The organism is Rhodovibrio salinarum DSM 9154 (assembly GCF_000515255.1).
GTDB classification, from domain to species: domain Bacteria; phylum Pseudomonadota; class Alphaproteobacteria; order Kiloniellales; family Rhodovibrionaceae; genus Rhodovibrio; species Rhodovibrio salinarum.
In genome coordinates, this window is the sequence record NZ_KI911559.1 from 943,158 (window position 1) to 1,057,276 (window position 114,119).

97 protein-coding genes, 2 tRNA genes and 2 pseudogenes (2 of these 101 cut by a window edge) are annotated in these 114,119 nt (G+C 65.3%); 55 read left to right on the forward strand and 46 right to left on the reverse strand.

Annotated features, from left to right (window positions below):
* The 3 genes from RHOSA_RS0104410 to RHOSA_RS0104420 all read left to right on the forward strand — a co-directional run.
* Positions 1-1,575: the 3' portion of a UvrD-helicase domain-containing protein gene (locus RHOSA_RS0104410; protein ID WP_027287729.1), read on the forward strand. Its footprint begins 312 nt before the window's first position; 1,575 of the gene's 1,887 nt are visible here — the last part of the coding sequence; its start codon lies off the left edge, out of view; its stop codon occupies positions 1,573-1,575.
* A 374-nt stretch (positions 1,576-1,949) separates the two neighbouring features.
* Positions 1,950-2,025 (forward strand) — tRNA-Ile (locus RHOSA_RS0104415).
* Between the two features lie 168 nt (positions 2,026-2,193).
* On the forward strand, positions 2,194-2,502 hold the full coding sequence (locus tag RHOSA_RS0104420; protein WP_027287730.1) for an NAD(P)/FAD-dependent oxidoreductase: 309 nt from the start codon (positions 2,194-2,196) through the stop codon (positions 2,500-2,502).
* 76 nt (positions 2,503-2,578) lie between these two features.
* Here the strand turns inward: RHOSA_RS0104420 and hutC are convergent, their stop codons facing one another.
* Positions 2,579-3,247 carry a histidine utilization transcriptional repressor HutC gene (hutC, locus tag RHOSA_RS0104425; RefSeq protein WP_027287731.1) on the reverse strand — a complete coding sequence of 223 codons (669 nt, stop codon included), beginning with the start codon at positions 3,245-3,247 and terminating at the stop codon, positions 2,579-2,581.
* A gap of 49 nt (positions 3,248-3,296) precedes the next feature.
* A complete protein-coding gene (locus tag RHOSA_RS0104430; RefSeq protein WP_027287732.1) occupies positions 3,297-4,664 on the reverse strand; it encodes a formimidoylglutamate deiminase in 1,368 nt (455 codons plus the stop codon).
* A gap of 368 nt (positions 4,665-5,032) precedes the next feature.
* On the opposite strand from RHOSA_RS0104430, the gene hutI reads away from it, so the two are divergent.
* From hutI to RHOSA_RS0104465, 7 genes are all read left to right on the forward strand, one after another.
* Positions 5,033-6,226 (forward strand): imidazolonepropionase, encoded by a 1,194-nt coding sequence (gene hutI, locus RHOSA_RS0104435; protein ID WP_027287733.1) that lies wholly within the window; start codon positions 5,033-5,035, stop codon positions 6,224-6,226.
* The gene (gene hutH, locus RHOSA_RS0104440; protein ID WP_027287734.1) at positions 6,223-7,764 is read left to right on the forward strand and encodes a histidine ammonia-lyase; all 1,542 of its coding nucleotides are present in this window, start codon (positions 6,223-6,225) and stop codon (positions 7,762-7,764) included. The genes hutI and hutH overlap by 4 nt, the downstream gene beginning before the upstream one ends.
* Before the next feature lie 46 nt (positions 7,765-7,810).
* Positions 7,811-8,647 carry an N-formylglutamate deformylase gene (gene hutG, locus RHOSA_RS20410; protein WP_051431791.1) on the forward strand — a complete coding sequence of 279 codons (837 nt, stop codon included), beginning with the start codon at positions 7,811-7,813 and terminating at the stop codon, positions 8,645-8,647.
* Entirely contained in the window at positions 8,644-10,311 is a 1,668-nt protein-coding gene (gene hutU, locus RHOSA_RS0104450; protein WP_027287735.1) for a urocanate hydratase, read from the forward strand. The genes hutG and hutU overlap by 4 nt, the downstream gene beginning before the upstream one ends.
* Before the next feature lie 149 nt (positions 10,312-10,460).
* Entirely contained in the window at positions 10,461-11,546 is a 1,086-nt protein-coding gene (locus RHOSA_RS0104455) for a TRAP transporter substrate-binding protein (RefSeq protein WP_027287736.1), read from the forward strand.
* 88 nt (positions 11,547-11,634) lie between these two features.
* Positions 11,635-12,141, forward strand: coding sequence for a TRAP transporter small permease subunit (locus tag RHOSA_RS0104460; protein WP_027287737.1), 507 nt, complete (start codon positions 11,635-11,637; stop codon positions 12,139-12,141).
* Positions 12,142-12,152: 11 nt separating this feature from the next.
* Positions 12,153-13,691, forward strand: coding sequence for a TRAP transporter large permease (locus tag RHOSA_RS0104465; protein ID WP_437123662.1), 1,539 nt, complete (start codon positions 12,153-12,155; stop codon positions 13,689-13,691).
* 212 nt (positions 13,692-13,903) lie between these two features.
* Here the strand turns inward: RHOSA_RS0104465 and RHOSA_RS0104470 are convergent, their stop codons facing one another.
* Positions 13,904-14,593 carry a response regulator transcription factor gene (locus tag RHOSA_RS0104470; protein ID WP_027287739.1) on the reverse strand — a complete coding sequence of 230 codons (690 nt, stop codon included), beginning with the start codon at positions 14,591-14,593 and terminating at the stop codon, positions 13,904-13,906.
* A complete protein-coding gene (locus RHOSA_RS20415) occupies positions 14,590-16,932 on the reverse strand; it encodes an ATP-binding response regulator (protein ID WP_051431792.1) in 2,343 nt (780 codons plus the stop codon). The genes RHOSA_RS0104470 and RHOSA_RS20415 overlap by 4 nt, the downstream gene beginning before the upstream one ends.
* A gap of 166 nt (positions 16,933-17,098) precedes the next feature.
* On the opposite strand from RHOSA_RS20415, the gene RHOSA_RS0104480 reads away from it, so the two are divergent.
* Genes RHOSA_RS0104480 through torA form a run of 3 tightly spaced genes read left to right on the forward strand, consistent with a single transcriptional unit; the run spans position 17,099 to position 21,865 of the window.
* Complete coding sequence (locus RHOSA_RS0104480) at positions 17,099-18,730, forward strand: c-type cytochrome (protein WP_027287740.1); 1,632 nt, start codon at positions 17,099-17,101, stop codon at positions 18,728-18,730.
* Entirely contained in the window at positions 18,723-19,397 is a 675-nt protein-coding gene (locus tag RHOSA_RS0104485; RefSeq protein ID WP_027287741.1) for a TorD/DmsD family molecular chaperone, read from the forward strand. Before RHOSA_RS0104480 ends, RHOSA_RS0104485 begins: the two co-directional genes overlap by 8 nt.
* Complete coding sequence (gene torA / locus RHOSA_RS0104490; RefSeq protein WP_027287742.1) at positions 19,394-21,865, forward strand: trimethylamine-N-oxide reductase TorA; 2,472 nt, start codon at positions 19,394-19,396, stop codon at positions 21,863-21,865. Before RHOSA_RS0104485 ends, torA begins: the two co-directional genes overlap by 4 nt.
* An 84-nt stretch (positions 21,866-21,949) precedes the next feature.
* Here the strand turns inward: torA and RHOSA_RS25680 are convergent.
* The 3 genes and pseudogenes from RHOSA_RS25680 to RHOSA_RS26040 all read right to left on the reverse strand — a co-directional run.
* Positions 21,950-22,466, reverse strand: a pseudogene (locus tag RHOSA_RS25680) (IS630 family transposase); the annotation flags it as partial.
* A gap of 17 nt (positions 22,467-22,483) precedes the next feature.
* Positions 22,484-22,684, reverse strand: coding sequence for a hypothetical protein (locus RHOSA_RS25685; RefSeq protein ID WP_037255714.1), 201 nt, complete (start codon positions 22,682-22,684; stop codon positions 22,484-22,486).
* Between the two features lie 5 nt (positions 22,685-22,689).
* Positions 22,690-23,091: pseudogene (locus RHOSA_RS26040) on the reverse strand (transposase); the annotation flags it as partial.
* Between the two features lie 302 nt (positions 23,092-23,393).
* Between RHOSA_RS26040 and RHOSA_RS0104510 the strand changes: the two are divergent.
* The 4 genes from RHOSA_RS0104510 to RHOSA_RS0104530 all read left to right on the forward strand — a co-directional run bounded on the left by RHOSA_RS0104510 (position 23,394) and on the right by RHOSA_RS0104530 (position 27,243).
* Entirely contained in the window at positions 23,394-24,683 is a 1,290-nt protein-coding gene (locus tag RHOSA_RS0104510; protein WP_027287744.1) for a BaiN/RdsA family NAD(P)/FAD-dependent oxidoreductase, read from the forward strand.
* Positions 24,684-24,970: 287 nt separating this feature from the next.
* Entirely contained in the window at positions 24,971-25,774 is an 804-nt protein-coding gene (locus tag RHOSA_RS23990; RefSeq protein WP_051431793.1) for a TetR/AcrR family transcriptional regulator, read from the forward strand.
* Between the two features lie 302 nt (positions 25,775-26,076).
* Positions 26,077-26,691 carry a phasin family protein gene (locus RHOSA_RS20440; RefSeq protein WP_051431794.1) on the forward strand — a complete coding sequence of 205 codons (615 nt, stop codon included), beginning with the start codon at positions 26,077-26,079 and terminating at the stop codon, positions 26,689-26,691.
* Between the two features lie 201 nt (positions 26,692-26,892).
* The gene (locus tag RHOSA_RS0104530; protein WP_027287745.1) at positions 26,893-27,243 is read left to right on the forward strand and encodes a tRNA-binding protein; all 351 of its coding nucleotides are present in this window, start codon (positions 26,893-26,895) and stop codon (positions 27,241-27,243) included.
* A 143-nt stretch (positions 27,244-27,386) separates the two neighbouring features.
* Here RHOSA_RS0104530 and RHOSA_RS0104535 read toward each other — a convergent pair whose 3' ends face one another.
* Positions 27,387-28,301: a branched-chain amino acid aminotransferase gene (locus RHOSA_RS0104535; RefSeq protein WP_027287746.1), complete on the reverse strand. Its 915-nt coding sequence runs from the start codon at positions 28,299-28,301 to the stop codon at positions 27,387-27,389.
* Positions 28,302-28,574: 273 nt separating this feature from the next.
* Here RHOSA_RS0104535 and RHOSA_RS0104540 point away from each other — a divergent pair, with 273 nt between their 5' ends.
* From RHOSA_RS0104540 to uvrC, 7 genes are all read left to right on the forward strand, one after another.
* Positions 28,575-29,114: a MarR family winged helix-turn-helix transcriptional regulator gene (locus tag RHOSA_RS0104540; protein WP_027287747.1), complete on the forward strand. Its 540-nt coding sequence runs from the start codon at positions 28,575-28,577 to the stop codon at positions 29,112-29,114.
* The gene (locus RHOSA_RS0104545) at positions 29,111-29,794 is read left to right on the forward strand and encodes a response regulator (protein WP_027287748.1); all 684 of its coding nucleotides are present in this window, start codon (positions 29,111-29,113) and stop codon (positions 29,792-29,794) included. Before RHOSA_RS0104540 ends, RHOSA_RS0104545 begins: the two co-directional genes overlap by 4 nt.
* A 251-nt stretch (positions 29,795-30,045) precedes the next feature.
* On the forward strand, positions 30,046-30,186 hold the full coding sequence (locus RHOSA_RS25025) for a hypothetical protein (protein ID WP_156092542.1): 141 nt from the start codon (positions 30,046-30,048) through the stop codon (positions 30,184-30,186).
* Between the two features lie 491 nt (positions 30,187-30,677).
* Positions 30,678-31,121: a peptide-methionine (R)-S-oxide reductase MsrB gene (gene msrB, locus RHOSA_RS25030; protein WP_051431795.1), complete on the forward strand. Its 444-nt coding sequence runs from the start codon at positions 30,678-30,680 to the stop codon at positions 31,119-31,121.
* 6 nt (positions 31,122-31,127) lie between these two features.
* On the forward strand, positions 31,128-31,895 hold the full coding sequence (locus tag RHOSA_RS25035; RefSeq protein WP_027287750.1) for an SDR family oxidoreductase: 768 nt from the start codon (positions 31,128-31,130) through the stop codon (positions 31,893-31,895).
* A gap of 70 nt (positions 31,896-31,965) precedes the next feature.
* Positions 31,966-32,391, forward strand: coding sequence for a dihydroneopterin aldolase (locus RHOSA_RS0104565; RefSeq protein ID WP_081728463.1), 426 nt, complete (start codon positions 31,966-31,968; stop codon positions 32,389-32,391).
* A gap of 670 nt (positions 32,392-33,061) precedes the next feature.
* Positions 33,062-34,972 carry an excinuclease ABC subunit UvrC gene (gene uvrC / locus RHOSA_RS0104570; protein WP_037257264.1) on the forward strand — a complete coding sequence of 637 codons (1,911 nt, stop codon included), beginning with the start codon at positions 33,062-33,064 and terminating at the stop codon, positions 34,970-34,972.
* Positions 34,973-35,133: 161 nt separating this feature from the next.
* On the opposite strand, the gene RHOSA_RS0104575 is transcribed toward uvrC, so the two are convergent.
* The gene (locus RHOSA_RS0104575) at positions 35,134-35,814 is read right to left on the reverse strand and encodes a hypothetical protein (RefSeq protein ID WP_156092545.1); all 681 of its coding nucleotides are present in this window, start codon (positions 35,812-35,814) and stop codon (positions 35,134-35,136) included.
* A 593-nt stretch (positions 35,815-36,407) separates the two neighbouring features.
* Here RHOSA_RS0104575 and pgsA point away from each other — a divergent pair.
* The 5 genes from pgsA (at position 36,408) to RHOSA_RS0104600 (ending at position 39,627) form a co-directional block, all read left to right on the forward strand.
* Positions 36,408-36,974, forward strand: coding sequence for a CDP-diacylglycerol--glycerol-3-phosphate 3-phosphatidyltransferase (gene pgsA / locus RHOSA_RS0104580; protein WP_027287754.1), 567 nt, complete (start codon positions 36,408-36,410; stop codon positions 36,972-36,974).
* Positions 36,975-37,071: 97 nt separating this feature from the next.
* Entirely contained in the window at positions 37,072-37,611 is a 540-nt protein-coding gene (gene mobB / locus RHOSA_RS0104585; protein WP_037257267.1) for a molybdopterin-guanine dinucleotide biosynthesis protein B, read from the forward strand.
* Positions 37,612-37,615: 4 nt separating this feature from the next.
* Complete coding sequence (gene moeA, locus RHOSA_RS0104590; protein ID WP_027287756.1) at positions 37,616-38,866, forward strand: molybdopterin molybdotransferase MoeA; 1,251 nt, start codon at positions 37,616-37,618, stop codon at positions 38,864-38,866.
* A 5-nt stretch (positions 38,867-38,871) separates the two neighbouring features.
* Positions 38,872-39,123: a molybdopterin converting factor subunit 1 gene (moaD, locus tag RHOSA_RS0104595; protein ID WP_027287757.1), complete on the forward strand. Its 252-nt coding sequence runs from the start codon at positions 38,872-38,874 to the stop codon at positions 39,121-39,123.
* 6 nt (positions 39,124-39,129) lie between these two features.
* Positions 39,130-39,627 (forward strand): molybdenum cofactor biosynthesis protein MoaE, encoded by a 498-nt coding sequence (locus RHOSA_RS0104600; RefSeq protein WP_027287758.1) that lies wholly within the window; start codon positions 39,130-39,132, stop codon positions 39,625-39,627.
* A 30-nt stretch (positions 39,628-39,657) separates the two neighbouring features.
* Here the strand turns inward: RHOSA_RS0104600 and RHOSA_RS0104605 are convergent, their stop codons facing one another.
* Positions 39,658-40,125 (reverse strand): PAS domain-containing protein, encoded by a 468-nt coding sequence (locus RHOSA_RS0104605; RefSeq protein WP_027287759.1) that lies wholly within the window; start codon positions 40,123-40,125, stop codon positions 39,658-39,660.
* Positions 40,126-41,029: 904 nt separating this feature from the next.
* Between RHOSA_RS0104605 and RHOSA_RS23995 the strand changes: the two genes are divergently transcribed.
* From RHOSA_RS23995 to RHOSA_RS0104625, 4 genes are all read left to right on the forward strand, one after another.
* Positions 41,030-43,774: a sensor histidine kinase gene (locus tag RHOSA_RS23995; RefSeq protein ID WP_169816593.1), complete on the forward strand. Its 2,745-nt coding sequence runs from the start codon at positions 41,030-41,032 to the stop codon at positions 43,772-43,774.
* 120 nt (positions 43,775-43,894) lie between these two features.
* Positions 43,895-46,045: a methylmalonyl-CoA mutase gene (gene scpA / locus RHOSA_RS0104615; RefSeq protein ID WP_027287760.1), complete on the forward strand. Its 2,151-nt coding sequence runs from the start codon at positions 43,895-43,897 to the stop codon at positions 46,043-46,045.
* Positions 46,046-46,201: 156 nt separating this feature from the next.
* Positions 46,202-47,047, forward strand: a complete 846-nt coding sequence (locus tag RHOSA_RS0104620) for a branched-chain amino acid aminotransferase (RefSeq protein WP_027287761.1) — start codon at positions 46,202-46,204, stop codon at positions 47,045-47,047.
* A 143-nt stretch (positions 47,048-47,190) separates the two neighbouring features.
* Positions 47,191-47,595, forward strand: coding sequence for a hypothetical protein (locus RHOSA_RS0104625; protein WP_156092547.1), 405 nt, complete (start codon positions 47,191-47,193; stop codon positions 47,593-47,595).
* A gap of 97 nt (positions 47,596-47,692) precedes the next feature.
* Here the strand turns inward: RHOSA_RS0104625 and RHOSA_RS0104630 are convergent, their stop codons facing one another.
* The 17 genes from RHOSA_RS0104630 to RHOSA_RS0104715 form a co-directional block, all read right to left on the reverse strand.
* On the reverse strand, positions 47,693-49,735 hold the full coding sequence (locus tag RHOSA_RS0104630) for a CocE/NonD family hydrolase (RefSeq protein WP_027287763.1): 2,043 nt from the start codon (positions 49,733-49,735) through the stop codon (positions 47,693-47,695).
* A 106-nt stretch (positions 49,736-49,841) separates the two neighbouring features.
* The gene (locus RHOSA_RS0104635; protein WP_200372083.1) at positions 49,842-50,993 is read right to left on the reverse strand and encodes an ATP-grasp domain-containing protein; all 1,152 of its coding nucleotides are present in this window, start codon (positions 50,991-50,993) and stop codon (positions 49,842-49,844) included.
* Between the two features lie 379 nt (positions 50,994-51,372).
* A complete protein-coding gene (locus tag RHOSA_RS20450; RefSeq protein WP_051431797.1) occupies positions 51,373-52,011 on the reverse strand; it encodes a NapC/NirT family cytochrome c in 639 nt (212 codons plus the stop codon).
* Between the two features lie 3 nt (positions 52,012-52,014).
* Positions 52,015-52,497 (reverse strand): nitrate reductase cytochrome c-type subunit, encoded by a 483-nt coding sequence (locus RHOSA_RS20455; RefSeq protein WP_081728466.1) that lies wholly within the window; start codon positions 52,495-52,497, stop codon positions 52,015-52,017.
* An 11-nt stretch (positions 52,498-52,508) separates the two neighbouring features.
* Positions 52,509-55,019 (reverse strand): periplasmic nitrate reductase subunit alpha, encoded by a 2,511-nt coding sequence (gene napA, locus RHOSA_RS0104655; protein ID WP_027287766.1) that lies wholly within the window; start codon positions 55,017-55,019, stop codon positions 52,509-52,511.
* A gap of 97 nt (positions 55,020-55,116) precedes the next feature.
* The gene (locus RHOSA_RS20460) at positions 55,117-55,455 is read right to left on the reverse strand and encodes a chaperone NapD (RefSeq protein WP_051431799.1); all 339 of its coding nucleotides are present in this window, start codon (positions 55,453-55,455) and stop codon (positions 55,117-55,119) included.
* Between the two features lie 9 nt (positions 55,456-55,464).
* Positions 55,465-56,031: a ferredoxin-type protein NapF gene (napF, locus tag RHOSA_RS20465; protein WP_081728467.1), complete on the reverse strand. Its 567-nt coding sequence runs from the start codon at positions 56,029-56,031 to the stop codon at positions 55,465-55,467.
* 21 nt (positions 56,032-56,052) lie between these two features.
* Complete coding sequence (napE, locus tag RHOSA_RS0104670) at positions 56,053-56,280, reverse strand: periplasmic nitrate reductase, NapE protein (RefSeq protein ID WP_081728468.1); 228 nt, start codon at positions 56,278-56,280, stop codon at positions 56,053-56,055.
* Positions 56,281-56,551: 271 nt separating this feature from the next.
* Positions 56,552-58,168 (reverse strand): sensor histidine kinase, encoded by a 1,617-nt coding sequence (locus tag RHOSA_RS24000; RefSeq protein WP_081728469.1) that lies wholly within the window; start codon positions 58,166-58,168, stop codon positions 56,552-56,554.
* Positions 58,149-59,234 (reverse strand): EAL domain-containing protein, encoded by a 1,086-nt coding sequence (locus RHOSA_RS20475; protein ID WP_051431801.1) that lies wholly within the window; start codon positions 59,232-59,234, stop codon positions 58,149-58,151. The genes RHOSA_RS24000 and RHOSA_RS20475 overlap by 20 nt, the downstream gene beginning before the upstream one ends.
* Positions 59,235-59,433: 199 nt before the next feature.
* The gene (locus RHOSA_RS24005) at positions 59,434-60,348 is read right to left on the reverse strand and encodes a NifU family protein (RefSeq protein WP_051431802.1); all 915 of its coding nucleotides are present in this window, start codon (positions 60,346-60,348) and stop codon (positions 59,434-59,436) included.
* A 218-nt stretch (positions 60,349-60,566) separates the two neighbouring features.
* The gene (argE, locus tag RHOSA_RS0104690) at positions 60,567-61,766 is read right to left on the reverse strand and encodes an acetylornithine deacetylase (RefSeq protein ID WP_037255720.1); all 1,200 of its coding nucleotides are present in this window, start codon (positions 61,764-61,766) and stop codon (positions 60,567-60,569) included.
* A gap of 61 nt (positions 61,767-61,827) precedes the next feature.
* Positions 61,828-63,273, reverse strand: coding sequence for a TrkH family potassium uptake protein (locus tag RHOSA_RS0104695; protein WP_027287769.1), 1,446 nt, complete (start codon positions 63,271-63,273; stop codon positions 61,828-61,830).
* A gap of 181 nt (positions 63,274-63,454) precedes the next feature.
* The gene (gene folE, locus RHOSA_RS20490) at positions 63,455-64,060 is read right to left on the reverse strand and encodes a GTP cyclohydrolase I FolE (RefSeq protein WP_037257296.1); all 606 of its coding nucleotides are present in this window, start codon (positions 64,058-64,060) and stop codon (positions 63,455-63,457) included.
* 195 nt (positions 64,061-64,255) lie between these two features.
* On the reverse strand, positions 64,256-64,648 hold the full coding sequence (apaG, locus tag RHOSA_RS0104705; RefSeq protein WP_027287770.1) for a Co2+/Mg2+ efflux facilitator ApaG/CorD: 393 nt from the start codon (positions 64,646-64,648) through the stop codon (positions 64,256-64,258).
* A 229-nt stretch (positions 64,649-64,877) separates the two neighbouring features.
* Positions 64,878-65,603, reverse strand: coding sequence for an ATP-binding cassette domain-containing protein (locus RHOSA_RS20495; protein ID WP_244880607.1), 726 nt, complete (start codon positions 65,601-65,603; stop codon positions 64,878-64,880).
* Positions 65,604-65,605: 2 nt separating this feature from the next.
* Positions 65,606-67,360, reverse strand: coding sequence for an ABC transporter permease (locus RHOSA_RS0104715; RefSeq protein WP_081728471.1), 1,755 nt, complete (start codon positions 67,358-67,360; stop codon positions 65,606-65,608).
* A 393-nt stretch (positions 67,361-67,753) separates the two neighbouring features.
* Between RHOSA_RS0104715 and RHOSA_RS0104720 the strand changes: the two genes are divergently transcribed.
* Together RHOSA_RS0104720 and RHOSA_RS0104725 are read left to right on the forward strand one after the other, a co-directional pair.
* Positions 67,754-68,419 carry a hypothetical protein gene (locus RHOSA_RS0104720; protein ID WP_027287772.1) on the forward strand — a complete coding sequence of 222 codons (666 nt, stop codon included), beginning with the start codon at positions 67,754-67,756 and terminating at the stop codon, positions 68,417-68,419.
* Between the two features lie 311 nt (positions 68,420-68,730).
* Positions 68,731-68,806: transfer RNA gene (locus tag RHOSA_RS0104725), tRNA-Gly, on the forward strand.
* 440 nt (positions 68,807-69,246) lie between these two features.
* Here the strand turns inward: RHOSA_RS0104725 and RHOSA_RS24010 are convergent.
* The 6 genes from RHOSA_RS24010 to RHOSA_RS0104755 all read right to left on the reverse strand — a co-directional run bounded on the left by RHOSA_RS24010 (position 69,247) and on the right by RHOSA_RS0104755 (position 76,646).
* Positions 69,247-71,274: a methyl-accepting chemotaxis protein gene (locus RHOSA_RS24010; RefSeq protein ID WP_051431803.1), complete on the reverse strand. Its 2,028-nt coding sequence runs from the start codon at positions 71,272-71,274 to the stop codon at positions 69,247-69,249.
* Between the two features lie 608 nt (positions 71,275-71,882).
* Positions 71,883-73,163 carry a TRAP transporter large permease gene (locus RHOSA_RS0104735; RefSeq protein WP_027287773.1) on the reverse strand — a complete coding sequence of 427 codons (1,281 nt, stop codon included), beginning with the start codon at positions 73,161-73,163 and terminating at the stop codon, positions 71,883-71,885.
* Between the two features lie 6 nt (positions 73,164-73,169).
* Entirely contained in the window at positions 73,170-73,706 is a 537-nt protein-coding gene (locus tag RHOSA_RS0104740; protein WP_242468883.1) for a TRAP transporter small permease, read from the reverse strand.
* A 7-nt stretch (positions 73,707-73,713) separates the two neighbouring features.
* Positions 73,714-74,709, reverse strand: coding sequence for a C4-dicarboxylate TRAP transporter substrate-binding protein (locus RHOSA_RS0104745; protein WP_027287775.1), 996 nt, complete (start codon positions 74,707-74,709; stop codon positions 73,714-73,716).
* A gap of 114 nt (positions 74,710-74,823) precedes the next feature.
* Positions 74,824-75,906 (reverse strand): Ldh family oxidoreductase, encoded by a 1,083-nt coding sequence (locus RHOSA_RS0104750; protein ID WP_027287776.1) that lies wholly within the window; start codon positions 75,904-75,906, stop codon positions 74,824-74,826.
* Positions 75,903-76,646 carry an SDR family oxidoreductase gene (locus RHOSA_RS0104755; protein ID WP_027287777.1) on the reverse strand — a complete coding sequence of 248 codons (744 nt, stop codon included), beginning with the start codon at positions 76,644-76,646 and terminating at the stop codon, positions 75,903-75,905. Before RHOSA_RS0104755 ends, RHOSA_RS0104750 begins: the two co-directional genes overlap by 4 nt.
* A 240-nt stretch (positions 76,647-76,886) precedes the next feature.
* On the opposite strand from RHOSA_RS0104755, the gene RHOSA_RS0104760 reads away from it, so the two are divergent.
* The 5 genes from RHOSA_RS0104760 to mdoH all read left to right on the forward strand — a co-directional run bounded on the left by RHOSA_RS0104760 (position 76,887) and on the right by mdoH (position 83,401).
* Positions 76,887-77,657: an SDR family NAD(P)-dependent oxidoreductase gene (locus RHOSA_RS0104760; RefSeq protein ID WP_027287778.1), complete on the forward strand. Its 771-nt coding sequence runs from the start codon at positions 76,887-76,889 to the stop codon at positions 77,655-77,657.
* Positions 77,658-77,713: 56 nt separating this feature from the next.
* The gene (locus RHOSA_RS20505; protein WP_051431804.1) at positions 77,714-78,769 is read left to right on the forward strand and encodes a GntR family transcriptional regulator; all 1,056 of its coding nucleotides are present in this window, start codon (positions 77,714-77,716) and stop codon (positions 78,767-78,769) included.
* A gap of 130 nt (positions 78,770-78,899) precedes the next feature.
* Positions 78,900-80,219 carry an MFS transporter gene (locus tag RHOSA_RS20510; protein ID WP_051431805.1) on the forward strand — a complete coding sequence of 440 codons (1,320 nt, stop codon included), beginning with the start codon at positions 78,900-78,902 and terminating at the stop codon, positions 80,217-80,219.
* 440 nt (positions 80,220-80,659) lie between these two features.
* On the forward strand, positions 80,660-81,166 hold the full coding sequence (locus RHOSA_RS0104775; RefSeq protein WP_211234258.1) for a hypothetical protein: 507 nt from the start codon (positions 80,660-80,662) through the stop codon (positions 81,164-81,166).
* 114 nt (positions 81,167-81,280) lie between these two features.
* Positions 81,281-83,401 carry a glucans biosynthesis glucosyltransferase MdoH gene (mdoH, locus tag RHOSA_RS20515; RefSeq protein WP_081728474.1) on the forward strand — a complete coding sequence of 707 codons (2,121 nt, stop codon included), beginning with the start codon at positions 81,281-81,283 and terminating at the stop codon, positions 83,399-83,401.
* Positions 83,402-83,435: 34 nt separating this feature from the next.
* On the opposite strand, the gene RHOSA_RS0104785 is transcribed toward mdoH, so the two are convergent.
* From RHOSA_RS0104785 to RHOSA_RS20520, 3 genes are all read right to left on the reverse strand, one after another.
* The gene (locus RHOSA_RS0104785) at positions 83,436-84,008 is read right to left on the reverse strand and encodes an acyloxyacyl hydrolase (protein ID WP_027287780.1); all 573 of its coding nucleotides are present in this window, start codon (positions 84,006-84,008) and stop codon (positions 83,436-83,438) included.
* Positions 84,009-84,161: 153 nt separating this feature from the next.
* Positions 84,162-85,238 (reverse strand): CobW family GTP-binding protein, encoded by a 1,077-nt coding sequence (locus RHOSA_RS25870; protein ID WP_037255725.1) that lies wholly within the window; start codon positions 85,236-85,238, stop codon positions 84,162-84,164.
* Positions 85,239-85,242: 4 nt separating this feature from the next.
* Positions 85,243-86,388, reverse strand: coding sequence for a COX15/CtaA family protein (locus RHOSA_RS20520; protein ID WP_244880615.1), 1,146 nt, complete (start codon positions 86,386-86,388; stop codon positions 85,243-85,245).
* 140 nt (positions 86,389-86,528) lie between these two features.
* Between RHOSA_RS20520 and RHOSA_RS0104800 the strand changes: the two genes are divergently transcribed.
* From RHOSA_RS0104800 to RHOSA_RS0104810, 3 genes are read left to right on the forward strand one after another with little or no spacing between them, the layout of a single operon-like run.
* Positions 86,529-88,925 (forward strand): CHASE2 domain-containing protein, encoded by a 2,397-nt coding sequence (locus tag RHOSA_RS0104800; protein WP_027287782.1) that lies wholly within the window; start codon positions 86,529-86,531, stop codon positions 88,923-88,925.
* Complete coding sequence (locus RHOSA_RS0104805; protein ID WP_027287783.1) at positions 88,922-89,341, forward strand: hypothetical protein; 420 nt, start codon at positions 88,922-88,924, stop codon at positions 89,339-89,341. Before RHOSA_RS0104800 ends, RHOSA_RS0104805 begins: the two co-directional genes overlap by 4 nt.
* A gap of 51 nt (positions 89,342-89,392) precedes the next feature.
* Positions 89,393-91,144 (forward strand): M48 family metalloprotease, encoded by a 1,752-nt coding sequence (locus tag RHOSA_RS0104810; protein WP_156092550.1) that lies wholly within the window; start codon positions 89,393-89,395, stop codon positions 91,142-91,144.
* A 98-nt stretch (positions 91,145-91,242) separates the two neighbouring features.
* Here RHOSA_RS0104810 and RHOSA_RS0104815 read toward each other — a convergent pair whose 3' ends face one another.
* Entirely contained in the window at positions 91,243-91,509 is a 267-nt protein-coding gene (locus RHOSA_RS0104815; protein WP_200372082.1) for an usg protein, read from the reverse strand.
* A 467-nt stretch (positions 91,510-91,976) separates the two neighbouring features.
* On the opposite strand from RHOSA_RS0104815, the gene RHOSA_RS0104820 reads away from it, so the two are divergent.
* The 5 genes from RHOSA_RS0104820 (at position 91,977) to RHOSA_RS0104840 (ending at position 96,179) form a co-directional block, all read left to right on the forward strand.
* On the forward strand, positions 91,977-92,291 hold the full coding sequence (locus tag RHOSA_RS0104820; protein ID WP_027287786.1) for a co-chaperone GroES: 315 nt from the start codon (positions 91,977-91,979) through the stop codon (positions 92,289-92,291).
* 72 nt (positions 92,292-92,363) lie between these two features.
* Positions 92,364-94,004 carry a chaperonin GroEL gene (groL, locus tag RHOSA_RS0104825; RefSeq protein ID WP_027287787.1) on the forward strand — a complete coding sequence of 547 codons (1,641 nt, stop codon included), beginning with the start codon at positions 92,364-92,366 and terminating at the stop codon, positions 94,002-94,004.
* A gap of 265 nt (positions 94,005-94,269) precedes the next feature.
* Complete coding sequence (locus RHOSA_RS0104830; RefSeq protein ID WP_027287788.1) at positions 94,270-94,773, forward strand: type III secretion system chaperone family protein; 504 nt, start codon at positions 94,270-94,272, stop codon at positions 94,771-94,773.
* Positions 94,774-94,867: 94 nt separating this feature from the next.
* Positions 94,868-95,686: a pyrroline-5-carboxylate reductase gene (gene proC / locus RHOSA_RS0104835; protein ID WP_027287789.1), complete on the forward strand. Its 819-nt coding sequence runs from the start codon at positions 94,868-94,870 to the stop codon at positions 95,684-95,686.
* Between the two features lie 7 nt (positions 95,687-95,693).
* Positions 95,694-96,179 (forward strand): YbaK/EbsC family protein, encoded by a 486-nt coding sequence (locus RHOSA_RS0104840; protein ID WP_027287790.1) that lies wholly within the window; start codon positions 95,694-95,696, stop codon positions 96,177-96,179.
* A 50-nt stretch (positions 96,180-96,229) separates the two neighbouring features.
* Here RHOSA_RS0104840 and RHOSA_RS0104845 read toward each other — a convergent pair whose 3' ends face one another.
* On the reverse strand, positions 96,230-97,717 hold the full coding sequence (locus RHOSA_RS0104845; RefSeq protein ID WP_037255727.1) for an NAD-dependent succinate-semialdehyde dehydrogenase: 1,488 nt from the start codon (positions 97,715-97,717) through the stop codon (positions 96,230-96,232).
* 365 nt (positions 97,718-98,082) lie between these two features.
* Between RHOSA_RS0104845 and ettA the strand changes: the two genes are divergently transcribed.
* Both ettA and RHOSA_RS0104855 read left to right on the forward strand, forming a co-directional pair.
* Positions 98,083-99,765, forward strand: a complete 1,683-nt coding sequence (gene ettA, locus RHOSA_RS0104850; RefSeq protein WP_027287792.1) for an energy-dependent translational throttle protein EttA — start codon at positions 98,083-98,085, stop codon at positions 99,763-99,765.
* A 156-nt stretch (positions 99,766-99,921) separates the two neighbouring features.
* A complete protein-coding gene (locus RHOSA_RS0104855) occupies positions 99,922-100,326 on the forward strand; it encodes a universal stress protein (RefSeq protein WP_027287793.1) in 405 nt (134 codons plus the stop codon).
* 71 nt (positions 100,327-100,397) lie between these two features.
* On the opposite strand, the gene RHOSA_RS20525 is transcribed toward RHOSA_RS0104855, so the two are convergent.
* The 3 genes from RHOSA_RS20525 to RHOSA_RS20530 all read right to left on the reverse strand — a co-directional run bounded on the left by RHOSA_RS20525 (position 100,398) and on the right by RHOSA_RS20530 (position 103,067).
* Entirely contained in the window at positions 100,398-101,087 is a 690-nt protein-coding gene (locus RHOSA_RS20525) for an MlaC/ttg2D family ABC transporter substrate-binding protein (RefSeq protein WP_169816594.1), read from the reverse strand.
* Between the two features lie 51 nt (positions 101,088-101,138).
* Positions 101,139-101,891 (reverse strand): MlaA family lipoprotein, encoded by a 753-nt coding sequence (locus RHOSA_RS0104865; protein WP_027287794.1) that lies wholly within the window; start codon positions 101,889-101,891, stop codon positions 101,139-101,141.
* 213 nt (positions 101,892-102,104) lie between these two features.
* Positions 102,105-103,067: a hypothetical protein gene (locus RHOSA_RS20530; protein WP_051431809.1), complete on the reverse strand. Its 963-nt coding sequence runs from the start codon at positions 103,065-103,067 to the stop codon at positions 102,105-102,107.
* Between the two features lie 277 nt (positions 103,068-103,344).
* Between RHOSA_RS20530 and RHOSA_RS20535 the strand changes: the two genes are divergently transcribed.
* The 4 genes from RHOSA_RS20535 to RHOSA_RS0104890 all read left to right on the forward strand — a co-directional run bounded on the left by RHOSA_RS20535 (position 103,345) and on the right by RHOSA_RS0104890 (position 107,759).
* The gene (locus tag RHOSA_RS20535; protein WP_051431810.1) at positions 103,345-104,301 is read left to right on the forward strand and encodes a chlorophyllide a reductase iron protein subunit X; all 957 of its coding nucleotides are present in this window, start codon (positions 103,345-103,347) and stop codon (positions 104,299-104,301) included.
* Positions 104,302-104,421: 120 nt separating this feature from the next.
* Positions 104,422-105,996 carry a chlorophyllide a reductase subunit Y gene (gene bchY, locus RHOSA_RS20540; protein WP_081728476.1) on the forward strand — a complete coding sequence of 525 codons (1,575 nt, stop codon included), beginning with the start codon at positions 104,422-104,424 and terminating at the stop codon, positions 105,994-105,996.
* A gap of 5 nt (positions 105,997-106,001) precedes the next feature.
* Complete coding sequence (bchZ, locus tag RHOSA_RS0104885) at positions 106,002-107,474, forward strand: chlorophyllide a reductase subunit Z (protein WP_027287795.1); 1,473 nt, start codon at positions 106,002-106,004, stop codon at positions 107,472-107,474.
* A 21-nt stretch (positions 107,475-107,495) separates the two neighbouring features.
* Positions 107,496-107,759: a hypothetical protein gene (locus tag RHOSA_RS0104890; protein ID WP_027287796.1), complete on the forward strand. Its 264-nt coding sequence runs from the start codon at positions 107,496-107,498 to the stop codon at positions 107,757-107,759.
* Between the two features lie 137 nt (positions 107,760-107,896).
* Here the strand turns inward: RHOSA_RS0104890 and acsF are convergent, their stop codons facing one another.
* From acsF to RHOSA_RS0104915, 5 genes are all read right to left on the reverse strand, one after another.
* Positions 107,897-108,994 (reverse strand): magnesium-protoporphyrin IX monomethyl ester (oxidative) cyclase, encoded by a 1,098-nt coding sequence (acsF, locus tag RHOSA_RS20545; RefSeq protein WP_081728477.1) that lies wholly within the window; start codon positions 108,992-108,994, stop codon positions 107,897-107,899.
* Positions 108,991-109,296 (reverse strand): O2-dependent cyclase accessory protein, encoded by a 306-nt coding sequence (locus RHOSA_RS0104900; protein ID WP_051431811.1) that lies wholly within the window; start codon positions 109,294-109,296, stop codon positions 108,991-108,993. The genes acsF and RHOSA_RS0104900 overlap by 4 nt, the downstream gene beginning before the upstream one ends.
* Before the next feature lie 251 nt (positions 109,297-109,547).
* A complete protein-coding gene (gene bchL / locus RHOSA_RS0104905) occupies positions 109,548-110,438 on the reverse strand; it encodes a ferredoxin:protochlorophyllide reductase (ATP-dependent) iron-sulfur ATP-binding protein (protein WP_027287798.1) in 891 nt (296 codons plus the stop codon).
* 80 nt (positions 110,439-110,518) lie between these two features.
* Positions 110,519-112,141 carry a ferredoxin:protochlorophyllide reductase (ATP-dependent) subunit B gene (bchB, locus tag RHOSA_RS0104910; protein ID WP_027287799.1) on the reverse strand — a complete coding sequence of 541 codons (1,623 nt, stop codon included), beginning with the start codon at positions 112,139-112,141 and terminating at the stop codon, positions 110,519-110,521.
* Positions 112,142-112,145: 4 nt separating this feature from the next.
* Positions 112,146-113,513, reverse strand: coding sequence for a ferredoxin:protochlorophyllide reductase (ATP-dependent) subunit N (locus RHOSA_RS0104915; RefSeq protein ID WP_081728478.1), 1,368 nt, complete (start codon positions 113,511-113,513; stop codon positions 112,146-112,148).
* Between the two features lie 288 nt (positions 113,514-113,801).
* On the opposite strand from RHOSA_RS0104915, the gene RHOSA_RS0104920 reads away from it, so the two are divergent.
* On the forward strand, positions 113,802-114,119 hold the 5' portion of the coding sequence (locus RHOSA_RS0104920) for a thioesterase family protein (protein ID WP_051431812.1). It continues 204 nt past the right edge of the window; 318 of the gene's 522 nt are visible here — the first part of the coding sequence; it begins with the start codon at positions 113,802-113,804; the stop codon falls past the right edge of the window.

A 114,119-nucleotide genomic window follows, 5' to 3' on the forward strand; every position in this document is an offset into this window, starting at 1 on the left:
AACAATCTTCGGGAGTGGGTAAAAGGCAGACTGCATGAGAAGACTGCAGAAGAGCAGGAAAAGATAGATAAGCCCAGAACAAGACAGGCGACGAAAACGCGTGCCGCCGAGAATATCGAGCGATATCGGATTCAGCTAGGCGAGATTGGTAATGTCAAGGGTTTTCGCTACGGCACCGGTAGTGATTACACTAATGGAGTCCTCGGCCACAGTGACATTCTGAGGATTGGCCCTGCATTCATCCATGACCATGCTTTAATGCGCAGTGTCTTGACTCAGCGCTTTCCCGTTATCTTTGTTGACGAAAGCCAGGATAGCGACCCTGCCTTTGTTGAGGCGCTGCGCCGCTTGGCGAGAGAAACGCCTCAAGGGTTTTGTCTCGGTTTCTTCGGTGATCCGGTCCAGAAAATCTATATGCAGGGGGCCGGTTCGATCGAGCACGAAGACGGATGGGAAACGCTGGAAAAGCCGGAGAATTTCAGGTGCCCGCAGGCTGTGCTGCGCGTAATCAACCGCATTAGGGCCGAAGATGACGGGTTGGAGCAAACGCGCGGACGCCACGAAAACGTCAACGGTGAAGATGTCCCTGTAGAGGGCACGGCACGGGTTTTGATCTTGCCCGCCGACGATCGACGACAAGAGCGGCTTGAAAACGCGCGCAGATGGCTTGCGCATCAGGACAGAGACCGCGGTTGGCTAGGAAGTGAAGACGAGGAAGCGCTACGGCTCCTTGTGCTGGTCCACCGTATGGCAGCTGCTCGGTTGGGATTTCCAAGCCTGTACAGCGCCCTCAACGACAAATCATCGGAAGATCTGAGTTCAGGCTTGATCGATGGCACTGCTTGGGTCGTTCGTCCTTTTCTCTCTTACGTTATGCCGGTCGCGCTCGCGCGTAAGGAGAAGCGCGAGTTCGAGATCATGCGGCTGCTCCGTACACATAGTCCTCGGTTCCAGCCCAAGGCCGTGGCCGGCGCAGATACTGCGGGGTTCTTGAATGCGCTGCAGAATGATATCGCCGAGCTGGTGGCAATGCTTGAACCCGGCAGTGGTGCGCGTATCGGCGATGTCGTAAATTTTTTGCAAGCAAACAACTTATTAGAGTTAGACGAGCGATATGGTGCGCTCATCCAGACCTTTGCCGAGTCCGAAGGACAGGTAACCGATCCGGCACCCGAGAATGCAACGCTGCGTTTCATGCAATGCGATGCGTCCGAATTGTGGGGCTACCTGAAATACATCGAAAAGCTCTCGCCCTTCGCCACACAGCAGGGCATCAAGGGGGCGGAATTCGAAAAGGTTCTCGTCGTGGTTGACGATCAAGAGAGTCGTTCGAACGCGTTCTCCTACGGCAAATATTTTGGCGTGACCCAGCTTTCCGACACGGATCAGGCTCACATCGATGCCGGACGGGATTCCGTGATCGGCCGAACGCTCCGATTATTCTATGTTTGCTGTTCGCGAGCGCTGTCTGATCTTGTCGTGATCATTTTTGCAGAAGATACAACGCGCATGCGAGATGCGATCACTAGGAAGGCGTTCTTCGAGCCGGACTGTGTCAGCATATTTGACGATTGATAAATTCGCTGCAAAAATAAATTATATGACTAATATATTGTGCGTACCGTTAACGACGACTTTTGGGCATTTGAGGCTGGCACTTCTATGCTGTTCTGCACAGTCGCCTGCTTCCGTGGTGTTTCCAGGGATAAGAAACGTCTTGGGCTTCGTTGGGCAAAGGCTCTGATGTGTCGTTTTGGGGCCGGAGTTGAAATCTACGGTCTTCAGGTTGATAGTTGGGGCCTTGAGGTCTTTAAAACCTTCGCCATGCCTCGTGGGTGACTGTGACGACTGAAACTGATATAGCCCACATGCCCACTTTTGCTGCTGGTCACCCAATGGCCACATATTACAGCGCGGGCATGCATAAAACGCTGAGTTTTCAGTATGAAGGGCCCGTAGTTCAGCGGTCAGAACGCACCGCTCATAACGGTGTTGTCCCAGGTTCGAATCCTGGCGGGCCCACCATGTTATCAAATCCGTACGTTCGGTGTTCTGGGCGGCTAAGGATATAAAGTAGTCGACGGAGCGCGTCTCAGCCGTCTTTTTCCAGAAGTGCGATTATCGGCCGAAAGACGCGATCGCGCCCGCCCCGCCCCTTGATCGCGCCGGCGATTCCGGCCACACGACGGCGTCATGGGTGTGCAGGGATCTTCGGGAGAGTACGACGTCCTCGTGCTGGGCGGCGGCGCGGCGGGGTTGATGTGTGCGCGCGTCGCCGGGCAGCGCGGCCGGCGCGTGGCGGTGGTCGAGCACATGCCCGAGGTGGGGAAGAAGATCCTGATCTCCGGCGGCGGGCGCTGCAACTTCACCAATCTGGAGATCGCCGCCGTCCACGCCTCCCTCTACAACCATTTCAACCACAACCGCCATCTGACCAGCCGGACGATGTTCAAGGCCAACCGATCAGCTGCTCTGGCTGAATGGCAGCAACTGACCGCCTGAATCCCTTCGCAAACCCGCCATACGGAGACCGGTTCGCATCCCCCTGACGGCACCGTTTGAGGGGATCAGGCCAACATCAGAGTCGAGTATGGATGCGGTATCCGGGCGCGTAAGTTAGCCGAACGGTTGTGACAGCGTCCGCCTTGTACCAGGTCGTTCGGTCGATCACGAACACGGGGACGCAGGGGTCTATGTGAAGGAGCGCGGCCTCGGCATCGCTGGCGGCTTGAGCCGAAAACGCGATGTCGCCGTGGGTATAGCTCGCGTGGGTCACCAGCCACTCGTTCGCGCTGATCCGCGTGAAGTCCGCCTTCGCCGCCATGGGCACGATCGCGAGATTGATCCAGCGGTCCTCGATCGCGAGCGGGCGCCCGTCCGCCGAATGCACCGAGAGCACGCGTTGCGTGGGGTCGTCGCGCCGCAGACCCATGGCCTCCCGGATCGCGCTCGGCGGCACGGCGTCCTCGCGTATCTTCAGGGCATAGCTGTAGGTCTGGCCGCGGGCCTCGACCTCCCGCCGGATGATTGGGATGTCCAGGGTAGCCTTGCCGCCCGGGTGCAGCGCCACGCGCGTGCCCGCCCGGCGACGCCGGTCCAGGATTCCCGCCTCCGCGAGCGCGCGCAGCGCCCGGTTGACGGTGCCGCGTGCACAGCCGAACTCGCGCGCCAATTCGTCTTCTCGCGGGATCGCGTCCCCGGGCTTCCATCGCCGTTCCCGGATCCGCTCGAGCACTTCCTCGTGCACAGCCTGCCAGCTGTTGAGGCGCCGCTCCCTATTCACGACGTTTCCCGGCTCATAGTTTGTCGCGTAACTGGACGATGGCGCTTGCGTAGGCCCGTTGGATCTCGTCCCGGTGAATGTGCCGACCCTGCCTGACCACGTGCCGTCCCCCCGTCCAGACGTCGCGCACGGCACGGTCGTCGCCCGCGAAGATATGCATGTCGAGCAGGCCATCCCCCGTGACTCCGGCCATGTCCGGGTGCCCTGTATCCAGGGCGACGAGATCAGCCCAGGCACCCGGTTGGATCGCGCCGGACTCGCGGCCCGCGGCCTGGGCGCCGCCGGCGCAGACCGCGTCGAATATATACCGACCCGTCGAGCGTTCGGGCGAGGCTAAGACCGCACGGTTCCGGTCTCGCAGCCTCTGAGAGTATTCCAGCGTGCGGAGCTCCTCGGCCAGGGAAATCCTGATGTTGGAATCCGACCCGACGGCGATCGCGCCGCCGGCTTCCGACCAGCGTGTTCCATCGAACGTGCCGTCGCCCAGGTTGGATTCCGTGATCGGGCATAAACCGGCGGTCGCGCCAGTGGCCGCCAGCGCCCGGGTTTCCTCCGGCGTCATCTGGGTGCAATGGATCAGACACCAGCGCGCCGAGACCTCGGCGTTGTCGAGCAGCCAGGCCACCGGACGTTGGCCGTGAGCGGCCTGGACCTCGTCGACCTCGGCTTGTTGTTCGGCCAAATGCATGTGCACCGGACCGTCTTCGGCGACCGCCACCGTGCGGGACAAGCCTTCGGGGTCGACCGCGCGCAGACTGTGCGGAGCGACCCCCAGGCGCGCGTCCGTTGGCAGTGCCCCCAGAGCCGCATGGCTTTCCGCGACCAGCCTTTCGAAGCGGTCCGGATCGTTGCCGAACCGACGCTGCCCGTCGGCCAGCGGCCGCCGGTCACAGCCGCCGAATTGGTAGTGCACCGGTAACAGGGTCAGGCCAATCCCGCTGGTGGCGGCAGCGGCGGCGATCCGTTCCGCCATCTCGGCTAGGTGGTCGTAGGGCGTGCCGTCGGGGCCGTGGTGCAGGTAGTGAAACTCGACGTTGGTGGCATAGCCGGCTTCCAGCATTTCCATCTGCACGAACGCGGCGATCGCTTCGACCTGATCGGGATCGAGTTGCCCCAGGAAGCGATACATCAACCGCCGCCAGGTCCAGAAGGAATCCTTGCCGCCCTCACCACGCGCCTCGCTCAGACCCGCCATGGCGCGCTGGAAGGCGTGGCTGTGCACGTTCGCGGGCGCGGGCAACAACAAGTCGACCGTGTGGGTGGCCGCGGCAGTGCGGTTGGTCTGGACGGCCGCGATACGACCGTCGGCGCCGATTTGGACGCACACGCCGCGGGCCCAGCCGCTCGGGAGAAGGGCATGATCCGCCCGAATGATGGTCATGGGCTCCTCGGTTGACAAGCCAATATGTGCATACATAATAGCACGAACGGCTTCCAACGAAGAAGATCATTTGTTTTTTGTTTATTTGGTAAGATGAATTGACGGAGGCGGTAGAGGTGGCGTCATTGATCTCGGCCAGTGGTTGCAGGGCGAACGTGAAGTAGAGTTGAGGAGAACTTGCGTAGAGTACGGGATCGTACGCCTGTTAACGGTCGATCGAGCGGGCCTGAAGGGGGCTGGGCGCACGATTCTAGGGATCCGTAAAGGAGAGGCACATCGGAAGGCCGCTTGTCTAAGGCGCGGGTATTCCAAGGCCGATCATCCGCCGATCATCCAGGGACGCGACGTAAGCAAGGGACTGACCTGCCATGCTTCTTCGAAATGCTCGGATCGCCACCATGCAGCCCGGCATGCGCTACGGGTTGATCGACGCCGGTGCGCTCGTCATCCGGGACGGGCGGGTCGCCTGGGTGGGCCAGGACGCGGATCTGCCCGCTGAATGGGCCGACACTGCGGCGGAGGACCTGGACGGGCGGCTGGTCACGCCCGGCCTGATCGACTGTCACACCCACATCGTTCACGGCGGCGACCGCGCCGGGGAGTTCGAGCGCCGGCTCGAGGGCGCAAGCTATCAAGACATCGCGCGCGCTGGCGGAGGCATCGCCTCCACCGTGCGGGCGACGCGGAAGGCTGACGAGAGCGACCTGCTGGCGGGCGCGCTTCGCTTCGCCGACGCGCTGATCGCCGAAGGTACCAGCGTGATCGAGGTGAAATCGGGCTATGGCCTCGACGTGGAGACGGAACTGCGCATGCTGCGCGCCGCCCGCGCGATCGAGGCCGCGCGACCGGTACGCGTGCGCACCAGCTTCCTCGGCGCGCACGCCGTGCCGCCGGAATACAAGGATAAGCCCGACCAATATATCGACGAAGTGTGTCTGCCGGCCCTTGATGCTGCCGCTGCGGAAGGTCTGGTCGACGCGGTCGACGGCTTTTGCGAGGGGATCGCGTTCGACAGCGATCAAATCGCGCGGGTATTCGACCGCGCTGCTGCTCACGGCCTTCCTGTGAAACTTCACGCCGAGCAGCTGTCGCACACCGGCGGTACCGCGCTTGCCGCGCGCTACGGCGCGCTTTCGGCCGATCACGTGGAACACGCCACGACCGATGACGCGCGGGCGCTCGCGGATGCGGGTAGCGTCGCCGTACTGATCCCTGGCGCGTTCTATACCCTGCACGAGACCCAGATGCCGCCGGTCGCGGCCTTTCGGGAGGTGGGGGTAGCGATGGCGCTTGCTAGCGACTGCAACCCGGGCTCCTCGCCCCTGGCATCGCTGCTAATGACGCTGAACATGGGCTGCACGCTCTTTCGCCTGACGCCCGCGGAGGCGCTGGCCGGCGTCACGCGAAACGCCGCCCGCGCGCTTGGGCTGAAAGACACTGGCGTAATCGCCCCCGGCATGCGCGCCGACCTCGCCGTGTGGGACGTCACGCAGCCGGCCGAGTTGGCCTACCGGATCGGGTTCAACCCGCTGCACCGCCGCATATTCCAGGGGCAGGCATGACCGTCACCCTCACCCCTGGCACGACGCGGATCGATTGCCTGGAGCGCATCTGGCGCGCGGGTGCCGCGGCGAGGCTCGATCGCGATGTCAAACCGGCGGTGGAAGCCGCGCGCGCGGTGGTGCAGCACGCCGCGACCGGCGAGGAGCCGGTTTACGGGGTGAACACCGGTTTCGGCAAGCTGGCGAGCGTGAAGATCGAACCCGGCGAGACGACCACCCTGCAGCGCAACCTGATCTTGTCCCACTGTTGCGGCGTGGGCGCGCCACTGGAGCCGGCCACGGTTCGGCTGATGATGGCGCTCAAGCTTCTGTCGTTGGGGCGCGGCGCCTCGGGCGTGGCGTGGTCGACGGTCGAGTTGATCGAGGAGATGCTGACCCACGGTGTCACGCCGGTGATCCCGGACCAGGGTTCCGTCGGCGCCTCTGGCGACCTGGCGCCGCTCGCGCACATGGCCGCCGTGATGATCGGCGAGGGCGAGGCCTGGCACGAGGGCAACCGCATGCCAGGCGCCCAGGCGCTGACCAATGCGGGCCTGACGCCGATCACGCTGGGGCCAAAGGAAGGGCTGGCGCTGATCAACGGCACGCAGTTCTCCACCGCCTGCGCGCTCGTTGGATTGTGGGAGGGGTGGCGCTGCGCCCAGGCCGCGGCGGTTACCGCCGCGTGTGCCACCGACGCGATCATGGGCTCGACCGCGCCGCTGCAGCCGGCCCTACACGCCCTGCGCGGCCACCCCGGTCAGATCGAGGCGGCGGCGACCCAGCGCGCTCTGATGGCCGGGAGCGAGATCCGCGAGAGCCATCGCGAGGGCGATGCCCGCGTGCAGGACCCTTACTGCATCCGCTGCCATGCGCAAGTGACGGGTGCCGTGCTCGACCTGCTGCGCGCGGCGGCGCGCACGCTGGAGACGGAAGCGAACGCGGCGACCGACAACCCTCTGGTCCTGGTCGACGCCGATCACCCGGGTGGCGGCAGAATCGTCTCCGGCGGCAACTTCCACGCCGAGCCTGTGGGCTTCGCCGCCGACCAGATCGCACTCGCGCTCGCCGAGATCGGCGCCATCGCGCAGCGTCGGGTGGCGCTGATGGTGGACCCGAACCTGAGTTGCGACCTGCCGCCGTTTCTGACCCCAGCGCCCGGGCTGAACTCCGGCCTGATGATCGCCGAGGTTACGACAGCCGCGCTAATGAGCGAGAACAAGCATCTCGCCAATCCCTGCACGACCGATAGCACGCCGACCTCGGCGAACCAGGAGGATCACGTCAGCATGGCGGCCCACGCCGCCCGGCGGTTGTCGCGGATGACCGCAAACCTCTCGACGATCCTTGGGGTCGAGGCGATCTGCGGTGCCCAGGGCATCGAGTTCCGGGCGCCCTTGCGGACAAGCGCGCGCTTGCAGGCCGCGGTGGCGCGGTTGCGCGTGGATGTACCCGCGATCGAGATGGACCGCTACATGGCGCCCGATCTGGAGGCCGCCGCCGCGCTGGTGCGCGATGGTGAGCTGGCGCGAGCGGCGGAGTTGGAGATGGCGTTGTGAGCGGCGGCACGGCCCCGCGCATGGTCGGGCGCGCGCGGAGCGCCGCGTGACCCCGGTCGAGGTGACACGCGGCGCGGGCCCGGTGGTGCTCGGCATGCCGCACACCGGCACGTACGTGCCAGGTGATATCTGGGACCGGCTGAACGACCGCGGCCGCGCGCTCACGGACACTGACTGGCACATCCACCAGCTATACGACGGACTGCTGGACGACGTCACCGTGGTGCGCGCCACTTTCCACCGTTACGTCGTCGACGCCAATCGCGATCCCCAGGGCCACAGTCTCTATCCCGGGCGCAACACGACCGGCTTGGTGCCGATGACGGACTTCGACGGTCGCGCGATCTGGCGCACGCCGCCGGACGACGCCGAGATCGCGGCGCGGCGCGATGCCTGGCACGCCCCCTACCACGCCGCGCTCGAGGCTGAACTCGCGCGCTTGCGGGACACCCATGGGGTCGCAGTGCTTTACGACTGCCATTCGATCCGCTCGGAGATCCCCTACCTGTTCGAGGGCACGTTGGCGGACTTCAACATCGGCACCAACGACGGCGCGACCTGCGCCCGGGAGATCGCCGCGACGGCCGAGGACGTTTGCACCGCGGCAACGGACTACACGACCACCGTCAACGGCCGCTTCAAGGGCGGCTGGACGACCCGGCATTACGGCCGCCCCACGGCGGGCTTGCACGCCATCCAGATGGAACTGGCACAGGCCACCTACATGCGCGAGTGCCCGCCCTGGACCTACCTGCCGGCGCGGGCCGAGGCCGTTCGCGCGCCGCTTGGCTGCCTGCTGGGCCGGCTCGACGCCCTGGCACGCGCGGGGCAGGGATTATCTTCGCCGGCCTTGGGCCGGCACGACCGAGGACAGCCGTCATGACCAATCCGCGTCATAATATGCGCGACATCTACCCCGACACCGGGCGCGAGATCAGCGCGAAAAGCTGGCTTACCGAGGCCCCGATCCGGATGCTGATGAACAACCTGCACCCGGACGTGGCCGAGAATCCGCACGAGCTGGTCGTCTACGGCGGCATCGGGCGGGCGGCGCGCACCTGGGACGACTTCGACCGCATCGTCGCCGCGCTCCGGCGGCTGGAAAGCGACCAGACGCTGTTAGTCCAGTCCGGCAAGCCGGTCGGCGTCTTCCGCACGCACACGGACGCGCCGCGCGTGCTGATCGCCAATTCCAACCTCGTGCCACGCTGGGCGACTTGGGATCATTTCAGCGAACTCGATCGCAAGGGGCTGATGATGTACGGCCAGATGACGGCCGGATCCTGGATATACATCGGCAGCCAGGGAATCGTTCAGGGCACCTACGAAACCTTCGTCGAAGCTGGGCGCCAGCATTACGGCGGCAAGCTCGCCGGACGCTGGATCCTGACCGCCGGCCTTGGCGGCATGGGCGGCGCGCAGCCGCTGGCGGCCGTGTTCGCCGGTGCTTGCTGCATGGCGGTCGAATGTGACCAGAGCCGCGCGGAGTTCCGCAAGCGCACGGGCTATGTCGATGAAATCGCGTACGACCTCAACACGGCGCTGGAGATGATCTGCCAATGGACGGCGGAGGGTCATGCGAAGTCCGTCGCGCTGATCGGCAACGCCGCCGACGTCTATCCTGAACTCGTCGCGCGCGGCGTGCATCCCGATATTGTTACCGACCAGACCAGTGCGCACGATCCCGTCCACGGCTATCTGCCCCAGGGTTGGAGCGTCGCCGAGTGGCGCGCGCGGCAGGAAACCGACCCCAAGGCGGTCGAGGCGGCGGCGCGGGCCAGCATGAAGACGCACGTGGCCGCGATGGTGGATTTCTGGAATGCGGGCGTGCCCACGCTGGACTACGGCAACAACATCCGTCAGGTCGCCCTGGACGAAGGGCTGGAGAACGCGTTCGCGTTCCCCGGCTTCGTGCCGGCGTATATCCGGCCGCTGTTCTGCCGTGGCGTGGGCCCGTTCCGCTGGTGCGCGCTGTCGGGCGATCCGGAGGATATTTATCGCACCGACGCCAAGGTAAAGGAGCTGATCGACGATCCCCACCTGCACACCTGGCTCGACATGGCGCGCGCGCGGATCAGCTTTCAGGGGCTGCCGGCGCGCATCTGCTGGGTGGGCCTTGGCTTACGGCACAAGCTTGGCCTGGCGTTCAACGAGATGGTGCGCAACGGGGAGCTGTCCGCGCCCGTGGTGATCGGGCGCGACCACTTGGATTCGGGCTCCGTCGCCTCCCCGAACCGGGAGACGGAAGGTATGCGCGATGGCTCCGACGCGGTCAGCGACTGGCCATTGTTGAACGCGCTGCTCAATTGCGCCAGCGGCGCGACATGGGTCAGCTTGCACCACGGCGGCGGTGTCGGCATGGGGTACTCGCAGCATTCGGGCATGGTGATCTGCTGCGACGGCACGTCGGAGGCCGATCGCCGGATCGCCAACGTGCTCTGGAACGATCCGGCGACCGGGGTCATGCGCCACGCCGATGCGGGCTACGACGCCGCGCTCGCCTGTGCGCGGGAGCACGGCCTGGACCTCCCCGGAATCCTGACGTGAGGGACGGCGCATCGCACCGCGACGGGCCGCCGCGCTGCGCTTCAACACGACGGACGGTCCCTGGACCGACCGAATCATCGAACTCGGCCCTAGAACCGGCGGACAAACAAAGAACATATTCCTCGCCAAGAAACAGTGGAGTGCTCACGATGAAGAGACGTGACTTTATCAAGACCGGCGCCGTCGGTGCGGCGGCCACTACGTTCGCAGCGCCCGCCATCGCCCAGGACAAGCGACAATGGACGATGGTCACGGCCTGGCCGAAGAACCTTCCCGGACCGGGCGTGGCCGCGCAGACCCTGGCTGACCGGATCACCACGCTGTCGGGCGGTCGTCTCGAGGTGAAGCTGTACGCCGCCGGCGAGATCGTACCGGGGCCCGGCGTGTTTGATGCCGTCTCCGAGGGTACAGCCGACCTGTATCACGCGGTGCCCGCATACTGGGGTTCGAAGTCGAAGGGCATCCTGCTATTCGGCTCCCAACCCTTCGGCTTGCGCGCCGACGAGCAGGTCGGCTGGATGATCCACGGCGGCGGCCAGGAACTGTACGACGAAATGTACGGCCGGTTCGGCGTCAAACCGTTCCTGTGCGGAAACTCGGGCCCGCAGTGGTTCGGTTGGTTCCGCGAGGAGATCAAGTCGGCCGACGATCTCAAGGGCATGAAGTACCGCTCGACCGGTCTGGCCTCGGAGATGTGCAGCGAACTGGGCATGGCGGTGCAGGCGATGTCCGGGTCGAAGATGTTCCAGGCGTTGCAATCGGGCGCGCTGGACGCGGGCGAGTTTATCGGGCCATGGACGGATGCCGCGCTCGGCTTCCATCAGATCGCCAAGAACTATTACTGGCCGGGGGTAGGCGAGCCGTCGTCGGCGGAGGAGTGCGGCGTCAACCTTGCGGCCTACGAGGAGCTCCCCGAGGATCTGAAGCAGGTGGTCAAGACGGCCTGCGACGCCCTCTACAACGACGTCTGGACCGAGTACGAGACCAAGCACGCCCGGGCGCTCACCAAGCTCGTCGAGGAGGAGGGCGTCATGCCGCGCAAGCTTCCCGACGACGTCGTGAACGAACTGGGCAAGGCAGCCGAGACGGTGATCGGCACGCTGCGCGAGGACGACGACGAACTGGTCCGCCGGATCGCGGAGAGCTTCGTCGCCTATCGTGACTCGATCGGTCGCTACATGGTCTACGCCGACAACGGGCAGATGAACGCCCGCGCCCGCGTGCTGGGCTACTGACGGTTGCTCGGCCCGGCGCATCGCGCCGGGCCGATGCCGTTACAGCGCCGGCCGCGCGCGGCGGACGTCTATCGTAGGGGGAGGGGCCTTGGAGTGCATCGCTGACTGGCTGGATACCGTCAACCGCCACACCGGCCGTGTGATCCGGTGGCTCGCTTTGGTCATGGTGCTGGTTCAGTTCGGTATCGTGCTGCTGCGCTACGTTTACGGAGTCAGCTGGATCGCCCTTAATGAGAGCGTGCTCTACATGCACGCGACTTTGTTGATGTTGGGCGCCGGGTACACCTTGATGGTTGATGGCCACGTGCGCGTGGACATCCTGCAGGCAAAAGCGGGCGCCCGCGGCAAGGCGCGGATCGATCTGTTCGGACACATCGTGTTTCTGATCCCGACGATGCTTGCCTTGCTTTACTGGTCCTGGCCGTCGGTAACCAAGGCGTGGGCGATCCTGGAGGGGCCGATCTCGGTCGGTGGCATCCCGGGCGTGTTCCTGCTGAAGTCGCTGATTCCGGCGTTCTGCGTGCTGCTGATCGTCCAATCCCTCGCCTGTCTGTTGCGTAATATCCTGACGCTCAGGTCCGGGGGCACACGCTGATGGTCGAATACATGGACCTGATGATGGTGGCGGTGCTGATGGCCGCGATCCTTCTCGGCTTCCCCGTCTCGTTCGCGATCGGCGGCACGGCGATCATTTTCGCCTACGCTGGCTGGGCAACCGGGGTGATGGACATCGGGCTGCTGGGCGCGCTCAGCCAGCGCATCTTCGGAGTTTTCACCAATGACGTGCTGGTCGCCATCCCGCTGTTCGTGGCGATGGGGGTGATCCTCGAACGATCGCGGATCGCTGAAGACCTTCTCGACACGATGGGTCGGCTTTTCGGCCAGCTGCGCGGCGGGTTGGGCATCTCGGTGATTCTGGTGGGCGCGCTGCTGGCTGCGTCCACGGGGATCGTGGGCGCCACGGTAATCGCCATGGGGCTGATCGCGCTGCCCACCATGCTGCGCACTGGCTACAATCCGAGGCTGGCCTCCGGTGTGGTCTGCACGGCGGGGACGCTCGGCCAGATCATTCCGCCATCCACGCTTCTCATCATCCTGTCGGACGTGATGTCGTCGGCCTATCAGCAGGCTCAGTACGAGCAGGGTAAGTTCAGCGTCGAGACGATCTCCGTGGGCCAGATCTTCGCGGGCGCGCTGGTGCCGGGGCTGTCGCTGGTGACGATCTACATCCTCTACGTCCTGGCAAGGGGCTGGCTGCGCCCTCAGGACATGCCGCCCGCGCCCACACCCGAGGGCCGGCCGGGACTGCGCACGGTGTCCAGCGCCGTGATCCCGCCCGTGCTCCTGATCGTGGCCGTGTTGGGCGCGATCCTTGGCGGTGTTGCAACGCCGACCGAGGCGGCATCGGTGGGCGCGGTGGGCGCGATCCTGATGGCCGGTGCGCGCCAGGGGGTGGACAAGCGGATCATCCTGGCGGGCGCGGGCGGCTTCCTGGTCTTGGCTGTGGCCGCGGGACTGACGCCGGTCCGCTTGCAGCGCAGCGACGCGGGCCTGGCCGAGTGGACTGTGGCGGTAACCTATGGGGCGCTCGCGCTGATCGGTGTCGTCGCGCTCGCTATGGCGCTGTACAGGCTGTTCTGGCGCGACCTGCTCGCGAGCGCGCTCACCACGACGATGACGGTCACCGCAATGATCTTCGGGACCATCCTCATGGCCAGCGTTTTCAGCCTCGTCTTCGTCGGCCTGGGCGGCGGGGCACGGGTGGAGGCGATACTGGAGGCCATGCCCGGGGGACCGACCGGCGCGCTGATCTTCTCCATGGCGTTGATATTCGTGCTTGGGTTCTTCCTCGACTTCGTCGAGATCACCGTGATCTTGCTGCCACTTGTCGCGCCGGTTTTGATCCTGATGGGCCACGATCCTGTGTGGCTGGCGATCCTGATCGCGATCAACCTACAGACCTCGTTTTTGACCCCGCCTTTCGGGTTTTCCCTGTTCTACCTGCGCGGCGCCGCGCCGCCCGAGATCACCACCGGGCAGATCTACGCCGGAGTGGCGCCGTTCATTCTGTTGCAGCTCGTCGGGATCACCCTGATCTGGGCCTTGCCAAGCCTGGCTACGTGGCTCCCGGGAATGGTCTTTTGAGCCGATCGTCAAGACTGAGAACCGGTGCCTGATTGGAAAAGTTCAACTCAAAATGGTCCGATTCTTTGGGAGCAGATCAACCTATTTCGCCGGTTCAGGCTATTGCGAACCTTAATTCATCCCGCTCTAATGGACACGAAGCCGGGCGCGGCCAGCCGAGTTCCACAGCCAAGCAGCCGTACGTCTTGTCGGCGAAGTTTTGTTCGAAGGGCTCAAGGGGACGTGTCCAACGTCAGCATATATCCGACACCGTATACGGTCGCGATTTGCATGCCCGATCTCCGCAAACGCCGCCGGACGCGCGACACGAGCACATCGACCGTTCTGTCGCCATAGACCCACTCTCGCCCGCCGATGGCCTTGCTGAGCCGCATGCGATCCAGAGCCTGGTCGAAATTTTCAACCAGGCTGACCAGAAGACGCGTCTCCGCGGGAGAGAGGACTTCGACCCGGTCCCCGACCCAGAGACGCCGCGTCGTTCTATTCAAGCGAAGAGCGTCTCCTACGGCGACGACGGCCTCCTCGGACCGGTCGCGCCGGGCCGCCAAATGCTTGTCGATCCGCGCTCTTAGAACAGCCGGTTCGACGGGCTTGCAGATGTAGTCCATCGCGCCCATGCCCAAGCCCAGCACTTGGTCATTGGCCGTATCCAAACTCGACAAGACGATGAACGGTGACTTGGCTTCCTGTTGGATGGTCTGCGCGAGGAGCAAGCCGTCGGTATCCGGCAGCCGACGATCCAGGATCACCAGATCGAAATGTCCCGAACCCAAAGCTTTTCGCGCGCCGGTCCCATCGACCGCGCATTCGAAATGATGCCCCATCTGGCTGACGACGTCTTCCACCATCACCTGAATCAGGACGTCGTCGTCGATCAAAAGGATTTCGGCCGGATGGCTCACAGTTGAAACCTCTCGAGATCGTCTGCCCAATGCTCAGGGAGCTTGCAGGCGGCTAAAGCTTGGCGCGCATCGATACGCGCTTGCGCGGAATATGAGGGGTCCGTGTGCGAGATTTCGATATAGCGAAGCCGTTCGACGATCTTCTGCAAGCCGAAGATCGTGGCACCGCTCACAAGCTTGTGGGCGAGCTTTGCAATCTCTTCCTCCTTATCCTCGGCGTTCGTGTCGTTGAGGAGCGCCAGGAACGCCGCCCAGCTTTCGCCAAACGCCTCGGTCATGCGCCGCTGTGCTCTGGGCGACAGGTCTGCGAGCATGTGGAGCGACGTTGTTGTACGTGTCACGCCGGTTCGCAATGCCTGGGCCAAAGCATCGACGCCGAGAGGTTTTTCGAGAAGCGCGGTGAAAAGTTTCGCATCTTCCGGCGCCTGGCGGACTCTGCCGACATCGGCGCTGAGAAGAAAGATTGGCGTGTCCGCATGGGCGGTTCTTTGCCGTAGCATGCGCGCCAGATCGACGCCCCTGCCATCGGGCAGTTGATAATCGATGATGAAGATGTCGTAGGAATCGGGCGTTGCCAAGCGCAAGGCATGAGCCTGGTCGATGGTCTGCGCGTGGTCGACCGAAAATCCCAGCCGCTCGAGCATGGCGACAGTAACCAACACATTGATCGGGTCGTCGTCGACGACGAGACAGGTCATGTTGGAGAGGTCACGCCGTATCGGTTCGACAGCATCCTGCTCGGCTTCCACGGGGGTAAAGGGGAGTTTCACGACGATCGACGTGCCTTCGTCGCTGTTCGGCACGCTGATAGCACCGCCAAGAGCCAAGATCATCCGCTGCGCGATCGCCAATCCGAGGCCCGATCCGTTCCGTTCCGTGGTGCGAGGACGAAGATTGTCCGGCGGACTGGCAAGCATGTCGCGAATGTCTTCGGGCAGGCCGGAACCATGATCAGTAATGAGAATGACGAGTGCGGACCCGTCGAACCCGAGGTCGACGGCGACGCCGCGTCCGTCATCGTAACGCAAGGCGTTCTGGATGATGTTGCTGAGCACCTGCTGTGCCATCGACCAGTCCAATCGGACCTTGCGCGGCACATTGGGCGCGATCGTCAGGTTCAAGGGCACGCCTTGCTGGCGCGCGATGATCTGCTTGGTGTGAACGAGGTCCCTGACCGCCTCGTGCAGCGCCACGTTTTCGGGGCGCGGCTGGGGCGCTTGATGTTCGAATCGCGAAAAGCTGAGGACGTTCTCCAGTGTCTCACTCAAGGAGCGGGCCGAGCTATCCAACAGATCGAGCAGCTTTTCAAAATCGCCGGGCGTAGCGTCCTTCATCAAATTTGCCGCGCCAAGTACGCTGTGGAGGGGGACGCGGATCTCGTGCGACATGGCGGCGAGAAAGAGCGACATCGTATGCTCAGCCTGGCGCGCAGCCTCGACAGCATTGGAGTGCTCGGTCACGTCGTGCATCAGGATGATCCGCCAGCGCTCGATTTTGTCGACGACGTCCTCGACCACACGCAGCCGAATATCGAATGCCCGGCTGCCGCGCGAGGTCTGGAGCCAGACGGCATCCCAGTGACTGCCTTTGGTGCCGAGGACCTCGTCGACGATCGCCTGAAGTTCGATACGGTGCGGCTGCAAGGCCAAGCGGTAGGTCAGCGCACCGGCTTCCGATAAATCCAGGAAAACCTGCATTGCGGCCCTGTTGGCGGTGACGAGCTTTCCATCGTTGGAGGCAATGAAAACCGGGTCCCGTAGGCTTTCCAGCGCCGCGAAATACTGGTCGCGCTCCTGAGTCAGACGTCGCAGACGCTCACCCAGGACCGCGTCCTCAGAACCGCCCTCAGCCCAGGGAGCGAGCATCGCCAGCTCGGCTTCATCGAAGAAATCGTCGAGCCGCGTCAGGAACGCGTCGGGATTGCGCAAGGGCGGCTCACGGTCGGTCGACACCGCCAACACGGCTGCGAAATGCTTCAGATAAACCCGGCGATAGAGCTTGAAGAGGCCGTTGTGCAGTTCAAGCGACACGCCGCCGGCGCGATGTCTCCGCGCGAGCTCGCGCAGCCTGTCGAAGCATGCATCGCCGCGATAGTCGTGTAGTCCGTTGAGGCCGGCGTGCCGCCAGGGATCGGAGAGATACGCCGCCAAGCAGGCATTGAGCCGTTCGGCGGCCTCGGTCCAGGCGCCGCGCAGCGAGCTGGTTCGATCAGCGTAGCCCTTTTGCACCGCGAGGCGGATGGTTTCGTCGACCAGGGCCGGACAGGCCTCCTGAAACAGTAGGATCAGCCGGTCGGCTGGCCAGGTTACGAACGGGGATGTTTCGGGCCGATTCGGCATTCGCTTGATCCATAGGTTGGCTGTGCTCAGCCGTGTGGCCTCCTATTGCGCGCCGCACCGTTTACATTTCGATTACGTGTTTTCACAAGCGCATAGCCTTTTGCGCTCTCAAAAGCGCTAGAAACCACCTCACGTCGGGTACCGACGACGCCAATGGAGGTAGGTAATGGCGCTGAAGCGCAAGACATTGTATAGGCTCGCGGGCGGCACGGCGCTTCTCGGCGTGCTTGGCTTCGTCGTTCTGACCAGCCCGTGGACATGGTCGTTGACCCATCCCGGACGCGATCTGCCCAACCTGACAGGCGCCGATCTCGACCGCGGTCGCATTATTTTTCTGGCGTCCGACTGCGCCACCTGCCACGCGACGCCAAACCAGGACGACGATACTGTGCTTGGTGGCGGTCGCGTGCTCGACACCGCGTTCGGCAAGTTTCACATCCCGAACATTTCGCCCGACAAGGCGCATGGGATCGGCGAATGGACGCTGGCCGAGTTCGATCGGGCGCTCCGCGAAGGCGTGGGTCCGGGGGGGCTGTGGCCGGAGGGAGAAAATCTGTATCCGGCATTTCCCTACACGTCTTATCAGCGCCTGACGGGCGAGGATGTCCGCGACCTGTACGCCTACATGATGACATTGCCGGCCGAGGACGATGTCGTCCCGGATCACGAATTGAAGTTTCCATACAATCTTCGCCGCGGCATCGGCGTTTGGCGTCTGGCGTTTCTCGATGGCAAACGAGGCGAGGAGCGTCCCGTTCCCGAAGATGTTGACGCTGCCCAATTCAAGCGCGGTGAATATCTCGTCGAAGGCCCTGCACATTGCGCCGAGTGCCACTCGCCGCGCACGTTCATGGGCAATGTGATCGAAGACGAGCGCTACGCTGGCGGACCCAATCCCGAAGGAACCGGGTACTTTCCGAACATCACGCCGGACGAGACCGGTATCGGTTACTGGTCGACCGCCTCGATCGCCAACTATCTGCATACCGGCATAAGCCCGATCGGTCGCACGGCCGATGGCGATATGGCTCAGGTGATCGAAAACACCTCGCGCCTGCCATTCGAAGACGTCCAAGCGATGGCCGTCTATCTGAAGAATGTTCCCGCCGTCGATAAGCCTGCCCCCGGCATGCCCGAGCCAAACATGACCGAAAAGGTGGTCATGCTGGAAAACGCGGTGCGGGCTGACCCCAAACTTCCGACCTCGGCGCCTTCGACGATCGAGCAGGGAGGCGATGCCACCGTCATCGGGACCAAGACAGTCTGGCTCGACGAAGCCGATGTCGGCGGTTCTTCGCCAGAACACGGCAAGCTGCTGGGCGGCGCCTCGGTGCACATCGAGCATAAGGACGGCAATAAGGTCGAACTCGTGCTGAAGGGCTGGCAGAAGGAGGGGGCATCCTCGGTCGTCTATCAATCCAAGGGACACCGGGTGATGACGGCTATCCTCGACGAGGCGGCTGCGAGCACGGTTCAAAAGGGATCAACTGAAACCGATCCCGATACCGGCCAGTCCTGGGCGCCCATCCAGATCTCCTTGTGGTCGGACGACACCGATCTCAACACCGACCGTGGCGACGTCTGGGCGTATAGCCAGGCGACGTTCGAAAAGACCTGCTCGGCATGCCACGTCCTGCCTCAGAAGCGTCATTTCACAGCCAACCAGTGGATCGGCACTTTGAAGTCGATGCGGCGGTTCACATCCTTCACCGACGATCAGTACCGCCTGATCCTGGCCTATCTGCAGAACCATTCGAAAGACCTGAACAAGGGCCAGGAGGTGAGTGATCATGAGTGACACGACCTGGCTGGATCCCGACTGCGATGCGGCAGAGCTGGCATTCGTGGCGGAGTGGCTGGCCGAGCAGTTCCTGACGCCGCCCGAAACGGATCGGGTCCAGGCCATGCGGACGCTGCAAGGACAGGTCGCCCTGCATTCGATCGGCGAGTTTGTAGATCAGGGAAGGGCGTCGGACGCAATCTGCCGCTGTCTCGCCGCGGATACGGTGGCTAATGTGACGGTGGCACTCCAGCGCCGGCATACGGCCTTGTTCACGGGGATCTTCCGCCATCGCGCGATCTCGCCCTATGCGAGCGTCTGGGATGGCACGGGACGGCTATACGGGCCGGCAGTCGGACGTATGCGGGCCTTGATGCGCAACCTCGATGTCCATTTGGACGCCAGCTGTACAGAACCCGCTGATCATCTGAGTATCGAGCTCGTGCTCCTCGCCGAAGCGTTGCGGGAGGAGCGAGCGGATTGCCTTGAAGCCCTGTCTGTCGAATTGCGCAGCTGGACCGGACCTTTCATCGCCGCACTCACCCGGGTCGACGGCGATGGCTTCTACGGCAGTCTTGCACGGCTCTTGAACGGGTTCCTGGACAAATTGCCCCTTGATCAGACGGCGACGCTCGCCAAGACCGCGGCGGATCAGGCTGCGAGTGGCCGAAAGGACAGACTATGACCAAGACATACAAGAATACGTCGGACGATCTGACGCTTTCCAAACGCGACTTTCTGAAGGGCGCGGGCGCGGCCGCGGCGCTGGGATTCACCGGTCTGCCGCTGCTGTCGCGCGGAGCGCTCGCCCAGACGGCGCGAAAGAGTATTCTGTCTGGTTGCCACTGGGGCGTATTCTACGGCCTGGTCGACGATGGCCGTGCCGTGGAATTCAAGCCATGGGAAGGCGATCCGGCTCCCTCGCCGCAGCTTCCCGGTATCAGGGACTCGATCTACTCGGAGTCGCGCATCCGTTATCCGATGGTGCGCCGGGCTTGGTTAGAACAAGGACCCGGGGCCGATCTTGACGGGCGCGGATCCGGCGATTTCGTCCGTGTCAGCTGGGACAAGGCCATCGAACTCGTCGCAAATGAACTCGTTCGTGTGCGCGAAAAATACGGCCAGCAGGCGGTGTTTGCCGGTTCCTATGGTTGGAAGAGCCCCGGCAAGCTCCACAACTGCCAGACCCTGCTACGCCGGATGATGAATCTCACCGGCAGCTATACCAACAGTTCCGGCGATTATTCCACAGGCGCGGCACAGGTCATTCTGCCCTACGTCTCCGGTTCGATCGAAGTGTACGAACAGTGCACGACCTGGAAGAACCTGTCCGAAAACTGCGAACTGATGGTGTTCTGGGGCTGTAATCCGCTGAACAACTCGCAGATCTCCTGGCAGGTTGCCGATCATGGTGCCTGGCCCGGTGTCGAAATGCTGAAGAAGAGTGGTGCCAAGGTTCTTTGCATCGACCCTGTTCGCACCGAGACCTGTAAGGCACTCAATGGCGAGTGGATCGCCCCGCGTCCCCATACCGACGTGGCGATGATGCTCGGCATCGCGCACACGCTTTACGAAGAAAATCTGCACGACGAGGACTTTCTCGATCGCTATACGACAGGGTTCGACAAGTTCCTGCCCTACCTTAGGGGCACAAGCGACGGCACGCCGAAGTCCGCCGATTGGGCAGAGCAGATCTGCGGAGTCCCTGCCGATCAGTTGCGTGACCTCGCCCGTCGCTTCGCCAAGAACCGCACTATGCTGGCGCTGGGGTATTCCACACAGCGCCAGCATCATGGCGAGCAGATCCATTGGATGCTGATCACGCTCGCCTCAATGCTCGGTCAGATCGGCCTGCCCGGCGGCGGCTACGGCCTCAGCTATCACTACTCTTCGGGTGGTTCGCCTACCCATACGACCCCGATCCTCAAGGCCATCGACGATGCGTCCGGGCAGAAGAGCGAAGGCGCGGCCTGGCTGGCCCAAAGTGGCAGTCTGTCGATTCCGGTGTCGCGTCTGGTCGAGACGCTGCTCAATCCCGGCAAAAAGATGCAGTTCAATGGGCACGAGATCGAGCTGCCCCTGATCAAGCTGGCCTACTGGGCCGGGGGCAACCCGTTCTCGCATCAGCAGGATCGCAACGAGATGTTGCGCGCCTGGCGCGAACTGGACACCTTCATCGTCCATGACGTTCAGTGGACCGCATCCGCGCGGCACGCAGACATCGTGTTGCCCGCCACCACCTCCTACGAGCGCAACGACATCGAGCAAGTCGGCGATTACGCGCTGAGCCATATCGTGGCGATGAAGAAAATCGTCGACCCCGTTTTCGAGGCCCGCAGCGACTTCGACATCTTCGCCGCGATCGCGGACAAGTTGGGCAAGGGCTACGAATTTACGCAAGGCCGTGATGAGATGGATTGGATTCGCGGCATCTACGAAGCCGCGAAGATCGAGGCCCGCGCCAAGGGCATGGAAATGCCAGTTTTCGATGTGTTCTGGGACAGCAACAAGCCGTTGAAGTTCCCGCAGAGCGAAGCTGCCGCGGACTTCGTGCGTCATGCCGATTTTCGGGCCGATCCCTTGCTTAACGCCCTCGGTACGGCATCGGGAAAATTCGAACTCTACTCGACTGCCATCGAAAAGTATCACTATGACGATTGCCCCCCGCATCCGTCCTGGATCGAACCCATCGAACGGCTTGACGGCCCGACCACCCGCTATCCGCTTCACATCGCGACCAACCATCCGCAGATGCGCCTGCACTCGCAGCTTTGCGGTACCGTCAACCGCAAGAGCTACGAAATTGCCGAGCGCGAGCCGTGTTGGATGAATCCCAAGGACGCCGCCGCGCGCGGCCTCTCCAATGGCGACGTGGTGCGCGTGTTCAATGATCGCGGCCAGATCTTGGCCGGTCTGACAATCACCGACGAGATACGCCCAGGGGTTGTTCGGATCAACGAGGGCGGTTGGTTCGACCCGGTGAATCCGCGCGAGATCGGCAGTCTCGACGCCTATGGCGACGTCAACAATCTGACGACCGGGGTGGCGACATCCAAGCTTGCCCAGAGCAATTGCGGCCATACTGGCATGGCCGAAGTTGAGCGCTATGAGGGCAATCTTCCACCGGTGACCGTGTTCAGCCAGCCAGCGTGATGCGCGAGAAATACGGTTCGTTCTGGGATGGCTTGAATACTGGGACGGGGCATTGAGCTACGGCATGATACCAAGGCGCGTTGATCACGACCGGTAGACCCAGTCGCGCAGGCCGATCGACATGATGGTCCATGGCTGGTTGGCGAGCCGCTTCCAGGCATCGGCGCAGTGATCGAGAATGTTCGTATAGGAGGTGAACACGCGGTTGGAGAGCCAGTTGTCGCGCATGTACTGCCAGACGTTCTCTACCGGGTTCAGCTCGGGGCTGCGTGGCGGTAGCGGCAGCAGGCTGATATTGGCTGGGATTTGAAGGTCCTTGGCCTTGTGCCAGCCGGCCTGATTCCAGGAGCACGACGGCATGGGCGCCGGGATCGACGACCTTGGCGATCTCGGCCAGGTGGAGGGTCATCGCCGCGGTATCGCAGCGCGGCAGGATCAAGCCAGCGGCCTTACCGAGCGCAGGGCAGATCGCGCCGAAGATGTGGGCGGAGCGGGTGCGCTGGTCGTGCGGCACCCGTGGCCGCGTGCCCCGACGCGCCCACCGGCGGGTGAGCTTGTTCTTCTGACCGACGCGCGCTTCGTCCTGGAACCAGACCTTCACGTCCATCGGAACCGGGATCATCGACCCGCCACCACGGCCAGAACCCGCCCCAGCGCATCGGCATCGACATCGGGTCCAACGGTGACCCGGCAGCCGTTGGTCAGGACGATCTCCATTAGACCAGCCGGTCCCGTCTGCTCGGGGGACTTGGACTGGTCCACGAGCTTGGCCTCGACGAACGACGGCGCAGTATCCCCGCCCAACCGTCCGGCCTGCATGTCCCGGCGCCTGTCCGTTCGATCGCCGCGCGGATCGCCGGCGGCTTGTGGGCCGGCAGGTTGTCCATCACCACGAGGTCGCCTGGCCGCAGGGTCGGAACCAGGACCTGTTCGACATAGGCGAGGAAGGCCACGCCGGTCATGGCGCCGTCGAGCGTCATTGGCGCGGTCATGCCGGACAGGCGGAGGGCGCCGACGAAGGTGGTGGTCTTCCAGTGACCGTGGGGAACCGGTGCCCGGCACCGCGCGCCACGGGCGGCGCGGCCATGCATCCGGGCCATCTTGGTCGACGTCCCGCACGCGTCGATGAATACCAGCCGCTCGGGGTCGAGATCTGGCTGGCTTTCGAACCAGGCGAGGCGGCGCTGGGCTACGTCCGCACGGCCCTGCTCCGTCGCGTGCGCAGTCTTTTTTTCCGCGTCGCGCCGTGGCGCTGGAAGAACCGGCAGACGACGCTCGGCGTCGGACGATAGCCCACCGCCGCGTCCAGCCGGTCAGCGATCTCCGCCAAGGTGAGATCCGGCGTCTCCTCGACCCATCCCAGGATCAACTCGCAGTGATCATCGATCCGATGAGAGCGATGATTGCCGCCGCGCTTGTCGGGGTCGACGTGCCCGCGTGTCCGGGCACGCTGAACCCACCGGATCGCAGACGAAACCCCGACCCCGCCCCTTGATCGCGCCGGCGATTCCGGCCACACGACGGCGTTATGGGTGTGCAGGGATCTTCGGGACGGTACGACGTCCTCGTGCTGGGCGGTGGCGCGGCGGGGTTGATGTGTGCGCGCGTCGCCGGGCAGCGCGGCCGGCGCGTGGCGGTGGTCGAGCACATGCCCGAGGTGGGGAAGAAGATCCTGATCTCCGGCGGCGGGCGCTGCAACTTCACCAATCTGGAGGTCGCCCCCGACCGCTTCCTGTCGGCCAATCCGCACTTCGCCAAGTCCGCGCTCAAGCGCTACACGCAGTGGGACTTCATCTCGCTGGTCTCCGACTATGGCATCGCCTGGCACGAGAAGACGTTGGGCCAGTTGTTCTGCGACCAGTCGGCCCAGCAGATCGTCGATCTGCTGCTGCGCGACTGCGCCGAGGTGGGCGTCGAGATCCTGACCAGCGCCCCGGTGCGCGATGTGACCCGCGCACCCGAGCCGAACGGCGGCTTCGCCGTGCGCACGGAAAGCGGCACGCTGCGCGCGCCCAGCCTGGTGGTCGCGACCGGCGGGCCGTCGATCCCGAAGCTGGGCGCCACCGCGTTCGCCTACGATCTCGCGCGCGATTTCGGCCTGCCGCTGATCGAACCGCGCCCGGCGCTGGTGCCGCTGACGCTGCAGCCGGCGGACAAGGCGCTGGCCGCGCCGCTGTCCGGCCTCGCGGTCGACAGCGCGGTCACCGCCAACGGCACGACCTTCCGAGAGGCGACGCTGTTCACCCACCGCGGCGTCTCCGGCCCCGCCGTGTTGCAGGCGTCCAGCTACTGGCAGGCGGCCGACCTGCATGCGGGCGCGCACGCCGGTGGCCGGAAACGCGCGGCCGCCGCGCCGGCCGATCTGCGCGGCCTGCCGGTGCGGTTCGACCTGCTGCCGGAAGTGAGCGATCCCGACTGGCTGGTCGCCGCCAAGGCCGCCCGGCCGCGCCAGCAGCTCCAGACCGTGCTGGGCGAGGTGCTGCCGCAGCGCCTGGCGCAGCGGCTGGCCGCGCAGCTCGCCGATNGGGCGGGCGCGGACGACCGGCCGCTCGCCGAATGGCCGGACCGCGCGCTGCGCCGGATCGTGCAGCAGTTGAAGGACTGGCAGCTCGTCCCCGCCGGCACCGAGGGCTTCGCCAAGGCGGAGGTGACGGTGGGCGGCGTTGACACGGCCGCGCTCGACAGCCGCACGATGCAGGCCCGCGACGTCCCCGGCCTGTACGTGATCGGCGAGGCGGTGGACGTGACCGGCTGGCTCGGCGGGTATAACTTCCAGTGGGCCTGGTCGTCCGGCTGGGCGGCCGGGCAGGCGGTCTAGCCGAAACAGGCAGCCAACGGGAGGCGGCGATGACCGGCTTCGAGATCCTGATCCTCGGCAAGCTCGTGCTGACCTTCGGCGGGCTGCTCGGCTTCGGGCTGTGGCAGCTCTGGCAGTTGAAGCGCATGGGCTACTGAGCCCCGCGGGGTGGCAGGTCCCGCGCGGCGACTTACCTGTATTAGAGAGCGGCATCATCCAGCGGTGTCCGATGGCGTCGCGCCCGCCAGACAAAGACGATCAGACAAAGACGACCAGACAGGGACCCAGACAGGGACGAGGAAACGGCCATGGTTGAGGCGGCAAGCGCGCCCACGCGCGGGATCGACCTGAGCGAGCTGGCGGAGCATGCGCTCACCCTCGCCGACGAACGCGGTTGGAACGACGTCGCGCTGCGCGACGTGGCCAAGCGCGCCGGCCTGCCGCTGGCGCAGCTCTACCGGCAGTGCCCCAGCAAGTGGGCGCTGCTGCGCGCCCATGCCCGGCATGTCGACGCCCAGGTGGCCGAGACCCTGGAGCCGGAAGACCTGCAGGAGCCGGCCAAGGATCGCCTGTTCGAGGTGCTGATGAACCGCTTCGACGCGCTGGGCGACCACAAGCCGGCGGTCCGCTCGATCCTGGAATGCACGCTGCGCGATCCCGCCCAGGCGTTCGGCGGCTACGGCCAGCTGCGCCGCTCGATGACCCGGATGCTGCAGGCCGCCGATCTCTCGACCGCCGGCGTGCGCGGCGAGCTGCGCGTGAACGGGCTGTGCGGGGTTTACCTGCTGGCGCTGCGCACCTGGCTGGACGACGACAGCGCCGACCTGTCCAAGACGATGGCCGCGCTCGACGGCTACCTGCGCCGGATCGAACGCCCGGCCGAGGTGCTGGAAGGGCGCGAACGCGCCCGCGACGTCGTCCGCGACACGGTCAAGGACAGCCCGGTCGGGCGCGGTCTGTCCCGAATGGTGCGCGGCGCGGGGAGCGATGCCGACGGCCCGGTGATCGAGGGCGAGGCGACCGAGGTTCCGGAGACGAAGGGCGCCGGGACGATGGGTGAGCCGCCAGTCGACGATCCACACCCCGGTCCGGGCTCCTCGGCCGTGCACTAATCGGTCGGGCGTTTTTTTGTCGGGTGCCCCTCCGAACGGGATGCGCGCGTGTGCGCTGAGGGCGATTTCTTGCGCATCCGCCGGAAAGCCGCCTATATCCTATGTTCTTTGCAGTGCGAAAAGACGGCTTTGCTGTGCTGTGTCAATCGGCGCGCAATAGCGCCTGTTCAGAACCCTCTTGAAATGTTTGTGCAGCGCACAAATCTGACCTTGACAGCGGCGTTGGTGCGTTGCAAATACCAGGGCTAACGGCAAGGCGCTGGCGGACCGAGGCCGCGACATTCTCAAGGAGGAACGCGACGATGGCGAGCAAGACCGGCAACCCCTTCCTGGATCAGAACTTCACCGAGATGTTCGATCCGCGGAAGTACATGGAGCACTTCCAGAGCCCGAGCATGGACAACACGGCCTTCATGGAAGCGCACCGCAAGAACGTCGAAGCGCTGACCGAGGCCAATCGGGTCGCGTTCGAGGGTGTCCAGGCGATGGCCCGCCGTCAGACCGAGATCGTCCGCGAGGCGATGGACGAAGCCTCCAAGGCGATGCAGCAGATGCAGCACGCCGGCTCCAACGAGGAGCGCGTGGCCAAGCAGACCGAGGTCGCCAAGAGCGCCTTCGAAACCTCGCTGAAGCACGCCCGTGAGCTGGCGGAAATGAGCGCCAAGTCGCAGAACGAGGCGCTGGAGCTGATCAACAAGCGCATCGCCGAGGGCTTTGATGAGATGCGCGACAGCATGCAGACCATCGTCCAGCAGGGCGAGAAGGCGACCGGCCAGGCGACGAAGGCCGCGCAGACCGCCGTCAATACCGCGGCCAGCGCGACCAACGGCAGCGGTCAGACCAGCCAGGGCAGCTCCGCGTCCGGCTCCTCGAAGGGCAAGGGCAGCAGTGCTTCGACCAGCGCGAGCGCGAACTAACCCGCGCGGGTCCTGATAGGCTGCTGCTTGCGGCGACACCCGCAAGCGCACAAGCCGGGCCGGCACATCCCCGAAAACGGGTGTGCCGGCCCGGTTTTTTTGTGTGCTTTTGCTGGGCGTCATGCGCTATGGCCCGTGGTGCCGGGGCCGGTTGGTGGAGCTACCGTCCCAGCAGGCAGGTCATAACGGGAGAGGTTGGAGATGGCGGAGGAGACGGCGCCGGAGATCGGGTTCACGGATTTCCAGAAGGTCGACGTGCGGGTGGGGACGATCAGCCACGTCGAGGACTTCCCGGAAGCGCGCCGGCCGGCCTACAAGCTGTGGGTCGACTTCGGTCCTTTGGGCACCCGCAAGACCAGCGCCCAGGTAACCGTGCACTACACGAAGGACACGCTGTTGGGCCGGCAGGTCGCCGCGGTGATGAACTTCCCAGCCAAGCAGATCGCCAAGTTCCGGTCGGAGATCCTGGTGCTGGGCTTCCCGGATGAGAACGGCGAGGTCGTGCTGATCGCCCCCGACCGCCCGGTTCCAAACGGCGGGCGGCTATACTGAAAGCTGCCGCGCGGGGCCACCGATGAGGGGCGTCGGGCCCCTGCTGCGTCACAAGGTCGGTGGATAATCGGGAAAGGAGGGACGCGCAGGGACAGATTGCGCGTCCTCTTCCCCAAACATCTTTGCCCAGGTGGGAGCGGGGGCTACTCCGCCGCGCTGACGCTGGCGTGCGCCGTGCGCTGGTCGGGACGCTGCACCAACTCGTCGAACGCCTTGAGCAAGGTGCGCGTCGTCTCGCCGACGGTGAAGCTGTATTGGCCGATCTCGCGTACCGGCGTGACCTCGACGGCGGTGCCGGTGAGGAAGACCTCGTCGGTCTGGGCCAGTTCCTCCGGCATGATCGCGCGCTCGTGCACCTTATAGCCCAGGTCGTGCGCGAGCCCGATCACCGTCCGCCGGGTGATGCCATCCAGGAAGCAGTCGGGATCGGGCGTGTGTAGCTCGCCGTTCTGGACCAGGAAGATGTTGGCGCCGGTCGCTTCCGCGATGCGGCCCCGGTAGTCCAGCATTAGCGCGTCGTTGTAACCGGCCGCTTCGGCGGTGTGCTTGGACAGCGTGCAGATCATGTACAGACCGGCAGCCTTGGACTTCACCGGCGCGGTTTCCGGGGCCGGGCGCTTCCAGTTGGAAAACTGCATCCGGATGCCTTCCAGCCGCGCTTCCGGTGAGAAATAGGCCGGCCATTGCCAGGCCGCGATCGCGACGTTGATCGAGTTGTGCTGCGCGCTGACCCCCATCATCTCGCTGCCGCGCCAGGCGACCGGACGGACGTAGCCGTTCTCGATCCCGTTGGCTTCGAGCACTTGGCTGGCGGCTTGGTTGATCTCCTCGACCGAATAGGGCAGCTCGAAGCCCAGCAGGCGTGCGGAGTCGTGCAGGCGCTGATGGTGTTCGTCGCGCTTGAAGATCGCGCCGTTGTAGACCCGTTCCCCTTCGAAAACACAGCTGCCGTAGTGCAAGCCGTGGGTGAGCACGTGTACTTTACTGTCGCGCCAGTCCGTTAGCTGGCCGTTCATCCAGATAAAGCCGTCTCGGTCGTCGAAGGGGGGCATGGACATGGCTTGCGCGCTCTTTCTTGGTCGCTCTTGGTTTTGATCGTGCGTATTCGGGACGCCCGCGCCGTACCGCCCTGCAGGCTGGCATCGCGAACGCTTTGCCGCGCGCGGCGGGGCGTGCGGGGGCCAGCGGCCAGCAATCGCGCAAACGGGCCTGGGATTCAACCCCCGCATGTCGATGCGCGCGTCGATTGTTACCCGCCGCCAAAGCATAAGCGATACAATCTGTCCGCCAACTCTTGTATCCGGTAACATCATTATGCGATATATGTCAACATGGCTGACGTAAAAACTGGCTATAACCCACTTTTCCTGCGCGAGGAGGAGTTGCGGCAGGCGATGGAGCTACTGTTCTTCGCCTACCGCGACTTTACGCGCGTGCCCGACCAGATCCTGGCCAACTACGGCTTCGGCCGTGCGCACCACCGCGTGATCTATTTCGTCGGGCGCGAGCCCGGGATCACGGTGAGCGAACTGTTGCATCTGTTGCAGATCACCAAGCAGTCGCTGTCCCGGGTGCTGAGCCAATTGGTGCGCGAGGGGTTCATCGAGCAAAGCCCGGGAACGGAAGACCGTCGCCAGCGCCGTCTGGAGCTGACCGACAAGGGGCGCGCTCTGGAACGCGAATTGAGCGAGAACCAGCGTCGGCTGATCGCCGCCGCCTACCGCGAGGCCGGGGCGGAGGCGGTCGAAGGCTTCCGCCGGGTCATGCTGGGCATGATCGAGGAAGGCGACCGCCGCCGCTTCGAGCGCCGCGAGGGGCAGCCCGGGCCGGACCCGGTTCCCCGCGGCCAGCCCCGACGGTTCGTGCGATGAGCGACACCGAGCCGCATATCCTGGTGGTCGACGACGACACGCGGCTGCGCGCGCTCTTGCAGCGGTATCTGAGCGAGCAGGGCTTTCGTGTCACCACCGCGGAAAGCGCGGGCGAGGCCCGGCGTAAGCTGGAGGCCCTGACGTTCGACCTGCTGGTGCTCGACATCATGATGCCGGGGGAAAGCGGGCTCGATCTGACCCAGGCGCTGCGGCTGGACAGCCGGGTGCCGATCCTGCTGCTGACCGCGATGACCGAGACCGAGGACCGGATCGAGGGCCTGACCCGCGGCGCGGACGATTACCTGTCGAAGCCGTTCGAGCCGCGCGAATTGGTTCTGCGTATCAACGCCATCCTGCGCCGGGTGCCGCAGGCACCGGCTCCCCCGCGCGAGCTTAACTTCGGGGAGTTCACCTTCGACCTCGCCCGCAGCGAGTTGAAGCGCCGCGGCGCGGTGATCCGTTTGACCGAAGTCGAAACCGCCTTGCTGGCGGCGCTCGCCCGGCAGCCGGGCGAGGTGCTGTCGCGCGAGGATCTGCGCCAGGAAACCGCCGAGGCAACCTCGACGCGGAGCGTCGACGTGCAGATGACCCGGCTGCGCCGAAAGATCGAGGATGACCCCAAGTATCCCCGGTTCCTGCGTACCGTGCGCGGCAGCGGTTATGTGCTGATGTCGGATTGAGCGTTCGGCCGGACCGCCGCGCAAGAAGATTTCTTCATCACCACCAAAATCGACCCTTGATTTCGCAGAAAGAGGCGGCAGACTAAGGCGCGTTCGCGGCAGGGCCTAAGCGCACAGGTCCGATGCTGCGGACGGCCGTTCGGGGGGCTCTCCGGCGGTTCGATCGGTTCCGGCGTTTGGTCGGAAGATAAGCAATGCGACGCGTTACGACGTGGACGAAGCCAACGGCCCAAGTCTGGGGAGGACACGCCATGCAGGACCCGATCGAAAAGCTGCAAGAGAGCGAGACGTTCCAGAAGCTTGACCAAAAGGTCGAGTGGGCGCAGGTCACGCTGTTCTCCACCGTCGCCCTGTTGGTGCTGGTGGCCCTGGGCAAGAACGTCGTCGCCTGACTCGCGCGGCGCTCTGAGGCGCACAACGCGTCGTCGCTGGGGTCGGCGGCTAAGCAATGCCTGCGACTAACCGGTCGCAAGTGATGCTTGGCCGCTGACCTCGCCGACGGTCGTTATGGGCCTGCGGTCATATCGCCCGTGTCGACCGTGTTCTCCACGCTGTGTTCGCGCGGAGCGGGGTCACGTCGGCGGCAAGTCTGAATGCCCCGAAAGCGGCGTCTGAGTTGGCTGTGTTTACGTCCCAGCGAACTGGCTCACCGCCCAGAGCACGACGACGAAGTACAGGCAAGTTTTCACGACCATGAGACCAACTCCGTGATCCGGTGTTGCATTCAGGCCAGTTTGGCGGCGAAATATTAACGTTCGCTTGTCGCATTTACTCTTTGACATACGGCTGTTCGGAAAAACCGTGGGACGGCTATTGGCGTGTGCGTCCGTGACGGCCACATAGACACGCGGAGACAGAACAACAGCAACAAGCGAGGTGGGACATGACAGACACGTCCGAAACCCAGCCGAACACCCAGAGTTCTGATGGCGAGTCCCGGATCGTCAAGAGCGATGCCGAGTGGAAGCAGGAACTGAGCGAAGAGGCATATCGTGTCGCGCGGCGCGGCGGGACCGAACGGCCGTTCGCCAACGCGTATCACGACGCCAAAACCGCCGGCACCTATCGCTGCGTGTGCTGCGGTCAGCCGCTGTTCGACAGCGACGCCAAGTACGATAGCGGCACTGGCTGGCCCAGCTTTACCCAGCCGCTGAACGAACACGCGGTCAGCTACAAGACCGACCGTAAGCTGTTCACGAAGCGCACGGAGGTCCTGTGCAGCCGTTGCGACGGCCATCTGGGGCACGTGTTCGACGATGGTCCGGAGCCAACCGGCAAGCGCTACTGCATGAACTCCGCCGCGTTGAAACTGGTGCCGGAGAGCTAGCTTCCCGTGCCCGCGCTGAAGGAGGACATTCCCCGCGTTGCGTTCGTCACGGGCGCGGCCAAGCGGGTCGGGCGTGCGCTGGCGCTCAACCTGGCAGCCGACGGGTGGGCGGTGGCCGTGCACTATGCCACCTCCCGCGCCGAGGCGGAGCAGACGGCTGCCGATGTGGAGGCCGCTGGCGGGCGCGCGGTCACGCTACAAGCCGACTTGACCGACGAGGAGGCGTGTGCCGCGCTGGTGGATCGTGCGGCGAGCGCGCTCGGCCCTGTCGGTCTGTTGGTCAACAACGCCGCGGTGTTCGGGCACGACACCGCCCAGACGGCGACGCGGGCCAGCTGGGATCGGCACATGGAGACCAACCTGCGGGCGCCGTTCGTGCTGGCCCAGGCGCTCAAGCGCCAGGTGCCGGCGGGGCGCCAAGGGATGATCTTCAACCTGCTGGACGGCTATGTCCTGCAGCCCGCAGCCGGGTTCACCAGCTATCACCTGTCCAAGGTCGGGCTATACAGCCTCACCCAGTCGCTGGCTCTGCAGTTCGCGCCGCAGGTGCGTGTCAACTCGGTCGGCCCCGGGGCGTTACTGCCGGATCACTACCGTGACCAGTCCGCGATCGAGGCCGCGCATGCCGAAACGCCGCTGAAGCGCGGAACCGATCCGGATGAAATCTACCGCACCCTGCGCTTTTTCCTGGAGGCGCCGTCGGTGACCGGACAGATGATCGCGCTGGATGGCGGCCGGCATCTGGGGCCGTCGCGCCAGGGTGACGAGTTATAAGAACCGGTCACAGGGCTTTCATGCGATTCCTGTCTGGACCGCAGTGCGGTGAGCGGTTAGGGGAAAGGGCATGTCTGGACAGCCCCGCCACGATCTCCCCGACACCACGCAAGCCGACACCGCGCGCACGGTGCGCCGGCAGCGTATCTTCCTGCGCGACCTGACGGTCAGCGCCCACCTCGGGGTCAGCGAACGCGAACGTGCCCGCGCCCAGCGCCTGCGCATCAATGTCGAGGCCGAGGTTCGCCCCGCGCGCCCGCTCGACGACGATCCGAGCCGGATCGTTGACTACCGTAAGCTGGTGCCGAACATCCGCAAGCTGATCGCGGACGGTCGTCCGCGTTTGCTGGAAACACTGGCGGACGATATCGCCGCGGCGACCTTTGCTGACGACGACGGGGTGGAGTTGGTGCGCGTACGGATCGAGAAACTCGACCGTTACTCCGACGCTGCCGGGATCGGCGTTGAAGTCGAGCACGCCCGCGACGGTCGATGACCTGCTTCTCTTTGTAGGCGTCGATCGGTTATCGCTACGCTCTCCGCGCCGAAGCCCCTAATCCATTTGGGTGGATTTACCCCTGTGTCCGTGGGCATTGGGTGCGCGGACCAGAACTTTTTTGCACATCGCGCTGAAGGGGGGCGCGTGCGCGGGTGACACGCCGCACCTCCTCAGGGTAAACGCGCCACCTTATGATCACTCGAAATATTAACCAAGCAATATCAATGGGTTATAGGTTGTGCCTGATTCTTGGGCAATCCGTAGCGACTCCTGGATTTCCGGCGCGCTTGGAGCTTTCCCCAAGACCTTCCCACAAGGTTATCCACAGCACTCGTGGACGAGCTGCCGAGCGGCGCGGGGCGCTCTTTAACCCATTCGGTTAGGGCTTGATCAGGTGAATGCAGGCATGTGTAGCCGGTTGGGCGCCGAACAGTTCATTTAACGGCCAGCCGCGTTGACGTGGCCACCGGATAGGCGACATCTAACCACCATGGCACAGGCACGCGGCACACGACGCAGCAAGGACCCCTCCGCCGGCGGCAAGCGCTCGGCGATGCGCGCGGAGGAGGACCCGGGCGACAGCTTCACCCAGGTTGCCGCTCTTGACGGTGCAGAAGCCGATCAGGACGGCCAGCCGGTCGGCGTGGCCGATGGCCCGGCGCTGTCGATGGAACGCGGCGTTGGCGTGCTCAAGCGGGCGATCAAGACCCTGCCAGGCCAGCCGGGCGTCTACCGCATGCTCAACCGCAAGGGCGAGGCGCTCTACGTCGGCAAGGCGCGCCATCTGAAGCGCCGCGTGACCAGTTACACCCAGTTGTCGCGGCTGCCCTATCGGCTGCAGCGGATGGTCGCGGAGACCGCCAGCCTGGAGATCGTCACCACCCGCACCGAGGTCGAGGCGCTGCTGCTCGAAAGCAACCTCGTGAAGCGGCTGATGCCGCGCTACAACGTGCAGCTGCGCGACGACAAATCGTTCCCTTACATCTTGCTGACCGGCGACCACGATTTCGCGCGGATCAAGAAGCACCGCGGCCAGCACAGCCGCCCCGGGGACTATTTCGGCCCGTTCGCCAGCGCTGGCGCGGTCAACCGCACGATCACCGCGCTGGAGAAAGCGTTCCTGCTGCGCTCCTGCTCCGACAGCGTGTTCCAGCAGCGCTCGCGGCCCTGCCTGATGTATCACATCAAGCGCTGCTCGGCGCCTTGCGTCGATTACATCAGCCAGGAGGACTATTCCCAGCTGGTTAAGCAGGCGCGCGACTTCCTGTCGGGTCGTTCGCACGACATCCAGGAGGAGTTGGGGCGGGAGATGCAGGCGGCGAGCGAGAAGCTCGATTTCGAGACGGCCGCGCTCTACCGCGACCGCTTGCGCGCGCTGGCGCACATCCAGTCGCACCAGGACATCAATGTCGAGGGCGTCACCGATGCCGACGTCTTCGCGCTCCATTCGGAAGGCGGGGTCACCTGCATCCAGGTGTTCTTCTTCCGCTCCGGGCGAAACTACGGCAACCGCGCTTATTTCCCGACCCACGACGACCAGTTGAGCAGCGGCGAGGTGCTGGCCTCCTTCATCGCGCAGTTCTACGACAACAAGCCGGTGCCCAAGCTGCTGCTGGCGAGCGAGGCGCCGGACGACCGCCAGTTGCTCGCCGACGCCCTTTCCGAGCGGGCGGGCGGCAAGGTCTACATCCACGTCCCTCAACGCGGCGACAAGCGCAACCTGGTCGACCATGCCCTGACCAATGCGCGCGAAGCGCTGGCCCGCCATCTGTCGGAAGGGCGCAACCAGCGCAAGTTGTTGGAGGGGCTGGCCGAGACGCTGGGCCTGGAGAATGCGCCCGAGCGGATCGAGGTCTACGACAACTCGCATACCCGTGGGTCCGAGCCGTACGGCGCGATGATCGTCGCCGGTGCCGAGGGTTTCCGGAAGAACCAATACCGCAAGTTCAAGATCCGCGGCACCCGCAAGCCGGGTCAGCAGGCCGGGGGCATCGACCAGCGGACCGACGCAGAGGACGTCGAGGCCGCGGGTGCGGAAGCCGGCGACGACTACGCGATGATGCGCGAGGTCCTGACCCGCCGTTTCCAGCGTGCCCAGAAGGAAGACCCGGACAACGAACAGGGAACTTGGCCCGACCTCGTGCTGGTCGACGGCGGGCGCGGACAGCTCAACGTCGCGCTGGAGGTGTTCGCCGACCTTGGGATCAGCGATGTGGCGCTGGCCTCCGTCGCCAAGGGGCCGGACCGCGACGCTGGGCGGGAGCGGATCTTCTTGCCCGAGCAGCAGCCGATCCTGCTGCCCAAGGACGATCAGGTGCTGTACTTCATCCAGCGCCTGCGCGACGAGGCACACCGTTTCGTCATCGGTTCCCACCGCAAGGGCCGCAGCAACGAGCGCCTGCGCTCCTCGCTGGACGACGTGCCGGGCATCGGCCCGACGCGCAAGAAGGCGCTGCTGTTGCACTTCGGTTCGGTCAAGGCGATTGGCCGCGCGCACCTTGCCGACCTGGAAGCCGTCGACGGCATTTCCAAGACAGTCGCCCGCAAGATCTACGACCACTTCAACTCGGCCGGGTAGGGCGGCCCGAAATGGTTTGCGCGATCTCTGTAAGGGGGCCAGTCCCCACAAACGTACGGCCGCCCCACGTCCTTTAACGACGGGGACGGCCGTGAACGCCCTCCAGACCAGAACCCTTCAAGTCGGGTCCCGGAATATACGCCCCAAGCCGTTTGGCGGCTCTAGCTGGCGTTCTGGCTCAGCCGACGCGCGCCGAAACCGAGCGCCGCCAGGGCGACTCCGAGCAGCGCGATGGACGGCGGAAGCGGAATGTCGGCGGTTTCCATGCTCAGTTGTGCGACCCGATAGCCATCACCGCTGCCGCCGGGCAGGCCGGCGATGATGTAGCGGTAGGGCGTCGAACCGGGCAGGCCGACGTTCGTGATCTGCAGGGAGCCCGCGCCCGTTCCCGTGGCCAGCAGATCGCCGACCAGGCAATCGGAGCCGGTGGTGCAGGAGGTGAAAACGCCGGTGTTGTTGCCATAGATGCGGTACTGGTCACCGTCGGTGAACAGACCGCCGTTGTTGGCGAGGCTCAGGTTGATCTCGACTGGCGTATGCACGCTGCCCAGATCGAAAATGATCGCCTCGTCGTCCCCGCCGTTATCGACCTGGTTGCTGTCACCGAAACCGAGATCCACGCCAATCCCGAAGAGGTTGCGGCTCAGCGTCGGGTCGGGCGGCGGTTGGATATTGAGGGCTGTTGCCGTCAGGGAATGCGTGCCCGTGGTGTCGAGAAACGTCTCGGACGGCCCGAGATTGCTGCTTGGTCCGTAGAAATTCCATGTAATAGCGGCGTAGGATACGCTTGGCCCCAATGCGACCGCTGCTAGGGCTAGCCCCGCCAAAACCCTATTGAACATAACGTCTGCCTCTCCTGCGAGATTGACACGAGAACCTGCTTTCCAAGGCACGCTCGGCGGGGTTGAAGCCGACCGAAACGGCCTTGAGCTTTGGGTGCCTTCGCGACCCCCCAATGGCGAGCGTTAAGCAATTTACGTACCAGCCGCCCTTCATCAGTCTGATCAAGGGGGTGCGATCGGAACCGCAGGGTGTGTGTAAAACCTAGTGACAGATAGCCGCGCGTGCGTCCGGGCCGGCGTTACCAGCCTGAACAGGAAATACGTTTTTAAATCAGCGGCTTGGCTGGCATGTATGGCGAGGTTGCGATGGCCTGTGAGGTGTAAACGGATGTTACAGCCTGATGGGCGTGGTGGTGGGGGGCGGCGCATGCAGTCGTCATCGGAAAGCCAATGGGCGGTGAGGAGAGCCTTAAACGTTGCCCGGGATGGACGTGTGGTGAGGCCATACGTATGCCGGTCCTGCGCTGGAACGGCCGATAGGCTTTCGCCGGGCGTCGGGTTGGCTTAGGGTTCGCGCGCGTGTCGGGCCGGTGGCGACGGGGCGGCCGGCGCGGCGTATGACGCTCACCCCTTCGGACCCAAGGCGACCGGCGATGCTGCTGACCCTGCCGAACCTGCTGACGCTCTCGCGTATCCTGATCGTGCCGGTGCTTGTGGCGCTCTTGTTCTACCAAGGGCCTGAAGCCAGCTGGGCGGCGCTGGCCGTGTTTCTGGCAGCTTCGATCACCGATTGGGCGGACGGCTATTTCGCCCGCCAGCGCAAGACGGTGACGCCGCTGGGCCGTTTCCTCGACCCGATCGCCGACAAGTTCCTGGTCGCCGCGGTGATGATCATGCTGGTCGCGAGCGACCGTGTGACCGGCTTGCCGGTCGCTGCCGTGCTGTTGATCCTGTGTCGGGAGCTGCTGGTCTCCGGCCTGCGCGAGTACCTGGCGGAGCTGCGCGTCGGCATGCCGGTCTCCCAGCTCGCCAAGTGGAAAACGACGACGCAGATGATCGCCCTGTCGGTTTTGATCGTCGGCAACGCTGGACCGGGGTGGGCGCACCTGCAGCTGATCGGGGAAGTTTTCCTGTGGCTTGCGCTGGCGCTTACGCTGATCACCGGCTGGGATTACATGAAGCGTGGTTTGCAGCACATGCAGGCACAGCCGGAGCGCTGATTGCAGGTTGCCACGGCTTGGCGTGATACCTTTGCAGGCTTAGGCTGATCTGGCGGCTAAGTGCCTGAACCACGAACCCGAACCTCCGATCATGACCATGCCTCCGATAGCTTTCGGCCTCGCCGGCTGGAGCGGCAGCGGCAAGACCACGCTGGTGCGCCAGCTGATCCCGGCCCTGGTCGCCCGCGGCCTGCGCGTTTCCAGCATCAAGCACGCTCATCACGACTTCGACATCGATCAACCGGGCAAGGATTCCTACGAGCACCGTGCGGCCGGGGCCGGCGAGGTGCTGGTTTCCAGTGCCCGGCGTTGGGCGCTGATGCATGAGCACCGCGGCGCACGTGAGCCCACGCTGGACGAGTTGCTGGCCAAGCTGGCGCCTTGCGACTTGGTGCTGGTCGAGGGGTTCAAGGGCGAGGCGCACCCCAAGCTGGAGGTCTTCCGGCGGAGCGTCGGCAAGCCGCGGTTGGCCGACGAGGTGCCGGGCGTGGTTGCGGTGGCGAGCGATGAGCCGCTCGACGCAGGGAACCTGCCGCAGCTCGATCTGAACGATGTCGCGGGCGTCGCGGACTTCATCCTGCACTACACCGGCTTGGCGTCCGGCCGGGCCGTCGGCGACGCCGCACGAGGAGACTGACCACATGGCGCAGCTGAGCGACGACTGCTTCGCCCATGGCGACCGCTTGATGCGCGTCGACGAGGCGCTGGCCGAGATTCGCGAGCGCATCACCGCCGTGGCCATGCCGGAAACGGTCGGCCTGCACGATGCCTTGGGCCGCGTGCTGCTGGAAGACGTGGTTTCGACCATCGACGTGCCGCAGCACGGCAATTCGGCCGTCGATGGCTATGCCGTGTTCTTCGACGATTTGAACGCGGACGTGGAGACGACCCTAAAGGTGACCGGCCGGGTCGCCGCCGGCCACCCGCTCGACCGCCCGGGGCGGCGGGGCGAAGCGATCCGCATCTTTACTGGCGCGCCGATGCCGGACGGGCCGGACACAGTGATGATGCAGGAGGACTGTCGGGAGGAGGATGGCCAAGTCACGATCAAGCCCGGCATCGCGCGCGGCGCCAATCAACGCGTGGCCGGGGAAGACGTGACAGCCGGATCGACCGTGCTACGCGCCGGCCAGCGTCTGCGCCCGCAGGATCTGGGGCAGGCGGCGGCGGTCGGCCGCAACACGCTCAAGGTCGCCCGGCCGCTGCAGGTCGGCGTCGTTTCCACTGGTGATGAGCTGTGCGAGCCGGGTGGGCCGCTCAAGTCCGGCGGTATCTACGATTCCAACCGCTTCACGGTGCAGGGCCTGCTGCGTCAGTTGGGCTGCGAGGTGCACGATCTCGGCATCCTTCCCGACGATCGGGCGGCTGTCACCGACGCCCTGGCCGATGCCGCCGAACGCCTGGATCTGGTGGTGACGAGTGGCGGCGTCTCGGTTGGGGAGGAGGACCACGTCAAGCAGGCGGTCGAGGCTTTGGGCCAGCTGCATACCTGGCGCCTGGCGATCAAGCCGGGGCGGCCGATCGCGCTCGGTCAGCTCGGCCGGGTGCCGTTCGTCGGCCTGCCGGGCAATCCGGTTGCGGTCGTGGTCACCTTCGTCACGATCGTGCGCCCCCTTGTGCTGCGCATGTTGGGCGGCCGGTCGGACAAGCCCCATCTGTTCAAGGTGAAGGCCGGTTTCGATCACACGAAAAAGCGCGCCCGCCGGGAGTGGGTGCGGGCGCGGCTGGTGGCACAGGATGGCGAGCTGCGGGTGGACAAGTACCCGAGCCAGGGTGCCGGTGTGCTGTCCTCGATCGTCGAGTCCGACGGGCTGGTCGAGTTGCCGGAGGAGATGACCCAACTGGAAGCCGGCACGCTGGTCGACTTCCTGCCGTTCAGCGAGGTGGCGTGAACGCGATGCAGATTCTCTACTTCGCGTGGCTGAAGACCCACACGGGCACGAGCCAGGAGACGGTCGAGCCACCGGCGGCGGTAAGCGATGTCGCCGGCTTGCTGGACTGGCTGGCCGGACGATCGGATGGGCATGCCAAGGCGCTGGAAGACCGCCAGGCGGTGCGCGTGGCTGTGAATCAGGAGTACGCGCGCCCATCCGATCCCGTGAAACCGGGTGACGAGGTTGCCTTGTTCCCGCCGGTGACCGGAGGCTAACCCGCGATGATCCGGGTGCAGCGTGAAGATTTCGATGTCGGCACGGAACTGGCCGCTCTGACCCAGGACAATCCGGGCGTGGGCGGCATGTGCTCCTTCGTTGGGCTGGTGCGCGACCTGCACCCGGACGCGCGCACCCCTGGGGCCGAGAGCGGTGAGGGGCGGGTCACCGCGATGACGCTGGAGCACTACCCAGGCATGACCGAGAAGATGCTCGAGCGTATCGATGCGGAGGCCCACCGCCGCTGGCCGATCGAGGCTTCGCTGGTGATCCACCGCTTTGGTCGGATGGAGCCGGGCGAGCGGATCGTGCTGGTCGCCACCGCCAGCGCCCATCGGCAGGCAGCCTTCGATAGTTGCCAGTTCCTGATCGATTGGCTGAAGACGAAGGCCCCCTTCTGGAAGCTGGAAGAGACCCCTGATGGCGGCCGTTGGGTCGATGCCCGGGACAGTGATGATACGGCGGCATCCCGCTGGGGCTCGGATGACTGGGCAGCGGAGTAGCGGTCTGTCACGTCCTTCCGCTGCCGGGCATCAGTCGGTTCGCCGCAGGACCACCCGGCCCACCATCAGGCCGGTCACGTTCTCGCCGTCCTCGGAGAGCGGCAGCACGAGACGGGCATAGGTATTGTTGCGCGCACCGTCCTGTCGCGTGTCCTCGCGATATACGGGTTTGCGGGTTTCCAGTACCTGGTCGAAGTTCGCGCGCACGATCAGCCGTTGTTCGGCTATCGGGTAAGCGCACAGTGTTTTGCCCGTCAGATCGATGGTGTCCTGTGCGACCAGTTGGGTCCCCATCAGGCGGTACCGGTAGCGTGCGTCCCCGCTCTTTCCTTCTAAGACATCCACGAGCGCGAGACGGCCGAGCATCTGGCGGAAGTCGAACGGTTGGATCTCGTCGCGCCGGGGGGCGAAGCGGTTGCCGCACAGGGAACGCCAAACACGCAAAGTTTGCGCAAGCCGTTCATCGCGAATGAACGCTTCGACGTCTGTCGTGTTCATAATGATCTGCCCGTGTGGTCCGGCGGTGCCATGGCGGTCCCGGATGATGCAACTCCTAACCTGTCATATTCGGCAAGACACAACCAAATTCCGAGTTCGGACTGATACCAATATATGAGCATATCAGACAGGACTCGGAAGTATGCAAAGGACCCTCAATGCGAGAGCATTGAACTTGGGCGCAACCTGAGAGTAGGTCGATATTATTCGATGAACTTCTATTCGGGTAACGTGGCTGACGGGCGGCGGTCAAGCCAGCGTGCCAGACGCCGCTGATGCGAGCCGAGAGGCTGCATGTACCAAGTGTGGCCGTACTGGATCGCAGTTTCTTCCCATCTGCCGTTCTGCCCAATCGATGCCCAGGTGTCGAGCGAAGTGGCGTCGCAGCGGGCGCCGTCAATTCGCTCTTCCTCCTTTTAACGCTGGCGGGCGGGTTTGGGTCTGTGGCCCCCGACCCTATGCACCTGAACAGGGCGCGACGTACCGCCGCGCCCTAGCTTGGCAACTTCCTGGCCACCTCCTGCAGCTGCGGCACACGCCGCGTTGTGCCGTAACACGAGCAGGCGGCTTGGCCTGTGAATGCTGGCTGGGGGTAAGGCCGGTGGCAGATCGTTCCGTCTTCTGAGCACCTCGACGAAATTGAGCGTTGCCAGAAAGTGCCCAATGCCGACCACGGATAGCGCCGAGAAGCAGTAGATGGCGCTCTGATCGGGTTGGAATCAGTAAACAAGCTTTAAATTGAAAGCGAAGATATGTACCTGAACTCATCTGCTTAAAGGTATATTATCGACTGGTCGATAAGGCTGCGGCGCGGCCGGCTTCTTTGACACAGAAAGTGACTTGCATGCCAGAGCTCACCGGGTCGTCAGCGCGCGCCGTGTATGAAGGGGGGCGTCGGCTTGTGTTGGCGACGGAGCTGGTTGAGGCTTTACCCGGTATCTCTGCCGTGCTGGATGCGGACGGCATCATCGTCGCGGTGAACGCGGCGTGGACGAAATGTTGCCTAAACACGGGCGGGCGGATGACCGAGGTGGCGGTCGGCGCGTGCTATCTCGATCATGTTCGGTTATTTGACGGCGATATAGACGACGATCACGAGCGCGCCGGGGGAGTCCGTCAGGTGCTTGCCGGCACGCGCGCGGCATTTCAGCAGGTGTATGCCTGCGATGGGCCTGATGGCTTGCGCAGCTACCAATGCGAGGTACGTCCGCTTCGGGGCGAGGCAGGTGTTGAGGGCGCGGTCGTCACGAACATTGATGTCACCGACGTGATGGCCCGTGTCGCAGAACGTGATGTCCGCCTGAACCGCGCGGCCAAGGTCGCCGAGAGCATTGGCGCGTATTGGTGGGAATGGCGGCTCGACGAAGACTGCATCGAGCTGTCCTCCGCCTTGGCACGTCGCCTTGGCCTGCCCGGGACCGAGACCTCGGGCCTGATGTTTCCCAGGTCCTATGTCCATCCCGACGACCGCGTTGCCGCGGCTCAAGCGTTCAAGCGCGTGCGTGCCGGCGAGGTGACCGTCGTCGATGTCGAGTTGCGTTTGATCACGCGCGATGGGCCGCGGTGGGTCCATGCCCGGGGGCAGGCGCTTCACGACGCGCGCGGACGGGTTGAGCGGGTGGTCGGGATCACGCGGGACATCAGCGATCGCTATGCGCTGAGCGACGAACTGGCGCGCGAGCGCGCCGACAGCCGAAAATTGGCGTTGGTTGCCGAACGGACCGATAACGGTGTTGTGATGACGGACGCCAAGGGCCGGGTCGAATGGGTCAATGCGGGGTTCGAGCGGCTGAGTGGTTACACGCTGGCGGACCTTGCGGGCCGTTGCCCGGGCGACCTGCTGCAAGGTCCAGTCACCGAGCCTGATGCATTGGCCGCGCTTGCCTCGGCGATCGCCGATCAGCGCGCCATCCGGGTGGAGCTCGTGAGCTACCAAAAGTCGGGGGACCCTTACTGGCAAGAGATCGATCTGCAGCCGGTTCTGGATGACGATGGCGTGGTCGCGCAGTTCATCTCCATTCACCGGGATATTACCGATCGTAAGCGTGAGGCCGGCTTGCATGCGGCCCGGGCTGTGGCACTGCGCCAGAAGCTTGATGGCCAGGATCACCGCATGGCGCTGGCGGAAGTGGTGGTGGCCCTGGAAATCGGGTTCATCGATGCGAAGGTCGCGGTGCTTGTGCCTGACGCCAGCGGCGATAATCTGCGCTGTTTGGCAGCGCCTAGTTTACCGGGCGGGGTGCAGGTGCTGTTAGATAGCGTCCCGTCCGGCGATACGGGCGGTTTCCTGGGGCGTGCGGCTCAGGGCACGCGCGTCTGCGGGGGCAAGCTCGCAGATGATCCGCTTTGGGCTTCGATGATCTCGGCGGATCGGGTCGATGGATTGGTTGAGTGTTGGGCCGAGCCGATGGTCGGGCTGGATGGAACCCAACAGGGGGTGCTGGCGCTGTTCTTCACCCGGCCGCCCAGCGTGGCTGTGGCCAAGACGATTTTCGTCGAACAGGCTGCCTATACGGTTGCAAATCTGATCGAGCGGGAAGCCCGCGAAGAGGCCCTGCGGCGCAGTGAGCGGCATTTTCGAACTCTTGCGGAAGTTCTGCCGCTATTCGTCAGTTACGTCGATCGCAACTTCAATTTCCGCTATACCAATGCGGCGCACGATGCCTGCCTCGGGGTGAAACGCGGCAGTCTGATCGGCAAACCGTTGCGCAACATCTTTTCCGAAGAGAGTTGGGTCACGGCCCACGCGCATCTTGCCCGCGTGTTACAGGGCGAGCGGGTGCGCTGTGAATCGCTGAGAACCTACTGCAACGGGATTCAACGGTATGTTCACGCGACCTATGTGCCCGATATCGATGCTGAGGGGGTGGTGGTTGGGGTGCACGGCATCATCGAGGATATTACCGAATTTCGACGACGCGAGGACGAGTTGCGCGCGGCGAAGGAGCAGGCTCAGGCCTCCAGCGCCGCCAAGTCCACGTTTCTGGCGAACATGAGTCATGAACTGCGTACGCCGCTCAACGCGATCATCGGCTACTCCGAAATGATCCGTTCGCAGGTGCTGGGGCCGCTCGGAAACAGCAGGTACAATAGCTATGTCGAGGACATACATACCAGCGGCCAGCATCTGCTGGATTTGATCGAGAACGTGCTCGACCTGTCCAAGCTGGATGCGGGGGGAGTCGAGCTGGCCCGGGAACCGGTCGCCCTCGTGGACGTGGTCGCGCAGGCGCTGACGATGCTGGGCATGGCCGAAGACCCGCGCGTCACGGTCGATCTGCCAACCGGGGCCGCCGTTTATGGGGACCGACGCGCCATCAGGCAGGTCCTGGTCAACCTGATCAGTAACGCGGCGAAGTATGCCGGGACGGGGGCGATCAAGGTCGTTGCCCGGTCCGACGGCGACGACTGTCTGATCTCGATCACGGATCGGGGACCCGGGATCTCTGCGGCGGATGTGCCGCGTGTCACCGAGCCGTTCTATCGGGTTGGCCAACAGAACTGGATCGCCTCTGAAGAAGGGGATGGGGCGGGGATTGGCCTTGCGCTGGCGAAGCGGCTGGTCGAGGAGATGGACGGTCGTATGGTGATCGACAGCGTGCTTGGGGCGGGCACGACAGTCACGCTGCGCATGCGCTGTGCCGCCTGATATTCGTTGATCGCCCGTTGCGGCTCCTGGTTGCCGTGCATGGACGCCTGCCGTCTCGCCCCGCTATAGTCTGCCGCGGCGCACAACCCAGAAGATCAAGCGGCAAGGAGCGAGAGGCCCGTGGCGGATTTCCCCAAACGCACGCGCGACGACTGGGCTCAACTGGCGTCCAAGGAGCTCAAGGGCGGCGATCCGGACCAGCTGACCTGGCGCACGCCCGAGGGCATCGACGTCAAGCCGCTGTACACGGCTGACGATCTGACCGGGGTCGATCATCTGGGCGCGATGCCGGGCTACGCACCGTTCACCCGCGGCCCGCGGGCGACGATGTACACCAACCGCCCTTGGACGCTGCGCCAGTACGCCGGCTTTTCCACGGCGGAGGAATCCAATGCCTTCTATCGCAAGGCGCTGGCGCAGGGGCAGATGGGTCTGTCGGTTGCCTTCGACCTCGCCACCCACCGCGGCTACGACAGCGATCATCCGCGCGTGACCGGCGATGTCGGCAAGGCCGGCGTGGCGATCGACTCGGTCGAGGACATGAAGATCCTGTTCGACCAGGTGCCGCTCGACAAGATGAGCGTGTCGATGACCATGAACGGCGCCGTCCTGCCGGTGCTGGCCGGCTACATCGTGGCTGCCGAGGAGCAGGGGGTGTCGCAGGACAAGCTGTCCGGGACCATCCAGAACGACATCCTCAAGGAGTTCATGGTCCGCAACACCTACATCTACCCGCCCGAGCCCTCAATGCGGATCGTGGCCGACATCATCGAGTACACCTCTAAGTACATGCCGCGGTACAACTCGATCTCGATCTCCGGCTACCACATGCAGGAGGCCGGAGCGACGGCGGTGCAGGAGCTGGCCTTCACGCTGGCCGATGGGCTGGAGTATGTGCGCACCGCCCGCGCGCGCGGCTTGGACGTCGACGGCTTCGCGCCCCGTTTATCGTTCTTCTTCGCCATCGGCATGAACTTCTTCATGGAGGTCGCCAAGCTGCGCGCCGCGCGCACCCTGTGGGCGCGGCTGATGGGTCAGTTCGAGCCCAAGGACCCGAAATCGCTGGCGCTGCGCACCCACTGTCAGACCTCCGGCGTCTCGCTGGCGGAGCAGGATGCCTACAACAACGTCGTCCGCACGTCCTTCGAGGCGTTGGCGGCCGTGCTTGGCGGCACGCAGTCGCTGCACACCAACGCGCTCGACGAGGCGCTCAGCCTGCCGACCGACCATTCCGCCCGGATCGCGCGCAACACCCAGCTGATCCTGCAGCACGAGACCGGCGTGAGCGCCACCGTCGACCCGCTGGCCGGCAGCTACTACGTCGAAAGCCTGACCCAGGAGCTGGTCGACAAGGCGCAGGCACTGATCGACGAGGTCGAGCAGCAGGGCGGCATGACCAAGGCCGTGGAGGCCGGCATGCCCAAGATGCGGATCGAGGAATCCGCCGCCCGCCGGCAGGCCCGGCTCGATCGCGGCGAGGACGTGATCGTCGGCGTCAACAAGTACCGGCCGGAAGAGCCGGAACAGATCGACGTCCGCGACATCGACAACACCAAGGTTCTGAACGACCAGAAGAAGAAGCTGGAGCGGCTGCGCGCCGAGCGTGACGACACCCAGGTGAAGCAGGCGCTCGACGCCCTTACCGAGGGCGCGCGCGATGGCGCGTCCAACCTGCTCGCGCTCGCGATCGAGGCGATGCGCGCCCGCGCCACCGTGGGCGAGGTGTCGGACGCGCTGGAAGCGGTGTTCACCCGCCACCGGGCGGTTACCCGCTCGATCTCCGGTGTCTACGGTCAGGCTTACGAGGGTGACGACGCGTTCCAGAAGATCAAGCAGGAGGTCGCCCGCTTCGCCGAGGAAGAGGGGCGCCGGCCGCGTATGCTGGTGGTCAAGATGGGCCAGGATGGCCACGACCGCGGCGCCAAGGTGATCGCCACCGCGTTCGCCGATATCGGCTTCGACGTCGACGTTGGCCCGCTGTTCCAGACCCCGGCGGAGGCGGCGCAGCAGGCGATCGAGAACGACGTCCACGTGATCGGCATCTCCTCCCAGGCGGCCGGGCACAAGACCCTCGTGCCGGGCCTGATGGAGGAACTGAAGGCGCAGGGCGCGGACGACATCGCCGTCGTCTGCGGCGGGGTGATTCCGCCGCAGGACTACGACTTCCTGCTGTCCCACGGCGTCTCCGCGATCTACGGCCCCGGCACCAACATCCCCGCCGCCGCCCAGCAGATCATGGACATCGTCCGCCGGCAGCGGGAGGCGGCGTAGGCGACCGGCGTGGCGTGTGTGCGACGCAGGACTGGCGTGCTTTGCCGAACCTGAAAAGCGCGTGCTAGCTTTCCTCAGTTGTAGGGAAGTTCGGGCTGGCCAAGCACGCGCATGCGGCGGCCGGCCCGTGCGGGTTCAAGTGCGGGAGAGCGAAGGATGACGGCGCTGACGTTCGTCGACGGCGAATGGCTGGAAGGTAACCCCGGGATCATGGGGCCGATGTCGCACGGCTCCTGGATGGCCTCGACCGTGTTCGACGGCGCGCGGGTGTTCGAGAACTGCGCCCCCGACCTGGACCGCCACTGCGAGCGGTTGATCCACAGCGCGCATGCCATGGAGCTGCAGCCGGTGGTGACCGCACGGGAAATCCTGGACCTGGCGCTGGAAGGGATCGGCAAGTTTCCGCGCGATACCGCCCTCTACGTCCGGCCGATGTTCTGGGCGGAGACCGGCTTTGTCGCGCCCGATCCAGAAAGCACGCGCTTCTGCCTGACCCTGCATGAGGCGCCGATGCCCGAGCCCAAGGGTACGGCGGTGACGCTGTCCAAGTATCGCCGGCCGCTGCCGGAGACGATGCCGACCGATGCCAAGGCCGCCTGCCTGTATCCCACCAGCGGCCGCGCGTTGCGCGAGGCGCGCACCAAGGGGTTCGACAACGCGGTGATGCTGGACGGCCTGGGCAACGTCGCCGAACTCGCCACCGCCAACATCTGGCTCGTGCTGGGCGAGGAGGTTGCCACGCCGGCGCCCAACGGCACTTTCCTAAACGGGATCACCAAGCAGCGGGTGAAGGCGTTGCTGCAGGACGCCGGATACAAGGTGGTTGAGCGGCGCGTGACTTTCGATGAGTTGCGTCACGCCGACGAGGTCTTCTCCACCGGCAATTACGGTAAGGTGATGCCGATCGTGCGGGTGGACGACAGCCATTTGCAGCCCGGTCCGGTGTACCGTACCGCGCGACAGGCGTATTGGGACTGGGCGCACGCGTACCCGTTGCTGTAACGGGCCTGTTGGCGCTGAAGGGGGCGTTCGATGAGCTTGGTCCGGCCAAAGTTAACCGTCCTTTCACCGGCAGCGGCTAGCAATCTTCTATCACGCACGTGCAGACGCATCCGTTTTGAGTAGATGAAAGGTAGGGCCGGCTGATGGCGTCGTTGGATATGGACGGGCCGTTTCCCCTCGAAGTCGATGAAGTCACGCGTATCGTTTCTGGGTCCGGCCCGGGCAACTTCGCGCTGGGCAAGATGGACAAGCAGAAGCGCTTCGTCGTGCGCTTTGTCGGGCGGGATGACAAGAATGTCCGCGATGCTTTGCTGTCAGCCGCGAAGAAGGCCGATCCGACGCCGGGTTTGATCGGTCGGATATTGGGTAAGGACGAGGGCGCGGATGCCTTCAAGTTCTCCTACGCCCAGGACGCCCAGGCGGCTTACGGCAAACAGTGCCGCACCTACCATCAATTCAACTCCAAGGGGCAGTTGGAGAACAAAAGCCATCCCAAGCCACCGAACGGCGCCCCCGGCAAATGCCCCGTCTGCGGCGAGACGCAATAGCACGCCGCTTCGATGACCCGCGCAAAAATAAGGCCCGGAAGCTTCCGCTTCCGGGCCTTATCGCGTTCGAGGCCGGGTTGGACCGGCCGGGGCTGCCCTACACCAGATCGCGCGGGATCGCTTCGTCCCAGGTCTTGGCGAACACGCGGCTGTCACCCTCGTAAGCATCCAGGGTGGCGCGGATGCGGAAGGTTTCCGCATCGCTTGTCATCAGGGTTCGAGTGACCGTGTGCACTTCCCAATCGGCGCCGTCGGGGTTGCGGCGGCGGAAGGTGCGGCGCCACTCGGTCCAGCCGGACAGCGACTGGTAGTCCTCGTCGGAATAGCTGTAGCGCTCTGTGGTGCGCGAGCCGATCTCCAGGTTGTGCCGCTCGATCCGGTACAGCCCCTCGTCGTTGATCACCTGCAGGGTGTTCTTGTCGTTGGCGAGGTCGCGGATCACCGTCCACTCCTCGTGGGTCGGCTGAATCGGCGTCTTCTCCATGGCCGGCGCGCCTTCCGGTTCGCCGAACGCGGGCAGGGCGTCATCGTCGGCGTCGCGGCGCGGGCGTACCGGCAGCACCGCCTTGCTGTTGCCCAGGTGGACCGTCAGTTTGACCGGTTCCGGTGCGGGCCAGGCGAGTGGCCAGTAGACGGTCGAGACCGACACGCGGATCGAGTGGCCTGCCGGGAACTTCTGGGCGATATGCTTCAGGTTGACGCGCACGCGGTAGCGCTTGCCCGGTTCCAGCGGTTCCGGGAACTCGTCGCTGTCGCGGTGGGTCAGGTTGAGCACGCCGTAGGACACACGCGTCGCCTTGTCGTCCGGCTGTACGTCGATCAGGCGTACGGCCACCATGGCGACCGGCTTATCGCTTTCGAGGTCCAGTTCGACATAGGGCTGGCCGCAGATCTCCAGGGGCGCGTCCAGCCGCGGTGTCTCGAACACCAGGGCACCGCCGTCCTCGTCGCGTTGGTCGTGCGGCAGGTCGGGCGGAGCGTTGTAGGAGCACCACTTGCCGGCATAGAGCCCGACGAACAGGGGCGACTGAATGTCGAGCGCCCCACGCTCGACCTCCGTCTCCTCGGGGACCAGGTCGTGGCCGTAGGTCAGTTTGTAGGCCGTCGGCTGGATGTTGTCGGACGGCCAGGACGGCTCGCCCACCCAGCGGCCCGGGCGGATGTCGTAGCGGGCGCTGGGCGGGACGCTGTCCTGCATCCACACGCGCAGGCGCGGCTCGTCCATGATCCCGGTGTCGGCCCCCTTCATCCAGTGATCGAACCAGCGCAGCGTTTCCTGCAGGAAGCCGATCGCCGGCCCGGGCACGCCCAGGTGCGGATACTTGTGCGCCCAGGGGCCGACCAGCCCCTTGGCCGGTACGTGCTTCAGCCCGTCCAGCAGGCGGAACACGGCGTTGCAGTAGCCGTCGGCCCAGCCGGACACGGCGTAGACGGGGATCTGGATGTCGGTGAAATCCTCGCAGACGCTGCCGTGCTTCCAGTAGGCGTCGCGCCGCTGGTGTTCCAGCCACTTCTTCAGCCACAGCCCGCTGCCGTCCAGGCGTTGCAACCACATCTCCTTCCAGCGCTCGCCGACCAGCTCGGGGTCGGGCGGACAGGCGTTGTGGTCGAACATGGTCGACGCCCAGGACAGGTTATCGCCCAACAGACAGCCGCCCATGTGGTGGACGTCGTCGGCGTACCGGTCGTCGGTCGAGCAGATGGTGATGATGCACTTCAGCTGCTTTGGGCGCAGGGCGGCGACCTGCAGGCCGTTGAAGCCGCCCCAGGAGATGCCGATCATCGCGGCTTGGCCGTCGCACCAGGGCTGGTCCTCCAGCCACTGCAGGATCTCGACGCCGTCGTCCAGCTCCTGTTGCAGGTACTCGTCTTCCAGCACGCCGTCGCTCTCGCCGCTGCCGCGGATGTCGACGCGCACGCCTGCGTACCCGTGGCCGGCCCAGTAGGGGTGCATCTGGGCATCGCGGGCGTGCGTCAAGTCGCGCTTGCGGTAGGGCAGGTACTCCAGGATCGCTGGCACCGGAGTCTGCTCGGCGTCCTTTGGCCGCCAGATCCGGGCAGCCAGCCGGGTCCCGTCCTTGAGAGGGATCCAGGTTTCCTCCTCGATCACCTCGCGGGGGAATTCGTTCACGATTCGCATGTCTGACTCACGTGCCGGGAAAATACGTCCGTCTCTCCCGCCCGGCGTTCCGGCCGGGGGGAGAGGCAAGGAGGATCAGTATGGGGTGCAAAGGCTAAAAAGCCGTCTACTCTTCGATGTCGAACTGGAAGTTCAGGCTCTTGATCACCTGTTCGTAGTTCCACAGCAGCTTGCCCTGACTCTTCGCACCCATCCAGATATAGGCGACGGCGAAGGAGTAGGCATCCTGCTCCGGCAGGTCGGATAGGCGGGTGCCCACCTTGACCTGTGGCGCGATATAGGTGCCAGGCACTTTCGCCTGCGCGGCCTCGAGCTGCTGCTTGTCCGGCACGCCCGTCACGGTCGCGTCGGTGAAGAATACGCGATAGAAGAACTTGCCCGCCACTTTATGCTCGCCCTGACGGTGCGGCATATCCGGCCGGCGGCCGAGCGCCAGGTCGACCGTCACCTGCTGGTGACTGATGCCGTCGACCTTCTCGAACAGGTCGCAGTGCGATTGCGAGATCCGGGTGTTGATCTCGAGCAGCCAGACCTGATCCGACACCTCGTCCCAGAAATACTCGATGTTGAACGCGCTGTTGTTGAAGCCGACGTGGCTCATGATCGTGCGCGTCAGCTCGGCCATCTTGTCCTGCACGCGCGCGGGCAGGTTGGAGGGATAGAGGTAATAGAAGAAGCTCAGCACCTGCGGGTAGCGGATCGAGTCCACCACGCCGTAGGGCACCACTTCGCCCTCGTAGACGTAGCCTTCCACGGTGCACTGCCGGCCGCCGATGATCTGCTCGGCCATGCAGTAGCGCCCGTCGACCTCGCGGATTTCGTCGGGCAGGTCGGCCTGTTCCAGGACGTAGTTGAACGGCGTGGAGATCGTGCCAATGTCCGCGCGCAGCTTCTGGACGGCGTGATCGAAGTCCTCCGGGTTGTCGATCCGGAAGCCGAGTCGCGAGCCCGAGGACTTGATCGGCTTGACGAAGAACGGGAACGCCAGCCCGGCCTCGCCGATCTTCGACAGCGCGCCATCGTCGAACGGATCGAAGGCGGTGAAGTTCGGGATGTGGTCCGGGATCACCTCGTTCTGGACCGAGCGGCTCCAGAACTTGTGCTCGCACTTCAGCAGGCTTTCCAGCGAGGTCGTCCGGGTGCCGAACTTGTTGCACAGGATCGGCAGCATGGTGGAAACAGGAAAGTCCATGTAGCCGGCGATCGCGTCGATCGTGCCGTCGAAGGCGTTCAGTTGCGCCTCCGCCTCCTGCAGCATGGCGGGGATGTCGAACTCTTCGGTCTCGTAGACCTTGGCGGGGTCGATCAGGCCGTGGAACGTGATGTCTTCCGCGCCGCGCAGCCGCTTCAGCCTCTGATGGTGAAAATCGTTCAGACCGATGATGAAAACGTTCTTCGTCAGGGGTTCTGTCGGGGCGGATTATCGGCCCCGCCTCCTTAGCATCGTGGAACAGTTTGCAGGGGTCCGACAGCGGGTCGCCTGGCGGACACCAGCGACACTATATCGCATTCCTGGCGATCTGTCGGTATTTTCACCGTCTTAGAGGGTAAATGCTGCAGGGCTGAGCTGCGATTTTTTCGTGAGAGAACCCACATGCGGGCGCCGGCACAGGTTGGCGTCCGCATGTGGGGATCGGTTACAGGCCGCTCGACCCGCGCAACTCCGGAGCGACCTTCCAACCCGGCTCGACGTCAGACATGTCGGGCAGTTGGTGGGCGATGCCCTTGTGGCAGTCGATGCAGGTCTTGTCGCCGTTGAACAGGTAATCCTGGTGGATGCGTTGAGCCCGGGCGTTCTGCGCCACTAGGTCCATGTTCTTGGGCTTGTGGCAGTTCTTGCATTCCTGGCTGTTGTTGGCCTTCAGCCGTGACCACTCGTGCTTGGCCATCTCCAGCCGGTGCTCCTGGAAGTCCTGCTTGGTCTCCAGCGTGCCAAAGATGTGGCCCCAGACCTCTTTCGAGGCCTGCATTTTGCGGGCGATCTTGTCGGTCCAGTCATGGGGCACGTGGCAATCCGGACAGGTTGCGCGCACGCCGGTGCGGTTGGAGAAGTGCACCGTCTGCTGCAGTTCCTGGTACACGTTGTCCTGCATTTCATGGCAGGAGATGCAGAATTTCTCGGTATTGGTCGCTTCCAGGGCGGTGTTGAAGCCGCCCCAGAAGACCACGCCGAAGATGAAGCCGCCCAGCACCAGCGCACCCAGCGGCAGATAGCCGGACGGCCGGCTGGCGATTCGCCAGACGTCGCCCAGCAGCAGTTTGAGCCGCCGCACCATGGCCTAGTCGGCCTCCTGACCGCCGTTTTCGTTCGCGTTTGTGCCGGTCAGTTGGCTCATGTCGGTGAACATGCTGGGCACCAGCGGTCGCGCGTCGGTCTGGGGCACGTGGCACTGAGTGCAAAAGTACCGCTGGCGCGAGACATCGGCCAGCATCTGGCCGTTGCGGTCCTGGTAGTGCGTGACCGAAATCATCGGCGCGCCGGACTGCGCGGTGTAGGTGCGCTTGTGGCAGGTCAGGCACTTATTGAAGTTGACCGACAGCTCGTAGCCGTCGATGTCGTGCGGGATGGTCGGGGGTTGTTCAGGATAGGCGCGCATCCGCCGCGGCTGGTCGGTCTCCGGGCGGGCCAGTTGCGGGGCTGGCACGCTCGCTGTGAAGTCGTCCGGTCCGGTCAGGCGCGGCTGGTCGGTCAGGGTTTGGGCGCCTGCGGCGCCGCCCACGATCAGGAGCGGCAGCGCGAGCGCGAGGCGAATCCGGCGCATAGCAGCTCTCCTCAGGCCTGGGTGATCTTGACGGCGCACTTCTTGAAATCGGTCTGCTTGGAGATCGGGTCGGTGGCGTCCAGCGTGCACTGGTTGATCAGCATGCTGGCGTCAAACCAAGGCACGAACACCACGCCGCGCGGCGGACGGTTACGTCCCTTGGTTTCAACGCGGGTCCGGATCGCCCCGCGGCGCGAGGCAATCTCCACCTCCGAGCCGCGGCGCAGGTTGCGCTGGATGGCATCCTGCGGGTGCATGTAGACGCGCGCCCCCGGGAACGCCTTGTAGAGTTCCGGCACCCGCATGGTCATCGAGCCGGAGTGCCAGTGCTCCAGCACGCGCCCGGTGACCAGCCAGAGATCGTACTGCGCGTCCGGGCTTTCGGCCGGCTGCTCGTAGGGCAGGGCCATGATCCGCGCCTTGCCGTCGGAATGGCCATAGAACTGGATCTTGCTCTCGCCTTCCGACTGAGCTTTTGCCGCATAGGGGTCGTAGTCGGCGTTATAGCGCCAGCGCGTCTCCTCGCCATTCACCACCGGCCAGCGCAGCCCGCGTTCCTCGTGGTAGCGCTCGAACGGCGCCAGGTCGTGCGCCTTGCCCAGGCCGAACTGGCGGTATTCCTCGAACAGGCCTTTCTGGACGTAGAAGCCGAAGTGTTCGGATTCGTGGTTGGCGTAGTCGTCCGCCGTCTCTGACAGCGGATAGGCGTCGACGTTGCCGTTGCGATAGAGCACGTCGAACAGCGTCTTGCCTTTGTAGTCGGGGTTGGCGTCCAGAATTTCCTTGGGCCAGACTTCGTCGGTCGTGAAACGCTTGGCGAACTCCATCAGCTGCCAGACGTCCGAGCGCGCCTCGCCCGGCGCGTCGACCAGCTGGTGCCAGAACTGAGTACGCCGCTCGGCGTTGCCGTAGGCGCCCTCTTTCTCCACCCACATGGCCGTGGGCAGGATCAGGTCGGCCGCCTTCGCCGTGACAGTGGGATAGGCATCCGAGACGACGATGAAGTTGTCCGGGTTGCGGTAGCCCGGGTAGGTCTCGTTGGTCGTGTTCGGAGCAGCCTGCAGGTTGTTGTTCACCTGAATCCAATAGGCGTTGATCTCTCCGTCGTGGAGCATCCGGTCCTGCTTGACCGCGTGCGCGCCGACCCAGCCAGGCACCGTGCCTTCGGGCAGTTTCCAGATCTTTTCCGCCGTTTTCCGGTGCTCGGGGTTTTTGACAACCATGTCGGCCGGCAGGCGGTGGGCGAAGGTGCCGACTTCGCGCGCGGTGCCGCAGGCCGACGGCTGACCGGTGAGCGAGAAGGGGCTGTTGCCCGGCGTGGCGATCTTGCCGGTGAGCAGGTGCAGATTATAGACGAGATGGTTCACCCAGACCCCGCGGGTGTGCTGGTTGAAGCCCATCGTCCACAGGCTCATCACCTTGGTATCCGGGTCGGCGTACAGCTTGGCCAGGCTGATCAACTGGTCCTGGCTGACGCCGGACAGTTCGCTCGCCCGCTCGACCGTGTAGTCGGCGACGAACTCCTTGAATTCCTCGAAGCTCGCCGTGCGCATGCCCCCTGGATCGTCGGCGTTCTGGGCTTGCTGCTGCAGCGGGTGTTCCGGACGCAGGCCGTAGCCGATGTCGGTGTTGCCGACATAGAAGCCACCGTGCTTCTGAACGAAGTCGTGATCCACCGCGTCGTTCTGGATCAGGTAGTTCGCGATGAAGTTCGCGATCGCGAGATCCGTCTGCGGCTCGAAGGTGATCGGGATGTCCGCCAGATCGGAGCTGCGGTGGGTGAAGGTGGTGAGCACCGCCACCCGCACGTGGGGGTAGGACAGCCGCCGGTCCGACAGGCGGGTCCACAGTACCGGGTGCATCTCCGCCATGTTGGAGCCCCAGAGCACGAAGGCGTCGGCGTGCTCGAAGTCGTCGTAGCAGCCCATCGGCTCGTCGATGCCGAAGGTGCGAATGAAGGCCGCCACGGCGGAAGCCATGCAGTGCCGGGCGTTGGGATCGATGTTGTTGGAGCGGAAGCCGGCCTTCATCAACTTGGAGGCGGCGTAACCCTCCCAGACGGTCCACTGCCCAGAGCCGAACATGCCCAGGCCCTCGGGCCCCTTGGCCTGCAGCGTCTTCTTCCACTGCTTGGCCATCTCGTCGAACGCACGCTCCCAGGACACCTCCTGGAACTCGCCATCCTTGGCGAACGCGTCGCCGCGCATGCGCATCAGCGGTTTGGTCAGGCGGTCCTGGCCGTACATGATCTTGGACAGAAAGTAGCCCTTCACGCAGTTCAGGCCGCGGTTGACCGGCGATTCATGGTCGCCGTGGGTGGCCACGACCTTGCCCTGCTTGGTGCCAACCATGACCGAGCAGCCAGTGCCGCAGAAGCGGCACGCGGCCTTCGACCACTTGATATTGACGGCTTCTTTGCCGCCGGGGATCGGCTGGGCGTGGGCGGGCAGGCTGATGCCGGCCACCGCGGCGGCGCCGGCAGCGGCCTTGGCCTTCAAGGCTTCGCGTCGGGTGACGGTCATGGGCTCCCTCCGTGCACAGAGTATCCGGCATCCAGCCGCCCGAGGGCTGACCCGATCGGCTGGATGGCGTTTCTTGTTGTCGTTGTTGGGCTGTGGTTCAGCCGGTTTTTTGGTCTTGCGGATTTGCTTCGGCGAGCGCCGCGTCGTCGCGGAAATGGGAGACGATCGCGGCGGAGTAGACATGGTCGTAGAGCGAGATGCGGTTCACCATATCGGCGAGCGCGTGCTCGTCCGCGGCTTCCAGGACGACCACCAGGCGGCCGCCCTCACGCGCCGCGACCTCGGCACCGGCCAGGGTGTCGATCCAGCCGGCAACAGCTTCGGCGCGCTCCTCGACGGCGTTCACGACGATGCCGGAAACGTGTGCCTGCGCGTCATCGGCCGCGCCCTTACCGACGGTCGGCGGATCGTGTGGGGTCTGGACGGTGCGTGGCATCTCGGAACCTCAGTTCGCCTGGTGTCTTGAATGGTGGACGATCTTGATGACCTGGGCCGGGCAGGCGGCGACACAGGCGCCGCAGCCGGTGCAACTGTCGGGGTTGAGCCAGGGGACCGGCGGACCGCTCTCTTCGGGCGCGAAAGGGATGGCATCGTAGTCGCAGACGTCGCCGCAGGTTTGGCAGACGATCCCGTTGGTTGCCAGGCAACCCGATCCAATGCGGGCGACCCAGTCCCACGGGCTGTGGGTGTCGGGGGCCTCGAACGCGGGCTCCGGGCAAGCGTCGACGCACGCCTGACAGAAGGTGCATTCCCCGCTGCCCTGGGTGACGTCGACCTCTGGAAAGCCGCCGTCGCCCTTGACCAGGATCCCCTCGGGACAGGCCTCGAGGCAGGCGCCGCAACGTGTGCAGGCATCTTCGAACGTTGCGCTTGCCCACGGTGGTCGCCAGGGGTCGGCGGCCGTATCGCGGGTGCGCTTGATGTCGCTCTGATCACGGGCTTCCACGAGCCCGGCCAGCGGGCGGCGTAGAAAGGCACGCCGGCTGCGGTCGATCCGGTTGTCCCCAGGCATGTGGGTGGTCCCTCCCGGGCCCTAGACGCCTGGCGGCCCCGGTGGGCCGGTTAGAAGCTGATACATCCAGACTAGGAAACCATAGCCGCCCACGACGCCGACGGCGACGAACGGCCAGATCAAAACGGCGAGCAGCGCGAACACGAACTGCTCCCCCCGCTTACCCTGCAGGAAACGAGTTCGGATCGGGGTGGTCCCGGCGGCCTCATAGCTGGCAGCAGCGGCTGTTCGGTTGTCGCGCGCGGCCATGGCGTGCCTCCCAGTCCGATCGGGGGTGTGTCTGGGCTGGACCCTTACGCATGTGTCGTTGCGTTTTCGACAGCTTGTTTCTTAAAGAAAGCCTGCCCGATCGATGTGGATCATAAAAGGGATAATCGAAGAAAAATTGGTGTCACTTCATTTGCGGACGTTAACTGTTAGTCGGAGCGTTTCTCTTTCAATCAACCGAGATGTATAGATTTTTAGGTTTAAATGTTTATGTATCGTCGGTGCTTTTTGCGCTGCGACATGCTGGTCAATCTCAGGTATCGGACTCAGGCGGGACCAGCGGCAGGTGGATGGTCACCGTCGTGCCCTCGTTGGGTGTGCTGTCCAGTACCAGACGGCCGCCGTGGGCCTGCGCCAACTGCGCGGTCAGGGGCAGGCCGATGCCCAGCCCTTCGGCACTGCGGGCAAGGGATCCGTCAACCTGCTTGAAGGGCTTCAGCACCTCTTGTTGCTGGTCTTGGGCGATGCCCACCCCGGTGTCGGCGACCCAGATCGCGATCTCCCCACCGTCCTGCTGGGCGCCGAGCGTGATGCGGCCACCGGATTCGGTGAACTTCACCGCGTTGGTCAGCAGGTTGACCAGCATCTGCCGGACTTTTTGCGGGTCGGCGACCAGTTCGGGCAGATCGTCCGGTGTCGTCACCTCGAGGTCGATGCCTTCGCGGGCGGCCTTCTCGCGGACAAACGCCGCGCAGGTGTCGAGCAGCCGCGGCACGTCGATCCCGTCCGGGTTTAGCCGCAGCTCGTCGAGTTCCAGCTTCACCACGTCGATGATGTCGTTGATCACGCCCAGCAGATGCTTTGAGGAGGTGAGCACGTCGTCGACGTAGGCGTCGTAGCGCTCGTCCCCCAGCGGGCCGAACAACTCCTGGTCCATCATCTCGGAAAAGCCGATCACGGCGTTGAGCGGCGTGCGCAGCTCGTGTCCGACCATGGCGAGGAACTGGTTCTTCGCCTTGTCCGCGGCTTGGACGCGTTCCAACGCTTCGTTCAGCTCGCTGTTCTTGTCGCGCAGTTTGCTCAGGGCACTTTCCAGTTCGCCGCGGTAGTTGCGTGCCCGCCGGTCGGCTGCGACTTCCTGTGTGACGTCGCGCGCCGACCCGCGGAAGCCCGCGAACCTTCCGTTCTCCTCGTCGAACTTCGGGATCCCGGAGATCTCGAACAGCCGCTCGTCGTCGCTATCCGGAGCGATCACGTAGAGGACGTTTTCGAACGGCGCCCGTCGGTGCGCTGTCAGCGGGCGCTGCTTGGGCACCTTCGGGTTGGCCGTCACCCGGCCCAGATCGAAGAACTTCCAGCCGATCACCTTGCCTGGATCGAACCCGAGCACCCCCTGGTCGCGAGTGCTGGAGGCGGTGAAGGTCCAGTTGCCATCGACCTCCCAGACCCAGTCGGAGACGGTCGAAAGGATTTCCTCGAATCGGCTGCGCAGGGCGCGTACCTCGGCGATCGCCTCGCGGGTGCGGGTGACCTCCGTGAAGGTGCCGATCAAGGCGCGCACGCCGCCGTCCGGATCGGGGACGGTGCGGTGCAGGCCTTCGAAGGTGCGTGTCTGCTCGGGCGTATTGCCGGATAGCCGCTCTGTCTGGCGCACGGTGGTGTCCGACCGGACAATCCGGCGAACCAACGCGCGCGGCAGCCGGTCGCCGTCATCCAGCAGCGTGGCGGCTAGCTGCGCCTTGAACGCCGCGTTGGCGTAGATGATCCGGCCATCGGGGGCGGCGATATAGAGCGGGGCGGCCATCTCCAGCAGCAGCGGCCAGGCGGCTTCGAGGGCCTCCGCATCGCTGGTCGGCGTACCGCCGTGCTGTCCATCTGGTGCCATAACGGGGTGCCGGCTGGCTGGATGGCTATTGGACAGCTTGCTCATGTCTCTCGGCGATCGGGGCCGTGCGGGCGCTTGGGTGGGGGGAGATGGCGAGGTAGTTGACGCCGTGTTCGTAGAGCCAGCTGGCCTCCGGGCTGTCCGGAGCCGTGCTGGCGATTGTTTCGATGCGCAGACGGTGCGCCATCTCCAGGAGCTTGCGCGCGATCACGCCGCGATAGGGGTCGTCGGCGATGCCGTCGATCAGCTGCGGGGCGAGCCAGGCGTATCCGGGGCGCAGGTGCTGCAGCAGTTCCAGCGCACCGACACCACTGCCCAGCCGGCCCAGCGCGACTTCGTAGCCCTGGTCGCGGTAATAGCTGAGGATGTTCTTCAAATGCGCGACGTCGTAACCGCCCTGGGGATGGTTCAGGGTGAAGACGATGTTCTCCGGCGGCAGGTCGACCCGCTTGGCGGCCTCCACGGTCGTGCGCAGGCAGTACACCGGGTCGTAGATCGCCGCCGGTTGGAACTCGACGAATACCGGGGTGTTGATGTTCTGCGCTGGCGCCGCCTTGATACAGGCGATCCGCGCGCTCCGGTCCAACTGGTGCAGCAGGTCGGCCCGGCGGGCCAGCTCGAACACCGCGTCCGACTCCCCGCTCAGTCGTGGAAAGCCGACCTGGGCGCCGTGCGCCATGACGTCGCTATGATCGTCGGCGAACACGATCGGGGCGAAGCCGATCTCGAAGGCGTCGTGCGCCAGCGTGTCGATCAGCGGTCCGGCGCGCAGATAGTTCAGCAGCGTCTCGAGCGTGGTGACCCGGGGATAGTCGGCAAGCGTCGGTGTGGCGCCGGGCGTGAGCGCGAGCGTTCGGGCTGCGCGGCACTCCTCCGCCGACAGCACCTCCTCCAGCCCGATCAGGGCCTGCCGCACAGCGTCCGTTTCGACCTGCAGGATCAGGCCATCGTCGTCGCCCGCCGTCTCGAACGGGATGCCTTCGGAGTCCAGGCGCTTGCGGATTTTGCCGGCGCTGTGGCCGAGTGGCGGCCAGAGGTACAGGGTTGACGGGGCATCGGGACGCGCCGGCAGTCGCTCACAGCGTGCGCACCCGGTGGAACTGCAGGCCATGCGTCGTCTCTCCCAAAAGCCTGTTTGCGTTGGCCCGTCTGACCCTCTCCTGAATTTTGGCGCGTGTGCGCGCGGCGCATCCCTGAAGAGGCACCGCGACACTACGCGTCTTTCGGCTAAGAAATTGTGAAGTCTTACACGCGCGGCCTGTCAACAGCGTTTGCGTGTGGAGGCCGCGCGACAACTTTGGCGCGCGCCGTCACGCCACCGGCGAGTCGCCCCCGCCCATGCCCGGCTGGAAGTAGGGGTTGGTGCCGTTGGCGTGGTCGGTGACGTCGAGGATTTCCTCGACTTGCGGCACGTGGCGCTTGATCTCGTTCTCGATCCCCTGCTTCAGGGTCACGCTCGCCATGCCGCAGCCCTGGCAGCCGCCTTCCAGACGGACGTAGACGCGGCTGCCCTGCACGTCGATCAGGGTGATGTGCCCGCCGTGCCCGGCGACCGCCGGGTTGACCCGCTCGTCCAGCACCTGCTTGACCGCCTGGCCAGCTTCGGTGCGCAGGCCGGGGCGCACGATCGCGTCCTGGTAGTCCTGGACCTTCTCCACCTCGGGCACGTAGTGGCGCAGCATGTTCTCGATCTGCGAGAGCATGGCGTAGGCGCTGCCCTGCAGCTTGAGGTTCAGCGTGCCGCCGACCATGGAGTGGAAGGCGACCTCGCCGCCGGTCTGCTCGATCGCCGGCTGGATGCGCGTCTCGATCAGCTCGGTGACCTGCTCGATCAGTTCGTCGTCGGCGTCGGAGACGGGTTCCGTGCCCTCCTGAACCGCGTGGCCGGGATCGCCGGCCGCGCCCTCGGCGCCGTTGCCCGCGCCCTCGGCGCCCGCAGGCTCCTCGATCACCGGCTGGCCGGAGGTGAAGTGCTGCATGATCCCGGCCAGCACGTGCGGCTTCAGGGTCAGCCAGTCGGCGTTCGGCGCCTTGGTGACGGCGACGCTTTCGCCGTTCAGCTGCACGCCGCGCACCTGCTCCTGCTCGAACAGTCGGGCGGCGAGCGGCGACCGGCGCGCGGTCTCCGGGCTGTCGAACGCGATCGGGCCCTCGGGATAGACCTCCCGGCCGGGCACGAACTCGATGGTGTCGGGATCGTTGGTCGCCTGCGTCTGAATGAACATCTCACCCTCCGCGCCGAATGTGTGTGCCGGCGCTCTTCTCTGCCTGCCGCCGCGCGCCCTGGATGCCGGCCGTCAGCCAGCCGGGCGCGCGGGTGATAAATACCCGAGTGGGAAGGTAGGTGGCCGCTGGCGGATAGGGAAGGGGGAGCTGGTTTACCGATCCGTCTCGACTGCATCCCTGGAGGCGGCACCGTGCCGTGCAGCTCGTGCGCCGCTGATCAAGCGATCAAACCCCGCAACACCCTCACACACCGCTCCAGCTCATCCGCCTCGATGAACTCGTCCGGCTGATGCGCCTCGCGGATGTTGCCGGGGCCCATCACGACCGTGGAGAACCCGTGGGTCTGGAAGACGCCGCCTTCGGTGGCGTAGGAGACGACTTCCGTGTGGTTGCTGCCGGTGAGGTCGCGGGCGAGGGCTTCGGCGGCGCCGCGACGGTCGGGCGGGACGCCGTCGGCGGCCGCGTTGGGGCCGGTTTCCGGGGCGAGGGCGACCGCGCCGGCGCGCGGCACCGTCTCGATCGTTGCGTCCGGCGCGGTCGCCTGCAGGCGCGGCAGCACGGTTTCGCGCGCGAAGCGGTCGAGCGCCTGGACGTACTGGGCCGGGTCTTCGCCTGGCAGGGTCCGGCATTCCCAGGCGAAGTGGCAGCTGCCGGGGATGATGTTGAGCGCATGGCCGCCCTCGATCGTGCCGACCGAGAAGCTGGTGTAGGGCGGGGTGAAGGGACAGTCCGCCGGCGCGGTCTCGCGCGCCCGGTCGGCCAAGCGCTGCAGCTCTCCGATCAGCGCGCCCGCCGCCATGATCGCGTTGGCGCCCAGCTGGGTCTGGCTGGAATGCGCTTCCTTGCCGGTGACGGTGGTGTCGTAGCCGTTGATGCCCTTGTGTGCGATCACGAGCTGCATCTCCGTCGGCTCGCCGACGATGACGCCGCGCGGCGGGGCGATCGCACCGTCGGCCATCTGCTTGATCATGTCCTGGCAGCCCACGCAGCCGACCTCCTCGTCGTACGAGATCGCGAGGTGAATGGGACGCGTCAGCCCGGCCGCCGCGAACTCCGGCACCAGCGCCAGCGCGCAGGCGAGGAAGCCCTTCATGTCCGTGCTGCCGCGTCCGTAAAGGCGGCTGCCGCGCTGGGTCAGGGTGAACGGGTCGCTCGACCAGCTCTGGTGCGCGGTCGGCACGACGTCGGAGTGCGCGGAGAGCACCACGCCGCCGTCGACGTTCGGACCGATCGTGGCGTACAGGCTGGCTTTGTCGCCCTGCGCGTTCGGTACCCGCGTCGCGGCGATGCCGTGGGCGGCGAGGTAGTCCTCGACGAACGCGATCAGCGCGAGGTTGGACTGGTGCGAGACGGTGTCGAAGCCGACCAGCTTCGCCAGCATCTCCGTCGGCGTGTAGCGTGGACCTTGGGTGCTCATACCCTCCGGGGTACGATGGTTCGCGGCCGCTGTCGAGGGATTAAGGGGGCGGTGCCGCCGCTCACCCCTTCCAGAAGCTGGGGGCGAACATGATCAGGACCGTGAACAGCTCCAGCCGGCCCAGCAGCATGCCGAAGGAGAGCAGCCACTTCGCTTCATCGGGGAGGCTGGTGAAGGTGCCGGACGGGCCGATGATCGGTCCCAGGCCAGGGCCGACGTTGGAGATCGCGGTGGCGGCGCCCGAGACGGCGGTGACGAAGTCCAGCCCCATCAAGCCGAGCGCCAGGGCCAGCACGGCGAAACTCAGGGTGTAGACGAAGAAGAAGCCCATCACCGACTGCGCCACCTGATCGGGGATCGGGCGGTTGTTGTAGTACGGGATGAACACCCCGTGCGGCTGCATCAGCCGGCGGATCTGCACCCGCGCCTCAGCGTAGACGACCTGGAAACGAAAGATCTTGATACCGCAGGTGGTCGAGCCGGCGCAGCCGCCGATGAACATCAGGATGAACATCAACACCACCACGAACCCGCCCCACTGGCCGAAGTCCGCACTGGCGTAGCCGGTGCCGGTCATCACCGAGATCACGTTGAAGGTGCCGTGCCGGGCGGCGTCCGCGCTGGTGTAGAAGTCGTTGCCGACCAGGAAGGCCGTGGTGATCGCCGCCGCGAAGGCGAGGATCGCCAGCATCCAGCGCACCTGTCCGTCCATCAGCATCGCGAACGGGTTGCCGCGTATCGTGCGCAGGTACAGCACGAAGGGCACCGAACCCAGGATCATGATCAGGCTGGTCGCCCACAAAATGCCGTGGCTGTCCCAATGGCCGAAGCTGGCGTCGTGGGTGGAGAAGCCGCCGGTGGCGATCGAGGTCATGGAATGCGCGATCGCGTCGAAGCCGCTCATGCCCAGCAGGTAGTACAGCACCGCCGCGAACACGGTCAGCAGGATGTAGATGCCGGCGATCGCGGCGGCGACTTGAGCGGCGCGCGGCAGCACCTTGTCGGCGTCGAACGCCTCGACCCGGAACAGCTGCATGCCGCCCACGCGCAGGATCGGCAGGATGGCGATCGCCATCACGACGATCCCGATGCCGCCCAGCCACTGCAGCATCGCCCGCCAGATCAGGATGCCCGGCGGCGCGGTGTCCAGTCCGACGATCACGGTGGAGCCGGTCGTGGTGATCCCGGACATCGATTCGAACACCGCGTCGGTGAACGACAGGCCGAGTTCGGAGAAGGACAGCGGCAGCGCGCCGAACAGGGCGATCGTCGCCCACGCCCCGGTGGTCATCACGAACGCCTGGCGGATGTTGAAGCTAGCCCAGCCGGTGCGCGTGGTCAGGATCATCGACACGCCGGCGAACACCGTCACCGCTGACGAGGCGATGAAGACTTCCCAGTCCCGGTGGCCCAGAATCAGGTCGACCGCTGCCGGTACCAGCATCGCCGCTGCCAGGATCGACAGCAGTACGCCGATCACGAAGGTTACCGGCCGCAGGTCGATCATCGTGGGCGGTCCAGGTCAGTTTGGGAACTTACGCGCGTTCTTGGCCCCAAACAGGCGCAAGGATGAGAGAATAAGGGGGCTGCCGGCATGGCGCTTGGGCGGTGTCTCCCCCTGATCCTCTGAGCCCACGTGGAAGCGGAGGGAGCCGCCGCGACGATCTGCGAACCGGCGGGCACCGCGCTCACCCGTGGTGTAGTCCGCCGCCATGCCCGATCAGGGCCAGGAACTCGCGCCGGGTAGCATCGGAGGAGCGGAACATCCCCAACATCCGGCTGGTCACCATGCTTGTGCCCGGCTTCTGCACGCCCCGGGTGGTCATGCACTGGTGCTCCGCCTCGATCACCACGGCGACGCCCTTGGGCTCGAGGACATCCTGGATGGCGTTGGCCACCTGAGCCGTCATCTTTTCCTGGATCTGCAGACGCTTGGCATAGGCATCGACGACCCGCGCCAGCTTGGAGATGCCGACCACGCGCCGGTCGGGCATGTAGGCAACGTGCGCCTTGCCCAGGATCGGCGTCATGTGGTGTTCGCAATGGCTGGTGACCCGCACATCGCGCAGCACGACCATCTCGTCGTAGCCCTCGACCTCCTCGAAGGTTCGCTGGAGGATTTCCAGCGGGTCCTGGCCGTAGCCGACGAAGAAGTCTTCGTAGGCGCGGGCGACGCGGGCGGGCGTATCGACCAGCCCCTCGCGGGCGGGGTCGTCGCCGGCCCAACGCAGCAGCGTGTCGACCGCCGCTTCCGCCTCCGCGCGGGTGGGCAAGGGCACGCCGCAGGCGTTCAGCGCGCCGCCTGCGTGGCTGTCGCCGCCAGAGTTTTGGGGGGTGTCATCGGACGCCGAAGGGGTCCGGGAAGTTTCGGATGTCTGATCGGTCACGGCTTCGCCTGCGCAATCCGTCGATGAGCCTGTCGTGAGCCACCTCGCATGGCGGCGGCGCGCCGGCCCGGGCGCATCAACGGCGCGCGGCCAGCGCGGGCGTTAGTTGAGTTGCACGGGCTGGTGCGGGCTGTCCAGGGAAAAGGCCGGAATTTCGACGTCGAAACGCTCGCCGCTGCGCGTCTCCATCTCGTAGCTGCCAACCATGATGCCCGATGGCGTGCCGAGCGGGGTGCCGCTGGTGTATTCAAACGACTCGCCGGGATCGAGTACCGGCTGTTTGCCGACCACGCCGGAGCCACGGACTTCCTGAATCTGCCCGTTGGCATCGGTGATCCGCCAATAGCGGTTGATCAGCTGGACAGCGACCTCGCCGACGTTCTCGATCTTCACGTGGTAGGCCCAGACGTAATGGTCGTCGGACGGTGACGACTGATCGTCCAGATAGTAGGGCTCCACGGTGATGCGGATGTCCTGCGAGGTGTGGCTATACATCTTATCCATCGGCGTGTCGGTGGTCCGGGCGGCCTTCGTCGGGCGCGCGAGCTGCACGTGCGCGTCCCGACGAAAGTAAGTTGCCCGGGGGCGCGCTGTCCGTGTCGCGTCGACCGCGCCTGTATAAGCGCCCAAAGCCCACTTGTCCAAGGATCGCCAGAGTGTGGTGAGACAAGCGGCGTGGGTGCAATGCGCCATCGTCCTATCAGTGTTGGAGCCCAAGAGACGATTAGTCGCTGTGGTGCGCGCCACCGACCAATCGAGGACCATTTTCCGGCGTGTGGCCCAATTCCAGGATCTTTCCGCCAGCCGCCCGGGCATCGTCCGGGTCGTGCGTGACCAGCAGGATCGGCAGCCCACGGGCGTGCGCATGTTCGAATACGAAGCGCCGTAGACGTCCGCGCAACGCCGTGTCCAGCTTGGAGAACGGCTCGTCCAGCAGAAGCGCGCGCGGCTCCGCCAGCAGAGTGCGCATCAGCGCCACCCGGGCGCGCTGGCCGCCGGACAGGGTGGCTGGGTCGCGGTCGCCGAAACCTGCGAGTTCCGCCTCGTTCAGCGCGGCCTCAACCCGCTGGCGGCGCCAGCGCTTGCTACGGCCCGGCGACAGCCCGAAGGCCAGGTTCTCGGCCACCGACAAATGCGGAAACAGCAGGTCGTCCTGGAACAGGATGCCGATCCGCCGCGTTTCCGGCGGGTCCGCCGTGACGTCCACGCCGTCGATCCGCACACGGCCGTATGCGGTGAAGCCGTGGGGCAGCGTACCGGTCAGGAAGGCCAGCAGGCTCGACTTGCCGGAGCCGGACGGGCCCATCACCGTGACCACCGTGCCGCCTGGAACCGACAGGCTGATCGGGCCGAGCAGCCGGCGGCCGGCCAGGTCGATCGCGGCCGAGTCGACCGCCAAATGCCGGCGACCGGCCGTGTGCTCGAAAGCGTTTTGGGGCTCGTCGCGCACGCTTATCCCTCCAAGGCGCGGCGGTTGCGGAATAGCCAGGCGGGCAGGGCGATCGCCGCAGCGAACAGCGCCAGCGGCAAGAGCGCCTGCAAAAGGGCGAAGACCCCCGCGATCCGCCGGTCGCCGCCGCCGGCCTGGGCGACGGCTTCGGTGGTGAAGGTCGCGAACCGCCCGGCACCGGCGAACACGGTCGGCAGGTACTGCGTCACCGAGACGGCGAAGCCGACCGCAAAGGCGAACAGGATCGGCCGTGCCAGCATCGGCAGCTTGACCCGCCAGAACACCCGGCCCGGCCGGGCGCCCAGGCATAGTGCGGCGCGCGGATACCGCGGGTCGAGCGCGCGGTAGGCATCGGCCAGCGACAGAAACAGATAGGGCAACACGAACAGGAGGTGGCTCCACACCAATGCGGGCCATGTTCCATCCAGCCCGGCGCGCACGGCCAGCACCTGCGCGCCGAACAGAAAGGATACCTGCGGCACCAGCAGCGGCAGGTAGAGCAACCAAAGCGCCCGGCCGGTCGGGTGGGTCTGGTTGCGTTGCTCATTCTCTAGACAGCCGAGGGTGAGCAGCAGCGCAATCCCGGTTGCCGCCAAGCCGCAGATCAGCGTCGTGCTGCCGGTCAGCCAGATGGTGTCGAGCTGTCGGGTCCAGTTGTCCAGGCGCCAGCTTGTGGGCAGCGCGTCGGGATAGCGCCAGCGCCCAGTCAGCGACCAGACCGCGAGCACGACCAGCCCGGCCAGCGACAGCAGCTGGACGCTCACCATGGCGACCTTTGCCGAGGCGCGCGCGACCATCGCCGGTCCGCCGCGGGTCCCGGCGGCGATCCAGCGCCGGCCCAGGCGCATGATCCCCCGCTCCAAGAGATTCCAGGCCAGGATCGCGCCGGCGACCAGCAGCAATTGCAGTGCCGCGCCGGCCGCGCCGACGAAGCGCAGCATCAGGTCGGGATCGTTGAACCAGCGGAAGACCTGGACGGCCAAGGGGGGCGGTGTGCCGGGACCCAGCACCAGCGCCACGTCGACCACCGACAGCGAGAAGGCAAGCACCGCGTAGATTGGCAGCCGGATCTGGCCGTAAACTGCCGGCAGCACCGTCTTGAGCCACGCCACCACCGGCCCGTAGCCGAGCGAACGCGCCACCGCGAGACGCTTGTCCGCGCGCGTCTGGTCAAGCGCGGCCAGCGTCATCAGCAACAGGTAGGGCACTTCCTTCACCACCAGCGCAGCCGCCAGCGCGAGGCCGTAGGGGTCCTGCACGCTCGCAAGTGCGGGGGGCACGCTCCAGCCGGTAAGCCAGGGCGAGACCAACCGCGCCGCCCAGCCGCTGGGGGCGATCAGGAATGCGAGCCCGATTGCGACCGCGACGTGGGGAACCGCCAGCAGCGGCGCCAGAAAACGGCGCACCCGCGCCATCGTGCGCGTGCCCTGCGCGGCGGCGACGAAGCCGATAGTAATGGTCAGCGATAGCGCGGTTGCCAGCACACCGCTGGTGAGTGTGAGCCGCACACTTGCCCCCAACCCCGGCGTCGCCAGCAGCGTCCGCCAATGCTGCAGCGTCAGGCTGTCGCCGCCCAACGCCGGGAACCACCCGAACGCCGGTAACCAAGTGTAGACCAGTCCGGCACCGATCGGCGCCAGGAACAACGCCAGGGCCGTTACCGGGAAAACCCGCAGCCAGGCGTCCTCCGGTCGGCGTACCGCCGCAGCCGCCGCGGGCGGCGTTAAGCCGGTCAACTGGCGTGGGGCAGTGGTCATCGTCTCTCCACATGGCACGCGTCTGAAGTAGTGAAGCGCAAGATGACGCCATAGCGCTCACAAGGGCACGCCGCTTGGTTCTTCAGACACGCAGGCTCTGGGTTCCCAATGGATGGCGATCTGGGAGACCTAACTGGCCCTTTGATCAGGATCGTCCCGGTAGCAGATGGCTGACGGAGATCGTTGCTGCGCTCACGGCGCTTTTCCGAGCATCCACCGTCGCAGGATTTGACAGAATCTCCGGCCAGCCGTCCATACGCTGTCGGCCCGCTTTACATCGCTGCCGAAGGCGTTTGCGCATTCGTGTTGTTTCAATGGCTTGAATAGTTGGCACGAAGCTTGCGTGCAAGTTGGTATCAAGGGCTAGCGCCATGCAACGATGGAGAACACACAATGTTTAAGCGGAAGACGTTGACGGGCGTGTTCGCGGCACTCGCGATCGGGGCTGTCATGTCAGTTCACGGGGAGGCAAAAGCTGGCCCCGTTATGAGCTTCAACCTGTCGAACGCTGTCGATCAGGAAGTGGTCTTTAGCCCCGGCGGTTCTTTCAGGTTCGAGGATGAGACGGGCGGGAACGACGACTTCCAGATCACTGGGCAGACCGGTGGTACGGGTGGATTGCTAGGCCTCTTTGGTGATTTGGACGGCACCTTCACTTTCGCTGATCCCGCTGGTGCGTCGTCTGTCGCCGTTGCGACTTCGGGGGGTGAATTTACCGTGAACGACGGCACTGATGTCCTGACCGCGGACATGGTGATCTTCACCCTGGAAGAGTTGGGTGGTCCCTTCGGTGGGGTTCTCGGCGAAATCCTGTTCACGAGCACGACCTACGCCGGCAGCAACGCCGACTTGCTCGATATCGCGAGCCGGATCGATAGCCCGCTCAGCATTTCCTTCCAGGTGGGCACGGGCGTGGAGTTGGATGATCTGTTCAACTCAGGTGGTAGCTTCAGCTACTCGGGTACGGTTATGCTGGTGCCGGTTCCCGCGACTGTGGCGATCTTCGGTCTAGGCCTGTTCGGCCTTGGCTTAGCCAGCCGGCGGTTTAGCAGAGCATAATAGAGACTGGGTAGCGCCGTCGATCCGTGTATGCGCCCATTGAAACCGAAAAGACGCGAGTTGAAAATACCTTACTTAGCGGCGGAAGGAGACGACACCTTCCGCCGCTTTATTGCGTAGCGTTCTCCGATCGGTCTGTGTCAGCCGGCGTGTTGATCGGCGGTCGAAACTATCGCCGTGTCACTCGGCCAATATAGCGCGAGCCGACAGGGGTTTCGGAAGAAAACAAGGGCATTGCTAGAGACTAGGGTAGCCCGTGTTGCGAGCTATTGAATGTCCGCTGGCTTTCGTCTAATTCTCTCAGTTGTGATGCGGGTGTAGCTCAGGGGTTAGAGCACTAGCTTCCCAAGCTAGGTGTCGTGGGTTCGAATCCCATCACCCGCTCCACTAATCCTGCTGATGCAGGCGTTGGCAGCAGCCAAAACTGGTCTTTTCCTTGGGGGCACGTGGCGCCCTGCTGGCATCGTGTCGTGTAGTCGGCCTGTCGGTGGGCAGGGCCTTGCGCAATTAGCATTTTCGACACGCCCGCAGGCGGTTCGAGCTTGGTTGAGCGCTGGGTCACCGTCGTTCCGAGAGTATTAGCCCACCGAAGAAGATCGGCGAGACGTTCCAGGCCGTCCTGTGCAACGCGTCTTTGTTCGTAGCGGCGTTGCAGCACGAACCTGTCTCAAGCCGCTAAAGCCCTCTCGGCGACCTCACCGCACGCGTGAGACGGGCACAGAGGCCTGCCGATGAGTCTGGCTCTCGCAGATGGCAGACCGGCGCGGTGTAGGTCGCCGGTCTGCGCATCGTTGCGGGGCAGCGACGTCGGGTGTGCCAGCCGGTGCTCAGGCGGCCCGGATGCTGTCGAGGAAGCTGGATACCTCGCTTTTCAAAGCATTGGACTGCTTCGAGAGGGCATCGGCTGCCTCCAGAACTTCGTGCGCGGCCGATCCGGTGTCCACGGCCGCCTCGCTGACGCCGCTGATGTTGCGGGTGACTTCCTGCGTGCCGGTGGCGGCTTCCTCCACGCTGCGGGCGATTTCCCGGGTCGCGGCTCCCTGTTCCTCGGCCGCCGAGGCCACCGATTGGGCAACTTCATCGATCTGCTCGATGGTTGTGGCGATGGTTTCGATAGCCTCCGCCGCAAGGTCGGTTTCGCGTTGGATTTCGTTCACCTGCTCGCGGATTTGGCCGGTCGCCTTGGCGGTCTGGCTCGCCAGCGTCTTCACCTCGTGGGCGACCACCGCGAAGCCCTTTCCGGCATCTCCGGCACGGGCCGCCTCGATCGTGGCGTTGAGGGCGAGCAGGTTGGTCTGCTCGGCGATCTCGGAGATCAGCTCGACCACCGAACCGATCTGATCCGCTGCGGTCTTTAGGCTGTCGACCCGCTGACCCGTGGTCTGGCTTTGCCGGCGTGCTTCGCCGGTCATTGTCGAGGCATTGGCGGCTTGCTGGTTGATGTCATCCACCGAGGTCGACAGCTCGCTGGCCCCGCTCGCCACTGTCTGGACATTCGACGAGGCTTGCTCGGCCGCCGCGCTGACGGTTTGTGCCTGTTTTCCGGAACGGTCGGCCATCGTACTCAGCGACTGTGCCGTCGCGTTCAGTTCGGTGCTGGAAGAGGTCACTGCGTCCACCACCTCCTGAACGCTTTGCTCGAAGCTGGCGACCAGCTCGCGCAGCCGTTGCGCCCGTTCGGCTTCTGCGGCCTGACGTTCCTTTTCGCGCGCCTCCTGGGCTAGCTGTTCCACCAGGGCTTCCCGGAACACCTCCGTCGCCCGGGCGACGGCGCCGATTTCGTCCTGGCGATGGGTCTCCGGAACCGCCTGATCGGTCTTGCCCTGGGACAAGGCGTTGATCGCGTGGGTCAGCGCGCCCAGCGGGGAAACGACCGACCGCACGACCCGATGCATCGTCACCGCGGTGATCGCAAGCAAGGCGATCCCAAGGCCGAGCGTCTGGATCAGCGACCAGGTTTTGGCTTCGGAGCGGGCCGTCATCGTGGCGGCCAGCGCATTGACCATGTCTTCCTCAAGGTCGCGCAACGCGTCGATCCGGCGTGAAGAGGCGGCGAACCAGGTTTGCGGGTCGACCGTCGTCTCGTGCGTATAGCCAGCTTGAACCGCCTGCTGCGACAGTTCGGCGACCTGCTGTCCCGCGGCACTGTCCTCGATCTCCTGAAGCTGTGCCTGGAACCGGGGTTCGGCTGCTGCGCGCAGCACGTCCAGATAGGCGGCTTCCCGGGCCCGCAGCGACAGGAACCGGCTGTGCGTCTTGGCATCGAAACCGCTGGCGAAACCGGCGGACCCTACCGCCCGCTGGATGCCGGCGCGCTCTTTCGCTTCGACCAGCCCCAGGTAAGCCGTCGTCTTCTCCGAAGTGCCCGTGCCGACCGTGGTCCGACGGAGATTCTGTAGGACCCCGATCAGGCTGCGTACGATCTGCGTATATCGTTGCGCGACCTCGCTTGGCGCGTAGATCTGCCGGTCAACATCCCGTCTTAGGGCGGCAAGGTCACGCAGCCGGGTTTTGACGGTCGTCATCGTCCCGTCGAATTTCCCGTCGCCCGCTTCCGGGAGCTGCGACAGCGCCTGATCGGTTGTGTCGCGCTGCGTTCGCAACTGCTGGCCGAAGCGCGCGCCCTCGCTCGCCGTATAGCCCACCGACATTCCACGTTCGCGTTGCAGGTGGTGCACCGCATCGCTGACAGGCGGCATCGCCTGGGTGAAGGCAGAGACGGTTTGCGCCTGGGTTCGGGCATTCAGATTTTCGACGGTATAGAGGCTCAGGACTCCCAAGAGGCCGATGAATGGGATGGCAGCGGCGAGCGCGAGACGTTGACCGACTCGCAGTTTCTTGATTTGCGAAAGCAAGATGCTTCTCCAGCTAGGCGCGTATGGCGTGTGCAGAAGAAGGCGCATCTTTCGTTTAAGTTTTAGTAAATACTCCTCATCCTTGATCAAGATCACATGAGACCTTCATCAAAATAAATATTAATACTTGTTTCATGATAATAAAAACAAAATTCCTAGCCATGTAGTCTGGAATATGCAAAAGCAAGCTGAGGGCGTCGGGGAATCCCTCCGAAGCAAGCCGTGGCGGCGGTATATGAATTGAAGGTGCGCCTGAAAACACACTCTACGGAACACGATTTTGCCGGGCGCAGGCGCTGTTGGGGCTAAGCAGCGAACGCGATCAATGCTGCCGTTCATCATACACGGACGCATCGCTTGGCAGTGCTGTCTTTGATCCTGAACGCCGGGGCTGTTTCGCGCTCGGCTAAGAGGACGCGCGCTCACCCGCGGCCAGGATCATTCTGATGCAGGACATATGTTTGGTCGGCCCGTGGGTGCGGCGGTGTCCCCCATCTGTGGGCCGGGGCTGGAAGGCGACTGGCCACCGTCCAGAATTTGCCGCGCTTCCGCGGCTTGGACCGCTGCTTGTCTTTATCGTTGGCGGGCCGTTTGTAACTCTATTGTGCTTAGCCAAAGATCAGGTTCGGCAGAAACAGGACCACGCCTGGCAGGAAGGTCAGGGCGAGGGTGGTCAGCGCGATCGCCAGGAACAAAGGCAGGGACTCGCGGGTGTAATCCCCGACCGGGCATTTGAGGATCGAGCAGACGGCGTACATCGCGGCGCCGACCGGCGGGGTGAAGTTGCCCACGGTCGCCGCGATGATGAACACGATGCCGAAGTGGACCGGGTCGCCGCCCAGCCGCTCGATCGCTGGCAGGAAGGTCGGCGTCAGCATGATGATCAAGACCGTCGCATCGATGAAGAAGCCGGCCGCCAGGGTGAAGATCGCGATCACCACGATCGCGAGGTAGAGCTGTTCGGTCGCGCCCAGCATCAGACCGGCGATCAGGTCGGGTACCTGCTGGAAGATGATGCCGTAACTGAAGATCGCGGAGAGCGCGATCAGGAACATCACCGAGCCGATGTCGCTCAGGCTGCTCTCCATGGCATCGAAGAAGGTGCCCGGCTTGAGTTCGCGATAGATCGCCACCCCGACGATCAACGCGTACACGACCGCGAAGGCCCCGATCTCGGAGGGGGTGAAGACGCCGGTGCGCAGCCCCAACAGTAGGAATACCGGGAACAGTAGCGCCCAGATCCCCCGGCGCAGGCTGGTGCCCAGCTCGCCCAGGCTCGCCCGCTCGGTGCGTTCCGGCTGGTAGCCGCGCCGGCGGGCGGTCAGCCAGATCGACGACGCCAGAGCGGCCCAGAGCAGGAAGGCCGGCACGAACCCTGCGGCGAATAGTCGCCCGATCGATACTTGGCCGATGGTGCCGTAAAGGATCATGCCGATCCCCGGCGGGATGATCGGCGTCAGCACCGAGCCGAACGACAGCACGCCTGCGGTGAAGCCGCGGGCAAAGCCGCGGCGGATCATTTCCGTGCCGATTAGCCGCGACTGCATCGCTGCGTCCGCGATCGCCGATCCGGACACGCCGCCGGTGAGCGCCGACAGCACCACCGACACCTGGGCCAATCCGCCCTTCAACCGGCCGGTCAAAACCGTCGCCAGGTCCAGCAGCCGGGACGTGATTCCGGAGCGGTTCAACAGGTTGCCGGCCATGATGAACATCGGCACGGCCAGGAGCGCGAAGTTCTGCGTCTGCGAGATCGTTTCCTGCACCGGGATGGTGAATGGCAGACCGGGGTGCTGCAAAAAGAACAGGCTGCCTGACACCCCGATGGCAAAGGCGACCGGCATGCCCATCAGAAGCAGGACGACGAAGGCGAGCGTGACGATCAACATGGCGTATTACGAACCCGCATCCGCCGGATCCGGGCGCAGCAGCCCGTCATTCTGGAGCGCGCGCCGGATCTTTAAAACGGTCGTGACCAGAAGCAGCAGCCCGCCGACCGCCAGGCTGGAGGTGACCCATGAGTAGCTGACCCCGGGGATACCCTGGAAACTGCGCGCGCGACTGACCCACGCCAGCCAGGTGCCGGCGTAGACCACGTACCCCAGGAAACCGGTTATGATCGCGTAGTTCAGGTACAGCAGAACACGCTGCATGCGGCGCGGTACCCGCTCGGTCACCAGGTGGATCGACATCAGTGCGTCGTTCCGCCAAGCGATATCCGCGCATAGGAAGCACGCCCACGCGAACAGGCAGGACGCCAGGTCGATGGTCCAGTTCTGCGGCGCTTGCAGCATGCGTGCCACGCCGCCAGCGAAGATCAGGGCGACCATGAGGATCAGGAACAGCCCGGCGAGAAGCGCCTCGACCTTGACGAGGGCGGCGTAGAAACGACGCATTGCCTGCTTCGCCGGGCTGACCATCGGGATGGGCATCAACCGGCTACTTGCCGATTTCTTCCTGAACCTGGTTCTTGGCGTCGAGCACGCCCAGGGCCTCGTACGCGGCCTCGCCGGCCTTCCGGAAGGCCTCCTTGTCGACGTCCTCGACGATCGTCATGCCGGCTTCTTCAAGCTGCTGCTTGGCCTCCTGGCTGGCCTGCTGCAGGTGCTTGGAGGTCTCCTGGCCGGCCGCCCGGCATTCCTCGACCAGCGCGGTCTGGTAGCTCTCGGGGAGCTGATCGAACCAGTCCGCACTCACGACCTGGAAGTTGATCAGCAGGATGTGACCGGTCTCGTTGGCGTAGTCCAACACCTCGTTAAGATTGGCGGCCGTAATGTTGGGATAGACCAGTTCGGCGCCGTCGATGGCCCGCTGCTGCAGGCCGGAATAGACGTCGCCAAAGTTCATTGCGGTCGCCTCCGCGCCCAGCGCGTTGATCGACTGCTGCCAGATCGGTGCCGGCGGCGTGCGGATGCGTAGTCCCTCCAGATCGGCGGGTTCCCGCACGGGCTGGTTGGTGAAGAAGTGCCGGAAGCCCTGAACCCAGTCGAAGCAGACGACCTTCAGGCCGTAGTCTTCCGCCAGGGTCTGCTGCCATGTCTGCATGCTTTCGGAGTCGGCCAGCGCGTACGCCTTGTCGAGCGTCTCGACGAAGTACGGGCCGTTCACCACGGAGATTTCCTCGACATAGTTGCCAAGGCGGGCCGCGTCGGTGTTTTGGCCGATGTTGGCGCCCTGGCGCATCTGCTCGATGATGTCTTCTTCCACGCCCAGCTGCGAGCTGTGGTAGACGGTCATCTGCAGGCCGCCGTCGGTGCGCTCCTCCACGCGCTCGGCCCACTTTTCAAAGCCGGCGTGGAAGGGATGCTTGGGCGACAGGACGTGATTGAACCGCAGCGTATAGGTCTCGTCTTGCGCCATTGCTTGCGGCGCGGCCGCGACGGTCAGTCCCAGCGTCAGACAGATGGGACCAATCCAGCGGGTCGTCTTGACCATGTCTGTTCCTCCATGAACGGTGCCTTCCCAATCTCCAAGGCTGCTTAGGGCAGCTTCTTGTTCGAGCGCCAAGCGCTTGTCGGCACGATGGCCGGTCAGCCCGGCTGGTCCGGACTATCCCTCCACGGGAACCGGGCTCGACAGGCCGAACCGTTGGGCAAGTGTCTGGAATGCTTCGGCCGTGACCGGGTCCAGTGGAACGCCGGCGGTATCGCGGCGGTCGGCTTCGGCCCATTCCCGGTCGCCCGGCGCCATGACCCGGGCGCTCGAGCGCGCCGGCGAGGCACGCAGCGCGTTCAGGTAGCGGCGCATGCCGGCGTCGAAGGTCGCGCGGTCGACGAATGCGTCCGGTCGCAGGGCGAGGACGAAGGCTCCCAGGCCGCGGGGCGTGCTGAAATCCGGCCCGCCCATGGGCGCGATCTCGAAACTCAGGTTCATGCCGGTCACCACCGCGCTGAGCACCTCGATCATGCCGGCGAGCCCAGCGCCCTTGAAGCCGAAGGCCCCTCCCAACGGCGCCAGCATTTCGGCTTGGTCGGGATCCCGAGTGTCTTCCCCGTGCGCGTCGGAACAGGTTTCCGCCGGCAGTTCCTGGCCCAGGCTGCGGTAGAGCTGGACGCGGTTATAGGGGATGGCGCTGCTCGCCATGTCGAGCAGCCAGGGGCGCTGCTCGGCCAACGGCACGGCGCAAGCGATCGGATTGGTACCGTGAAAGCGGGACGCCCCATCATGCAGCCGCACGAAGCTGTCCGAGTTGCACACCGTGACGCCGATCATGCCGGCGTCCGCGGCGGCCATGGCATAGGCCCCGGCGGGTCCGAAGTGCGAGCTGTTGCGGATGCCGACCGCGCCGATCCCCTGAGTCGATGCCCGGTCGACGGCACGCGCCATGGCGGCATAGGTGGCCCGCGCCCCGTGTGCGTCATCGGCGTCCAGGGTCGCGACCGCGCCACCGCCATCGTGGAACGCAAGCTGGGGGCGCGGGTTGACCCGTCCCCCGGCCATGGCGGTGACGTAGTGGTTCAACAGCCGGACGCCGTGACTGTCGACCCCAAGGCGCGAGGCGTGCAGCATCGCCCGGGTCGCCGTCTCGGCACTGGCATCGTCGGCGCCCGTTGCGCTCAGCACATCCTGGCAGAACCGCTCAAGTACGGGCAGCGCGACGCGATGCGATGTCTCGTTGGCAGGGGGTGTCACAGCGTCTGCCCCCCGTCGACCGTCATCACCTGACCGGTGGTAAACGCCGCTTCGTCGCTTGCAAGGTAGAGCGCGGCGGCGGCCATCTCCTCGACACGGCCGAGCCGGCCCATCGGTTGCCGGGCGTTGAAGGCGTGTCGCGCGGCCTCGGGGTCGTCGCTGGCCTGGATGCGCGCCTCCAGCGACGGCGAGTGTGTGGTGCCGGGGCACAGGGCGTTGACCCGCACGCCGCTTGCAATGACGTCGCGGGCGACCGCCTTGGTCAGGCCGATCACCGCGGCCTTGCTCGCCCCATAGGCCGCCCGTTGCGGCACGCCGGTCACCGATGAGGCCACGGAGGCGACGTTGATGATCGATCCGCCGCCGCGCTCGAGCATGGCCGGCAGGGCCGCCTGAATGGTGTGGAAACACGAGGTCGCGTTCTGGTCCAGGCTGCGCTGCCAGTCCACGGCTTGGCAGTCGAGGATGCTGCCGTTGTGCACCCATCCGGCGCAGTTAACCAGGACATCGAAGGGGCCCATCGCCTCAATTGTGCGATGGACAGCCGCGCCGTCCGTGACGTCTAGCCCGACGGTTTTCGTGCCGGGGGCGAGGTCCGGCAAGTCGCGCATCTTCGATTCCGTGCGGCTGGTCGCCACGACCTGCGCGCCCTCCGCCGCGAACGCCAGCACGATCGCGCGGCCGATGCCTTGCCCCGCGCCGGTAATGAACGCCCGCTTGCCAGCCAACCGGTCCGCCATGCCCTGTCGTCCCTCCCCATTTTTGCAGAGGCCCCGGTCGGGCCAGGTCCGCCGCGCGCTGTCCCACGCGCTTCGGTGCCGCTGCGTTTGGATATCCGCAGTTATATGTCTAATGTGTACACTATACATCGGGGCGTCGCTAAGCAATAGGACGCCAGTCCCGGTCGGCGATGCGACTGGTGCGGTCCGGTCCGAGCCCGCATGCTTGCAGCACGACAAGGATAAATGGGGAGCAATGGCATGTTCACGATGGACGAATTCGCCCTGACCGGTCGGACGGCGCTGGTCATCGGCGGTACTGGCGGGATCGGGCGGGAGATCGCACTCGGCTACCAGGCGGCCGGCGCCACGGTGCTGGTGGCGGGCCGCAGCCAGGACAAGCTGGACGCGATGGCGCGCGAGCTTGGCGGCACGGGCACGCCGCCGCTCACCTATGCCACGGACGTGCGCGCGGTGGACGGACTTACCGCGTTGGCCGACCGGATCGGGCAGGATCACGGGGGCATCGATCTGCTGGTCAATTGCCAGGGCACGACGGTGATCAAGCCGGCGGTCGAACTAACGGAAGCGGACTACGACACGATCCTGGAAACCAACCTGAAGAGTGTCTTCTTCGCGTGCACCACCTTCGCGCAGCGGATGCAGCGCCAGGGGGGCGGTGCGATCATCAACATTACCTCGCTCGCCGCCCACTCCGGCTGGGCCAACGCCGCCGCCTACGGCGCGAGCAAATGGGGGGTCGCCGGGATTACGCAAAGTTTCGCTGCCGAATGGGGGCAGTCCGGTCTGCGCGTCAACGCGATCGCCCCCGGCTTTTTTATGACCGAACTGAATCGGGAAAAGATGTCCGACGAACGCAAAGCGGAAGCGCGCCGGCGGAGCGCGCAGCAGCGGATGGGCGACTTGTCGGAGCTGGTCGGTGCGGCTATTTTCCTAGGCTCCGATGCGGCGCGCTTCGTAAACGGCGCCACCCTCCGGGTCGACGGTGGCTACCTCGCTTCCGGGATATAGGCCCGGCATTTGGCCGGCGCCCCGCGCGTCCGATCGCTTTCAAGCAAGGGCGACAGATGCCGGCCAACCATCCGCCATCCGACACGGTCGGTGGAGAAGCTCGGGTACGCGGGACCGTTCCCCGGCTGTATCAGCAAGCGTTCGACGAACTCGCCCGCCAGATCCGCGATGGGATATCTGTGCAAGGCACACGCCTGACCGAAGCCGGCGTGGCGAGCCAATTCGGTATCAGCCGCGCGCCGGCGCGCCGGGCCCTGGCGGAGCTCGCGCGCTGCGGCTTCGTCGCTAAGGCCGACGGTCGGGGCTACGTCGTGCTGTCGATCGAGGATGCGGGCAGGGCACCTGCTGACCCGGGCGTCGTCCAGACGGCCCGGACGCCGTCCGACGCCGCGGCCACCGCCGATGGGACGACGCGGCTGGCCCCGCCCTCCAGCTGGGCGCGCATCTACGACGACGTGGAGCGCGAGATCGTCGCCCGCATCGCGTTCGCGAGCTGGCGCGTGAACGAGGCGGCCATGGCCCGCCACTACCGGGTCAGCCGGACGGTCACGCGGGAAGTGTTGGGCCGTCTGCAGCAACAGGGCCTGATCCGCAAGGATGGACGCTCCCGCTGGTACGCTCCGGCGTTGACGCCGAAGCATGTGGGCGAACTCTACGAAGTGCGCGGGCTGCTCGAACCGGTCGCGTTGGTCAAGGCGGCACCGTTCGTTCCAGCGGATTTCCTGGCAAGCATGCGCGCGCATCTGGAACACGCGCAGACGCATGCCAATGCGGTCACCGGCGCGACGTTGGACGCGCTGGAGACGGAGATGCACGTTCAGCTCCTCGGCTATTGCGATAACCCGACGCTGATGCAGGCGATTGATCTGCAGCAGTCCTTGCTGATCGCGCACCGCTTCCTCTACCGCCAGACGTCGCGTCTGTTCGAGGGCGAACCGTTCCTGCCGGAACATTTGGAGATCGTGGACCGGCTTGAACGCGGCCGTCCGGACGCGGCCGCCGAGCAACTGGAACACCATCTTCGGGTCTCGCGTGATCGGGCCCTGCACCGGATCGATGCCATTAATCAACAATATGAGCCGGACGGCCTGTCCTATTTGGACAGGCTATAGGGGCGGTTGGCCCGCCGATCCTCAGGCGCCATGCGTCCTTTCAAGGGGCCGGATGCCACGCTGGCCGTCGGAGGGTGTCGGCTGGTAAAGACCGGGCATCCGCTCCACCCGTTTTCCGGCAGGTCCGCCCATGGCTGTACGATCCGTCCCCGGCGCCGGCGATACGACCGCCAGTGCGGCGTTGCGTATCTGGGCGCTGCTGTTCGGTATGGCGGCGATGCTGGCGGGCAATGGGCTGCAGTCCAGCCTGCTGGGCCTGCGCGCCGACGTGGAGAATTTCGGCGGGACGGTCACAGGCCTGATGATGTCGGGCTATTTCGTCGGCTTCTTCGCCGGTTCGATCCTAACGCCCAAGCTGATCCGGCGGGTCGGGCATGTGCGTACCTTCGCCGCGCTGGCCTCGCTCGCGTCGATCGCGATCCTGATTCATAGCGTCCTGGTGCTGCCGTCCGTCTGGACGGTGATGCGGCTGGTCACGGGGTTCAGCTTCGCCGGGCTGTACGTGGTCGCGGAAAGCTGGCTGAACGACAGCGCCAGCAACGCGCTGCGGGGCAGTTTGCTCGCGGTCTACATGATCGTCAGCTACCTCGGTCTCGGGGCCGGGCAGGTGATGCTGAACGTGGCGTCGCCGGACGGCTATGCGCTGTTCATCCTGTGCTCCGTCGTGATTTCCTTCGCGCTGATTCCGATCTTGCTGACCGCGGCCCCGCAGCCGGATGCCTCGGCGCCTTCACCGCTCAGCGTGCGCGCGTTGATCCGGATTTCGCCGCTGGGCATGTTCGGCTGCTTCGCTACGGGGATCGCGAACGGCGTGATCCTGGCGATGGCGGCCGTCTATGCCCGGCGCGTCGGTCTGGATGTTGGCGGGGTATCGGGGTTCATGGTGGCGATCGTGCTGGGCGGCGCCATTTTGCAATGGCCGATCGGCAAGTTGTCTGACCTGGTCGATCGGCGGAAGGTGATCCTGCTGACCGCCGTTCTGAGCGCGGTCGCGCCAATCGGACTACATCTCGCCGCCAGCGGGTCGTTGAGCGCGTTTCTCGTTGCTGGTGCGGTAACCGGAGGCCTTGCGCTCAGCCTGTACCCGTTGTTTCTGGCTTATACGAACGACTGGCTGGAGCCCCGCCAGATGATCGCCGCCAGCAGTACACTGGTGCTCGCCTACGGGGCAGGAGCGATTTTTGGTCCGTCCGGGGTGGGCTGGTTGATGGATCGTTTCGGACCCCTAGGTTTTGCCGCCTATCTGGCGGCCATCCACGTGGCGATTGCCCTGTTCACGCTCTACCGCATGACCCGTCGCGCCGCTCCGGAGGCGCAGGAAGACTATGTGATCGGCCCCGTGCAGGCGTCCCCGACCGGAGCCTATTGGGCGGAAGCCCTGGTCGAGGAAGAGTCCGACCAGGACTCAGCCGAAGAGTCATCGGACCGGTCGCGCGGCACCGGCCGGTAGCTCCGCGAGGTCCGATTGCGTCCGATGGCCGTGGCGCGGCAATGAGACGCAGGCGCTCACGGTATGTGTGTGGGCGGGAGTCACGCAAAAGAGGTGACAGTTTTCGGGTTTTGCCCTGGCGTGGCAGCTTTCTACCCCGTTGGAACGGGCAATGCTGTGTAGATAAACGGATACCTTGTGACAGGGATGGTGCGCGGAGGGGCTCTGGGCGTACCTGCTAGATACGCCCGGAGGTCGCCTGAATTCGCAGTTTCCTGGGCTGTGGCAGGAATAACACGGACTCGCCACAAGACATCTTCCGTGCTCCTCGCCACGTTTAGTACAGCCGAGACCACCGGTCCGGCCGGCCGGCAGATTGGGGGTCGCTGGGGTCTCCGACAGAGAGCGCGGCATGGCGGCCGGCGGGCTCAGCGCTCACTCGAGAGGGGATGGAACAAACCGTGGCTTTCGAACCGACGACAGCAGAACACCTTCCCGTCACCGCCGGCGAACCGGCCGGCGAAGAGGTTGAAGATCGCCGCCTGTGGGAATGGGTGGTGCGCTACGCACCGGCAGACCGGCCAACTCAACGTGCCCTCTACCGCGCGTGCCATGATGCGCTGAAGGAGGTGCGCGTCGACGCCCGCGAGCCTGATGGCGGCCGCCTGATCCCGCGTGTGGTCGAACGCACGCTGGACCGCTATCTGGCGCGACTGTTGGGCACGGCGGAGCCGCGCAGCCGCCGCGAGCGGGCGAAGATCAAGGTGCTTGCGATGACGCAGCGCCGGGCCCCCGTGTATCGCCCCGCCCCCATCCAGAGCGTGACTCCGCTCAGCATGGCCGGGCCCAATCCGCGCAACAGTCCGATCGCGGCGAACACCGATACGGTTGCAAGCCGTCGGCGCATTCCGGCACCGCTGCTGCCGCCAGAGGCGCCGTTGGACATGCCCGAACAGGATCTGAGCTAGAGAAAACGCGCGCTGAAGGCCGGCACGGCCTTCGCCTGATATCTCTTCTGCTCTGGAAAGCGCGGGCATGCCAGCAATGTGCGTGACCCCACCCAGCCAGGCGAAAGGCCTGTCATGACGACAACCGACCCGACAAGTTCCCCTGCCAGCATGATCACGGCGGCGGCGCCCCCCGCTGACGGTCCTTCCAGCGGACTCGCAGCCCGGCTGGGCCGTGCCGTGATCGCGCTCGCTATCCTGCTGACGGGGGCTGTGGGGACGGCCGTTCTGGTCGACCGGTTGGGCACTGGGGGGCTTGATGCGGTCGAGATTGCCCTCGTGGTGCTATACGCGGTGTTGATCCTGTGGATCGCATCCAGCTTCTGGTTCTGCTTGGTGGGCGGCATTTGGTGGCTGAACCAGCGCCGACTGACCGGCACGGCTGCGCAGCACGTCCCGGAACCGGATGCCCGCGCGATTCCGGCGACGCCCGATGGGCGTGCGCGCACCGCGGTCCTGATGCCGGTTTATAACGAGCCGGCGGACCGCGTTTTCGCCGCCATGCAGGCGATCTATGAAAGCGCCCGCGCCGCCGGGGGGCTGCATCTATTCGACTTCTATGTGCTGAGTGACTCGACCGATCCCGAGCATTGGGTCTGGGAGGAGCGTTGCTGGCTGCATGTGACCAGTGAACTGGACGCCGACGGTAAGCTGTTTTATCGCCGCCGGCAGGACAATACTGGCCGCAAGCCCGGCAACATCGCCGAGTTCTGCCGGCGCTGGGGCGGGCACTACGACTACATGGCGGTGCTCGACGCTGACAGCGTCATGGACGGCCGCACGCTGGTCGAAATGGTTCGGCGGATGGATGCCGATCCCGGTACCGCGTTGCTGCAGGCGTGGCCGCGGCCGGTGAGTGGGCGTACCCTGTTCGCCCGGCTGCAGCAGTTCTCAGCGTCGCTGGTCGGTCGTCTGGTGGTGGCGGGGCTCGGCTGGGTCTCGGGCCGGGGCAGCACCTATTGGGGCCACAATGCGATCATCCGCGTTGACGCCTTCACGCAGTGCTGCGGCCTGCCCAAACTGAGCGGCAAGCCGCCGCTGGGCGGCGACATCCTGAGCCACGATTTCGTCGAGGCCGCGCTTCTGGTGCGTGGCGGCTGGGCGGTGCGGATTGCGCCCGACCTGGGCGGCAGCTACGAGGAAGCGCCGCCCAACATGCTGGAATCCCTGAGCCGCGACCGGCGGTGGTGCCAGGGCAACATGCAGCACTTGCGCGTGCTGTTCGCCCGCCGGCTGCATTGGATGAGCCGGGTCAACCTGCTGGTCGGGATCATGAGCTTCCTGTCCGCCCCGCTATGGGTGGTGTTCGTCACGCTGACGATCATCGAGGCGAGCAGCTCCGACTTCTGGGAGCGGATTTCGGCCGTGGCGGAGGTCACGACGCAGCCGATTGGCCCGTTTGGCATCGACATGCTCGCGGTGGTCGCTCAGGAGACGGAGGTGGTCAGCCTACTTGCGCTGGCTGTGGTATTGCTGCTTGGGCCCAAGCTGATGGGCGTTCTCCTGGTCGGCTTCGACCGCACCTTGCGGCGCAGCCACGCCGGTTTTGGGCGGCTGTTCGCCGGGCTCGTGCTGGAGGTCGTGCTGTCCGCGTTGGCGGCGCCGGTGATGATGGTGATGCACGCCCGTTTTGTGGTGGAGGTGCTGGCCGGCCGCGCAGTGAAATGGTCTGCCCAGCAACGCGATGCCGACCGGGTTTCCTGGGGAGAATGCTGGCGGGCGCACAGGGTGCCGACGCTGCTGGGCGTCGTGTTGGCCATCAGTACGGGGATTTACGCGCCGACGCTGTTCTGGTGGCTATCGCCGGTCGTGTTGGGTCTGCTGGTGTCCGTACCGTTGTCCTACATGATGGGGCAGGCGGACGCGGGCGCCTGGCTGCAGCGCCGGGCGTTGCTGACAACGGCCGAGGAATGCGAGAAGCCGGACGTGCTTGCGCGTTGTGCCGCCTTAGTTGCGGGGACGCCGGGCCTGGAGCGGCCTGGTCTGGCGCAAGCGATCGCGGATCCGTGGCTGAACGCCGTCCACATCGCGATGATCCCGCATTCCGACCGGCCGAGTCCGCCCAACCCGGCGCTCAAGGATGCGTTCGCGCGTGCCTGCCGCGATGGGCTCAACGCGCTCAGCGCGGAAGACTGGCGCTTGGTGCTCGCCGACCCTTCGGCCACCCGCGAACTGCATCTGGCGGGTGCGAAGTAGGAATAAGATGAGCCTGTGTTCGGAAAAGGGGAGGTTATTCCGCGAACAGCGGGCCGAAGCTAACGGTGTAGGTGGCCATCAGGCTATCGGATCCGGGATTTTCGTCGTGGAGGTGGGCGTTCGAGACGTGTTGCAGCGAGACGCCGACCAGATCGTCCCACGGCAGCCGGTAGCCGACGTAGAGTTCGCTCATGAACTCCAACGTACCGCCCAAATCCCGGCTATCACCCTCTTCCCAGACGGCGACGTTGGTGCCCGGCCAGATCACGATGTTCTCGAATGGCCGAATGTCGAGGTACAGGCCAACGTGGCCTAAGGCGCCGCCATCGGTGTTGATGCGGGCGCCGATCTGCGGGCCGACACCGCGCCAGATGTCGCCGGGCTCAGCGTCCATCGTCAAATAGCGAACGCCCGGCCGGTAGATGGCCCCAAAATCGACCGCTTCGTGCTCTTGATCGAAGACGTCGAACATGCCCACGCCGAGTTGTAGATGGTCGCGGGTGGGCAATGGCTCTGCGTCCTGGGCCACGACCGGGCCGGCGGCCGCGAGGCCCAACAGAAGGGTCAGTCCAAACGCCGCCGTGCGGCCTATCTCTTGCGCAGCCATTTTAGCCCCCGACACATCGATCCAAATGCGTGCCCGCCAGTTCCCCGCAGCAGGCCTGAACACCGCTTTAGCTTAAGTGTTGAAAGTTCACAATTGTCTTCTGCACGGTATCGATTGCCGGGCGGCTTCCGCCAGATGCCTTTGTAGCCCGGTTTAGCGCGTGGCTTGGGAGGTGTCGGAGAGGAAGGCGCGCATCGTCTCGGCCACGACCGCACGCTCCAGGTCGCGGACGATAAAAACCAGTTGGGTGCGCCGGTCGCCGTCGTCGGGCCAAGCGGGCAGGGCGGCCGGCGGGTGAAAGACGTGCTGCACGCCGTGAACCACCACCGGCCGCTGTTCGCCCTCGACGTTCAACAGACCTTTGATCCGCAGCAGGTGCTGGCCGTAGGTGCTGACCAGCATCTCCATCCAGTTGGCGAAACGCTCCCAGTCGACCGGGGCATCCCAGGTCAATGTGAAGGCATGGATGCGATCATCGTGCCGATTCGGGTCGTGGCCATGATCGTGACCGTGGTCGTGCCCATGCCCATGTTCATGCCCATGGTCCGTTTCGGCGTAGGCTTCGGCCGCCAGCCAGCGGCGTACGTCGGCGCTCTTGGTTTCGGGATCGTATAGCCCGGCATCGAACAGCCGGTCGGGATCCACTTCGCCGTGTGCGGCACGGATGCGCGGAGCGGCGGGATTGAGCGTGGCCAGGCGGCGCTCCAACGTGGCCAAGGACGCCGCGTCGCTCAGATCGGTTTTGGTGAGCACGAGCCGGTCGGCGACGGCGGCCTGCTTCACCGATTCTTCCTGATTGTCCAGCGTCGTCGATCCTGCGGCCGCGTCGACACACGCAACCACCCCGTCCAGCCGGTAATCGCGCTGGACCATCTCGTCGTGCATCAGGGTGTGCAGGATCGGCGCGGGATCGGCCAGGCCGGTGGTCTCCACCACCAGGCGCTTGAAGTCCGGCACGTCGCCGCGAATGCGGCGGGTGGAGAGCTGCTGCAGCGTCTTCACCAGATCCCCGCGCACGGTACAGCACAGGCACCCGGAATTCAGCAGGATCGCATCCTCGCGCGCGCTCTCGACCAGCTGATGGTCCAGGCCGACGTCGCCGAACTCGTTCACGATCACCGCTGTCTCCGCCATCTCCGGGCGGTGCAGCAGGTGGTTCAGCAGCGTCGTCTTGCCGCTGCCGAGAAAGCCGGTGAGCACGGTGACCGGGATTTGGTGGCGGCTTTCCATCAGGCTAACCTCGCGCAGGCGTCGGGGTGTTACTTGTCGGGCTGAGCCGGGTCAGCGCCCAGACGGTGAGCGCCAGCAGCGTCAGCGCGCCGGCTTGGTGTGCTGCGCCCAGCCAGACCGGCACGACCCATAGCAGCGTCCAGATGCCAAGGCCGAGCTGGCCCAACGCCGCCAAGGCCAGCAGGTCGAATGCCCGGCGTGCGGTCGCCGCCAGCGGGCGCGTGCGCGCCCAGCCCCACAGGCCGAGGGCGGTAATGACGGTCAGGACCGCCAGGACGCGGTGGTTGAACTGCACCGCGGCCGGGTTCTCGAACGGGTTGGCCCAGGTCGGCTCGCGGATCCAGTAGCCACTCGGCACCCATTCGCCAGCCATCTTCGGAAAGGTGTTGTAGGTCAGGCCGGCGTTGATCCCGGCGACCAGGGCGCCTGCCAGGATGGTCGCCGCGAGCAGACCGGCGAAAGCGCGCAAGCCGGTGCGCAGGGCGCGTGCGCCGTCGCTCTGCGCGGGCGCGGGGGCGAGCAGGCCGAAGGTGATCCATAAGACGTAAGCGTAGATCGCGAGCGCCAGGCCCAGGTGGGCGGCCAGGCGATACTGGCTGACGTCGGTGCGCTCGGCGAAGCCGCTGGCGACCATGTACCAGCCGACGAGCCCTTGCAGCCCGCCCAGCGCGAACATCGCGATCAGGTGCGGGGTCAGCGCGCGGGAGATCTTGCGGCGGAAAAGCAGGATCAGGAAGCCGCCGGCGAACACCGCCCCGATCAGCCGCCCCCACAGGCGGTGGATCCACTCCCACCAGAAGATCTCCTTGAAGTCCGCCAGGCTCATGCCGCGGTTGATCTGCTGGTATTCGGGAATGGTCTTGTAGAGCGCGAACAGGCGCTCCCATTCGTCGTGGCTGAGCGGCGGCAGGGTGCCGGAGATCGGCGCCCATTCCATGATCGACAGCCCGGACTCGGTCAGGCGTGTGATCGCCCCGATCACCGCCATGGCGAAGATCATGACGGCGACCGAGAGCAGCCATAGCCCAACGGCACGGTCACCTGCCTGGTTCGGGACCCGCCGGTCGGCGCGGTCGGAAGAAGCGGCCAGCGTACTCATGGCGCCGATATAGGACACCCGGTTCCCCCGGCCAAGCGGGATCGACGTCACGGGGTTCTCAGCAGGAGGTAATAAATACGCCTTTTGGGCGAGTAAATCATGAAATTCTCGCGTTACGTGATTTGGCTGTGTACTATGAATTTTGATGGGACACATGCGCATCAAATGCGCGATGACATGTGTGGGGGGTGATGGGCGAGCATCAGGGCAGCGGCACACCGAACGCGGCCGGCGGGCAAGGGCAGGGTGGGGACGCGCGCCAGTGCGCACCCTTTTGGGCCCGTTTTCGCAAAGTGTCGAAACCCCTCGGGATCCTCATTTTATTCTTTCTGTGTGTTGATATCTTCAACCCTTACGGCATCCCCTCAGCAAGCGACAAGCTGTCTAGAGACACTTTTGATGCCATCCTGGCCCCCTGGTACGACACGGGCGAGGGCGCATGGAACCGCCAGGCGGGCCCATCGGATGGGCCAGACACGCCGCAAGACGCGTCGATCGTATTGCTGCTGGACGACAAGAGCCTGAGCTCCAGCCAGCACACTTGGCCGCTGCCCGCGCAGCAGTGGCATTACATGTTGCAGTCGCTCGCGGAAGAGTACCGACCCGCGGCCGTCTTCCTCGACGTGATGTTTACCCACGAACGGCCGGACCCCCGTTTGGCGCCGGACGTTCGGGAAGCCCAGCGTGCACAGATGCCGGCCTGCGATTTTTTCGATACCGATCCAGTTGTCCGGGCCAAAAAGGTCGCCTTGCGAGATTTCATCGAACGAAACGGGGAAGGAAGTGCTCGGGACATTAGTTATGAAACAGCAGGAGCGCGGCTGGTGGGGCTAGTTAAGGCCTCCCATCGTGACAGTATTTTCCGGTGCCTCAAATATCACTATCGACCGGTTGATGGCCCGACCTACGAGTCACGTTTGATGGATTTGGAACCTGCTGATAGGCGGCATGATACCTGGACGGACCCACGTATTCCCCTGATCCAAGCGGTTCCCAATCCAGATGTCATAGGCAAACTCGCACCGCGGTTGTTGAGTGCGGATGTGCCTGGGGACTTCGTAGCCGCGAATCGGCAGGTGCACGGGGACTGGGTCCAAGAGGTGCAAGCCGGCTCGAACGCGGATGATGACGTGCAGACATTTCGATGGGCCAGATTTTTGCCAGAGCGGCTGCTGATACCAGGGCTGCGGGGCGTCGCGACCCCGGCCGTCGTGCAATTGGAAGTCAATCCGTATGAGCCGGGTGCCATGCCACTAAATATAAAGCGGCCATTTTATCGTAAAAATGGTGAGTCGTTCATCGGGAGCCAAGTGACCACACCTGCGGCCGCTGCTGTCGTCGCTTTTTGTCGCCATCATCCGAATAGTCTGCTTCCAGGATGCAAGGACCTTCGTGCCGCAGAAAAGGGATCCGAGTGCCAAATCGATACCGTAACAGAGTGCGGTGACTGGGACTGGAAGCGGTCATTGTCTCTAAGTTGGGGGCTCAAGCCAGCGGTTACTGAAGAGTACTTCAAATTTGGCGACACAGACGAAAACGGCATAAACGAAAACAAGGTCACTTTCCGGTCGAAAGCGGAAAGCTGCGCGTTCCTGCGGGCCGATCTCCATGGCGGCAAAAGCGACATTGGTCGACTGCGCGACACCTTGACCCGGATGAGTTGGAGCGTCCGGATTGCGTACGTCGGAGCCAATAACCAGGGTCGGGTGATATACGAAAGGTGCTCCTACATTCCGATGCTGATTGCGGATCTGAACTATTGGCCGGCGCGCCAGACCAAGCTGATGCGCGATCACCCGGATGGGCCGGTCGATCTGGGCGATCTCATCGATGGTCGTGTCGTCTTTATCGGAACTAATTTCGATATTCAGAAGGATCGGACCCTCTCGCCGGTGCACGAAACCATGCCCGGCGTTTTCCAGCATGCCATGGCTTTCGACAATTTGTTGCGTGCCGGCGCTGACTGGCGGTCGCCGGCGGCAGGTGTGGTCAAGGGTTATGTGCCTGATGGCTCTTTACTATACCGTTTCTTGGCCGGGTTTTCTTGGTTGGACGTCACAGAGGTTCTGGTCCTGTTTTGCGCCGCGCTCATCGGAATTGTGATGCGCGAGATCGTGACGCCGACGTACCTCGGTCCGGACGGCAAAACATTCGAAACGCATGAGTCGATGGTAAACGCGGCTTGGGAGCCGATCATCGTTCTAGGATTGGTGATCCTCGCGTTGCTCTTCTTGCTCAACGTTCATACTTGGCCGATCGGGGACTGGGTGATGATTGTTGCGGGGCTGGTTACCTACTATAACGAACGTTTGCGGGTTGCGGTGCGCGAGGCTGTCTTTTCACTCGTGAGGTGGGTCTGGGAGAGCCGGCATAAACCAGCCCGTCTGGCGGGGGTGACGATCGTCACTGTTGTACTGGTGACCAGCCTTTTGATCGACCCGTGGCGCACCGCTGCCGTCCTGTTGCCGGTGATGTTTTGTACACTGCTCTGGTGGGCGGTCAGGCGCCTTTGCATCGCGGTCGCGGTGTGGCGTGCGCAGCAAGCGTCCAAACGCACTTCTAATCCTGTTGAAGGAGAGGCTTCATGATCCGTCTTAGCGTCGTCTGGTCCGCCGTTGCCGTTCTTTCTACCGGCCTGGCTGTCGGCAGCGTTTCGGCGGCTGATGGCTACAGCGACCATCTGATCAAAGGCTTCGACAAGCCGGCGATGCGTGACTTCGATCCGGAGAAGCGGATTCCCGTCGGTAAAGTCCTGGCCAGCGAGATCGTGCAGAAGCCAGCGTCAGGCGGAACGGGAGTGATCGTCGAGCTGCGCAGCGCGGACGACCTGGTGTGTCTGCGGCTGAAGCCGGAGGCCGGGCGCCCGGAGGCTTGTGTCATCGCCGCGGTGCTCAGTCCCTGCGTATGCGACTACGAAGTGGCGAGTGTGGCCCAAAAACAGTCCGGGATCGGCGGCCTCTCCGGTGTCGTGACCCCGAACGGGGGTGCGTGCAGCTGCGACTGATCGGTGGCGATCCGGCCCACCACGGTTTTCAGGTCAATCAGGAGCTTTGCCGTGACTTACACGAAAATGGGCCGGACGGCTGCGGTCGCCGGGTTGTTTGCCATCGCGGCGTTGACCGGATGCGTGGCGGGCTCCGATGGGCGTGCGCCGGCCGCGCCGGAGATTGCCATGATCGACACCCGTCTCGATCCCGGGACGAAAGCGGATGGTGCCGGACAAGTCGTTCGTGCGGGCAGTTATGACGTGCCACGCGGGCTTTATCGCCTGGAGGGGCGCGATCAGGTCCTGCTACGAAGTCCAGAGATGGACGGTTATCTGCGCTCGATCCTGAACCGTTTGGCGCAGCCGATCACGGCGGCGGACTACACCGGAGAGGTTGGCATTTTCGCCACCTCGGAGCCGTCGTTCATTGCCGTCACCACGCCGGCGAACGAGGTCTTCGTCTCAATGGCCGCGCTGGAGCAGGTGGGGAACGAGGAGCAGCTCGCATTTCTGCTGGCGCACGAATTGAGCCACGTAGTCCGACAGGACAGTGAACGCACGGAGGCCATGGGCGCCCAGGATCAAACTGCCGTGCGCGTACTTCAGCTCACCAAATTTGAAACCGACCAGGCGACCCGGTCCCAGAGCGTCGTGGAAGGCGACCCCGACGAAGCCCGCAAGGTTCTGGAGCTGCGCCGGAAGATCGCGATCACCGTGCACAGTCTCCAATTGGTCCTGGAAAATAACATTGGCCCCGCCTGGACGCTGCAGCAGGAACAGATCGCGGACAAGGCGGCCGCGGATTTGATGTACAAGGCGGGCTACAACCCCCTGAATGCGACGGCGATCTTCGGCATGCTGGGCGAGGCCGAATCCAAGCGACACGCCGAGGTGGAGCGCCATCTCAAGGAATTGACCCGTCTGGTCGGCGAACTGGTCGCATTGCGGGAGGACGATCCTTACTTGGCTCGGCTGAAGGGCGTTGGCGTTACTTTAGGCTCTGAAGCGTTCGGTGGTCTGATGGATATGTTCCGGACCGATCCCTATGATTCCGCCGAAGACCGACGTGAGGCCTTCGAGGCCTATGTTAACGCGCGCTATGGGCTGGACCTCCCCGGTCTGGGCCGGCTGGACGCACTCAAGCGCGTTCGGGCGCGTGACACAGGTTACGCGCGCGTGCGCGAGAGCATCGTGCGCGCCCGACAGGCGGAAACCGCGTTCGACGACGCCTACGTGGACGCGAGTGACAGGCGTGGCGAGGGCATCGAGAAGAGCGTTGAGATCGCCTTGACGGCCATCTCCGGGGCTGGCAGCGACGTCGGGCTGCCCCGGCTGGTGTTCCACCGGATCCGGAAGGAAACTGGCGATCAGCGTCGCGCTTTGCTCAACTTGGAAAGCATTCTAGGCCGGCCCGAACTGGGCCCTGCGCCCGCGATTACCACGGCCCTGTACTATGCCGAGACCGGTGAACGGAAGCGGGCGTCCGAAATCGTGGACGAACTGTCGACCCGGTATGGGGCCGAGGCGCTTTATCCAGTCGCCTACGACGTCAACTCGGTGCTGGGGGAGCGTGAGGAAGCCGCGCGCATTCTCAAGACCTGCCTGGATACGGTGAGCAACCGATATATCCGGCTCAAATGCCGGGCGCGGGAACAGATCGAAACGGAAGAGTCGGACGAGGCGACCGTTATGGCCAAGCCGGCCGGGTCACACGGGGCGGACGCACCGGCGTCGTCCGAGCGTGCAAGTCCGAACGCGTCGAGTGAACCGGGGGATCCAGCCAGCGCTTTAATGGAAGGCGTGAAGGGCCTGTTCAATTGACCCGGAGGGGCTCGGTCCATGGCGTTGTCTGGACCCCGGCGCAACCGGTTGCCTGCAAGCCGCCAGCGACCACCGGAGTCCAGACGCCGGAGGCTTGGTTATTGCAGCGTATAGTGCGCGTCGACGACGCGGATGTCGTCGGGAGCGACCAGCTCGCGGCTGGCAACGCGGACGGAGTGCAGTTCGCCGTCCAGGTTTTCGCGCCAGAAGGTCAGGAAGCCGTGCAGAACAGGGTATTTCGGGATCAGGTCGTAGTCCTGCCAGATAAAGGTCTGCAGCAGGCTGGGGTGATCCGGTAGGCGGTAGAAAATCTCCGCGACCGTCAGGCGGTAGCCGTCGAGCTGCTTGCCCAGGCGACGTGCCATCATGCACCTCCAACACCGTTGGGCGGTCCGGACAGGCACATGGCATCAGGTCAGGTGGCATCAGGTCGTTGGGATGCGACCAGACCGCCTGCCTGCGCGGGACCGCATTTCTTTAGGATGCCGCACGTGCTGGGGTTGGCAAGAAAAAAGTGTTTCGCCTCAGGCGTTTGGCAGCCGCACCTGCGGAGTGCTGCCAGTCCAGTGAGGTCGGCGACTTGAACGGATAAATCCCTATGCACTTTTTTGTGTGCATGTGACTTGACTTGGATCGTGCGGCTCCTTAGCTGATTAGCACTCCTCGGGGGAGAGTGCTAACGCCCGGCGGGCAGATGGCGCTGGCCGCCGATAGGCTCGCCCGCGACCGAGGGGATTGGCGTCTAGAAACCGCGTTCGCTTCATAGAAACCGCGCATCCGCTGAAAACGGGGCCGGGAAGGGGCGCAAGACTTGGTAGGGAGAGACCAGAAGATGAAATTCCGTCCACTGCACGACCGCGTTGTGGTCAAGCGTCTTGAGCAGGATGAGAAGACCACCGGCGGAATCATCATTCCGGATACGGCGAAGGAAAAGCCGATGCAGGGCGAAGTGCTCGCCGTCGGCCCCGGCGCCAAGGACGAGCAGGGCGCCGTCCAGCCGCTCGACGTCAAGGTCGGCGACACCGTGCTGTTCGGCAAGTGGTCGGGCACCGAGGTCACGGTCGACGGTCAGGATGTCCTGATCATGAAGGAATCCGACATCATGGGCGTCCTCGAAGGTCAGGCCGCGGGCAAGAAGGCCGCGTAACGCGCCGCCCGCCCGATCCGCTTCACGAGAACAAAACGTCAATATATTTCCGAAAAGTAGGAAACACAGACGATGGCTGCCAAAGACGTCAAATTCGGCACCGACGCGCGCGACCGCATGCTGCGCGGCGTCGATATCCTGGCCAACGCCGTGAAGGTCACGCTCGGCCCGAAAGGCCGCAACGTGGTGATCGACAAGTCGTTCGGCTCCCCGCGCACGACCAAGGACGGCGTCACCGTCGCCAAGGAGATCGAGCTTAAGGACAAGTTCGAGAACATGGGCGCCCAGATGGTCCGCGAGGTCGCGTCCAAGACCAACGATCTGGCCGGTGACGGCACCACCACCGCGACCGTGCTGGCCCAGGCGCTGGTGCGCGAGGGCGCCAAGGCGGTGGCCGCCGGCATGAACCCGATGGACCTGAAGCGCGGCATCGACCAGGCCGTCGAGCAGGTGGTGAAGAACCTGCAGAGCCAGTCCAAGAAGGTCTCCGGGAACGAGGAGATCACCCAGATCGGCACGATCTCCGCGAACGGCGATCTGGAAATCGGCAAGATGCTCTCGAATGCCATGGAGAAGGTCGGCAACGAGGGCGTGATCACGGTCGAGGAGGCCAAGGGCCTGGAGACCGAGCTCGATGTCGTCGAGGGCATGCAGTTCGACCGCGGGTATCTCTCGCCTTACTTCGTGACCAACAGCGAGAAGATGGTCTGCGAGCTGGATAGCCCGTACATCCTGCTGTTCGAGAAGAAGCTGAACAGCCTGCAGCCGCTGCTGCCGGTGCTGGAAAGCGTGGTCCAGTCGAACAAGCCGCTGGCGATCATCGCCGAGGACGTTGAGGGCGAGGCGCTGGCGACCCTGGTGGTCAACAAGCTGCGCGGCGGCCTCAAGGTCGCGGCCGTGAAGGCGCCGGGCTTCGGCGATCGCCGCAAGGCGATGCTGGAGGACATGGCGGTCCTGACCGGTGGCCAGGTGATCTCCGAAGACCTCGGCATCAAGCTGGAGAACGTCACCCTCGACATGCTGGGTCAGGCCAAGCGCATGACCATCACCAAGGACGAGACCACGATCGTCGACGGTGACGGCAAGGCCAAGGACATCGAGGCCCGTGTCGCCCAGATCAAGGCGCAGATCGAGGAAACCTCCAGCGACTACGACCGCGAGAAGCTGCAGGAGCGCTTGGCCAAGCTGGCCGGCGGCGTGGCCGTGATCAAGGTTGGCGGTGCCACCGAGATCGAGGTGAAGGAGCGCAAGGATCGCGTCGACGACGCGATGCACGCGACCCGCGCGGCCGTCGAGGAGGGCATCGTCCCGGGCGGCGGTGTCGCCCTGCTGCAGGCCTCCAAAGGCCTGGACAAGCTGAAGGGCGTCAACGCCGACCAGCAGACCGGCATCGACATCGTCCGCCGGGCCCTGCAGGCGCCGCTGCGCCAGATCGCCACGAACGCCGGCGTCGACGGTGCGGTGGTCGCGGGCAAGCTGATGGAGAGCACCGACCCGCACTGGGGCTACGACGCCTACAAGGGCGAGTACACCAACCTGGTCAAGGCCGGCATCATCGACCCGACCAAGGTCGCCCGCTGCGCGATCCAGGACGCGGCCTCCGTCGCCGGTCTGCTGATCACCACCGAAGCGATGATCACCGAGAAGCCGGAGAAGCAGGCCAAGGGCGGCGCCGGCATGGACTATGACGATGCTGGGGGCATGGGCTTCTAAGCCATCCCTGAATTCGGCACCCCAGGGCCGTGGAGGGCAACCTCCACGGCCCTTTTTCTATGCGGCGGGCAGGAAAGTCCTAAGGCTCAATATCTAGCGGGTGTGGCGCGATTATCCACAGGATCATGAGCGCACACTTGTTGCGTCCCTGAATCGATCCTGGCACTGTCAAAATATGGTGGTCGGCGAGTGGGGCCTGTCGACATCTGGCCCTCGTCGCATCGCCGCGACCAGTGGCCGCATTGGTGGGAGCACGCGCCACGCCATGACCTCTCTTCTACGCCTGAACGAGCTCGACCCGGGCAACCCGATCGATCTGTTGGAGGAGTTGGTTTCCGCCAACGACTGGGTGTTCGACCGTCCGAGCGACGAGGAACTAGCCATCCAGGTTCAGGGTAAGTGGGTGGCCTATCACCTCTGGACCGTCTGGCATGCCCACATGCGGGCGATGTCGTTCGCCTGCCACTTCGATTTCCGAATCCCGGAGGCCAAGCGCCGGGAGGCGCGGGAGTTGATCGCGCGGTTCAACGAGACGCTCTGGCTCGGCCATTTCGACTTCGTCAGCGAGGATGGCTCGGTACTGTTCCGTCATACCATCCCGCTGCGCGGTACCGCCGGCGCGAGCGTCGAGCAGCTAGAAGACCTGGTGGACACCGCCGTTGCGGAGTGCGAGCGTTTCTATCCGGCCCTGCAACTCGTCGTCTGGGGCGGTCAGGCGACCGGCGATGCCTTGGCCGCTGCGCTGATGGAAACCGTCGGCGAGGCGTAAGGCGCGGGGCGGGGCAGCACGGCGCTCCCTTCAAGCGGAGGGATCGTGCTGGGCTGCTTTGAGGGAACGGTCCACACGCAGGAGGCACTGCGAGATGACCAGCGAACGGCCACTGCTCTTGGTGGGTGGTGGCAAGATGGGCGGGGCGATGGTGCAGGGCTGGCTTGCCCGCGGCACGTCGCCCGGCCGTATCCATGTCGTCGACCCCAGTGCGGACAACCGCCGGCCGTTGGCTGATCAGGGGGTCAACGCCGTCCCGGCGATCGACGACTTGGGCGAAGGTCTGGACCCGGAGGTCGTGATCCTGGCCGTGAAGCCGCAGGTGATGGGCGAGGTGGCACCGTCCTACGCCCGCTTCGTGGCGCCCGGCACGGTGTTCCTATCGATCGCCGCCGGCAAGACGATCGGCTTTTTCGAAGAGATTCTGGGCGCGCAGGCCGCCATCGTGCGGTCGATTCCGAACACGCCGTCGGCTGTCGGGCGGGGCATGACGGTCGCCTGCGCGAACGCGAACGTCACCGCCGAGCAAAAGGACAGCTGCGACGCGCTGCTGCGCGGGGTCGGCGAGACCGGCTGGGTCGAGGACGAATCGCTGATCGACGTGGTGACCGCCGTGGCCGGCAGTGGTCCGGCCTATGTCTTCTACCTGATCGAATGCCTGGCTCAGGCCGGAATCGACCAGGGCCTGCCGGAAGAGCTCGCGCGCACGTGCGCCGGGCAGATGGTTGCCGGGGCGGGTGAGCTATACCGCCAGTCGGGCGAGACGGCGGAGCAGCTGCGCAAGAACGTCACCTCGCCCAAGGGCACGACCGAGGCGGCGCTCAACGTGCTGATGGCGGCCGATGGGCTGCGCCCGTTGATCGGTCGCACGGTCGAAGCCGCTGCCCGGCGCAGCCGCGAACTGGCGGGCTAGTTCGCGCATGGACACGCCGAAACTGAAGGGCAGCGTCAAGCGGGTGCACGACACACTGGTCGCGGGCGGCTGGCCGGCCGATCTGCGTAAGGTCGACCCTAGCGCCAGGACCAGCGAGGGCGCGGCCGCCGAGGTTGGCTGCACGGTCGCGCAGATCGCCAAGTCCTTGGTGTTTAAAGGCGCGGAGAGCGGCAAGGCCGTCCTGGTGGTCGCCAGCGGGGCCAACACGGTCGATCCGACCCGGGTCGAGGCGTTGATCGGCGAAGCGACCGAACGCGCCGACGCGGCCTTCGTCCGCCAGGCGACCGGCTTCGCCATCGGCGGTGTCGCGCCCGTCGGTCATACGGCCGAAATCGTCTGCGCGCTCGACGAAGACCTGCTGGGGTTCGACGAAATCTGGGCCGCCGGCGGCGCCCCCGACGTCGTCTTCCCGCTCGATCCGCATGAACTGCCCACGATGACCGGCGGGATCGTGGGGCGGGTCAAGGCTTGAGAGCCACGGGTACGCACCCGTGGCTCTCCGCTCTTCCGTCCTGTCGCGCTCTAGATCCAGTCGCGGCAGACGTACTTCACTTCCGTGAACTCTTCCATGCCCAGGCGGCCACCTTCGCGGCCCAGGCCGGACTGCTTGACGCCGCCGAACGGGATCGGGGCGCCGGTCACCTTGGTGCGGTTGACCGCGACCATGCCGAACGCGAGCGCCCGGCTGACCCGGTAGATGCGCCGCGGGTTCATGGTGTGCAGGTAGGCGACCAGACCGTACTCGGTGGCGTTGGCGCGGGTGATCGCCTCGCTCTCCTCATCGAACGGCGCGATCGCGGCGACCGGGCCAAAGGTCTCCTCCTGGAAGATCTTGGCGTCCGACGGCACATCGGCCAGAACGGTCGGCTGGAAGAACAACTCGCCGGCCTCGTGCCGGCCGCCGCCGCACAGCACCTTCGCGCCCCGCGCCTTGGCGTCCTCGACGTGCTCGACCTGCTTGTCGAAGGCCCCCTGGTTCATCAACGGGCCGATATCGCAGTCCTCAGGCCCCGGACCGACGGTAAGCGCGGCCGTCTGTTCGGCGAACTTCTTGCAGAATTCGTCGTAGATCGACCGCTCGACCAGGATTCGGTTGGCGCCCAGGCAGTCCTGGCCGCTGGTGGCGAACTTGGCCTTCACCGATTCCGTAACCGCGTCGTCCAGCTCGGCATCGGCGAACACCAGCACAGGGGCGTGGCCGCCCAGCTCCATCACCAGCTTCTTCACCGTGGGCGCGCACTGGCTGTAGAGCAGTCGGCCGACCTCAGTGGAGCCGGTGAAGGAGAGCGCGCGGACCCGCGTGTCCTCGGTCCAGGGCGGGCAGACGGTGCGCGCCTCGCCGGTGACGACGTTGAAGATGCCGGCCGGGATGCCCGCGCGCTCCGCCAGTTCCGCGAGCGCGGTCGCGGAAAAGGGGGTTTCCTTCGACGGGTGCGCCACCACCGGGCAGCCCGCCGCCATCGCCGCGGCCGCCTTGCGGGTCAGCATCGCGGAAGGGAAGTTCCACGGTGTGATCAGCGCGCAGATGCCGATCGGCTCGCGCCAGACCTCCATCTCCGCGTCCGGCAGGTGGGAGGTGACGTTCTCGCTGTTCGGCCGCTTGGCCTCCTCGGCGTAGTACTCGATGAACGAGGCGGCGTAATCGATTTCCCCGCGCGCTTCGGAGATCGGTTTGCCCTGCTCCAGCATCATCAACTGGGCGAGGTCTTCCTTGTTCGCCATCATCAGGTCGAACCAGCGCCGCATCAGCCGCGAGCGCTCCTGGGGCAGCAGCTCGGACCAACTGGCGAAGGCGGCCTCGGCGGCATCGACCGCGGACCGGCTCTCGGCCGCCGACAGCGCGCTGACGCGCCCGATCACCTGGCCGTCGGCGGGGTTGGTGACGTCGACGTGCTGGCCGTCGGCGCCGCTGCGCCATTCTCCGGCAATGTAGGACTGGTCGCGCACCAGTTTCTGGTCGCCGATGTTGGCGAGTGGCGAACCCGCCGGCAGATTGGATGGATTGGTCATCGAAGCCTCCGTCGTGCTGGCCGATCGGCCGCGCGTCGGGTGCGCGTTTAGCCGCGCGCTGCGCGCGGAGCGGATCGGCGGTGGATCGCGGGTGGCTGGTCCACGCCGCCGGAACACCGTCTCCCCTTGGACGGGGCACGGGCATGCGGCGCGCGGGGGCGTCTTGTGCGCGCACGATAACCGTAGCCGGCGCAGCGGGTCTACGTTCGTGGCGGTTTGGCAATGTGAGCGGCGGGCGACGCCTAAATCATCGGGCAGGCGCGTGCCCGTCTATGCGCCCCGCCGGCCTTTGCGTTTAACCGCGCAACTTGCTATCAAACCGGCCACTTTTCCGCAGTTCCGTTCTAAGAGGAAGGACCGGCCCGATGGCCTACCAGTATACCTACGTGATGAAGGGTCTGACCAAGACCTGGCCGGGCGGCCGGGAGGTCCTGAAGGACGTCTGGCTGTCGTTCCTGCCCGGGGCGAAGATCGGCGTGCTCGGCCTGAACGGCGCGGGCAAGTCGACCTTGCTGAAGATCATGGCCGGCCTGGATCAGGAGTACAACGGCGAGGCCTGGGCCGCCAACGGCGCCAAGGTCGGCTATCTGCCGCAGGAGCCGGAACTCGATCCGAATTTGGATGTCGCCGGCAACGTCATGCAGGGCCTGGGCGAGATCAAGGAGCTGGTCGACCGGTTCGAGCAGATCTCCGCGCGCTTCGCCGAAGACCTCGATCCCGACGAGATGACCAAGCTGATCGAGGAGCAGTCGGAGCTGCAGGAGAAGATCGACGCGGCGGACGCCTGGGATCTCGACCGGACGATCGAGATCGCCATGGACGCCCTGCGCTGCCCGCCGGGGGACGCCGACGTGACCCGCCTGTCGGGTGGCGAGCGCCGGCGCGTGGCGCTGTGCCGGCTGCTGTTGCAGAAGCCCGACCTGCTGCTGCTGGACGAGCCGACCAACCACCTGGACGCCGAGAGCGTGGCCTGGCTGGAGCGCCACCTGGAGGAGTATCCGGGCACGGTCGTGTGCGTCACCCACGACCGCTACTTCCTGGATAACGTCGCCGGGTGGATTCTGGAGCTCGACCGCGGCTACGCGATCCCGCACAAGGGCAACTACTCCCACTGGCTGGAGCAGAAGCAGAAGCGCCTGGAGCAGGAGGAGAAGGAGGAGAGCGCCCGCCAGCGCACCCTCAAGCAGGAGCTGCAGTGGGCGCAGTCCTCGCCCAAGGGCCGGCAGTCCAAGGCCAAGGCGCGCGTGCAGAAGTACGAGGAGTTGCTGCAGCAGCAGAACCAACCCAAGCAGGCGGCCGAGTCCGGCCAGATCGTGTTCCCGACGCCACCGCGTCTGGGCGACCTGGTGGTCGAGGCCGACCAGGTGCGCAAGGGCTACGGCAACACCGTCCTGATCGATGAACTGTCGTTCAAGGTGCCGCCGGGGGCGATCGTCGGCATCATCGGTCCGAACGGCGCGGGTAAGACCACCCTGTTCCGGATGATCACGGGGCAGGAGACGCCTGACAGCGGCAATATTCGCCTGGGTGAGACGGTGCAGCTCGGCTACGTTGACCAGTCGCGCGACAGCCTGAACCCCAAGCGCACCGTGTGGGAGGAAATCTCCGACGGCAACGAGATCATCGATCTCGGCAAGAAGCAGGTGAACTCCCGCGCCTGGGTCGGCGCCTTCAACTTCAAGGGCCGCGATCAGCAGAAGGAGGTCGGCACGCTTTCCGGTGGTGAGCGCAACCGCGTGCACCTCGCCAAGATGGTCAAGAACGGCGGCAACTTCCTGCTGCTGGACGAGCCGACCAACGACCTCGATGTCGAAACGCTGCGCTCGCTCGAAGAGGCGCTGCTCGAGTTCCCCGGCTGCGCCATGGTGATCAGCCACGACCGCTGGTTCCTGGACAAGATCTCCACGCACATCCTGGCGTTCGAGGGCGACAGCCACGTCGAGTGGTTCGAGGGCAACTTCCAGCAGTACGAGGAAGACCGCATCAAGCGCTTCGGCGAGGAGGCGGTGCAGCCTCACCGCATCAAGTACAAGCGCCTGGAGCGCTGAGCCGCGGCCCTTTCTGCGTCCAGATGTGGATAACAGACCGCCCGCGTGGATCGCACGCGGGCGGTCTTTTTACGTGATCCTTTAAGTGTGCTGAAATAGGTCTTAAGCGGCGGGCGGTGCGCCAGAGGCTGCATGAAAAGGTGTTAGGGAGACGACATGTTCGACAAGATCCTGGTTCCGATCGATACCGCGCACGAATCCTCGTACAAGAAGGCGCTGCCGTTGGCCGCCGAGGAGGCGCGGCATCACGGTGCCAGCCTGACGGTCATGACGGTGATCCCCGACGTCGAGCCGGTGCGCGCCGACCGGATCGAGCCGGAGGACGAACAGAAGCGCCTGGACGCCATTCTGAGGGACTACGGCCCGACCGACATGCAGGTGGAAACGGTGATCGAGCGCGGTGACAGCGTGCACAAGACGATCCGCGCCAAGGCGGAACAACTCGGGTGCGATCTGATCGTCATGAATTCACACCACCCCGAACTGAAGGACTACGTGCTCGGCTCCAACGCCTCGCAGGTCGTCCACCACGCCAAGTGCTCGGTCTTCGTGGTGCGGTGATAGAGGGAAGATCGCGGCGGGGGCTCTGCTGACTAAGCCAGAGGGGCAGGGCGTCCGCTTCGCTACGGCTGCTAGTTGCCGGCTATGTCCGGGGCGTAAGCGCCCTTGGCGAGATTGGTTTCCAGCTTGGCGATCAGGTCGCCGACGTTGCCGCCGGCTTGCTGGATCGCCGCGTTGTACTCGCTGCGCAGCGTGATCGCCATCGAGACGCCTTCCGCTTTGACGTCGACGATCTCGTAATCGCCGTCACGTGGGCGCACCCGCCAGATGACTTCGGCCTTGGGCCCCTCGCCATTGGTTTGATTGGGCCGGGAAATCATCGTGCGGACGGCGTACAGGCTCGGCTGGGTCGGATCGGGTCCGACGCCGGAGACCACGAAATCGTCCCGCTCGTAGCCCCGGAACAGCGGCAGGAAGCGCTGCGCCATGATCCGTTTGAAGACGTCCTGGAACTTGTCCTGCTGTTGCTCGCTGGCGACACGCCAATAGCGTCCAAGCACGAAGCGGCTGATCGCGTCCAGCGCGAAGCCACGCTCCAGCAGATCCAGAAAGGCTTGCTTGCGTTCGGACGCCGGGACGCCGTCGTCGCTTAGCTCGTTGATCGCCTGCTGGCCAAGCGATTCGATAAACTGCGCGGCGCCGTCCGACGAGTCCTTCGCCGCAGCATGCGGGGCGGTGGGCAGCAGCAGGCCCAGCATTGCCCCCGTGGCCAGGACGGCTAGTGCAGCCCGCCGTGTCCAGCCTTTTGTCATGCCCATCATCACCCTCTCGCGCATTGTCGACGCCCGCATGCCGCCTGGGCGTCGCGACCGCTACTGTTGCCGCGGGCCGTCGTTGTTCTGAATGGCCGCTTCGCGGCGTTGGTAGTACAGGCTGCGCACGCGGGCGTAAAAATCGACCGAGTCCGATTTGATATCGCGGAACAGCTCCAGATTGCGTGCGCGGCTGTCGACTCCGCCAGCGACGCTGGTCGCAATCGAGAGGGGTTGGCCGTTCTCGACGTAGGTCAGCGGATTGAGCAACCAATCCACCCCGCGGCCGGTCGCGTCGCGGGCGCTCGACGGTCCGAACACCGGAAGGACCAGATAGAAGCCGTCGTCCACGCCGTAGACGGCGAGCGTCTGGCCGAAGTCTTCGTCGTGGTAGGGGTGGCGCTCGTCGACGATGTCGAAGAAGCCGAGCGAGGTGACCGTGTTGACGAAGAAGCGCGCCGCGGTGTCGTTGGCACGCTCCCACTCGCCCTGGAAGACGTCGTTCGCCAGGATCACGGGGCTGGAAACGTTGCGTACGAAGTTCCGCACGGAGTTCTTCACGCCCGTCGGCAGCCAGAAGTCGTAGGTGACTGCGACAGGCTTGAGGATGAAGGTGTCGAGCGCGTCGTTGAAGGCGAAGACGAAGCGGTTCGGAACTTCCAGCGGGTCGTTCGGCTCTTCGTAGCCGAGCATGTTGCTGCTCGCTTCATCCGGCGCGTTTTGCCCGTCAGCCGCACAGCCGGCGAGCAACAACGCAAGGCCGAATGCGCCCGCTACCCGCCAACAGCGGAAACCGTTCAACCACGTCGCCATGCACTACCCCTTAACGCCGACTGGAACCCTGCCGAATGACAGCGCGGTCACCAGACCTGTCCAGCAACCTTTTGCCGTAAACGCGCTCTCCGAAGGCGGTGCGATAGCACACGCCCGGCAGGTTGAGAAGCGGACAGCACGGCGTGGAAGGATGATGTTGGCCACACTGTTGCAAATTTGCAAAGTCGGTTGTTGTCGGCGCACGTACGTGGGTCAGCTCTCGCCGATCGTCGGTGCGCAGAGCAAGCGCCGGTAAAGCGGCAGCATCAGCGCCGGCAGCATGAAGATCGGCAGTTGGGCCACCGCGAAATACAGCAGCACGTTGAAATCGGTGCCGGACGGCAGGGCCGCCAGCAGCAGCCCCATGTTGCAGTTGCCGCTCATCAGTCCGACGGTCAGTGCCCCGCGTCGGCCGAGCCAGGCGAACGCCAGGCCGCCGATCAGTTGCAGCGCCGGGTTGGCGATGAAGGCCGCGAGCGTCCAGCCGGCGACGATGCCCGGTTCGCTCAGCAGGCGTGCCGTCACGCCGTCCATGATGGCGATGCCGAAATACAGCATGACCAGAACCGTGACGCCCTCGATCTCCGGCCGGGCCCGCTCCAGCCGGTCGGGGCCGGCAAGCTTACGGAGCAGCAGCGACAGGACGAAAGCCGGTCCAACGATCCCCGCCAGCCTGCCCATGAACATCCCCACCGAGATATTCAGGTCGAGGCCGAGCAATACCAGGGCCATCGGCGGTACGGTAAGTGGAGTGAGCAAGGTTGCGATCAGGCCGACGACGATCGCGAGTGCCCCGTCGAGCCCCAGCAGCACCGCGATCGCCGCCGCGCTCAGGATCGGCGGCGCGGCCGCCATCAGGACCAGCGAGACGTTCAGCGAATCCGGCAGGTCTGCGGGCAGCAGCACCAACCAGACCACGACCGGTGCGCCGCCCAGCAGCCAGACCAGCAGGGCGGTTGCGAGCACCGGCCGGCGCAAATAGGCGCCCATGGCCGTCCAGTCGACACGCAGCAGCATGGCGGTCAACAGGGCGATCACACCGATCAGCAGGTAAGGGCGCGCCGCTGCGGCGAGGGGCGGGACCGCCAGACCGATGAACACGCCCGCGAACAGCACGCGCGTGGCATGCCGGCTGAGCAAGGCAAGCAGGCGACGCGGGGCGGCGGTGGTCGGCATCGGCCCTGGGGATCATTCCGGTGGTTGCACGGGCTGGGCAGGGAAGCATGGATGCTGGGCCCGGTCGACGGGTGTCAGGCGTGCCTGTCAGATGTTGCGTAGTCTAAAATTGACATGACGAGGTGTCGCGTTAGCCTGACACTCAATAACCGACCCACACGGTCGGTCAAAGCAGGACACGGCGACTGGCGCCAGCGAGCGGGGCCGTTGCCGGACGGCTAGGTCGGGATCGCCGGCCGCGGCCACCGCAGCACCAAAGCGAACGCGAGGTTGCTCCATGACGGACTCGGCGACCGCCGACACCGGCCAGAACGAAGCTGGGGGCGAGAAGGAAACCCAGGTCATCGCCATCTATGGCAAGGGCGGCATCGGCAAGAGTTTCACGCTCTCCAACCTGTCGTACATGATGGCGCAGCAGGGCAAGAAGGTCCTGCTGATCGGCTGTGACCCGAAGAGCGACACCACCTCGATGCTGTTCGGCGGGCGCAGCACGCCCACGATCATCGATACCTCGGGCCAGAAGAAGGCGTCGGGCGAGGAGGTCCGGATCGAGGACGTCTGCTTCAAGCGCGACGGCGTCTACGCCATGGAGCTGGGCGGTCCGGAGGTCGGCCGCGGCTGTGGTGGTCGGGGCATCATCCACGGCTTCGAGCTGCTGGAGAAGCTGGGCTTCCACGACTGGGGGTTCGACTACGTCCTGCTCGACTTCCTGGGTGACGTGGTGTGCGGCGGCTTCGGTCTGCCGATCGCCCGCGACATGTGCCAGAAGACCATCGTGGTGGCGGCCAACGACCTGCAGTCGATTTACGTCGCCAACAATGTTTGCTCGGCCGTCGACTACTTCCGCCGGATGGGCGGCAACGTCGGCGTCGCCGGTCTGGTCGTGAACAAGGATGACGGCACCGGCGAGGCCGAACAGTTTGCCGAGCAGGCGGGCATTCCGACGCTGGCTCGAATCCCGGCGGACGACGACATCCGCCGGAAGTCCGCGAACTACGAGATGATCGGCTACCCCGGCAGCCCCTGGGCGCCGCTGTTCGAGGAACTCGGCGTCAAGGCTGCGGAGGCTCCGCCGGTGATGCCGACGCCGCTGGAGCACGACGGCCTGCTCGACCTGTTCAAGGGCGAGGACGTCGGCCGCGATGTCGAGCTGGTCCCGGCCACCCAGGAGGACATGTGCGGGGGCAAGCCGCCGCAGAAGGAGTCCCTGGAGGTCGTCTACGACGAGGCGTGAGGCCGGCCGGGCGGGATCGGTCCTCGGGGCTGGGCCCGCCGGCACTTCACGTTTCATGCCGACAAGACCGGTTCCGGTGCGTTTTGCACAGGCGCCGCGACCCCGATGCGGAGGCCCGCGATGACCGACTATTCCGCAGACGCCTCAGCCAACGATACGGCGAGCGACGCGTCCGACCCCAACCAGCCGCCCACGATCGATGCCGAGGCGGCGGAAGCCGCCGCCCAGGCCGAAGGCGGCTGCCACGGCGGCAAACAGACCCTGATGGACGCCGCGCGGAAGGCCGGCAAGTCCGAGGTGCTGCAGAAGCTGCACGAGGACTATCCCACCGGCCCGCACGACCAGCCGCAGTCGATGTGCCCGGCGTTCGGCTCGCTGCGGGTGGGGCTGCGGATGCGGCGTACCGCGACGATCCTGTCGGGGTCGGCCTGCTGCGTTTACGGCCTGAGCTTCACCTCGCACTTCTATGGCGCGCGGCGGACGGTCGGCTATGTGCCGTTCAATTCCGAGACGTTGGTCACCGGCGAACTGTACCAGGACATCAAGAACGGGGTTGAGAAGATGGCCGATCCCGACCGCTACGATGCGGTCGTGATCATCAATCTCTGCGTCCCCACCGCCTCCGGTATTCCGCTCGACCGCCTGCCCAAGGAGATCGACGGCGTGCGGGTGATTGGGATCGACGTGCCGGGCTTCGGTGTGCCGTCCCATGCGGAGGCGAAGGATATTCTGGCCGGTGCGATGCTGAAGTACGCCCGCGAGGAGGCCGAGGCCGGCCCGGTCGCCAAGCCCGACAAGGCGGTCGACGACGCGCCCACCGTCACGTTGTTGGGCGAGATGTTCCCGGCCGATCCGGTCGGTGTCCGGCAGATGCTGGAGCCGATGGGGGTGAAGGTGGCGCCGAACGTGCCGACGCGCGAGTGGCGCGATCTTTATGCCGCGCTCGACAGCCGGGTGTGCGCGGCGACCCACCCCTTCTACGTCCGTTCGGTCGAGCAGTTTCAGCGCGCCGGGCGCGAGGTCGTGGGCTCCGGCCCGGTCGGCGTCGAGGGCACGGCCGACTGGCTGGAGCGCGTCGGCGTCGCGGCCGGGGTGGAGCGCATGCGGATCGACGACGCCAAGGCGAAGGCCACGGCTTCGATCCAGGCGGCCCTGAACGAGAACCCGATCGACGCGCGCCTGATCGTCTCCGGCTACGAGGGCTCGGAACTGCTGGTCGCGCGGCTGTTGATCGAGGCTGGGGCGGACGTGCCCTACGTCGGCACCGCGGTGCCGCGCACCGAATGGTCCAAGCCCGACCTGGAGTGGCTGGAGAGCCAGGGCTGCCATGTGCAGTATCGCGCCTCGCTGGAGCAGGACGCCGCGGCGATGGACGACGTCAGGCCGGACCTCACGATCGGCACGACGCCGCTGGTGCAGAAGGCGAAGGAACGCGGCTGGCCCGGCATCTACTTCACCAACATGGTCTCCGCCCGGCCGCTGTTCGGCGCCGCCGGCGTCTCGGCGATGGCCAACATCGTCAAGACCCACACCGCCAACGACCGTTTCAAGCAGATGGTCGACTTTTTCGAGGGCGTGGGCCAAGGTCATACGGCGGGGTATGGCTTCACCGAGGTCCCGTCGGCCAAGCGCAAGATGCGCAAGGCGCGCTCGGAGAAGCGCGATACCGGCGTTCCGGACAGCGTGGGGACCTGAGAGCCATGCTCGTACTCGATCACGACCGCGCGGGCGGTTATTGGGGTGCCATCTACACCTTCACCGCGATCCAGGGGATGCGGGTGGTGATCGACGGCCCGGTCGGCTGCGAGAACCTGCCGGTGACCTCGGTACTGCACTACACCGACGGCCTGCCGCCGCACGAGTTGCCGATCACCGTGACCGGCCTGTCGGAAGACGAACTGTCGATGAAGGGCACGGAGGAGAACCTGAAACGGGCCTCCTCCACCCAGGACAACGACCTGCCGGCGGTGGTGCTGACCGGCTCGATCGCGGAGATGATCGGCGGCGGCGTCACGCCCGAGGGCTCCAACCTGCGTCGCTTCCTCTGCCGCACCATGGACGAGGACCAGTGGCAGGCGGCGGACCGCGCGATCAACTGGCTGTGGACCGAGTTCGGGCCGAAGAAGGGCAAGACCGACAAGCCCAAGCGCCGGGAGGGGCAGGACAAGCCCCGGGTGAACATCATCGGGCCGATCTACGGCACCTTCAACATGCCCTCGGACCTGGCGGAGATCCGGCGGCTGGTGGAGGGCATCGGCTGCGAGATCAACATGGTGTTCCCGCTCGGCAGCCACGTCCTGGACATCCCGCGGCTGAACAACGCCGACGTGAACATCTGCCTGTATCAGGAGTTCGGCCGGAAGATGTGCGAGGCGCTCGACCGGCCGTACCTGATGGCGCCGATGGGCGTGTTCTCGACCACCAAGTTCCTGCGCAAGCTGGGCGAACTGACCGGCGCCGATCCGGAGCCGTTCATCGAGCAGGAGAAGCACACCACCCTGAAGCCGATCTGGGACCTCTGGCGCTCGGTGACGCAGGACTTCTTCGCGACAAGCAGCTTCGGCGTGGTCGCGCACGAGACCTATGCCCGCGGCCTGCGCAAGTTGCTGGAAGACGAGATGGGCATTCCCTGCGCTTTCCACCACGCCCGCAAACGCGGCAAGAAGCCCGACAACGAGGCGATCCGGCGCGACGTGCAGGAGAACACCCCGCTGGTGCTGTTCGGCTCCTACAACGAGCGGATGTACAACGCGGAGATCGGCGGGCGGGCGATGTATATCCCGGCCAGCTTCCCCGGCGCGATCGTGCGTCGGTCCACGGGTACGCCGTTCATGGGCTACGCGGGCGCAACCTACGTCGTCCAGGAGTTCTGCAACCAGCTGTTCGACGCGCTGTTCCACATCCTGCCGCTGTCGACCGACATGGATGACGCCAGCGCCACACCGACCCGCGCGCAGGCCGACGAAGCGATGGAGCAGACGCTGCCCTGGGCGGATGCGGCACAGGCCAAGCTGGACGAATACATCGAGACCCAGCCTTTCCTGGTCCGCATCTCGGCGGCCAAGCGCCTGCGCGAGCAGGCCGAACGCGCCGCCCGAGAGCAGGGAGCCAGCCAGGTCGAGGCGAGCCACGTCGACGCGGCCCGCGGCGCGCTGAAGCGCCAGGCGGCCTAACGGCTCAGGGGAGCGCATAGCATGACCGACCCCGGCGATCCCCAGGCGAACAGGCCCGGCCAGGACCAGACGCGCGCGGAGCGGCATCATGCCCAGGAAAGTCCGGAGTATCGCCTGCTGGCGCTCGGCCTGTTCCCGTTGCTGCTGGCGGCCGCCATCCTGGTGCGGATCGTCACCCTCGGTCGCGGCCGCCTGGTCGCCCGCGACCGCCCGCGCCAGTCGGTGTTCGCCGAAGCCCGCGCCGCCGCCGACACGATCCTGCCGTGGGCGTTTTCCAAGGGGTGATCGTCGCCGTGCCGTCCGCCGGCACGCCGTGGCGTGATTACGCGAAACCGCTTTGCGACATCGTTGAATAAAAAAACGGCCGCGGAAGCCTGGCTTTCGCGGCCGTTTCGCGTCTGGAACCCGGAGAAAACGGGCGGTTAGTAGACCGGCTCCAGGCGCACCTGGGCGGGCTCGGGGTACTTCTCCGCGCGCAGGGTGTAGAGGCGCAGGAAGGTCAGGGTGGCCGCGCCGACCCAGAGGCCCTTCTTGAGCTTGCCCAGGGCGCCGCCCTGCTCCTCGGCCTCGTCTATCTTGCCGCGGATGTCGTACAGGCGGTCGAGCCCCTGCTTGAACTTCGGGTTCTCTAGCGGCAGGCCGACCGGGAAGACCTGCTTGGAGATCTCGCGGGTCTTCTTGAACACCTCGAAGTCGTAGTCGGTGATGTTGACGCCGAGCGCGTTGTGGAACTCGTGGCGGGCATGGTCGCGCACGTACATCGTGGCGAACACCGCGAGCGTGAAGAAGCGGATCCACAGCCGGTTATGCCCGCGCCGCAGCCAGGGATTGGCGTGCATCAAGAGCGCGAACGCCTCGCCGTGGCGGAACTCGTCCTGGCACCAGCGCTCGAACCACTTGAAGATCGGGTGGAACATCTTGTCCGGGTGGTTCTGCAGGTGCCGGTAGATGGTGATGTAGCGGGCGTAGCCGATCTTCTCCGACAGGTAAGTGGCGTAGAAGATGTATTTCGGCTTGAAGAAGGTGTACTGCTTGCTCTTGGTCAGGTAGCCAAGGTCGACGTCGATATCGAGGTCCTTCAGCGCCTCGTTCAGGAAGCCGGCGTGGCGCGCTTCGTCGCGGCTCATATACTTGAACAGCGCGCGCACGTCCGGGTTGGTGATGCGCTTGCGGATGTCGGCGTAGAGCACGCAGCCCGAGAACTCGGCCGTCAGCGAGCTCACCAGGAAGTCGATGAACTCCTTGCGCAGCGGCTCGTCGATCTTCTTCAGCGCGTCGACGAACGCGCCTTCCTGCTTGAAGTGGCCACGGTTGTGGTCGGCCTCCAACTCGGCGATCAGCGAATCCCACTCCTTGCGCACCGGCTCTACGTCGATCTGGTCCATCGCCGCGAAGTCGGTGGTGTAGAAGCGTGGCGAGAGCACCGTGTTCGCCTTGGCGGCGGTGGTGGTGTCGTACGCGCTGGGCTGGACGAGGTCGCCGTCCTGCGGCTCGCGGGTCTGCGCCTGGGCCTCGCTCATAGCTTCCTCCTCGAGGTGAAGGAGAACTCCAAGAGTTCCATCAGTTCGCCGAACGCCGTGATCCGGGTCCACAGCCGGGTCAACGGGCCGGCGTGCTTGATCCGGGCCGTGCGCTGCAGGCGCAGGCGTTGGCCGAATGGCACATGGATCTTCTCGCCCAGCACCTGCACCTCGTCCCCCTCGGCGATCTCGACGTCGCGCTTGTAGTGGACGTGGGCGTGCAGGGTTTCCCAGGTGCGCTCGATCTCGATCTCGCAGGGGACGTCTTCCCGGGCCGGTCGCACCCGCTTGGCTGCACTCATTGTGGTCGTCTCCCCTCAAGCCGGTCGGCCGACCGCTGCGTCGGGCCGGCGTGTCGGGCGCGCTGTGTAAACCCGTCTGTTTCGGCGCGCCGTCGTGTCACGTCTAGTTTACACAAGCCACGCGCTCGGAAAATGCCAAATGGGACGACCTGCCCGCAATTCGGAGCCGACGCGTTCGGCGCCGGCTCCGCCGCTTAGCGCCTGTTCCGCACGCGCCGCCGATCGCGCCCGCCTGGATCTGGCGCAGGGGGTTACTCGAACCCCAGCAGATCGAAGATGTCGCGATCCTTGAGCGACTGCACGACCGTGCCGTCGGTGCCCTTCTCCAGGGTGCGCGCGAGCTGCATGTACTCTTCCTGGATTTGCTCGGCTTCCTCGCCTTCCATCTCGAACAGGGTGGACTTCTTCAGCCGGCTGCGCCGGATCACGTCCTGGTTCTTGAAATGGGCGAGATTATTCAAGCCGACCTGTTCGTTGTAGAGGTCGAGCTGATCGGTCTCCTCGCTGCGGTTGGCGATGACGCCGGACAGGCGGACGTTGTAGTTCTTTGACTTCGCGCTGATCGCGCCGACGATTCGGTTCATCGCGAACACGCTGTCGAAGTCGTTGGCGGAGACGATCAGCGCCTGGTCGGCGTACTGCAGCGGCGCGGCGAAGCCACCGCAGACGACGTCGCCCAGCACGTCGAAGATCACCACGTCGGTGTCTTCCAGCAGGTGGTGTTCCTTGAGCTGCTTGACCGTCTGGCCGACGACGTAACCGCCGCAGCCGGTGCCGGCGGGCGGGCCGCCGGCCTCGACGCACATCACGCCGTTGTAGCCCTCGTAGACGAAGTCCTCGACGCGCAGCTCCTCGGGGTGGAAGTCCACCTCCTGCAGCTTGTCGATCACCGTCGGGACCAGCGTCTTGGTCAGGGTGAAGGTGCTGTCGTGCTTGGGATCGCAGCCGATCTGCAGCACCCGCTTCCCCATCTTGGAGAAGGCGACCGACAGGTTGGAGGAGGTGGTCGACTTGCCGATCCCGCCCTTGCCGTACATGGCGAAGACCTGGGCGCCCTTGATCTGATCCTTGGGGTCGGTCTTGACCTGGACGCTGCCTTCGCCGTCGCCCTTGGTCCCGCGCGTTGCGGTCAGCGTGCTCATGTCGCTCTCCTATGGGTTGGCGTCTGTGGGGCGCGTCTCTCGGGCCCCTTGCCGGTGTCGTTTCTCTGCCCGCCCGGCGCTCACGCGCTGTAATGCGCCTTGGCGTCGTATAGTGTCTCGACGGTGATCTCTCGGTCGCCGCGTGCCTGGGCGAAGCGTTCGGTGTTGCGCTTGACCTTGCCGCGGACGAAGAAGGGGATTTTCTTCAGTTCCTGTTCGGCGTCGGGGGTCCAGGTGGGCGCGTCGGTGGGGGCGTCCAGCGTGGCGGTGTCGCCGGCTTCGGCGCCAGCCGTTTCCAGCTGCTTTTCGGGCACTGCGGCGTCGGGGGCCGGCTGCGGCGCGGGCTCGGGAGCTTCGACGCGGGCGCCGGGGCCGTGGTGGGAGGGGCGGGCGTCGTCGTGGAACTCGAAGTCCTCGCGGAACATGCCGAGCAGGTGTTCCTCGAGGCCCATCACCAGCGGGTGGACGAAGGTGTCGAACAGGACGTTGGCGCCCTCGAAGCCCATCACCGGGGAATAGCGCGCGGGGAAGTCCTGCACGTGCACCGGCGCGGAGATCACCGCGCAGCCGATCCCCAGGCGCTTGGCGATGTGGCGTTCCATCTGCGTGCCCAAGACCAGCTCGGGCTGCAGCTCGGCGATCTGCGCCTCGACCTCCAGGTAGTCGTCGCTGATCAGCGCCTCGACGCCGTAGGCCTGCGCCGCCGCGCGCACCTCCCGGCCGAACTCGCGGGCGTAGGTGCCCAGCCCCACCACCTCAAAGCCCATCTCCTCCTGGGCGACCCGCGCGGCGGCGATCGCATGCGTGCCGTCGCCGAACACGAACACCCGCTTGCCGGTCAGGTAGTTGCTGTCGACCGAGCGCGACCACCAGGGCAGGCGGGTCGGCATGGCGTCGAGCACCGGGGCGGGATCGACCCCGCAGATCTCCGCGACCTCCTGGACGAATTCCCGGGTGGCGTTGACGCCGTAGGGGATCGTCTCGGTCTGCGGCATCTTCCACTCGCGCTTGAGCCAGCGCGTGAGCGTGCCCGCGACCTCGGGGTAGAGCGGGATGTTGACGTCGGCCTGCGGGATCCGCTGCAGGTCGTGCGGGCTGGCGCCCAGCGGCGCGGCGACGTTGACCTCGATCCCGAGCTGGCCTAGCAGCCGGGTGATCTCGGCGACGTCGTCGCGGTGCCGGAAGCCGAGCGCGGTGGCGCCCAGAATGTTCGCCCGGGGGCGCTCGCCTGCGGGGCTGCCGACCGGCGTCTGCCCGTCGTTGCGCCCGATCAGGCCGCGCACCAGCTGGTAGAAGGTCTCCGCCGCGCCCCAGTTCTCCTTGCGCTGGTAGGCCGGCAGCTCCAGCGCCACCACCGGGATCGGCAGGTTGAGGGCACTCATCAGCCCGCCCGGATCGTCCTGGATCAGCTCCGCCGTGCACGACGAGCCGACCAGCATCGCCTCGGGCCGGAAGCGGTCGTAGGCGTCCCTGGCCGCCCGGGAGAACAGTTCCGCGGTGTCCGAGCCGAGATCGCGTTCCTTGAAGGTGGTGTAGGTCACCGGCGGCCGGTGGTCGCGCCGTTCGATCATGGTGAACAGCAGGTCGGCGTAGGTGTCGCCCTGCGGGGCGTGCAGCACGTAGTGCACGCCGGTCATGCCGGTGGCGACCCGCATCGCGCCGACGTGCGGCGGCCCCTCGTATGTCCAGACGGTCAGTTGCATGCGCCTAGACCTTTAAACGCGTCTTGCGGTCGAGCGGCCGGGCGAACAGCTCCGCCAGATCCTTCGCCTGCTCGTAGCCCTGGATCGGCGTGAACAGCAGCTCGATCGACCACTTGGTGGTGATCCCCTGCGCCTCCAGCGGGTTCGCCAGCCCCAGCCCGCAGACCACCATGTCCGGCGCGTCCGCGTGGCAGCGGTCGAGCTGCTTCTCGACGTCCTGCCCCTCGCTCAAGCGCGGCGCGGCCGCGCCCTCATGCCCAAGGGCGCGCAGCCAGGCGACCTCCTGCGCCATGTGCTGGCCGTGCAGGTAGGGCGTGCCGACCTCGACCGGGATCATGCCGCACTCGCGCGCCAGGAAGCGCGCCAGCGGCAGCTCCAGCTGGCTGTCCGGGAAGAAGAAGATCCGCTGGCCGGCCAGCTTGTCCCGGAGGTGGCCGACGGCCGTCTCGGCCCGCCGCCGGGCGGGCGCCACCGCCGTCTCGAAGCGCTCGGCGTCGACCCCCCAGTGGTCGGCGGCCGCCTTGAGCCAGGCGGTCGTGCCCTCCGCGCCCAGCGGGAAGGGCGCGTCCAGCCGCCGGGCGCCGCGCGCCTCCAGCGCCTTGGCGGTCTCGCCCAGGAACGGCTGCGCCAGCAGATAGCGGGTGTTGCGGCCGACCGGCGGCCGATCCTCGGCGCTGCGCGGCGGCAGGAAGCGCACCGGGCCGATCCCCAGCGCCTCGAAGGTGCGCTGGAGCTGGTCCTCGACGATGTCCGCCAGGCAGCCGACCACCAGGAGCTCGTCCTGGTCGCTCTGCGCCGAGGCCGGCAGGTCCGGGACCAGCGCCGCCAGGCAGTTGTCCTCGCCCTGAGTGAAGGTGGTCTCGATGCCGCTGCCGGAGTAGTTCAGGATCCGCACGTCCGGCGCGTACTGCTTGCCCAGCCGCTCGGCCGCCTTGGACAGGTCGAGCTTGATCACCTCCGACGGGCACGAGCCGACCAGGAACAGCAGCTTGATGTCCGGCCGGCGGTCCAGCACCTGGCCGACCACCCGGTCCAGCTCCTCGTTGGCGTCCTTCATGCCCGCGAGGTCGCCCTCCTCCATCACCGCGGTCGCAAACCGCGGCTCGGCGAAGATCATCACCCCCGCCGCCGACTGGATCAGGTGCGCGCAGGTCCGCGAGCCCACCACCAGGAAAAACGCGTCTTGGATCTTGCGGTGCAGCCAGATGATCCCCGTCAGACCGCAAAAAACCTCGTGCTGACCCCGCTGCTTGAGCACCAAATCGTCGCTGCACCCACTCAATGACCCCTCGGATGGCGAGGCCGCATGCGCGGCGTCGGCCGTATCCAGGGCGGCGGTCGTCGTCGGGCTGTCGTCCAGCGCGGGGCTCATGCGCTTCGGCCTCCTGGGCATTTGCGGTAGAACGGAGGCGGCCTCGCACAAGCGATTCGCGCCCGCGCAGCTCGACATTCAGCGGGCGTGCCAGGACCCTCGATGACCGCAACCTTACGGGTACGAACCCTAACGATGCCCCACTAGGCGGGTCAACTATACCTGACGTACAGTTTACCTGACACTCGGTGCCGGCTTGATCGGGGTGACAAAGCGTGCCAGTGCTGGCGAACGTGCTTGAATGCTTCCAGCGCCCCGCCACTCTGACAGGGATGCGCCGCCGCCATCATGATCGCGTCCAGCGACTCCGCCGCCGAGGGCCTGCACACGCACCGCGAGCGCGTTCGCGCGGAAGGGATCGACTACAATGGCCATCTCAACGTCGCCTACTACACCCTGATCTTCGATCATGCGGTGGATGCCTTTCTCGAGGCCGCTGGCTTAACCGCCGATCATCGGGCGGCGACCGGCGGTTCCATCTTCGCCGCCGAGGCCCATATCGCCTACGCCCGCGAACTGGTCGAGGGGGCCGAGGCCCGGGTCGAGACCCAGCTGCTGGCGTTCGATCCCAAGCGCCTTCACCTCTTCCAGCGGATGTACGACGAT

Coding starts and splice junctions, on each gene's coding strand:
- RHOSA_RS0104420 (WP_027287730.1), top strand. CDS start 2,194: ATGGGTGTGCAGGGATCTTCGGGAGAGTACGACGTCCTCGTGCTGGGC.
- RHOSA_RS0104430 (WP_027287732.1), bottom strand. CDS start 4,664: ATGACCATCATTCGGGCGGATCATGCCCTTCTCCCGAGCGGCTGGGCC.
- hutI (WP_027287733.1), top strand. CDS start 5,033: ATGCTTCTTCGAAATGCTCGGATCGCCACCATGCAGCCCGGCATGCGC.
- hutH (WP_027287734.1), top strand. CDS start 6,223: ATGACCGTCACCCTCACCCCTGGCACGACGCGGATCGATTGCCTGGAG.
- hutU (WP_027287735.1), top strand. CDS start 8,644: ATGACCAATCCGCGTCATAATATGCGCGACATCTACCCCGACACCGGG.
- RHOSA_RS0104455 (WP_027287736.1), top strand. CDS start 10,461: ATGAAGAGACGTGACTTTATCAAGACCGGCGCCGTCGGTGCGGCGGCC.
- RHOSA_RS0104465 (WP_437123662.1), top strand. CDS start 12,153: ATGGACCTGATGATGGTGGCGGTGCTGATGGCCGCGATCCTTCTCGGC.
- RHOSA_RS20415 (WP_051431792.1), bottom strand. CDS start 16,932: ATGCCGAATCGGCCCGAAACATCCCCGTTCGTAACCTGGCCAGCCGAC.
- RHOSA_RS0104480 (WP_027287740.1), top strand. CDS start 17,099: ATGGCGCTGAAGCGCAAGACATTGTATAGGCTCGCGGGCGGCACGGCG.
- RHOSA_RS0104485 (WP_027287741.1), top strand. CDS start 18,723: ATGAGTGACACGACCTGGCTGGATCCCGACTGCGATGCGGCAGAGCTG.
- torA (WP_027287742.1), top strand. CDS start 19,394: ATGACCAAGACATACAAGAATACGTCGGACGATCTGACGCTTTCCAAA.
- RHOSA_RS25685 (WP_037255714.1), bottom strand. CDS start 22,684: ATGCAGGCCGGACGGTTGGGCGGGGATACTGCGCCGTCGTTCGTCGAG.
- RHOSA_RS23990 (WP_051431793.1), top strand. CDS start 24,971: ATGGTTGAGGCGGCAAGCGCGCCCACGCGCGGGATCGACCTGAGCGAG.
- RHOSA_RS20440 (WP_051431794.1), top strand. CDS start 26,077: ATGGCGAGCAAGACCGGCAACCCCTTCCTGGATCAGAACTTCACCGAG.
- RHOSA_RS0104530 (WP_027287745.1), top strand. CDS start 26,893: ATGGCGGAGGAGACGGCGCCGGAGATCGGGTTCACGGATTTCCAGAAG.
- RHOSA_RS0104535 (WP_027287746.1), bottom strand. CDS start 28,301: ATGTCCATGCCCCCCTTCGACGACCGAGACGGCTTTATCTGGATGAAC.
- RHOSA_RS0104540 (WP_027287747.1), top strand. CDS start 28,575: ATGGCTGACGTAAAAACTGGCTATAACCCACTTTTCCTGCGCGAGGAG.
- RHOSA_RS0104545 (WP_027287748.1), top strand. CDS start 29,111: ATGAGCGACACCGAGCCGCATATCCTGGTGGTCGACGACGACACGCGG.
- RHOSA_RS25025 (WP_156092542.1), top strand. CDS start 30,046: ATGCAGGACCCGATCGAAAAGCTGCAAGAGAGCGAGACGTTCCAGAAG.
- msrB (WP_051431795.1), top strand. CDS start 30,678: ATGACAGACACGTCCGAAACCCAGCCGAACACCCAGAGTTCTGATGGC.
- RHOSA_RS0104565 (WP_081728463.1), top strand. CDS start 31,966: ATGTCTGGACAGCCCCGCCACGATCTCCCCGACACCACGCAAGCCGAC.
- uvrC (WP_037257264.1), top strand. CDS start 33,062: ATGGAACGCGGCGTTGGCGTGCTCAAGCGGGCGATCAAGACCCTGCCA.
- RHOSA_RS0104575 (WP_156092545.1), bottom strand. CDS start 35,814: ATGTTCAATAGGGTTTTGGCGGGGCTAGCCCTAGCAGCGGTCGCATTG.
- pgsA (WP_027287754.1), top strand. CDS start 36,408: ATGCTGCTGACCCTGCCGAACCTGCTGACGCTCTCGCGTATCCTGATC.
- mobB (WP_037257267.1), top strand. CDS start 37,072: ATGCCTCCGATAGCTTTCGGCCTCGCCGGCTGGAGCGGCAGCGGCAAG.
- moeA (WP_027287756.1), top strand. CDS start 37,616: ATGGCGCAGCTGAGCGACGACTGCTTCGCCCATGGCGACCGCTTGATG.
- moaD (WP_027287757.1), top strand. CDS start 38,872: ATGCAGATTCTCTACTTCGCGTGGCTGAAGACCCACACGGGCACGAGC.
- RHOSA_RS0104600 (WP_027287758.1), top strand. CDS start 39,130: ATGATCCGGGTGCAGCGTGAAGATTTCGATGTCGGCACGGAACTGGCC.
- RHOSA_RS0104605 (WP_027287759.1), bottom strand. CDS start 40,125: ATGAACACGACAGACGTCGAAGCGTTCATTCGCGATGAACGGCTTGCG.
- RHOSA_RS0104620 (WP_027287761.1), top strand. CDS start 46,202: ATGACGGCGCTGACGTTCGTCGACGGCGAATGGCTGGAAGGTAACCCC.
- RHOSA_RS0104625 (WP_156092547.1), top strand. CDS start 47,191: ATGGCGTCGTTGGATATGGACGGGCCGTTTCCCCTCGAAGTCGATGAA.
- RHOSA_RS0104630 (WP_027287763.1), bottom strand. CDS start 49,735: ATGCGAATCGTGAACGAATTCCCCCGCGAGGTGATCGAGGAGGAAACC.
- RHOSA_RS0104635 (WP_200372083.1), bottom strand. CDS start 50,993: ATGCTGCAGGAGGCGGAGGCGCAACTGAACGCCTTCGACGGCACGATC.
- RHOSA_RS20450 (WP_051431797.1), bottom strand. CDS start 52,011: ATGGTGCGGCGGCTCAAACTGCTGCTGGGCGACGTCTGGCGAATCGCC.
- RHOSA_RS20455 (WP_081728466.1), bottom strand. CDS start 52,497: ATGCGCCGGATTCGCCTCGCGCTCGCGCTGCCGCTCCTGATCGTGGGC.
- napA (WP_027287766.1), bottom strand. CDS start 55,019: ATGACCGTCACCCGACGCGAAGCCTTGAAGGCCAAGGCCGCTGCCGGC.
- RHOSA_RS20460 (WP_051431799.1), bottom strand. CDS start 55,455: ATGCCACGCACCGTCCAGACCCCACACGATCCGCCGACCGTCGGTAAG.
- napF (WP_081728467.1), bottom strand. CDS start 56,031: ATGCCTGGGGACAACCGGATCGACCGCAGCCGGCGTGCCTTTCTACGC.
- napE (WP_081728468.1), bottom strand. CDS start 56,280: ATGGCCGCGCGCGACAACCGAACAGCCGCTGCTGCCAGCTATGAGGCC.
- RHOSA_RS24000 (WP_081728469.1), bottom strand. CDS start 58,168: ATGAGCAAGCTGTCCAATAGCCATCCAGCCAGCCGGCACCCCGTTATG.
- RHOSA_RS20475 (WP_051431801.1), bottom strand. CDS start 59,234: ATGGCCTGCAGTTCCACCGGGTGCGCACGCTGTGAGCGACTGCCGGCG.
- RHOSA_RS24005 (WP_051431802.1), bottom strand. CDS start 60,348: ATGTTCATTCAGACGCAGGCGACCAACGATCCCGACACCATCGAGTTC.
- argE (WP_037255720.1), bottom strand. CDS start 61,766: ATGAGCACCCAAGGTCCACGCTACACGCCGACGGAGATGCTGGCGAAG.
- RHOSA_RS0104695 (WP_027287769.1), bottom strand. CDS start 63,273: ATGATCGACCTGCGGCCGGTAACCTTCGTGATCGGCGTACTGCTGTCG.
- apaG (WP_027287770.1), bottom strand. CDS start 64,648: ATGTATAGCCACACCTCGCAGGACATCCGCATCACCGTGGAGCCCTAC.
- RHOSA_RS0104715 (WP_081728471.1), bottom strand. CDS start 67,360: ATGACCACTGCCCCACGCCAGTTGACCGGCTTAACGCCGCCCGCGGCG.
- RHOSA_RS0104720 (WP_027287772.1), top strand. CDS start 67,754: ATGTTTAAGCGGAAGACGTTGACGGGCGTGTTCGCGGCACTCGCGATC.
- RHOSA_RS0104735 (WP_027287773.1), bottom strand. CDS start 73,163: ATGTTGATCGTCACGCTCGCCTTCGTCGTCCTGCTTCTGATGGGCATG.
- RHOSA_RS0104740 (WP_242468883.1), bottom strand. CDS start 73,706: ATGCCCATCCCGATGGTCAGCCCGGCGAAGCAGGCAATGCGTCGTTTC.
- RHOSA_RS0104745 (WP_027287775.1), bottom strand. CDS start 74,709: ATGGTCAAGACGACCCGCTGGATTGGTCCCATCTGTCTGACGCTGGGA.
- RHOSA_RS0104755 (WP_027287777.1), bottom strand. CDS start 76,646: ATGGCGGACCGGTTGGCTGGCAAGCGGGCGTTCATTACCGGCGCGGGG.
- RHOSA_RS0104760 (WP_027287778.1), top strand. CDS start 76,887: ATGTTCACGATGGACGAATTCGCCCTGACCGGTCGGACGGCGCTGGTC.
- RHOSA_RS20505 (WP_051431804.1), top strand. CDS start 77,714: ATGCCGGCCAACCATCCGCCATCCGACACGGTCGGTGGAGAAGCTCGG.
- RHOSA_RS20510 (WP_051431805.1), top strand. CDS start 78,900: ATGGCTGTACGATCCGTCCCCGGCGCCGGCGATACGACCGCCAGTGCG.
- mdoH (WP_081728474.1), top strand. CDS start 81,281: ATGACGACAACCGACCCGACAAGTTCCCCTGCCAGCATGATCACGGCG.
- RHOSA_RS0104785 (WP_027287780.1), bottom strand. CDS start 84,008: ATGGCTGCGCAAGAGATAGGCCGCACGGCGGCGTTTGGACTGACCCTT.
- RHOSA_RS25870 (WP_037255725.1), bottom strand. CDS start 85,238: ATGGAAAGCCGCCACCAAATCCCGGTCACCGTGCTCACCGGCTTTCTC.
- RHOSA_RS0104800 (WP_027287782.1), top strand. CDS start 86,529: ATGGGCGAGCATCAGGGCAGCGGCACACCGAACGCGGCCGGCGGGCAA.
- RHOSA_RS0104805 (WP_027287783.1), top strand. CDS start 88,922: ATGATCCGTCTTAGCGTCGTCTGGTCCGCCGTTGCCGTTCTTTCTACC.
- RHOSA_RS0104815 (WP_200372082.1), bottom strand. CDS start 91,509: ATGGCACGTCGCCTGGGCAAGCAGCTCGACGGCTACCGCCTGACGGTC.
- RHOSA_RS0104820 (WP_027287786.1), top strand. CDS start 91,977: ATGAAATTCCGTCCACTGCACGACCGCGTTGTGGTCAAGCGTCTTGAG.
- groL (WP_027287787.1), top strand. CDS start 92,364: ATGGCTGCCAAAGACGTCAAATTCGGCACCGACGCGCGCGACCGCATG.
- RHOSA_RS0104830 (WP_027287788.1), top strand. CDS start 94,270: ATGACCTCTCTTCTACGCCTGAACGAGCTCGACCCGGGCAACCCGATC.
- proC (WP_027287789.1), top strand. CDS start 94,868: ATGACCAGCGAACGGCCACTGCTCTTGGTGGGTGGTGGCAAGATGGGC.
- RHOSA_RS0104840 (WP_027287790.1), top strand. CDS start 95,694: ATGGACACGCCGAAACTGAAGGGCAGCGTCAAGCGGGTGCACGACACA.
- RHOSA_RS0104845 (WP_037255727.1), bottom strand. CDS start 97,717: ATGACCAATCCATCCAATCTGCCGGCGGGTTCGCCACTCGCCAACATC.
- ettA (WP_027287792.1), top strand. CDS start 98,083: ATGGCCTACCAGTATACCTACGTGATGAAGGGTCTGACCAAGACCTGG.
- RHOSA_RS0104855 (WP_027287793.1), top strand. CDS start 99,922: ATGTTCGACAAGATCCTGGTTCCGATCGATACCGCGCACGAATCCTCG.
- RHOSA_RS20525 (WP_169816594.1), bottom strand. CDS start 101,087: ATGATGGGCATGACAAAAGGCTGGACACGGCGGGCTGCACTAGCCGTC.
- RHOSA_RS0104865 (WP_027287794.1), bottom strand. CDS start 101,891: ATGGCGACGTGGTTGAACGGTTTCCGCTGTTGGCGGGTAGCGGGCGCA.
- RHOSA_RS20530 (WP_051431809.1), bottom strand. CDS start 103,067: ATGCCGACCACCGCCGCCCCGCGTCGCCTGCTTGCCTTGCTCAGCCGG.
- RHOSA_RS20535 (WP_051431810.1), top strand. CDS start 103,345: ATGACGGACTCGGCGACCGCCGACACCGGCCAGAACGAAGCTGGGGGC.
- bchY (WP_081728476.1), top strand. CDS start 104,422: ATGACCGACTATTCCGCAGACGCCTCAGCCAACGATACGGCGAGCGAC.
- bchZ (WP_027287795.1), top strand. CDS start 106,002: ATGCTCGTACTCGATCACGACCGCGCGGGCGGTTATTGGGGTGCCATC.
- RHOSA_RS0104890 (WP_027287796.1), top strand. CDS start 107,496: ATGACCGACCCCGGCGATCCCCAGGCGAACAGGCCCGGCCAGGACCAG.
- acsF (WP_081728477.1), bottom strand. CDS start 108,994: ATGAGCGAGGCCCAGGCGCAGACCCGCGAGCCGCAGGACGGCGACCTC.
- RHOSA_RS0104900 (WP_051431811.1), bottom strand. CDS start 109,296: ATGAGTGCAGCCAAGCGGGTGCGACCGGCCCGGGAAGACGTCCCCTGC.
- bchL (WP_027287798.1), bottom strand. CDS start 110,438: ATGAGCACGCTGACCGCAACGCGCGGGACCAAGGGCGACGGCGAAGGC.
- bchB (WP_027287799.1), bottom strand. CDS start 112,141: ATGCAACTGACCGTCTGGACATACGAGGGGCCGCCGCACGTCGGCGCG.
- RHOSA_RS0104915 (WP_081728478.1), bottom strand. CDS start 113,513: ATGAGCCCCGCGCTGGACGACAGCCCGACGACGACCGCCGCCCTGGAT.